This window comes from Pseudoalteromonas sp. CO109Y (genome assembly GCF_004208935.1).
GTDB lineage: Bacteria > Pseudomonadota > Gammaproteobacteria > Enterobacterales > Alteromonadaceae > Pseudoalteromonas > Pseudoalteromonas shioyasakiensis.
On record NZ_SGPD01000019.1, the window covers coordinates 1 to 115343 of the forward strand.

Genomic DNA, 115343 nt, shown 5'->3' on the forward strand with positions numbered 1-115343 from the left:
AGCGATAAAGCCTAAGCCATCAAAGTACCCACATAAAAAAAGAAATGCCAGTCAGCTTAACTGACTGGCATTGGCCTATTGGCGCCTTTTTTGTTACCGTTAAAGCTAATGCAAGTTACAAAGAGCTTTTATGGAGTACAGTCTAATAGAGCAGCTACCAAGCGCAGAAGAATACTGTGACATGCGCCTTAAAGCTGGCTTATCAGCACGTTCATTAGCGGCTGCAAAGGCGGGGTTACCAAACTCTCTTTATGCTATTTGTATTCGTAAAAACGATGAGTTGATTGGCATGGGCCGCGTTATTGGTGATGGCGGTTGTAATTTTGAAGTGGTTGATATTGCTGTATCACCTGAATATCAAGGGCAAGGGTTAGGGCGTGTCATTATGGAACATGTTGACCGCTACATTGAATCTGCCGCCTTTGAAGGTAGTTATGTCACTATGGTCGCTGACAAACCAGGCTTTTACGAAAAGCTTGGCTACAAGTTTGTCGCACCACAAAGCCAAGGGATGTATAAAAAGTTTTGATAAGAGTAAAGCTGCAAGGGGAAAGAGTAAAGTTTCGAGGGGAAAGAGTAAAGTTTCGAGGGGAAAGAGTAAAGTTTCGAGGGGAAAGAGTAAAGTTAATTGAGTGATCAAACCGCTCGCGTAGGAGGCGTTTTAACGCCGAATCAAACTGACAGCTTACGGCTGATAGCTGACAGCTCACTATCAGCAGTTCAACAACTTCTGCGTCACGTTTGATTGTGGGTTTTGGAAAATCGCTTCGGTTTGGCCGTATTCAACAATCTCACCGTGATCAAGTACCACAAGTTGGTCGCTAATATGACGCACTAAACTTAGGTGATGCGTAATAAGCACATAGCTAAGGCCAGTATCTTTTTGTAGACGCAGTAATAAGTTTACCGTTTGTGCACGCACAGACGGGTCTAGAGACGATAATGCCTCATCGAGCACTACAACCTTAGGGTCTAAAATTAAAGCCCGTGCAAGCGCTATACGTTGTAATTGTCCACTACTAAACATATGAGGGTAATAGTGCTGATGATCTAACAGCAAACCCACTTTTGCGAGGGTTTGTTTTATTTTATCTTCACGCTCTTCTTTGTTTAGGTCAGTGTTGTACTGTAAGCAGTCGTTAAGCATGTCGCCAATGGTTAAACCCGGGTTCAACGACGCCTCAGAATCTTGAAAGATCATACGAATATGACGACAGTCGTTATCACGCAAGCCATCATTTTCGATGATATTACCATCGAGCAAAATTTGCCCTTTATCAGCGTTATCGGCTCCTGAGAGTAATTTAGCTAAGGTACTTTTGCCTGAGCCGGTTTCCCCGATAATTGCAATGGTTTCACCTTGTCCTAAGCAAAACGAAATATCTCTTAAAACAGAGAATCGTTTGCGTGAAAACAAGCCTGCACGCAGGTTAAAACTCTTTGATAACGCTTGAACTTTGAGCAGTGGTTGCATTATTTCATCGCCTTAATTAATGGGAAATGGCAGGCATAACTATGACTATGATGCTTGGTCAATTTCGGGGTAACCACACATTCTTTTTGTGCTTGTGGGCAACGTGGACCCAAGCGGCAGCCTATTGGCAAATGCTGCAAGGTCGGAATGGTGCCTTTTAAAGCATAAAACGGCTCTTTGTGGGCAAGCCCTTGCTCGTAGTCAGGCAAGCTTTTTAATAGTGCTTGAGTATACGGATGATATGGCTGACTAAAAATACGATTAGTTGGGCCAGCTTCAACCATTTGTCCGCAGTAAAGAACATGCATGCCATGAGACCACTCAACAATTTCTTCAAGCTCGTGAGAGATCATTAAAATCGACATGTTCTTTAGTTGGTTCAAGCTTTTTAACAGTCTAAATACTTGCGCACGCGTGGTGCTTTCAAGGGCGGTAGTTGGCTCATCGGCAATCAATAGTTTTGGGGTACGCGCAATGGCCATGGCAATCATCACTTTTTGACAAATCCCTTCAGAGAGCTCATGAGGGTAGCTGTCGAGTACCTTTTTATGATCTTTAATACCGACCTTGTGGATTAACGCTTTTACTCTGTCTTTACGCTGTTTATTTCGCTTTAAGAAAAAGCCACTGGTTGCTTGCGCAGGCAGGGTTTCGGCAATTTGGTCAAATATCTTGGCAGTTGGATCTAGGCAGCGACTCGGATCTTGGTAGATCATAGCAATGTCTTGACCTACTAGTTTACGGCGCTGCTCGTTAGATAAGCGCATTAAATCAACACCACGCCAATGCATGCGGTCTGCGGTGATATGCCAGCGTTTGTTTAAAACCCCAACGATGGCTTTTGCAATTAAGCTTTTACCTGAGCCAGACTCGCCAACTAAAGCATGCACTTCACCTTCTTTTAAGGTCATGCTGACTCTATCAACCGCACGAATAACGGTATCTGAGGTGCGTAACTCTATCGTGAGATTGCGAATATCGAGTAATTGCATAATTAGTCGGCCTTACGTTCTTTAAGCACTTGGCGTAAACCGTCACCTACTAAATTGGTAGACAGTACTGCTAAAAATAATAATACGCCCGGTAAGCCAACAGTCCAAGGGGCAAGGTAAATTAAACCAAGGTTTTCAGCCAAAATAGCACCCCATTCTGTGGTTGGGGGCTGTGCGCCCAATTTTAAAAAGCCAAGTGCCGAGATATCCAAAATAGCGGTAGAAAGCGCCATGGTAAAAATAACCACAATATGCTCGTAAATATTCGGGAAGATACCACGGGCGAGAATATGCCAGTTTGACGCACCATCCAGTTTAAATGCCGTGATGTAATCTTTGTTAAGCTCTTCAACAATTAAGTTACGTACCGAGTGAATAAATTGAGGCAGTAAGGCTAAAATAATCGCCCATACTGTATTCATTAAGCCCGGGCCAAGAATCGCAATAATAATGATGGCTAGTAACAGCGATGGAATAGATAACGTAATATCAAGCAAGTGATTCAAAAAGCTTGAGCGAATTCCCCGGCTGATCCCAGCAAAAGTACCTACTAACACCCCAATTACCGTCGTGATCAAAGCCGCGACAACCGACAAACCAAAGGTGTAGGTTGCACCATTCATTAAGCGCGATAACACATCTCGGCCTAAATCGTCGGTGCCCAATAAAAAGCGTACGTCACCTGCATCATGCCACGATGGCGGTAACAGCAGAGCATCGCTGTGTTGCTGGTTCACGCCATAAGGTGCAAGGAGTGGTGCAGACACAGCCAGTAACACTAAAGCAATAAACAACCATAAACCCACAAGGGCAGGGTGATTGGTTTTAAATTTTTTCCAAAATCGCGCTAACGGCGATTTATTCGACTCTTCAGAGAATAAATTAAACTTTGCCATGAGCTTGGTTCCGCGATAATGGGTCGAATAAGGTATAAGTGAGCTCAGCAATAATGGTAGCTAAAATAACGAACATAGAAACAGCGAGTAAGCCACCTTGAATCGCAGGGTAGTCGCGCTGATAAATACTATCGATAAGCCAACGACCAATGCCCGGCCATGAGAAAATAACTTCGGTGATCATCGCAAGGGTGATCAAGGTACTAAACTGTAAACCTATTTGTTTAATAACCGGTAGCAGCGCATTACGCAGAGCGTGGTGAAGGATCAGCTGTGCACGGTTTAAGCCTTTAGCGCGTGCTGTTTTAATGTAACTCTGATCGAGTACTTTCAGCATAGAGTCGCGGGTAAAGCGAACCAGTACTGTGGTCGGATACATGGCAAGTACAATAGTAGGCAAGGTTAGATGGTGTATTGCATCTAAAAATGCCATGCCATCATACGGAAAGTCACCTAATATGATATCGATTAAAATAAAGCCGGTAATAGGTTCAATTTCGTAAAGTAGGCCCATACGGCCCGACATCGGAAACCAACCTAGTTGCAGTGAAAACACCATGATCAACAATAGCGCTAACCAAAAAACAGGCATCGAGTAGCCAATAAGCGTGCCTGAGTTTATAAATTTGTCTGGCCAACGTTTGTAGTAAGCAGAAGCTAAAATACCACCCGGTACGCCCACAGCAACAGAGACAAATAATGCGTAAAGGCTAAGCTCTAACGTTGCAGGAAATAAGTCTTGAATATGCTGAAATACGCTTTCGCCAGATGCAAATGAAATTCCCCAATCACCCTGAATAATACGCTCTAAAAAGGCAAAGTATTGCACTACGTAGTTTTCGGTAAAGTGGAATTTTTCTTCTAAGGCACTGGTTTGTGAGAAGGTACTATTGGTAATACCGCTTAAGTTAGTTAGTGCATCACCCGGAAACAAAAAGCTCAATGAAAAGGTAAAGATACTCAGTGTCAGCATCATAAACATCAATAGTGCTAAGCGGCGTAGAATATAATCAAGGATCATTATTCTTTCCTCGCGTTAGCTAGTGAAATACCACCAAACGGGCTTAAGCTTATGCCTTTAACATCACTACTTGCTGCTTGAAAGCGCATACCATGGGCTATCGGTAAAATAGGCAGCTCTTGCACTATGATCCGCTGTGCTTGATTGTAGTATTGTTTACGCTTTTCAAGATCTGTTGTGTCTAAGGCTTGAGTAAGTAATAAATCAAACTCAGGGTGACACCAATTTGCTGGGTTTTTACCACTGAAAGTCGCAGTACAGCTTAATAATGGGCTCATAAAGTTATCTGGGTCTGGTGTATCTGCAGCCCAACCAAGTAACACGCTATCGTGTCTATGTTCACCAATTCGTTGTAAAAAGGTATTCCACTCGTACTCGACGATATTAACGTTCACACCAATCTTGCGTAAATCACTTTGCATCAGCTCAGCCATTTTACGGGCATTGGGGTTATAAATACGGCTTACTGGCATGGCCCAAATATTCATATCAAAGCCATTTTTGTAGCCAGCTTCTGCGAGTAATGTTTTGGCAAGTGCAGGGTTAAATTCTGGCATGGCTTTTTGCGCTTCAAATGCCCAAGAAGCCGGAGGCAGTAATGACTGCGCTTTAATGCCGTTACCGTAATATACCGCTTGCATGATTTTATCGACATCAATGGCGCTGGCGAGTGCTTGGCGTACACGTACATCATCAAAAGGCGGGCGTTCAGTGTTAAAGGCCCAATAACCAATATTTAAGTTTTGCTCTTTTTGAACTTTAATATCTTCACGTTGCGATAAAATACTCAACTGTGCGCTGCTTGGGTGCGCAGTAACATCACACTCTTTGGTGAGCATTTTCGCAACGCGTGTGGTGCCGTTTGGCGTAATGTCATACACCAGTTGCTCAAGTACTACAGGGTGTTTCCAGTAATCAGGGTTACGGTAATAGCGAATTAAACGGTCGCGACGGTATTCTTTATATACATATGGGCCAGTACCCACAGGGTATTGGTCAAATAAGTTTTCTTGATTTCGCGCTTTAAGCTGCATGGCGTATTCTTCCGATAATACCACGGCAAAATCTGTTGCAAGGTTTGCTAAAAAGCTGCTTTCAGCATTATAAAGCTCAAACCGTACTTGGTAATCAGAAACACGCACAATGCGACGAATAAGCTGATCAATACCCACACTTTGAAAATAAGGGTAACTGGCATCACCAACAAAGTGATAAGGGTTATAAACGTCGAATAAGCGGCTGAAAGTAAAAATTACATCATCAGCGTTAAAATCACGGCTTGGGGTAAAGTATTTTGTGGTATGAAATTTAACCCCTTTACGCAGGGTAAAGGTAATTGCTTTGCCGTCTGGGCTAATTTTCCAATCAGTTGCCAGCTCTGCTTTAAACTCGGCAGACACCGGATCAATACTTAACAGGCGATCATAAAGCTGATTGGCGATAATATCGATAGTCGAACCCGTCGTCGTCACTTGCGGATTAAACGACACAGGGTTTGCTTCAGCGCAATAGACTAAGCCCTGGTTTTTTTGTTCTGTGGTTTTTTCTTCGTTATCTAGGCAGCCTACTAAGCACACCAAAGACAAAGCAAGTAACGGTTTAAACACCTGATTAGCCTCTAACTATTGCTGCTGATCTAATAAATTGTATTTTTTCAAATAGCCACGTAATTGATGATACGTTAATTCTAAGTGTTCTGCAGTTTTCTTTTGGTTAAATTGGCTATGTTCAAGCGCTTTTTTAATGACATCAATTTCAAAGTCGTTAGATAGCTGCTTTAAATTACAAGGAAATTGAATGTCGGGCTTATTGAGTGTCACAACGTCTTGATTTTGTGTCGTGGCGATAGGCGCAGCTTCGACGTTTGCAACAGGGGCACTGCTAACTGCTGCTTTTACGCGCTGTTTAGGCCTAAATTTACTCGCAAATGGGTCTAAAATAATCTGGTGAACGGGAATATGTTCGTTACCATGGCGATATAAGCTACGTTCAACCACATTCTTTAATTCACGAATATTACCTGGCCACTCATAAGATTGTAGCGTTTCGATGGCGCTACGCGTAAAGCCACTAAATAGCTCCCACTCAAGATCGCGAGCCATGTTAATTGCAAATTGTTCTGCCAATAACATGATATCTTCTTGGCGTTCACGCAGCGGGGGCAGGGTAATAACATCAAAGGCGAGGCGGTCGAGTAAGTCGCTTCTAAATTCGCCTTGCTCAGCAAGGGTTGGTAAGTCTTCATTGGTAGCACAGACTAAACGGGTATCGACTTTAACGGTTTGCTTACCACCAACGCGTTCAAATTCGCCATATTCAATAACGCGTAGTAGTTTTTCTTGTACCATCGCCGAGGTATTGGCTAATTCATCAAGGAATAGCGTACCGCCATTAGCACGTTCAAAGCGGCCTTCGTGGCGTTTGCTAGCACCTGTGAATGCACCACTTTCATGACCAAATAATTCACTTTCGAGCAGGTTTTCGTTAAGCGCTGCACAGTTGAGCTTTATATAGTTTTGGTCCCAACGCTTAGATAAAAAGTGCAAACGCGCAGCAATAAGTTCTTTACCCGTACCGCGCTCACCAATAATAAGGACTGGCTTTTCTAAACTGGCTAGTTGCGAAACTTGATCAAGCACACTTAAAAAACTGTCAGATTGGCCGAGTAAATTATCCTGTTGGCGAAATTGGCTCATATTCCCTAACTCTTAGTCATTTTTACTAAGATCTAGTGTATTTCATTATCTATGAGAACTAAAGAAATTTATAAATTTAGTTTAACTGTTTGAATATATTAAGTTATTCTAAGTTTATAAAAGTTGGCAAGCATATTGATACTAGATATACCAACTGATTAAGTTAAAACACCAAAGAGGTAAATGTTATGGGAATTTTTTCACGTTTTGCAGACATCGTTAATTCTAATATCAATGCCATCTTAGATAAAGCAGAAGACCCAGAAAAAATGGTTCGCCTGATCATCCAAGAGATGGAAGATACATTAGTAGAAGTTCGCTCTACATCAGCAAAAACACTTGCTGAGAAAAAAGAGCTAGTACGTCGCGTTGAAACTTTAAAAGTTCAAGTTGCAGACTGGCAAGAAAAAGCTGAATTAGCACTAAATAAAGACCGTGATGATTTAGCACGTGCAGCACTGATTGAAAAGCAAAAGTCAGCAGATGCAGTCGCAGCGGTTGAAACTGAGCTTGAGCATGTAGAGTCTCACATCGAGAAACTACAGCAAGAAGTCAGCACGTTACAAGAGAAGCTAGCTGATGCAAAAGCGCGTCAAAAAGCAATCATCTTACGTCAACGCTCTGCTGAGTCACGTCTTGAAGTTAAAAAAGCACTCGACAGCTCGAAAGTTGAAGACGCTTTAAACCGCTTCGAACGTTACGAGACTAAGATCGATGGTCTAGAATCACAAATAGAGTCTTATGATCTTGGTAAAAAATCATTAGCTGACGAAATTGCTGGTCTTCAGCAAGACGAAAAGATTGATGATGAGCTAGCTGAGCTTAAGAAAAAACTAGCAGATAAAAAATAATAAATGGGGGCATGTCCCCCAATGCTTAAACACATAACGGATTGACAGGAGAGTACCATGTTCGACGCAGAAGTTTTGATGGCACCGATTATTGTTTTTATGGTGGTTGTTGCCCCACTTTGGCTAATTTTACATTACCGTAGTAAAAAACAAGTGAGCCAAGGTTTAAGTGAACACGAGCACCGCCAATTATTAGAGCTTGCACAAAAAGCAGATAAAATGGCAGAGCGTGTTGAAACATTAGAAGCCTTACTTGACCAAGAGGCTCCGCAGTGGAGACGTAAAGTATGAGTACCAAACGCGAATTATTTAGAGACGCAGAGCGTGGCAAAATAGCAGGTGTGTGCGCAGGTATCAGCGACTACTTTAACATGGAGCTTTGGCTAGTACGTATTTTAGTCGTGACAGCAGTGCTATTATCAGGTGGTCCATTTATTGTTGTTGCTTACATTGCTGCTTGGTTTATTTTAGATAAAAAACCAGCAGAAAAAACAGAGAAAAGCACAGACAGCATTCACCAAGACCCGCTTGAAGTAAAATTTAAAGTATGGCAAAAAGGGGAACCACCTCGCCGTGCATTGCAAGACTTAAAAGATCGTCTTGCTCGAGTTGATGGTCGTTTACAAGAGATGGAACGCTATGTCACATCAACAGAATTTACGGTTAGCCGTGAAATCAACAAACTTTAAAGGATATATACGCACCTTGTTTGCATCGTGATACCCAGCGCAAATAAGGTGCTAGACACTTTATGAGCCAATCATTTGCAAAGAACACCTTTAATTCGTTAAAAAATAAAGCGGAAAAAGCCCTTCACCGTAGTTTAGATCAACACGTGAAATTAGCCGTCACAGGCTTAAGTGGCAGCGGTAAAACCGCTTTTATTACCGCCTTGGTTAAACATTTAACCAGCCAAGCTGACGATAAAAACTTACCTTTTTTTGATGTGATGCGCGAAAAGCGTCATATCGCCACAAAAATAGTGCCGCAGCAAGCACTGACAATACCGACATTTGAATACACAAATGCATTAGCAGCGTTATTACCTGTTGAAGGTGAGCCTGCATGGCCTGCCTCTACCGAGCGTATAAATACGCTACGTTTAGCTATTAAGTACCAAAGTAATTCGGGGCTACGCGGTCACTTTGCACCGCAATCAACACTCTATTTAGACATTATTGATTACCCAGGTGAATGGCTACTTGATTTGCCAATGCTAGAGCAATCATTTGCTGATTGGTGTGAGTCACAATACTCACTCTTGCAGCAAACAGCACGCAACGAAAAAGCGAAGCCATTTTTAACAGCCCTTGCTGAACTTGATTTATCAGCCAGTGTTGATGAGAGCAAACTTGCTGATGTCGCTGCGCTTTATCAGCAGTTATTAGTGGGCCTTAAAAAAGACACCAAACTTGCCATGCTGCAACCTGGTCGTATGCTGATGCCAGGGGAGCTTAAAGGAGCGCCGCTACTACAGTTTTTTCCAGTTGCGAATGTGCCAGACGACATAACCGAAGGGTCGAATTTAGCGCATCTTAAAAAGCGCTATAAAGCCTATGTAAAAGAGGTTGTAAAACCTTTTTACGAGCAGCATTTTCGTCATTTTGACCGACAAATTGTGCTGGTGGATGTGCTCAGCGCCTTGAATGAAGGCAGCGAAACCTTGCATGAGCAAAGCCGTGTTATTAACCAATTGCTGGCGCACTTTAATTATGGTGAAGCAAGCTTCTTTAAGCGTTTGTTTAAACCAAATATCGACAAGCTACTGTTTGCGGCCAATAAGTCAGATCATATTAGTGCGCAATATCATAAAGATTTAGCGCTATTGCTTGATTCAATCGTGCATGACCAAACGAATCATTTAAAGTTCGAAGGTGTACAAATCGAAACCATGGCAATGTCATCTATCTGCGCAACAGAGCCACGCCAAGTGGCTGAGAAAGGCCAACAGTTAGCTTGTATTTATGGCAAGCCTTTAGGCGAACAAGAATGGCTAACGTATTTACCGCCGCAGCCACCGTCACGCCTTCTCAACAAACAAGAGTGGCCAAAACAGGGCTTTGAGTTCTTATCGTTTTCGCCACTGCCATGCCCTGATAAACGGTTAAAGCATATTCGTTTAGATCATGTCATGCAGTACCTGATAGGAGATAAACTAACATGAGTGAGCAACCAAAGGAGATGAACTTTCAGGCAGGTCGCCGTATTTCAAGCTCTGCAAGCAACGAAGCTCCTGCAGAGGAGTTAACCGTTGCTAAAGTGATAGAAAACGCCGAATTTATCGACACTGAAGAAGATCTGCAAGATAGCATTGAGCTTGAGCCCGTGTATAAAAAGTCGAAATGGCAAACCCTAAAAGGGGTGTTTGTTTTTAGCTTTTTAATTTTAGTGCTACTTGAGTTTGCGATGTCATTGTTTGTGACGTTCCAGCAATCAATTATTTTAGGTTCGGTGTATTTAACGGCTGTTCTCAGTGGTGTGCTACTGATTGCCCGTGTTATTTGGCGCGAGTACCGTATGCTAAGAAGTTTGAAGCGTAATCAATTGCATCGTACCGAGGCCGACCGCTTACTTAATAGCGAGCAAGTAGGTGAAGCATTACCATGGCTAGAAAAGCTTAATAAACATCAAACGCTTACTGGGTTTGAAGAGTTTAAACAGCAAATAGCAAGTCACCATACTGATAAAGAAATCATGACCTTATACGCAGATAGCTTATTGGTAAGCCAAGATCAGCAAGCGAAAAAACTGATTAACCGTTTTGCCACTGAGTCTGGCTTATTGGTTGCGCTAAGCCCGTTGGCTTTAGTCGATATGATGGCGGTGCTATGGCGTGGCACTAAGCTCATTGAGCAAATTGGCCGTATTTACGGTATTGGTTTTGGTTATGCAAGCCGTATTAAATTGTACCGCTTATTAGTGAAACAAGTATTGTTTGTTGGTAGTGCAGAGTTAGTTTCAGATTTAGCAGCAACGGCACTAAGCGCTGAATTACTGGGGAAATTGTCGGGCCGAGCAGCGCAAGGGCTAAGTGCAGGTATTTTTACCGCGCGTATAGGGTATAAAGCGATGGAGCTTAGTCGCCCGTTACCTCGCTTAGAGCATAAGCGTAGCTTGTTAAAAGAAACCGCCAATAGTATTGCCCGTAAAATAGCCTCACGTACCAGCGACAAAGAGACCGAAAATACAAAATGACAACTTTTGTGTACAGTTAATAAAAACGGCTGAGTGATATTTAGCCATCTGAGCATCCGGCATGCTTGTGCATTGTGAGTATCTACGTTTTATTTATGAGTATGAAGTACTGATAATAAAAACGAGAACACACAATGACTAAGCATCACTTACATACACAATGTATTCACGGTCCAGAAAAACCAAATGACCCACATGGCGCACTGAGTGCGCCACTTTACCAAACCTCTACCTTCTCTTTTGCTAATGCAGCCCAAGGTGCAGCCCGATTTGCTGGTGAAGAGCAGGGCTTTATTTATACCCGTTTAGGTAATCCGACAACCCAAGAGCTAGAACAAAAAGTGGCTCAGTTAGAAAACTGTGAAGCAGCGGCTGCCACAGCGACCGGTATGGGAGCCGTGTCTGCGTCTGTGCTTAGCTTTTTACAACAAGGTGACCATCTAGTCGCATCAAGCGCGTTATACGGTTGTACCTTTGCATTTTTTGCTCACATGTTGCCGCGCTTTGGTATCGAAGTCACTTTTGTTGATATGACTAACGAAGCTGAACTTCGCGGCGCGGTTAAAGCCAATTCAAAAATGATTTTTGCAGAAACGCCAATTAATCCGACCATGGCGGTGCTTGATCTAAGTTTAATTGCCGATGTTGCCAAGCAGCATCAACTGATAAGCGTTATCGACAATACCTTCTTAACGCCTCTGCTCCAGCAACCTACCTCGTTTGGTATTGATATTGTGGTACACAGCGCAACTAAATACCTAAATGGCCATGGTGATGTGGTGGCAGGGCTTGTATGCGGCACAGAGGAGCATATCAACCTGATAAAAATGACGGTGTTAAAAGATATTGGTGCAACGATTAGCCCTCATGATGCATGGTTAATTAATCGCGGTTTAAAAACCCTTGCTGTACGCATGGAGCGCCACTGTGCAAGTGCACAAGTAGTTGCTGAATATTTAGAGCAGCACCCGTTGGTAAGCAAAGTTTATTACCCTGGGCTTAAATCACATCCGGGTCATCAATTTATTGGCTCACAGATGAAAGCCGCTGGTGGTGTTATTGCCTTTGAAATAAAAGGCAGCCTTGAAGATGGCGAAACATTTATAAATAACACCCAGCTTTGCACGCTTGCTGTGAGTTTAGGGGATGCTGAAACCCTCATTCAACATCCTGCATCGATGACACATTCGCCTTATACACCTGAAGAAAGAGCAGCTGCTGGGATCAGTGATGGCTTAATTCGATTATCAGTTGGCCTTGAGGATGTTAACGATATTATTAACGATCTTAAAACTGCATTTACATTCGTTGGTTAGGTTGTAATTTTAAGTTTACGACAAAGGCTGGTTTTAACCCTTTAAAAACGTGGTGTGTAAACTTTTCGATCTTTTGGTGTAATTTTATGTTTACGTTAGGGCTGTTTCTGCAAACCTTAGAAACAGCCTTAACTATTAAAATTTCGCTTACTTTTACATAGTATCGGCTTAACAAGTTAATGAGATTCTGATCAATGCTGATCAAGATTTAACGAAGAAGGTTATTATGGCTAAAGCAAGTAATTACACCTCCAAGCAACCTGATGAAAATGGGGTTATCCATTGGAGCGAAGAAGAAAATAAAATATGGTCTGAGCTAGTTGCTCGCCAACTCGCTTGCATAGAAGGTAAAGCCTGTGATGAATATTTAGCAGGCCTTAAGAAAATTAATTTACCAACAGATCGTATTCCACAACTTAGTGAACTCAACGAAGTGCTACTCGAAACAACGGGCTGGCAAGTTGCGCCTGTTCCGGCACTGATCGATTTTGATGAGTTCTTTCGATTACTAGCAAACAAGCAGTTCCCAGTAGCGACTTTTATTCGCAGCCGAGAAGAGTTTGACTACTTACAAGAGCCAGATATCTTCCACGAGATTTTTGGTCATTGTGCGATGCTTACCAACCCAGCATTTGCTGAGTTTACACACAAATATGGTCAGTTAGGTTATGCCGCTGAAAAGAAAGATCGTGTTTATTTAGCACGCCTTTACTGGTTTACTGTTGAGTTTGGTTTAATGCAAACCGAACAAGGTCTGCGAATTTATGGTGGTGGTATTTTATCAAGCCCAGGCGAAACACAATACGTGTACTCAGATAAGCCAGAAATCAATGCGATGAACGTGCTTGATGTATTACGTACACCTTATCGTATTGATATTATGCAGCCTGTGTACTACACCATTAACTCAATCAATGACTTATTTGATATTTCACAAATGGATATCATGTCGCTGGTGAGTAAAGCAAAAGAATTAGGGCTACATGAGCCAAAGTTTCCTCCTAAAGAAAAATTAGCAAGTTAAGGATTTATAATGTCTTCATTAAGCACACAAAAGTGTGAAGCGTGTCGTGCGGATGCGCCTAAAGTATCTGATGCTGAATTAGCAGAATTGATCAAAATGATCCCAGACTGGGTTCCTGAAGTGCGCGACGGCATTATGCAATTAGAGCGTGTTTACAAGTTTAAAAACTTCAAGCAAGCACTTGAGTTCACTAATAAAGTGGGCGATATGGCTGAAGAAGAAGGTCACCACCCAGGCCTGTTAACCGAGTGGGGCAAAGTAACCGTTACTTGGTGGAGCCACTCTATCAAAGGGTTACACAAAAATGATTTTATCTGTGCTGCTAAAACAGACGATGTATTCGCTGCACTGTAAATTTCAAGTTCTGCCCAGAACGATAAAAGGCGTAACCTCAGGTTGCGCCTTTTTGCTTTTTTAGAGCCCAAGAATTAACATTAGGCTCTTATCTATGCGAGAACACTAGAAAAGTAAATAATGAAAAACAAAGCGCTTATTCTGCCATTCCTACTCATTTTGCTGCCCTTAATTGATAGCTTGTTTATCCCGCAAACATTTGGCATTCAATGGCATAGCCCTAAGCTGATGTATCAAGTAGGCGTAGCACTGATGATTGTAAAGCTCACTATGGTTGCCATTGGGCTTTGGTTATTACTCAAAGCAAAGCGCCTTTATATGGAAGCTAGTAAATCGACCCGTATTCTTAAATTTTCAGTATTTTTACTCGGCGGCTTACAAGTGGTGATAATGACAGCAATATGCTTTTGGTATTTAGTAGCGGGCACGCAAGCGAAACATTTTATGCTGCAAGACAACATTGCTGTATTTACCGCTGATTATGGCGTATTTGCACCGGTACATCATGAGTTCTCATTTATATGCTTTGATGCCAATGGTTTTTACCACATGCAACCAATTGCTCAGCTTCCTTGGCTCGGAACCTTTACCTTTACTAGCCAAGATTCACGTTTGATCATTCAACATAAAAACCAAAGTGGCGCGAATACTCAAGAAATTTCATTAAAAGGGTTTAGCTGTTTGCAGTGAGAGGTGTTGGCTTTGTGAAAGGAGGCTGCAATTATAAGTGGTTTTCTGAATACATGCTCTGCAGAAGCCATTATCAGCCATTTTTAAATCATGATTGTGACATGACACATGGAGACAAATTGAAAAGTTTAAGGATAGTAAAATACACTTTAGCCATGCTGGCTTTGAATACCGTATTAAGTACTTTTATCACTCTAATAATTGGTAGTGATAATTTAGCTTCACTCTCATTCGGCAAATATTTTACATACCAGTTATTACCATCTTATTTATTGAGCGCAGCAATTTATACCGTTATGGCTAAGCGCAATGTTGTAAAAGCTTGGAATTATGCCCTAAGTGTATATTTACTGAGCTTTATAGTGGGAACAATAATTGTATCGATACTATTACAAACGTTATTTATCCCACCTTTATGGTTTGTCGAAGTGCCTCTGAGTATAGCCTTTGCGATTGTTGGTACTGTCATCGGAATTAAGTTAGGTACTCTGGATAGCAAGGAAGTCGAAGGGCCCTGAACTTGTTTTTTATTCTAAAAAGTCAAAAAAATTAAGAACTTAATTTAAAGGTGGAATAAAGATGATTAAGAAACTGATAGTTATATTTTTCTTTTTGTTTCTTCCCATAATCGGTATTTTGTTACATGTGTTTACGCAGTTTCTACATCTATCTCAATGGGAGATTATAAACATCATCGTTTCTGTAATTTTTTCAGTGCTTTTTGTTATGAAGCAGTATTTGTTATCGAAAACGTTAGGAGCATTACTGGTTACTTCAATAGTCTCTAAAAATGCATACTTACTACTTGAATCTTCAAATGAAATTACAACAGCTATTATTCAAGTAGGGTTCGTTATAGTTTATCAAGCTGCGCTGGGCTTACTCGCTTTGTACTTTCTTCATAAGAAAACTAATTTGTAAAGTTGTCAGGTCTTGCTTTCTGCTTTTATAAGGCAAAAAACAAGACTTGACCTTCATAACAGTAATTCAATAAAAAAAGAACTAGGAAAAGCACCATATTGATGGTTCAACGATATTTACTAGAAAAGATGGAGAATTCAAAATAGAGTTGAACTGGAAAACCTTAACATACGGAAAAATTAGAGTTATGAATTTAAGCGATTCAGAACAACAAGTTCAAAATTTGTTGAACTTAAGTTCTAAGCAATTTGAAAAGGCAAAGAAAGATATTAAAGCTATCGGGGTTGAGTGTTTTGCATTAGAAGAAGATCAATTTTCAATATATGACGAAGTCCTATTCTATTCTGAAGTTATCGAAGGTGTAGCCCATAAATACTCTAAACAGACTATTTCCGGACGCTCTGAAAAGTTACTTAAACTACAAAAGTTAACATTATTTGAAAATACTGATTTTAAATCTTGGTTCTCAAAATATCATCTAAAGTACCATGAGTACGCCATGTATTTGCTGGTTTTAGAGAGCTTAAGAAAGCTAATAGTATCTGACCTTGAACTCGAAAGTGACTATAAATAATCTTGGTTCGTTTGCCGCTCAAAAGGGTCACCCATCAGAAAACTCCGGCCAAGCAGGCAGCTGTGTTTTTTTGATCTTTAGTTCAAAATCAGATGAATCTTTATGCTTATGTGGGGAATGATCCGGTAAATATGGTCGATCCTAGTGGCAAGTTTATGCACATTGTTGCTGGAGGAGTAATCGTGGCGACAGGTGGAGCTGCATCTGCAATCTTAAGTGGGTAGTGCTAATTGTTCTTTTGGTAAATGTGTTCAGGCAATGAAATTTTCGGATAACGTAAATGCTGCTATCGCTGAGACGACAAATGTGCTTATATCTGCGGAAAAGACGAATTTGCAAACTAAGAAGTAGAAATGGGTTATACAGTTCTCAAAAAAAGAAATCTATACAACTGGTTGAAATTCATACTCTCGGTTCCTCTGATTGTAATAATTGCAATATTTGTAACTGCTGTTAATTTTTATGGGATAGAGTGGATTGTTGGAGCCATTTTATTTTGCGCACTTCTATGGGTATATAGAGTCTCATACTCATTCAGTGATGCAGAAGTAATGGTAGGATACTCTTTTAACTTACTTGGCTTTTATTATTTATCTGTGAAATTAAACGGTTCAAAAGTGAAGAAAGTTACTAGAGAAAAAATCATCAAATTCAAAGTCGGTGAAAAGAAAGAGTTCATTTTTGACTCGACTCAACTACATAAAACAGGTCCCAAATTCAAGCAAGAATGACAATATGAATAACGAAATGTCAAAAAACAAGCGCAACTCTTAATAATCATTACTACCCTTTATCATAACTGCCAGCTCTTAAAATATTAAATAGCTGGCAGTCATCTCAAGCCTTGCAGTTATTGCTTTACCTGAACTTCGACTTCTTGCCCAGTTTGTAGTTGCTCAGCGCCGCGAACTGCCACTTTATCGCCCGCATTTAAAGCGATGTTAGAAGTCGGGGTGACTTCAACCAGTTTGTCTTTACCATTACCGACTTTTACGGGAATTTGCAGGGCTTTGTTGTCGTTGTCGATTTTGACGATATGGGTGCCTTTTTTGCGTAAAATCAGCGCATCTCGATTCACCAGTAGTACATCACCTTTGCTTTTTAGTGGCACGGCTACATCAACCAGTTGGCCAATTGCCCATGTTTGCTCAGCATCATTTGGTAGTAGGGCACGTACTTCTACAGTTTGTGAACGCGGATCGGTTGATGGGATCACCGCTGTTACGGTGGCTGTTGTCATATCAGGGGCTGATAAGTCGCCGGCTTGAATTGGTAACTCTATGCCTTTGTGTAAAAACTTTAAGTATTTAACAGGCACGTACAAACGCACTTCTAAGTTATTAATATCGAGCAGAGTGACCAGTTCATCAGCACGATTTATTTCGCGACCTGCGCGTTTAAAACGCTCGCTGATCACGCCATCAAATGGGGCGCGAATGGTTGCACGCGAAAGCTGATCGTCTATCACTTTTAATTCAACCTTAGCCAGTGCGATATCAGATAACGCAAGATCATGCTTATTTTGCATATCATCGACTTGGCTTGCTGCAGCACTGCTGGCTTTGGCGAGTTTTTGTAAACGAGCGAGCTCTTGTTGATATAAGCGTAGGTTTATTTTGGCGCGATTGAGCATTTCTTGCTGGCGTGCTTTTTCAAGTTCAAGCGGTAAGGTGTCCATACGAACTAGGGTGTCGCCACTTTTAACCAGAGTGCCTGGCTCAACAACATATAATAAACGGCCGCTAACACCCGCTGTTAGGGTTACATCATCTTTACCATACAAAGTGCCGCTGACTTCAATTTCGCTTGTCAGCGGGGCTTGTGTGACGGTTTCTACAGTAACCGGTACGACTGCGAAGGCGTTAAATGCGATAAAGCTTAATAGCGCACAAAAGCGAGCGGTTAATTTACGAAAAGGTGTGTTCATTGTTTTAATACTCATTGATTCGATACCAAGCTTAAAGGCGTTTTTTCTGGTTGCTGTTTGTTATTAACGGGCGGCAGTTGTCTGCCAAGTTGCAATAAACTTGGCATTAATATCAGGGTGAATAGGGCACTAATGGCCATGCCGCCGACAATCACAGTGGCAAGACCACGGTAAATTTCTGATCCTACCCCCGGCATTAGCATCAGTGGCAGCATGCCAAATAAGCTGGTTAAGGTACTTAAGTAAACGGGTCTTGCGCGCAGTAGCACAGCTTGGCGAACGGCGTCTTCTCGGCTGAGCCCTGCGGCCATTGCGACACGGGTTTGGTCAACTAATAAAATGGCATTATTTACCACCAGACCCAGCAAGATAATAAAGCCAATCATGGTCAGTAAGTCGAGCGATTGGAAGGTAAATAAGTTAAGTACAAATAAAGCCAGTACACCGCCTGCAATTGCCAGTGGCATAACCAGTAAAACTAACGCGCTGTCTTTGGCTGACTTAAACAATGCGGTCATTAGCAAGAATAAAATAAACAGAGCCAAGATAAAGTTGATAGTCATTTCTTGCATGGCCGAATTCATCTTTTGTGCGTTACCCGCCAAAATCGCGCCAGAGCTGTCGGGCAAGCTTGCACGAACTTTCGGCATAACTTGCTCTGAGAGAATGGTTTGCGCTTGTTGTAAGCTCATATCTGCTGGTGGCGTGACAACAATACTCACGGTACGACGGCCATTAACACGTCTAAGCTGGGTTGGCCCCACGGTGCGCTCAATATTGGCAAGTTCGCCTAAGGTTTGAATACCTGATTGTGGGGTCACAATGGGCTGTGCTTTAAGCTCCTCTGGAGTTTGCCATGGAATACCGCGCAAAATCACGTTCATGCGTTCGTTGCCATCAAAGTATTCATTAACAAATAACCCGCCTGTATAGGCTTGCACTGCTTGAGATACGTCACGACGAGTTAGCCCTGCTTGGGTTATACGGCGGTCATTGGGTGTGAGCCTAAGTTCTGGCTCTGCCATATCGAGTCGTGGTTGTGGCCTTGCGGTGGCATTCGGCATTGCTTCGGTGACAGCTTGCAGCGCCACATTAGCACCGGCTATTAGCTCGTCCATATTCGGACCCGTTAAATCGATATTGATATTGCGACCATCACCACCATTAGCAACTTGGATCATCGACCCTCTAAAGAAGAATACTTGAGTGTCGGGTAAATCAATGAAGATCTCTTCTCGGGCAACCTTCATTAATTCTTCAACACGTTGCGGATCGGCAGAATAAATAAAACCGCCAGCGTTCGAACCAAAAGCATAAAAGTTAAAATCTTTAATTCCCGGCTCTTTTTCACCTGTGTAATAAGGCATTAAACGCTTTTTAATACGCATCAGCAGCTCTTCTTCCATAAACTGCACATTGCCGCCAGGCGGGGTGTTCAAGTTAAAGAAAAAGCCATCGGTTGGTGCGCGCGGCATAAAATCTGTTTTCGGGAGCATGGTCATGGTCGCGACGAGTGAGCCACCCAATAACGACACTATCCACACTATTTGTTTAACGCGGGTATTGGTAAGCGCCATGATAAAGTTAGTCAGCTTATGCCAATATTCACGATAAGGATCCGCTTTGAGTTCTTTGTCTGGCCAAAAATGGTTAGCCAACGGAATAAGTGTAATTGCGCAAATCATAGAGGCAATTACAGCAATGGATAAGGTGAGCGCCAAGTCAGAGAATAACTGCCCCTCAATACCTGCCATAAATAAAATTGGCAAGAAGATAGCAACGCTGGTGGTGGTTGAGGCAAATAAAGCGCCAGTTACTTGGGCTGCGCCTTTTAGTGCGGCTTTTTTACTATCAAAGCCTTCGCTTCTGAGCCTTGCGATGTTTTCTTGCACTATGATGGCGGCATCAAGTACTAAGCCAACAGCAAAGGCAAGGCCTGCCAGTGAAATAACATTTAAGCTGCGGTCAAAAATATTTAACGTTAAAAACGCGACCAACAAAGAGACAGGAATTGTCGCTGCAATCACAAACGTGGCCTTTAAGCCTCTAAAGAACAGCCATAAGATTAAACACGACAGCAAAACACCTAGGCCTAAGTTACTTTTAACCAACGACAAAGCATTACGAATATGCACAGAGGCATCAAAACTTAATTCAATCGATAAGCCATTCTCAGCCAGCGGCCCTTCGTTTAGCTCTTTAATGGCAAGGTTAATTTCGTCGAGTAGGGCAACGGTATTGGCTTCGTTAGCGCGCGAAATACGAATGTAATACGCGGGTTTACCATTTCGACCACTCATCCCTAAACGGTCAGAAAAAGTGCGCTCTACACTTGCAATATCGCCAAGGTAAATGGGTCTATCGCCTGAATAACCAACGCGCATTTGTGCCATGCTCGATAAATCATATTGCCCAGTAAAGCGTACGGTATATTGACGACGGCCAACATTGGCAAGGCCACCAGAGGTATCGCGTGAGCTGGCTAATACGTTACTGATTTGGTCAAGGCTGACGCCAAGTGCGGCGGCTTTGTGAGGGTCAAAGGTAATGCGTAACTCTTTTGGTCGCTCACTGGCTAAGTCAACGCGGGCAACACCAGGAATACGTGCCAAACGGGGCTCAACAAATTCATCAATTTGTTTTTGGAACTGCGCCATGTCTAAATCAAGGCTGTCGCTATTAAAATCTTTTGGGGTGACCAGTAACGTTGCAGCGGCTTCCCCATTATTACCGCCAGCAAAAACCACAGGGTCAAATGCATCTAACGGCAGGGGCGGCGCTTGGTTAAGGCTAGTTAACACATCAAGCATGGCTTGTTGCATGTTTTGCCCAACAGCAAAAGTCAACGTGATAGAGCCATTGCCACGGTTAATGTAAGTATTAACCTCTAAGGCACCCGGGGTGTTTTTTACTGCGTTCTCGAGCGGCTCAATGATCACCGATTCAATCTCTTCAGGTGCAGCTTGGCGCCAGCCAGAGAAAATAGTGATCTGCGGTTGCTCAATATCTGGTGTGAGCTGAATTGGCAGCTTAAAAATGCTCAACATGCCAAACAACATAATCAACACCAAGATGACAATAACACTCGCAGGGCTCTTCAGCGAACTACGTGTCAGATTCATTGTGTGTGTTCCAAAATCAGTTTGTGTGCATTGTAGTGCGATGTAAAAAAAGTGCCAGTGAGGTAAATGAAATGTGTTTCAGAAGTAACGCTGAATAGCCGTAATTAAGCGATAAAGTGTGTATTTGAAATAAGATGTAACAATTTAGCTGGGGAGCTTTAAGTTTTAAGCATTAAGTAATAGCGCCTGAAACTAGTGAGCATTATCTTTTCGGCTAAGGGAAGCCACATTTTGCTCAAACACACGTTTTACTTCTGCACTGTAGTGATTGTGGTCGTTAATGGTGATAAATGGGTTCGTAAAACTAACATCACAGAAAACCGTATAACATTGGATTGTAACTGCAACTCGATCTGGGGTTGCAAGGCCATCTAAGGTTGTTTGCAATGCTTCAAAAACATAATCTTTATTAACGTGCGATGTTAAAGCAACTTCAAGTTCTTTAACTTCTATGCGATGTGAATTCATATCAGTTACAAAAAATTCGTATAGGTAACTACGTGATACAAACAGCAAGATTGCCACAAGATAGAATAACCCTGTGTAATAAAATAACTCCGTGTGGGTAAAACTCCGAAAAGACTTAAACATTTTTACTATTATTTTTGTTTGTTTTTTATACTAAAACATATTTGCGGGTATATCTCAACAAACTAGCTAAAAATCATTGCATTACAGATAATAAAAAAGCGCGAAACTAGTTAGCATCGCGCTTCTTGAGTTTTTAAACTTACAGCTTACAGCTCAGTTTTATTATTCATCAATCGAGCGAAGTAGGGCATTAATACCTACTTTCTCGCGAGTTTGCTGATCAACTTTTTTCACGATGATGGCAGCATATAGGCTGTGCGAACCATCTTTTGACGGTAAAGAACCAGGAACAACAACCGCACCGGCTGGTACTCGGCCGTAATGGATTTCGCCAGTTTCACGATCATAGATGCGTGTGCTTTGGCTGATGTAAACACCCATTGAGATAACAGCGCCTTCTTCAACTACAACGCCTTCAACAATCTCAGAACGTGCGCCAATAAAGCAGTTATCTTCAATAATAGTTGGGTTAGCTTGTAGTGGTTCAAGCACACCACCAATGCCTACACCGCCCGATAAGTGAACATTTTTACCAATTTGTGCACATGAGCCAACCGTTGCCCATGTATCAACCATGGTACCTTCATCAACGTAGGCGCCAATGTTGACATAAGATGGCATAAGCACCACGTTTTTACCTACGAAGCTGCCTTTACGTGCCACAGCATTAGGCACAACACGCATGCCGCCTTGTTGGAATTGCTCTGGTGTATAGTCGCTAAATTTAAGTGGTACTTTGTCGTAAAACTGATTAACACCATCGCTCATTGGTTGGTTATCACGAATACGGAAAGACAGTAGCACCGCTTTTTTTAACCATTGATGTACAACCCACTCACCACTGATTTTTTCAGCAACACGTGCAGCGCCGCTATCAAGTAATTCAAGCGCGTCGATAATAGCTTGTTTTACTTCACTTGATACCGTGCTTGGGCTGATGCTATCGCGGTTGTCCCAGGCGTTTTCGATCATGGTTTTTAAATCTGACATAAGATCCTCTTATTCGGTTTCTGCGTTGAGTTTTTTACGCAATGCTTGATGAATTTTAGCCTGTTCTTCGTCTGTTAATGCTTGGTATTCGTTATTTGATACCACGAAGAAATCTTCTGCACGCTCACCAACTGTGGTGATCCGTGCGGCATGAATATGTAATAAGTGCGCTTGAAATACTTCCGCAATTTTTGTTAATAGACCCGGAATATCCACCGCTTGAATTTCAATTAAGCTGCGATCTTTACGGGCATGCGGTCTAAGCACAATTTTTGGTTTGATATTAAAGTCTTTGAAGCGCTGAGAGCGATTCTTTTTAAGGCGAATTTTCTTTTTCGGGTCGCTAATTGCAAGATCTAAAGCACGTTTAATGCCTTGCGAACGGTTACTCGCAATCGGGTCACCATTGACCTCTAAAATAACAAAGCTAAATAGCACGTAGCCATCTTTTGTGGTCAGTACCTGCGCATGTTGAATCTGTGCTTTTTTCGAACCAATCACACTAACTAAACGTGAGAATAAACTGCCCGAGTAAGGGCTATAAGCAAATACTTGTGTACCACCATGCATTGCGGTGTTAGACACGGCAACGCTAGGCTGGCTTAAATCGTCACAGCTTAGTAAGTGCTCTGTGTGCCACGAAATCTGTTGCTCGCTAAAAGCAGTAAAATAATTGGCTTTAAAGCGACTCCAAATTAAGTCGATTTGATCTTCGTTACAACCATGGTTCAGTAAGCGCTGTTTGGCTTGCTGCTTTTTATCACGTATTTGATCACGTTGGTCCATTGGGTTTTCAAGCCCTAAACGAAGCGCGCGCTGGGTGTGTAAATACAGCTCACGTAGTAGGGTATTTTTCCAATCGTTCCACAGGTTATCGTTAGTTGCGCGAATATCGGCCAAGGTTAAGCAGTATAAGTAGTCAAGCTGGCGCTCATTTTTCACCTTACTTGCAAAGTCTTTAATTACATCTGGGTCATTAATATCTTTACGCTGCGCTGTAACCGACATAAGTAAGTGATTAGCCACTAACCACGAAATAAGCTTGCCATCTGAGGCTGGGAAGCGGTGTAGCTTAGCAAACGCAATTGCATCAACTGAACCAAGCTCAGAGTGATCGCCACCACGGCCTTTAGCAATATCGTGGAAAATACCGGCTAAATAAAGTAACTCAGGCTTATCCATACGAGTGACAATTTCACTACATAACGGAAATTCGCTGACTTTTGATTTATCAAAGTACTTATAAATATTGTTGATGAGTTTATGGGTATGTTCATCCACAGTGTAGGCATGGAATAAATCGAACTGCATTTGGCCAAAAATATTACGCCACTGTGGTAAGTAGGCAGCAATAATGCCGTGCTTGTGCATCAGCGTAAATGCGCGGCCCATACCGTTAGGGTGTTTGATTAAACGCAAAAATGCTTCGCGACAGGCGGCGTAATCTTGTAAATCACCCAATAAACGACGGCGAACTTGGCGCATTGTACGTATGGTACTTGGGTAAATATGGGTGATCTCTGGGTTATCAGCAATATGCTCGAACAACACAAATAGCTGATCACGGCGGAAGAACACCGATGGATTCTTAACACGAATTTGATGGCCAATGCGCTCAAAGTTACGGTCGAGCTCAATCACAGGTAATTCACCGGCACCCGGTAAAATGCTTTGCTCAAAGTATGAAAGCAGCATTTGGTTAAGCTCACGTACGCGGCTCATGATCCTAAATAAGCGTTTCATCATGCGCTCGACCGAGGCTTTACCGTCACTACCAAAGCCGAGAATTTCTGCGGCATGAGGTTGATGATCGAACAATAAGCGGTTTTCAGAGCGACCCGCAGCGATGTGCAGCGCAAAACGAATGTTCCATAGGTTTTCTAAACACTCAGACAGCTCTTGGTATTCTTCGTGAGTAAGATAGCCGTGATTTATGAGTTCTTGTAATGTTTCGGCTCTAAAGTGTTTTTTAGCAACCCAAATAATGGTCTGTAAGTCGCGCAGGCCACCCGGGTTTTCTTTAATATTCGGCTCAAGGTTATAAGCCGTACCATGGCATTTTTTATGGCGTAAACTTTGTTCTTGTACTTTTGCCAAAAAGAATTCGTCTGAGCGCCAAATCGGCGTATCGATTAAATGATTTTTTAATTTTTCGAATTCGATATGGTTACCGAAAATTAATCGGCTTTCGAGTAAGCTGGTGGCAAATGTCACATCTTCGCGTTTTTGTTCTAATGCTTGTTCTATAGTGCGAACGCTGTGACCAATTTCTAGATTAAGATCCCAAAGCATGGTAACGAACTGGCCAATTTTCTCGCACACGGCTTCACTTGGCTGCTCGCTTACTAGCAACATAAAGTCGATATCGGAATAGGGGTGTAGTTCGCCACGACCATAACCACCCACAGCAATTAGGGCTAAGTCACTTTCGTGAGCAAGGTCGTAATCGTGAAACAGTTTAATTAATAAGCGGTCGATAAACTCAGCGCGGGCATTAATTAAGTTGCTAACGGGTTGTTTTGAGAACTCGTTCTGTAGCCATTTATAAAAATAACTAGAACAATCGCGATAATCGCTAAGTTGCTCAGCTTGGCTGAGCAACTTTTTTACTTTATTGGGTAATGCCACTGGGGCTGGCTCCTAGTGTTCGATGATCCTGTCAATAGTATCATCTGATCGGAGCGTTAAAATTTCAACACCATTTTCAGTCACTAACAGTGTATGTTCCCACTGTGCAGACAATGAACGGTCTTTTGTTACAACTGTCCAGTTGTCTTTAAGTAGCTTACATTGGCGTTTACCAGCATTAACCATAGGCTCGATTGTTAAGCACATACCTGCTTTTAATACTTCGCCAGTACCTGGTTTACCATAGTGCATTACTTGAGGTTCTTCGTGGAACTCAGCACCAATGCCGTGACCACAATATTCACGAACGATAGAATAGCTAAAGCTTTCTGCGTATTTTTGGATTGCAGCACCAATATCACCTAAGCGTACGCCTGGTTTAACCATTTTAATTGCAAGGTATAGGCTTTCTTGTGTGATATCAGCAAGACGCTTGCCTTGAATGTTAGGCGTACCAACGTGGAACATCTTAGATGTATCACCGTGATAGCCATCTTTGATCACAGTCACGTCGATATTTACGCTATCGCCTTCTTTAAGTGGTTTGTCATTTGGAATACCGTGACAAATTACATGGTTCACTGAGGTGCAAATTGATTTTGGGAAACCGTGATAATTAAGCGGTGCTGGAATAGCATCTTGAACATTAACAATATAATCATGACAAATTGTATTTAGTTCATCTGTGGTTACACCTGGCACCACATGCGGTTCTATCATTTCTAGTACCTCGGCGGCTAAGCGCCCGGCAACACGCATTTTTTCGATTTCTTCAGGGGTCTTGATCACAGCACTCATTGAGGCTCCAAAGTTGTTTTTCAGGTCAGTTTTTAGTGCACAAATTTTGCACTAGACGTTGAGTTTTCAATTTTAATATGGTATAAAGCGCGCCGTCTTTTTACAAATAAATTCTTAACTGATTTTTTGTATTTAAGGCAAACACAATTTTATTTTAACACACACACGTATCGTCACATACACTTGGGTGCACTTAAGTTACAAATTAACTGCGGTGTTGGTGCTATGGGATATGTGGAGGCCTAACCCTAAATTATAGAGGATTATACAAATGGCAAACGTTTCAATGCGCGATATGCTTCAAGCTGGTGTTCACTTTGGTCACCAGGCACGTTACTGGAACCCTAAGATGAAGCCTTTCATCTTCGGCGCTCGTAACCGTGTTCATATCATCAACCTAGAGCAAACTGTACCAATGTTCAACGAAGCACTTAAGTTCTTATCGAACGCAGCTTCTAACAAAGGTAAAGTACTTTTCGTTGGTACTAAGCGCGCAGCAAGCGAAGCAGTTAAAGAAGCAGCGATCCAAAGCGAGCAGTTCTACGTAAACCACCGTTGGTTAGGTGGTATGTTGACTAACTGGAAAACAGTTCGTCAATCAATCAAGCGTCTTAAAGACCTTGAAGCGCAAAGCCAAGACGGTACTTTCGAGAAATTAACTAAGAAAGAAGCGTTAATGCTTACTCGTGAAATGGAAAAGCTTGAAAAGAGCCTTGGTGGTATCAAAGACATGGGCGGTCTTCCAGACGCGCTTTTCGTTATCGATGCAGACCACGAGCACATCGCTATCCGTGAAGCTAACAACCTAGGTATCCCAGTTGTTGCTATCGTTGATACTAACTCTAACCCAGACGGTGTTGATTACATCGTACCTGGTAACGACGATGCGATCCGTGCTATCCAACTTTACACTGGCGCTGTATCAGCTGCGATCACTGAAGGTCGTGAGAACAACATCGTTGCTCAAGCTGAGAAAGACGACTTCGTAGAAGCTGAGTAATTAGCTGTCATCAAGTCTTCATCTAATTAAGATGAAGACTTGTTATTCTTGTTAAGCGGCCTATACCGCTTCCCTATAACAGAATTCAATTGAGGATATTCTAATGGCTGTAACTGCTGCCCTAGTTAAAGAATTACGCGAGCGTACTGGCGCTGGCATGATGGATTGTAAAAAAGCGTTAACTGAAACTAACGGTGACATCGAGTTAGCGATCGAAAACATGCGTAAGAGCGGTGCTGCAAAGGCTGCTAAAAAAGCAGGTAACATCGCTGCTGAAGGTACAATCTTAATCAAAGAAGGTAACGGTTTCGCTGCACTTCTTGAAGTTAACTGTCAAACTGACTTCGTTGCTAAAGACGCTAACTTCCTTGGTTTCGCTAACCAAGTTCTTGACGCTGCTGCAGAAACTAAAGCAGACATCGAAGCACTTAAAGCACAATTCGAAGAAACTCGTGTTGCTCTAGTTGCTAAAATCGGTGAAAACATCAACGTTCGTCGCGTTGAGTACATCGACGGTGACAAGCTTTCTTCTTACCGCCACGGCGACCGTATCGGTGTTGTTGTAGTTGGTGAAGCTGACGAAGAAACACTTAAGCAAGTTGCTATGCACGTAGCTGCGTCTAAGCCTGAGTTCGTAAACCCAGAAGACGTACCAGCTGACGTTGTTGAAAAAGAAAAAGCAGTTCAAATCGATATCGCGATGAACGAAGGCAAGCCTGCTGAAATCGCTGAGAAAATGGTTATCGGTCGTATGAAGAAATTTACTGGTGAGATCTCTCTTACTGGTCAAGCTTTCATCATGGAACCTAAAAAATCAGTTGGCGAAATTCTTAAAGAGAAAGGCGCAACTGTTTCTAACTTCATCCGTTTAGAAGTTGGTGAAGGTATCGAGCGTAAAGAAGAAGACTTCGCTGCTGAAGTAGCTGCTCAAATCGCTGCTGCAAAAGGCGAGTAATTTTCTAACTTAGTGACGTAGGGCAATAAGATGAAATTAATCTGCTATTAGCTTTTGCGTCACTGATGAAAATTCTTTAAAATAACCGCGTTTTATGTGTAACCATAGCGCGGTTATTTTTTATCTCATTACTAAGGCTGGCCCAAATATTATGACTATCAATCGTAAACCTATTTTTAGACGTGTTCTTCTTAAACTTAGCGGTGAAGCATTAATGGGAGACGAAGGCTTCGGCATCGACCCAAAAGTACTTGACCGTATGGCTCAAGAAATTAAAGAACTTGTAGAGCTCGACGTAGAAGTAGGTTTAGTTATCGGTGGCGGTAACTTCTTGCGTGGTGGTTCATTAGCAGAAGCGGGTATGAACCGCGTAGTTGGCGACCACATGGGTATGCTTGCGACTGTAATGAATGGCTTAGCAATGCGTGATGCACTGCACCGTGCATTTGTAAATTGTCGTTTAATGTCTGCTATCCCACTGAACGGTGTGTGTGATGCTTACAACTGGGCAGAAGCTATCAGCCTATTAAAATCTGGCCGCGTTGTAATTTTCTCAGCGGGTACAGGTAACCCATTCTTCACGACTGACTCAGCAGCGTGTTTACGTGGTATTGAAATTGAAGCAGATACTGTAATCAAAGCGACTAAAGTGGATGGTGTTTACTCTGATGACCCAGTGAAAAACCCAGACGCTACACTATATCGCCACTTAAGCTACAATGAAATCATTGATAAAGAGCTTAAGGTTATGGATTTAGCTGCATTTACGCTGGCGCGTGACCACAACATGCCATTAAGCGTATTTAACATGAATAAATCAGGCGCGCTTAAGCGTGTAATTATGGGCGAAGATGAAGGAACGCTTATCTCTTCACAAGCCTCAGATGAAACTAGCAAATAGATTAGGATTGAACCGTGATTAACGATATCAAAAAAGATGCGTCAGAACGTATGCAAAAAAGTGTTGCGGCACTAGGCAGTCAATTATCTAAAATTCGCACAGGCCGTGCGCACCCAGCATTACTTGACGGTATTCAAGTGTCTTACTACGGTGCAGACACGCCATTAAACCAAGTTGCCAACGTAACAATTGAAGACTCTCGTACACTTGCAATTAGCGTGTTCGATAAGTCACTAGCGCAAGCAGTAGAAAAAGCGATCATGGCTTCAGATTTAGGTTTAAACCCAATGTCTGCAGGTACTGTTATTCGTGTTCCACTTCCTCCACTTACAGAAGAGCGTCGTAAAGACCTTATCAAAATCGTACGTGGCGAAGTTGAAAGCGGTCGTGTTGCTGTACGTAACATCCGTCGTGATGCAAATGGCGACATTAAGAGCTTATTGAAAGAAAAAGATATTTCTGAAGATGAAGCACGTCAAGCAGAAGACGAGATCCAAAAGCTTACTGATAAGTTCATCAAAGAGATGGACGCACAACTAGCTGCAAAAGAAGCTGAGTTAATGGAAATCTAATCGCTGCTGTTTATCTTTCAGACACTGATTCTGTAAGTAAACAGGCGTAACTAAATTTATTAGTTTTGAAACGCCGTCTAGGGTATACTAGACGGCGTTTTTTTATGGAATACTCGATATTTATGGTTCTTAACGCTGATAAAATTTCCCAGCAAAGTTTGCCTAAGCATGTCGCTATAATCATGGATGGCAACGGACGTTGGGCACAAGCGAAAAATCGCCCACGTGTTTATGGGCACAAAAAGGGCGTTGATGCGGTTCGTCAATCAGTGCAATTTTGTACTCGCTTAGGTATACAGTCGTTAACACTATTCGCATTTAGTAGCGAAAATTGGCGACGTCCAGAAGACGAAGTAAATACGCTCATGGAGCTATTTTTATTTGTACTGGGCAAAGAAGTTAAAAAACTTCATAAAAATAATGTAAAGCTAAACATAATTGGTGATTTATCACGCTTTTCAGAAGGTTTGCGCAATAAAGTTGATGCAGCCCATGAATTAACTCGTAATAATACGGGTCTACAGTTAAACGTGGCAGCTAATTATGGTGGACGTTGGGATATTACTAACGCCGCAACAACGCTTGCGAAAAAAGTCGCAGCCGGTGAAATGGCCGCAGAAGATATTACTGAAGAGCTAATGGCTGAACAAATGAGTATGGCCGACCAAGGTGAGCTTGATTTAATGATCCGCACCGGTGGAGATTTACGCATCAGTAACTTCCTTTTATGGCAAGCCGCTTATGCTGAGCTTTACTTTACCGATACGCTTTGGCCAGACTTCAATGAAGCTGCATTTGCTGACGCTATCGCATGTTACGTTGCCAGAGAGCGACGATTTGGTTGTACAGGCGAACAAATAAAACAATTACTCGCCGAGACCTAATTACTAGTTGAAGGTACACACATTGCTAAAACAACGAATTTTAACCTCGCTCGTGTTGGCACCACTTGCACTTATTTTGGTTTTTTATACCCCATTAACACTATTTAGTTATATCGCCGCCGGTATTGTTTTGCTCGGTGCGTGGGAATGGTCTGCATTTATGGGCCTATGCGATAAAGTTAAACGCTTTGGATTTGTTGCAGCAACGGCTGCATTTTTGGCATTACTTAACTGGCATTGGCCCATTGAATCACTTTGGCAAAATGGTCAATTAGTGGGTGATGCAAACTACCTATTTACCTTGTCATTTGCATGGTGGATTGTGGCAACTTATTTAGTTTGGCGCTACCCAGCTATGGCAAAGGCTTGGAATGAAGGCATTGTAATGCGTGCCATTGCAGGCTTTTTAACGCTAGTGCCACTTTGGCTTGCACTAAATACACTACGTAGCGCAGGTTATGGCGAATCTACTCACTTTGGTTCAATGTTAATTTTAGTTGTACTTGGTATTGTGTGGAGCGCAGATATTGGTGCTTACTTTACCGGTAAAAACTTAGGTAAACGTAAACTAATGCCAAAGGTAAGTCCTAATAAAACGATTGAAGGTTTATTAGGTGGTGTAGTGGCTTCGGTTGTTTTTGTTTTAGCATTTTGCCATTTCACTAATGTTGATATGAGTGTTTGGCCAATCTATGCCGTGATGACTGCATTTATCGCGTTATTCTCAGCGGTAGGCGATTTACTCGAAAGTATGTTTAAACGTGAAGTTGGCTTGAAAGACAGCGGTTCATGTTTACCAGGTCATGGCGGTATTTTAGATCGTATCGATAGCTTAACCGCAGCTGCGCCAATTTTTGTACTTTGCTACGCATGGACACTGAGTTTATGAGCAAAGTAGAGCAACTTGTCGTACTGGGCGCAACTGGTTCAATCGGTTTAAGCACCTTAGATGTTGTTTCTAGAAACCCGGAGCGCTTTGCGGTTTTTGCATTAGCGGCAGGTAAAAATGCCGAGCAAATGGCTGAGTTGTGTATCGCACATCAGCCTAAGTTTGCTGTTATGGCTGATCAACAAGCCGCTAGTGCGCTATCGAATTTACTTGCAAATAGCTCGTGTAATACACAGGTGCTAGCAGGTGTTGAGGCGATGTGTGAGCTTGCTGCACATACAGATGTTGATGCAGTGATGTCGGCGATAGTAGGTGCAGCGGGTCTACTGCCGACTTTAAGTGCAGTTGAAGCTGGCAAAAAAGTGTTGCTAGCAAATAAAGAGTCGTTAGTTATGTCGGGTCAGTTGTTTATTGATAAAGTAAAACAACATGGCGCCACTTTACTGCCTATCGATAGCGAACATAATGCGATTTTCCAATGTATGCCAGCATCATTACAGAATGCATCAGGCCTACTTGCTGATAATGGTGTAAGCAAAATCTTGCTTACAGGTTCTGGCGGTCCTTTCTTAAAGCGTGATTTAGCGACATTACCATCAGTGACTGTTGCTGAGGCAGTGGCACATCCAAACTGGTCAATGGGACAAAAGATTTCTGTTGATTCAGCGACTATGATGAATAAAGGCCTAGAGTTTATAGAAGCCAAGTGGCTGTTTAACTGCTGTGCCAGTGATATTGAAGTGGTGATCCACCCACAAAGTATTATTCACTCTATGGTGCAATATCAAGATGGCTCAGTGCTTGCGCAAATGGGTAATCCAGATATGCGCACACCAATTGCTCATGCTTTAGCTTTTCCTGAGCGTGTCGATGCGGGTGTCAAACCGCTCGATTTTTCACAAATGGCAGATTTTACTTTCACTAAACCAGATTATGCTCGTTACCCTAATTTAAAACTTGCCATTGATGCGTGTGAAATGGGGCAAGGTGCAACCACCACAGTAAATGCGGCGAATGAAATAGCGGTTGCAGCATTTCTAAATGGTCAAATCGGCTTTACAGATATTTATCGAATTAACGCTGAAACGCTCAATGCAACACAAAACATCAACGTGCAAACTCTCGACGAGATTTTAGCTTGTGACCAAGCTGCACGTGTAAAAGCGACTGAGTTTGTAAAAAGAGGCATCAACTAGCATGTTTGATTTTTTCTGGAATCTTGGCTCATTTATTCTTGCTCTGGGTATTTTAGTGACTGTGCATGAATATGGTCATTTCTGGGTTGCGCGAAAAGCCGGCGTGAAAGTGCTGCGTTTTTCAATTGGCTTTGGTAAGCCATTAGTCAAGTGGTACGACAAACAGCAAACCGAATATGTGATTGCAGCAATCCCACTAGGTGGTTATGTCAAAATGCTTGATGAGCGTGTTGATGAAGTCCCGCCAGAGCAGCGACATTTATCATTTAATGCTAAATCAGTAAAAGCACGTATTGCGATTGTGGCTGCTGGTCCGATGGCAAACTTTTTATTCGCTATTTTTGCCCTTGCTGTAATGTACATGGTCGGTGTTCAGTCATTGAAACCTGTGGTGGGTGAGGTGTCTCAAGGCAGCCGTGCCGCAGCTGCTAATATTGAGCCAAACCAGCAAATTATTAAAATTGGTGAAGACGATATCAATACTTGGCAAGATGCAACATTCTCGCTCATGAGCCGCTTAGGTGAGCAAAGTGTTGTGGTAACGCTTCGCGATCAGAATTATCAAAAGCATGTGCGTACTCTTAACTTAGATGGTTGGAAATTAGATCAACAAGACGTACCACCATTAACCTCGATAGGCATTGTGCCATTTCGTCCTAAAGCACTTTTAGAAGTGGCGATGATCAGCAAAGGCTCAGCGGCAGAAGCTGCAGGCTTACAGGTTAACGACAAAATTCTTGCTGTAAATGGTGAAAATATCAGCAGTTGGACCCAGTTAGTTTCACTAATTCAGCAATCACCTAACAAATCCTTACAATTTAGTGTACAAAGGCAAGATAGTATAAAAGAGCTGTCAGTGACGCCGCAAAGCAGAACCAATGATGCGGGGGTTGCTCAGGGCTTTTTAGGTGTGTCTCCGGTGGTTGAACCATGGCCAGAAAACTATATTGAAACTAGACATTATGGCCCTGTCGATAGTATTGTGCTGGGCATACAAGAAACATGGCGTTTAATTACCCTTAGTTTTGACATGATTGGTAATTTAATTACCGGTCAGGTGTCGGTTAAAAATTTAAGTGGCCCGGTGGGCATTGCAGTTGGCGCGGGAACTAGCGTAAGCTATGGCTTGGTTGCATTTTTAAGCTTTTTAGCATTAATTAGTGTAAACCTTGGCGTATTTAACTTATTACCGCTGCCAGTGCTAGATGGTGGGCACTTAATGTATTACATAATTGAACTTTTTCGCAAAAAGCCGGTCTCTGAAAAGACGCAAGAATTTGGTTTTAAAGTGGGGGCCTTGCTGCTTCTGTTTTTAACATGTTTCGCTTTGTTCAATGATGTATCGCGTTTATAACAAGTAAGCGAAAAATTCCAATTTGAACACGATTGTAAAACACCGCAAAAGTTAAATTTATAAGGTGTTGAGCGGTAATACAGTTGTAAAGGATAAAGATAACAAAATGGCTATAAAAAAACATTTGGCAGTTTCAAGTTTATTAGGTGCTAGCTTTGCAGCCCTAGGCCAAAACTCCTTTATTGTAGATGATTTAAAAGTTGAAGGTTTACAGCGTGTTGCACTGGGTGCAGCGTTAACGCATATTCCGATCAACGTGGGCGATAATATTGATGAGTACACAATTTCTAGAACCATAAAGGCTCTCTATCGTTCAGGTCACTTTGACAATATTAAAGCATTACGTGATGGCAACAGTGTTATCTTCCGAGTGACTGAACGCCCAACGATCAGCATGATCGAATTTGATGGCAATAAAGACATCAAAGATGAGCAACTTAATGAGTCGCTAGACCAGCAAGATATCCGTACTGGTGAGCCGCTTGATAAAACGGTTCTTGATAACATTGAAAAAGGCTTAGTTGAATTCTTCCACAGTATTGGTAAATACAATGCAAAAGTGGATGTAAGCATTACTAAGTTACCGCGTAACCGTGTAAAACTTTTATTCAAATTTGATGAAGGTGACGCAGCGTCAATTCGTCAAATCAACTTGGTTGGTAACGAGCTTTTCTCAGATGAAGAGCTACTTAAATTAGCCGAGTCTCAACAAGATTTGCCTTGGTGGCAGTTCATGTCGAGTGACCGCTACCAAAAGCAAACTATCGAAGGCGATTTAGAGAAAATTCGTAGTTACTACTTAGACCGTGGTTACCTACGTTTTAATATCGATTCGACACAAGTATCAGTTAGCCCTGAGCGTGATTCTGTTTATGTAACAGCAAATATCACCGAAGGTGTTAAATATAAAGTGAAAGGTTTTGACTTTATTGGTGACTTGTTAGGCCGTGAAGAGCTTATTAAGAGTGTTATCCCGCTAAAAACTGGCGAGCTTTATAACGGCTCTGTGGTGACATCATCAGAAGAGTTTATCAAAAGCTACTTAGCACGTTTTGGTTATGCCAATGCTGAAGTACGTACCATCCCTGAGATTGATGACGAAAACAAAGAAGTTCAATTAACGCTTTCTGTTAATCCGGGCAAACGTGTTTATGTTCGTCGTATCATTGTGGGCGGTAACCAAAATACTTCTGATGAAGTGGTTCGTCGTGAAATGACACAGCTTGAAGGTGCATGGTTATCAAACCAAAGCCTTGAGCGCTCTAAACTGCAAATCCAGCGTTTACCTTACATGGAAAGCGTTGATTTTAATGTTGTACCAGTACCAGGCGTAGATGACCAAGTTGATGTAGATTTTACTGTGAAAGAACAATCTGCGGGCAGCTTTAACGCAGGCCTTGCTTATGGTTCATACTTGGGTCTGCAATTTAACATTGGTGTGAGTGAATCAAACTTCTTAGGTACCGGTAACCAAATTGGTTTTAACATCAATACTTCACGTGGTTCTGAGCGTATTAGTGTGTCTTATACTGACCCTTACTTTACGCCAGATGGTGTATCGCAAGGTAGTAGCATCTTCTACAGTAACTATGATGCAAGTAAATTCAGCCTAATCGACTATAAATCGAAGAGTTATGGTATTGGTACAAACATTGGTTTCCCAATCGATGCAGTAAACCGTATTAACTTTGGTGTTCGTTGGGTGCAAGAAGAGCTGTCTGATATTGCAGAATATGAGCAAACACGTGTTATTCGTGAAACATTCTTAGACCCTGAAAATCCAGACGCAGGCTTTGACTTTACTAAGTACGAGTTAAGTGCAGGTTGGTCACGTGTAACTGTTAACCGTGGTTTATTCCCAACAGCAGGTTCGCGCCAATCTCTTAACTTAACTGCGACAACGCCAAACTCTGATTTACAGTACTTTAAACTAAATTATGACTCGCGTTTCTACTGGCCAATCAGTAATGACCACCGCTGGGTGTTCTCAACGCGTGCGGCACTTGGTTACGGTAATGGTTACGGTACAACCAATGGTTATGACCAAACACTGCCGTTCCAAGAGTTCTTCAGAATTACTGAAATGGAACTACGTGGCTTTGACCGTAATACGATCTTACCACGTGCTGTATCACGTGTTCCGCAAAGCATTCCTGGTACACCATTACCTGATGGTACAACAACAGGTAGCATTGGTGGTGCATCAGAGTTTGACCAACTTTACACAGCAGGCCGAATTGGTGGTAACGCCAAAGCGGTAGCAGGGATGGAGCTTATTGTTCCAACACCTTTCTTAGATGAAGAAAACACCAGCTCTGTACGTACTAGCTTCTTCGTAGATGCTGCAAACGTATGGGATACAGAGTTTAATATTGACCGTTATCAAAACCTTTCAACAGACGAGCGTGCAAAATTGGATGACTATGCAGATCCGATGCGCTTTAGGGTTTCAACCGGTCTTTCTCTACAATGGATCTCTCCGATGGGTCCAATGCTGATCAGTTTTGCGTATCCATTGCAAAAAGAAGAAGATGACGATACGAAGACCATCAGCTTTAACATTAGTAATACATTCTAAAGGAGTTTTTTCGTGAATAAATCAATTAAATCAACAGCTTTTGCACTACTTGCTACTTTATCTATGGGTCTATCTACTAACGCATTCGCGCACAAAGTAGGTATCGTTGATATGCAAGAAATCTACAAGCAAATCCCACAAATGGCGAAAGTAGAGCAAACTTTAGAAGCTGAATTCTCAGAGCGTCGTCAAGAACTAGAAAAACTTCAAGGTGATATCCGTTTTGAAGCTGAAAAGTTCAAGCGTGAAGCAACAACGATGAGCGATAAGCAAAAAGAAGAATTACGTACTAAGATTCAAGGTATGCAGCAGCAACTTGCTGAAAAAGGTCGTCCTTTAGAGCAAGAAATCAAAATGCGTCAAAACCAAGAACTAGCTAAAGTTCAAAAGCTAATCTTAGATGCAATCGAAGAAGTAGCGAAAGCTGGCAAATTCGATGAAGTTAAAGTTAAAGAAACAACGATTTATGTTAACCCTAAAACTGTCGATGACTTATCAAGCAAAGTTGTTGAAAAAGTAAGTAAGCAATAGAAATCATATATGCAAAACTACACGCTTTCGCAGATAGCGGATCTTCTGGGCGCTGACCTTCAAGGTGACGGCGCCACAGAGATTAAAAAAATATCTACACTTGCAAATGCCCAACATGGGCATATTGCATTTTTAGCGAACAAGAAATATCGCTCGCAATTAGAAGATACTCAAGCAAGTGCGGTGATTTTATCACCAGCAGATGCTGAGTACTTTTCGGGTAATAAGCTCATTGTTGCTAATCCTTATGTTTGTTACGCCAAACTTGCTCAGCTAATGGATACCACACCGCGCTCAGCAGTGACGGGTATTCACCCAAGTGCAGTCATTCACGATTCAGCCTCTATTGGCGATAATGTCGCGATCGCCGCCAATGTGGTGATCGAAGCGGGCGCTGTAATTGCAAACAATGTGCAGATTGGCCCAGGCTGTTTTATTGGTGAGCACGCAAAAATTGGCCAAGGCACTAAGCTTTGGGCAAATGTAAGCGTTTACCATGAAGTAGAGATTGGCAGCGACTGTTTATTCCAAGCGAATACGGTAGTGGGCAGTGATGGTTTTGGTTACGCTAACGAGCGTGGCGAATGGGTGAAAATACCGCAACTTGGCCGAGTAATCATCGGTGATAAGGTTGAGGTAGGCGCGTCTACTACGATTGACCGTGGTGCGCTAGACGATACTATCATCCATAGTAATGTAATTATCGATAATCAATGTCAAATAGCGCATAATGTCGAGATCGGTTCGGGTACAGCGGTTGCTGGTTGTACGGTATTTGCTGGCAGCACAGTGATCGGTAGGAATTGTCAGATTGGCGGTATGGTTGCAATTAATGGTCACATTAGTGTATGCGATGGTGCTATAATCACCGGCATGAGTATGGTGACTAAGGCAATCACAGAACCTGGAATTTATTCTTCAGGCTTGCCACATCTAACCAACAAAGAATGGCGACGTAGTATTGCCCATATCCGTAACCTTGGCGATATGAAAGACCGCATTAAAGCACTTGAGTCACTGACTAAGTCACTCAATATTGAAGACAAATAAGGATGCTATTTTGGCAAATGAATTAAATAGTCTTGATATCCAGGATATCTTGAGTTTACTTCCGCATCGTTACCCGATGCTACTTGTTGACCGTGTACTTGATTACACGCCAGGCGAGTCGTTACATGCTATTAAAAATGTAACAGTGAACGAACCTATTTTTACGGGTCATTTTCCTAATCAACCTATCTTTCCAGGTGTGTTGATTTTAGAAGCAATGGCTCAAGCAACTGGCTTACTTGGTTTTAAGACAGTTGAAAATCGTAGCGATAACGAACTATATTTATTCGCAGCGATCGACAATGCGCGATTCAAACAGCCGGTATTACCTGGCGATACTATGCATTTGCATGTAGAGTTTGTAAAAGAGCGCCGCAATATATGGAAATTTGCAGCAGAAGCAAAAGTTGACGGCAAAGTAGTGTGTACTGCCGAAATCATGTGTGCGAGAAGAGAGTTTTAATAGTGATCCATCCTACGGCGATAATCGAACCAGGTGCAAAACTTGGAAATAACGTATCAGTTGGCCCTTACAGCTATATCGGTAACGATGTAACTATTGGTGATAACTGTATCATCGAATCTCATGTGGTTGTAAAAGGCCCATCGACGATTGGTTCTGGTAACCATATTTTCCAATTTGCTTCGGTCGGTGAAGCTTGCCAAGACAAAAAGTACGCGAATGAGCCAACGACTCTGATCATTGGTGACAACAACGTGATCCGTGAGTGTGCGACAATTCACCGTGGTACGATTCAAGACCAAGGTGTAACTAAAATTGGTAGCAACAACTTATTTATGGCTTACACACACGTTGCACATGATGCAGTAGTGGGCGATAACGTTATTTTTGCTAACAATGCCTCTGTTGCTGGCCACGTACACGTAGGTGATTGGGTGATCCTTGCAGGTAACTCAGGTGTTCACCAGTTCTGTAAAATTGGTTCACATGCCTTTGTTGGTATGTACTCAGGCGTTAATAAAGATGTGCCGCCATTTGTAACTACAATTGGTACACCGGCTGGCCCTGTAGCAATCAATACTGAAGGCATGAAACGCCGTGGCTTTGAAAGCGATGAAATCATGGCAACACGCCGTGCATATAAAACGCTTTATCGTAAGAGCTTAGGTGTTGAAGAAGCAATCGCTGAGCTAAGTGAAGATGCTGCGAAGTACCCAGCTGTTCAGCTGATGATAGACTTTGTGAAAAGCTCTGAGCGCGGAATTATTCGCTAATCATAAGCGAACTTCTATAAAAGCCACCTTAAGGTGGCTTTTTTGTTTTTATACTCATTCGCTTAATTAGGTAAGTTGTTATAGTTCAGGTTTTGCTAAGTCAGTGCTTGCTATCTTCATGGCAAAAAAGGATCTAGTAATATGAATAATCTCATCATTTTTGCATTGTTAAGCTTAATTATAAGTGGTTGTAGTAGTGCGCCTTCGGTATCTAAAGGAGCAATAGAAAAAGGCAAAGCCAGTTATTACGCTGATAAATATCATGGCCGAACGACAGCAAGTGGTGAGGTGTTTAATCAACAGGCATTGAGCGCGGCTCATCAAACGCTTGGTTTTGGCAGCAGAGTAAAAGTTACTAATATTGCTAACAATAAAAGTGTGATTGTTACCATTAATGACCGCGGCCCATTTATCCGCGGTCGTATTATCGACTTATCAAAAAAGGCGTTTTCACAAATTGCCTCAGTCAAGCAAGGTGTGATTGACGTCACCGTTGAGCAGCTCGATTAAAAACGGGTAATAAGCTCTACGTAGTCGGCTTCATTAGCCATTAATTCAGCATGACTTGCAAGGGCTCTTACTTGTCCTTGCTCTAACCAAATAACCTTATCTACACGGCTTAGCATTGCTGGGTCGTGGGTAATGGTCAGCATGGTTTTATCTGCCCATATTTTCTCAAGTGTAGTCAGCAAGTTTTGCTTAGTGTGATTATCTAGGCTCTCTGTTGGTTCATCAAGAATGATTAAATTACCTTGCCTTAATAGAGCTTGGGCAATGGCAATACGACGTGACTGACCATGAGAAAGCTTTCTGCCTGCTGTTCCTAAGCGGGTATTAAGGCCGGTTTTTAAGTTCTTAAGCCAAGAGCCAAGTTCAGCGTGTTCACAGGCCTCAATAAGCATTTCATCTGTCGCATCAAAAGCTGCATAGCGAAGATTTTCACGTAGCGTGCTATCAAAAATATGATGCTGCTGGGCAACTATCGTTAGCTGCTTAAAGCGTGTTGCAGTGCTCAAGCTTTCAAGTTCAAAGTTATCTTGCTTGGTGGTGAGCTTTAATGAGCCTGATTGCAGCGGCCAAAGGCCCGTGAGTAAGTTAACTAGAGTGGTTTTGCCACTGCCACTGGCACCGACTAGAGCAACTTTACTGCCGGGTGTAATCGCAAAATTGATATTGCTAAGGGCTTTACTTTTTGCCCCCAAGTATTGGTAATTGACCTCGCTTAGCTCAAGACCAAGCCCTGATTTGTCAGCTAATTGGTTTGCTAGCTGATCATCTAAGTTGTTTGGCTTTTCGGCTAAGCTGTTGTGTTTATCTTCAAGATCAAACAGTCGCTTTGCGGCACTTAAAGTAAGTGGCAATTCAATAAATGCCGTAGGTAGGGTGAGCACGGTTTCAAAGCTTGCTAATACAAATAACGCGAGCATCGCCAGTTCAACGTTTTTCATAGTCCCCATTGCAACCAGTGGAATTATCATAAATACACTGGCCAGCATGGTGAGTTGGATCACCAAAGTGCTTAAACCATTACTGTTTGCCACGGCTTTGTGGCGATTATAGAGCTGGTTGTTGTATTGTTTACTGAGTGAGTCACAATGCGCTAATTGCGCCGCCTGTGCTTGATAGACAGCAAGCTCTCTGGCACCTGATAGTGTATCGGCAAGTTCAGCTCTTAACTCGGCTGAAAGTTGGGTTTCGGTATCCGCTTGTTGGTGAAGCTTATGGCTCAACAATGCGGGAAGCAGCACGCCAATAATCATCAGTGAAGTAAAGCAAACTAATGCAATCTCAGCGTTATACATGGCCATGAAGGCCATTACTATAGGAATGCTGATCAAGGCGACAATAATCGGCAGCAGCACATTGAGGTAGAATTTATCCAGCGCATCTACATCATTCTGTAGCCGGTTAAATAAATCGCTACTACGACTCATTGCTAAGTCAACATTGTTCAGTTGGCTCAGAGTCTTGAACATGTTTACGCGAATTTCGCTCAGCAATAAAAAGGTAGCATTATGAGTTATCATCCGCTCACCGTAACGAGACGCTGTGCGCACGATAGCTAAAAAGCGGATCACTCCAGCTGGGGTAAAGTAATTCATCTGCACACCCGCAATGCCCGCCGCTGCCATAGCTGCTAAAAACCACCCAGATATAGCGAGCAAGCCCACATTAGCGAGTACCGTTAAGCTTGCTAAAAAAGCCCCTAAAAGCAACATGCCAGTATGAGGTTTGCACAGTTTTAATAGACGTATAAAGTTATGCATGGGCGTCACCTTGACTCACCAATTTAGCAAATAGGCCTGCTTGCTCAGTCAGTTGCTGGTACTGACCAGATTCAACAATGTGACCTTGTTGCATAACGTAAATATTATCGGCGTGTTTAACCGTATTCAGTCGGTGAGCAATAACTAGCACTAAGTGATCTTTTGCATACTCTCGGATCGCTTGATTGATTAAATGCTCTGTTTGGCTGTCTAAGTGAGCGGTAGGCTCATCTAACATCAGCACCGGGGCATTCTTCAAAAATGCACGGGCAAGGGCTATGCGCTGCTTTTGCCCTCCAGAGAGGCCTTCTCCTTGTTCACCGAGCAAGGTGTTAAAGCCATCAGGTAAGGCTGTAATAAATTCAAGTGCACCTGCTTTACTCGCTGCTTCATCGAGTTCTGCTTGGCTTGCATCAGGTTTAGCTAAACGCAGGTTCTCTGCAACGGTCCGATAAAATAACGTGGCTTGCTGTGGGATCCACGCCAGCTGTGCTTGCCAATCAGCCAATGCAGTATCACTAAGTGGTTGCCCGTTAATGCTAATGGCACTATTGGCCTGATGATGAAAACCCAATAGGCAATCAAACAAGGTACTTTTACCCGAGCCACTTTCACCCACAAAGGCAATTAAGCCTGTGCTTGGCAGGGTTAAGTTGATATCAGTTACCCCTTCGTTTGTTTCAGGGTAGTGAAAGGTAAGTGCTTTCAGCTGTATATCTTTTATCGGTAACTCAAGTTTAGATGTACCCAAATGTTCATCAGCGTCGCTTTGATTGATTATGTCGACCATATCAGCAGCGGCACTGATCCCTTCAAGTTTTGCATGATAGTGAGTGCCCATTTGTCGAAGTGGTAAGTAAAACTCAGGGGCCAGTAGCAACACTACAAATCCAGTAGCAAAATCGAGCGTACCAAAAAACAATCTAAAGCCAATGATCACGGCAACAAGTGCCACACTAATGGTGGCTAAAAACTCAAGGGCGAAAGACGATAAAAAGGCGACTTTCAATACACCCATAGTAGCACCGCGGTAATCATCAGAAATCTGACTGATGCTATTTAGCTCACGCTTGGTTGCATTAAAGAGCTTGAGTTGAGTCAGTCCTTGTAATCGGTCAAAAAAGTAATTACCAAGTACCGCGAGTTGTTGCCAACGTTCTTGGTTTAACTGCTCCGCTTTATGGCCCACTAAAATCATAAAAAAGGGGATAAGCGGGGCTGTTAAAAGGAATATGAGGCCAGCTTTGTAATCGGTTGGAAAAATCACCACCAATATCGCTAATGGAATAAGCGCACTGTAAGCCACACTCGGAATGTAGTTGGCGTAATATTGATGCAGTGCTTCCACCCCATTATGTAAGGTGTTAAGTGTTGCGCCGTGCCCTTTTTGTTCACTGTAGGCCGGCCCAAGTTTGCTTAGCTTTTCTAGCAGTGTATTACGCATCACGTTTTTTATTTTTAATGCGGCGAGGTTACTTACGCGTTCACTTAGCGTAACCAACAAAGCACGAACTAAAATTAGCCCTGCCAGCGGCCATAATAATGGGCTTACGGCTTGCAAGTTTGCTTGTTCAAACATGACTTGATGAGTCGCGTTTGCAAGAAGATAACAAGAGGCAATCATTAATAGGGCGTTGAGTGTGCCCAGACTAATGCTTAATTTAAGAAGCCCTGAAGCGGACTGGCTATACTGCTTTAAAAAAGCGCGCAGCGTTTGCTGCTGCGCGCGATTTGGTCGGGGTTTAGTTGTCATCGGTGTTTTTGAGTCTCGCGTACAGCTCTAGCTCATCATCAGCAATCGAATCTTTATGTTGGTGAAATTCGTACCACATTACGTTGATCACCCCAAGTGTACAGGCTAATAGAACACCTAAAATCCAGGCAAAATACCACATATTTAAATCTCCTTAATAGCTACCGTGAGTGTTGTTTTCAATTTCACTAATCGTTACTTTGCGCCACATCTTCACATAACACCATGTTGTGTAGATAAGAATAAGTGGTACAAAAATAACCGCAGCGATAAACATCACGTTAAGTGTCATATGGCTCGAAACCGCATCCCACATAGTTAAACTAATATTTGGGTTGTTGCTCGAAGGCATCACAAACGGGAACATTGACATACCCGCTGTTAAAATCACGCCTGCAAGCATTAAGCTTGACGCAGCCAATGCCATTGCTGGTTTTTGTAATTTAGATAATACAATTGCCAGTGCCGCCATCACGAATGCAAGGGCAGGGAACAGCATGGTTAATGGCATTTTTGTATAGTTATCAAGCCATGCACCCGGTGCCTGCGTTACTGTTTTAGCAAGCGGGTTTGCAAAGCCTTGGGTATCGCCCATGCTAACGATTTTATAACCGTCAATTTGCGATACCCACACACCTGCTAGGGCAAACAGCACAATAAACGCCATCAGTGCATATTGACCATATTGTGCTGAGCGTTTAGCAACCTCAGCATCAGTACGAAGTTGTAACCACATACCTGCGTGACCAACCAGCATTAGTACACTCACTAGGCCAACAACAATGGCAAATGGGTTTAATAACGCAAAGAATGAACCTTGATAACTAACACGCAATAGGTCGTCGATATGATAAGGCACACCCAGTAATAAGTTACCAAATGCCACACCGAATACTAAAGCGGGAATAAAGCTGCCAGCAAATAGGCCCCAATCCCAGTTGTTTCGCCAGCGCGGTGAATCTATTTTTGAGCGATAATCAAAACCAAGCGGTCTGAAAAATAACGCAAATAACACCAGCATCATAGCAAAGTAAAAACCAGAGAAAGCGGCCGCGTATACCATAGGCCAAGCTGCAAACAGTGCACCCCCAGCGGTGATGAACCAAACTTGGTTACCATCCCAGTGAGCGCCAATGGTGTTAATAACTGTACGGCGTTCAACATCGGTTTTACCAACTAGGCGAAGCAAAATTGCCACACCCATGTCCATACCATCGGTCACTGCAAAGCCAATCAGTAAGACACCAATTAACAGCCACCAGATTAGTTTTAGTGTTTCGTAATCAAAAATCATGACTGAGCTCCTTGGCTTGCAAGTGAATCCGCTTTAGCAAGTTCATGGTGATATTTACCGGTATGAAGTGAGCTTGGGCCTTGTTTAATAAAGCGCAGCATCAGCCAGCCTTCTACAGCAGCAAGACCTGTATAGAAAACTAAGAAACCAGTAATACTAATCAATAAGTCGTTCACCGTGAGTGACGAGGTTGCCAAGAAGGTCGGTAATATTTCCGAAATTGCCCACGGTTGGCGGCCGTACTCCGCAACAATCCAACCAAACTCAATGGCAATCCAAGGCAGAGGAATACTCCATACCGCAGCCCATAATAACCAGCGCTTTTGCTCAATAATGCGGTGTGCGTTGTAATAAAACGCGAGAACAAATACACCAAGCATGATCACGCCACAGCCAACCATGATTCTAAATGACCAGAACATAGGGCCGACTTGAGGGATTGAGTCTTTCACTGCTTTTTGAATGTGCTCTTCAGTTGCATCTACCACGTTAGGGGTGTAGCGCTTAAGTAGCAAGCCATAGCCAAGGTCGTCTTTTAAGGTATCGAACTTTGCAATGTTTTCTGGGGTGTCTTCACCACCGCGAAGCTTTTCTAAGTATTCGTATGCAATCATACCGTTACGAATACGTTCTTCGTGCTGCTTTTCAAGATCTTTAATACCCGTTACTTGCTCGTCAATAGAGCGAGTAGCAATGATGCCAAGTGCATAAGGGATTTTTACAGCGGCATGGGTGACTTGTTCTTCTGAGTCAGGAATACCAACCAAAGTAAATGCGGCAGGGGCTTCTTCGGTATGCCACTCAGCTTCTATGGTTGCGAGTTTGACTTTTTGCACTTCGCCAACTTCGTATCCAGATTCATCACCAAGTAAAATAACACAAAGAATAGACGCTAAACCAAACCCTGAAGCAACCGAGAACGAACGCTTAGCAAAAGCAAGGTCGCGACCTTTTAAGATGTACCAGCTACTAATACCAAGTACAAACATAGATGCTGCAACATAACCTGCTGATACGGTATGAATAAACTTAACTTGTGCAACAGGGTTAAATACCAATTCAGCAAAGCTAGTCATTTCCATGCGCATGGTTTGGTAGTTAAATTCAGCACCGACTGGGTTTTGCATCCAACCATTTGCTACTAAAATCCATAACGCAGATAAGTTAGTCCCTAATGCCATTAAGAAGGTAGCACCTAGATGCTGACGTTTACTCAAACGCTCCCAGCCTAAAAAGAACATACCGACAAAGGTTGATTCTAAGAAGAAAGCCATTAAGCCTTCAATCGCTAGCGGTGCGCCAAATATATCGCCCACATAGTGAGAGTAATAAGACCAGTTGGTACCAAACTCAAACTCCATGGTTAGACCTGTCGCCACACCAATCGCAAAGTTAATACCAAACAACTTACCCCAGAACTTAGTCATATCACGATAAATTTCGCGACCTGTCATCACGTAAACGGATTCCATGATCACTAAAATCCACGTCATACCTAAAGTAAGGGGAACAAATAGGAAGTGAAATAGGGCAGTGATTGCAAATTGCAATCGCGATAGATCCACAAATGTTTCATCTATCATTGTTTAGCTCCTTGTTAGCGGGTGCGGTAGACACGACAAATATTGATTACAAAGTTTCAGTAATTATTGAAACTTCGTGAATATTAAACCTGTATTCATTTTAGTCAATAGGAAAATACGAAATAAAGATGAATAAGTCCTGCTCACCTTTTCTACAGATTAGAGATAAAGCTCTAAAGTTTCAAATATTTAATCGTTATAAAAAGCCGTTTTGCTATGGCTTATTTTATTCTTTTTTAAGCTCTTTTTAGATAGTGGCCAGTAAACCTGCAGGCTACCCGCGCAAATAGATGCTCAACCAATGAGCAAGTAGGCAGGCTAATTTCGATTTCTAGTATTTATTAACTCTGTGACATTTATCCGACTGCTAAAACACGGTAAACTCGTTTTTATTAGTGCCAAAAGTTGCGAATTATCAACGAATGAAAGAACAAACAAAGCCGTTACGTATTGCCTTGGTGGCAGGTGAGTTATCAGGTGATATTTTAGGTGAAGGGCTAGTAAAAGCACTTAAACGCCGTTTTCCGGATGCCATATTTGAAGGGATTGCAGGCCCGCGTATGCAAGCGGCTGGCTGTAAAACATTATTCGATATGGACGAATTATCTGTAATGGGCCTAGTTGAAGTACTTGGCCGATTACCGCGCCTACTAAAAATACGCAAACAATTGGTGCAGCATTTTATCGACAACCCACCAGATGTATTTATTGGTATTGATGCCCCTGACTTTAACTTACGTGTCGAAAAACCGTTAAAAGAGGCGGGTATTAAAACAGTACAATATGTTAGCCCGTCAGTGTGGGCGTGGCGCGAAAAACGTATTCATAAAATCAGTGCCGCCACTAATTTAGTGCTTGCATTATTACCGTTCGAAAAAGCCTTTTACGATAAGCACGATGTACCTTGTACCTTTGTGGGTCATACTCTGGCTGATGATATTGCCCTTGAGCACGACCAAACCGAGGCTCGTAACCAACTAGGTTTAGCACAAACTGATAAAGTACTTGCGTTACTACCAGGTAGTCGTGGTTCTGAAGTAGGGCTTTTAAGCGAAACCTACATTGAAACAGCGGCTAAACTTCAAGCGCAAAACCCTGACCTTAAAATTGTGGTGCCGTTAGTCAATGAAAAACGAAAAGCACAGTTTTGTGAAATTTTAGAAAAAACAGCCCCTGATCTAAAACTGCAATTATTGGATGGTCAGTCAAATCTTGCAATGCAAGCCGCTGATGCCATTTTACTTGCCTCAGGAACCGCAACGCTTGAAGGTATGTTGTACAAAAAGCCGATGGTTGTGGGTTATAAAATTAAGCCACTGAGTTACTGGATTTTCAAAACCTTATTCACTTTTAACATTAAATATTTCTCGTTGCCTAATTTATTAGCCGATGAAGAACTCGTTCCAGAATACTTACAAACTGAATGTAATGTTGAAAACCTATCAGCAGCGTTAACACCTATGTTGAATACCGATAACAGCGAACTTAAAGCGCGCTTTTTAGCCATACATAAAGACATTAGATTAAATGCCAATGAACAAGCTGCAGCAGCAGTCGCGGAGTTACTAAATGCAAATTGAACGACCGAATGTTAATTATATTGCTGGTGTAGATGAAGTTGGCCGTGGTCCATTAGTGGGTGATGTTGTTACCGCAGCGGTAATACTTGACCCAAATAAGCCTATTGCAGGGTTAGCAGATTCTAAAAAGTTATCAGACAAAAAACGTCAATTATTAGCGGCAGAAATAAAAGAAAAAGCCCTGTGCTATGCTATTGGTCGTTGTAGTCCAAGCGAGATTGATGAGTTAAATATTTTGCATGCCACCATGCTCGCGATGAGCCGCGCGGTTGAAGGCTTAAGCGTAAAGCCTGAGTTTGTCTTTATTGATGGTAACCGTGTGCCTAGCCAATTAACTGTGCCAGCACAGGCGGTAGTAAAAGGCGATAGCCTAGTTGAAGAGATTTCGGCGGCATCTATTCTAGCGAAAGTTGCTCGTGACGAAGAAATGATTGAGCTTGATAAGCGTTACCCTGATTATGGTTTTGCAGGCCATAAAGGCTATCCAACTAAGGCACACTTTGCAGCACTTGAACAATACGGTGCTATTGCAGAGCATCGTAAAAGCTTTAAACCTGTTCAGCGCATTTTGGCGTTAAAAGGAGAGCAACTGTAATGCCTGCGCCACAATTTGTTCACTTACGTGTTCACTCAGATTTCTCAATGGTGGATGGCCTAGCTAAAACTAAGCCAATTGTCGCTAAAGCAGAAGAGCTGCAAATGCCTGCGTTGGCTATCACCGATCAGATGAACTTATGTGGTTTGGTGCGTTTTTATGGCGCTGCCCATGGCGCTGGTATTAAGCCTATTGTCGGCGCAGACTTTTGGTTAAGAAGCCCTGAATTTGAAGATGAACCTAGCCGAATTACCATCTTAGCGAAAGATAACGAGGGTTATAAGAACCTTACTTTATTGATCTCTAAAGCGTACCAGCGTGGACATTTATTTCATCGCCCGGTGGTTGACCGTGAATGGCTGGTGGAGCACAAAAATGGCCTAATTTTATTATCTGGCGCTAAAGATGGCGACTTAGGTAAAGCCCTATTAAAAGGTAACCCTGGGCTTATTGAATCGGTTGTTAGTTTTTATAAGCAACATTTTAGCGATCATTATTACATTGAGCTTATTCGTACGGAACGTGCGTTAGAAGAAGACTATTTACACCTAGCTGTTGAGCTTGCTACAAAAGAGCAGTTACCTGTAGTGGCAACTAACGAAGTGGTGTTTTTAAAACCAGAAAACTTTGAAGCCCATGAAATCCGCGTGGCAATCCATGACGGTTACACCTTAGAAGATAAACGTAGACCAAAACGTTTTTCTGAGCAGCAATATCTTAAAACAGCAGAGCAAATGGCTGAGCTATTTAGCGATATTCCTGAAGCGCTAGAAAACACTGTTGAAATTGCTAAGCGTTGTAATGTGACCGTGCAGCTCGGGACTTACTTCTTACCAGATTACCCAACCGGTTCGCTAAAAATTGAAGACTTCTTGGTTAAGGTCTCTGAAGATGGCCTTGAAGAGCGTTTACAATTTTTATTCCCAGATGAGCAAGAGCGTAAAGAGAAACGTGGCGAGTATGATGAGCGTCTGAAAATAGAGCTCGACGTAATCAACCAAATGGGTTTCCCAGGTTATTTCTTGATCGTAATGGAGTTCATTCAGTGGAGTAAAGATAACAATATTCCGGTAGGTCCAGGGCGTGGCTCTGGTGCTGGTTCATTGGTTGCTTATGCACTGAAGATCACCGACCTCGATCCACTCGAATTTGACTTACTATTCGAACGTTTCTTGAACCCAGAACGTATCTCAATGCCCGATTTCGACGTCGATTTCTGTATGGATAGGCGTGATGAGGTAATTGATCACGTAGCGGCGCTTTATGGCCGTGACGCGGTATCTCAGATCATTACCTTTGGTACCATGGCTGCAAAAGCGGTTATCCGTGACGTAGGCCGTGTACTTGGTCACCCTTACGGCTTTGTTGATCGTATTTCTAAACTAGTACCGGGCGATCCGGGCATGACCTTGGCTAAAGCGTTTGATGTTGAGCCTCGTTTACAAGAAGCCTACGACGGTGATGAAGAGGTCAAAGAGCTTATTGATATGTGTCGCATCCTTGAAGGCTGTACACGTAACGCAGGTAAACACGCTGGTGGTGTTGTAATATCACCAACCACTATTACTGACTTTGCTGCTCTTTATTGTGATGATGAGGGTAAATTCCCGGTAACGCAATTTGATAAAAACGACGTTGAGACGGCGGGTTTAGTTAAGTTTGACTTCCTAGGTCTAAGAACACTTACCATCTTGCAATGGGCAATTGATATGACTAACGAGCGCTTAGCCCGAGAGGGTAAAGAGCCGGTTGATATCAACGCTATTCCACTTGATGATAAGCCAAGTATTGAGTTACTGCTACGCGCCGAAACCACCGCGGTATTCCAGTTAGAATCCCGTGGTATGAAAGACCTTATTCGTCGTCTAAAGCCCGACTGCTTCGAAGATATGATCGCACTGGTAGCGCTATTCCGCCCCGGTCCATTGCAATCAGGCATGGTAGATAACTTTATCGACCGTAAGCATGGTCGCGAAGAGTTATCTTATCCAGATGTGCAGTGGCAACACGATAGCTTGATACCCATTCTAGAACCGACTTACGGTATCATTCTTTATCAAGAACAGGTAATGCAGATTGCGCAGGTACTGGCTGGTTATACGCTAGGTGGCGCTGACATGCTGCGTCGTGCGATGGGTAAGAAAAAGCCAGAGGAGATGGCAAAGCAACGTTCAACCTTCGAAGAAGGAGCTGTTAATAACGGAGTTGACGGCGAACTTGCAATGAAAATCTTCGACTTGGTAGAGAAATTCGCAGGTTATGGTTTTAACAAATCTCACTCAGCTGCTTATGCCTTAGTATCGTACCAAACGTTGTGGATGAAAACCCACTACCCAGCAGAGTTTATGGCTGCGGTAATGTCGGCGGATATGGATAACACTGATAAAATTGTTACCTTGGTAGATGAATGTGAAAACATGAAACTGACCTTGTTACCGCCGGATGTAAATGCCGGTGAGTACAAGTTTACGGTTAATCTACAAGGTGAGATTGTTTACGGTATAGGTGCCATTAAAGGGGTTGGTGAGGCGCCTGTTGAAGCTATTCTAGAAGCCCGTAGCGAAGGTGGCCCGTTTAAAGACTTATTTGATTTTTGTGCCCGTGTTGACTTAAAGCGTTTAAACAAGCGAGTTGTTGAAAAGCTCATTTATGCCGGAGCGCTCGATCAACTTGGTCCAGATAAAACACAGCCTGGCCGTGCAACCTTATTAGCAAGTTTAAAAGATGCCATGCGAGCGGCCGATCAGCATCATAAGGCTGAGTCATTAGGGCAGGCAGATTTATTTGGATTACTTGCCACAGAGCCAGATGAAGTTGAACAAGCATTTATCAAAGCCACAGATTTAACCGACAATGAGTGGCTAGATGGTGAGAAAGAAACTTTAGGGCTGTATTTAACTGGCCACCCAATTAATCAGTATCGTAAAGAGTTAAAGCATTATACATCAGGAAGGCTGGTTGATTTACAACCCACTAACCGCGATGTGCAGTCAACGGCTGCAGGCTTAGTGATTTCTGCCCGTACCTTAATAAACAAAAAGGGAAATCGATGGGGTCTTGTAACTTTAGATGACAAGAGTGCCCGTATTGATGTACGCTTATTCCCAGAACAGTTTGAAATGTACCAAGATTTGCTGCAAGTAAACAATATCTTGGTAATATCTGGACAGGTCAGCTTTGATAACTTCTCTGGTGGCATTACAATGACCGCTAGAGACATATGCACCATCGCTGAGGCGCGAGAAAAACGTATAAAAGCGATTAAAATGACCTTGAATATGGTGCAGATCGAGGCGAACTTCTTCGATAATTTACAAAAAGTACTGGAACCTTATAAGTTTGGTACTTGTCCTATTAAAGTATTCTATCAACGTCCGGATGCGTTGGCTGAGATTACCTTAGGAACCGAATGGTGTGTTACGCCGAGTGATGACTTAATTCATAAGTTATCGCTGATGGCGGCGCAAGATGTAGAACTAGAATTTAATTAATTAGGTAGTTTAGAGCATGAGCCTCAATTATCTTGATTTTGAGCTTCCAATCGCAGAATTAGAAGCAAAAATTGAAGAATTACAAAATGTAAGCCGCGCTGGCGAATTAGACCTTGGATTAGAAGAGGAAGTCAGTCGATTAAAAGAGAAAAGTGCTGAAATGAAAGAGAAAATTTTCTCTGAATTAGGTGCTTGGCAGGTTTCTCAGTTAGCCCGTCATCCGTTGCGTCCTTATACTCGTGATTACATCGAGCGCATTTTCACGGAATTTGACGAACTAGCAGGCGACCGTACTTTTGCTAACGACCCAGCTATTTTAGGTGGTGTTGCACGTTTTGAAGGTCAACCAGTGATGGTTATTGGCCAACAAAAAGGGCGTGACACGGCTGAAAAAATTAAACGCAACTTTGGTATGCCAAAGCCAGAAGGTTACCGTAAAGCATTACGCTTAATGGAAATGGCTGAGCGTTTCAAAATGCCAATCATGACATTTATCGACACTCCAGGTGCATACCCAGGTGTTGGCGCTGAAGAGCGTGGTCAAAGTGAAGCAATTGCGCGTAACCTTAAAGTTATGGCCGCGTTAAAAGTACCAACTATCTGTACTGTTATCGGTGAAGGTGGTTCTGGTGGGGCATTAGCAATTGGTGTGGGCGACCGCGTTAACATGTTGCAATACAGCACTTACTCTGTAATTTCACCAGAAGGTTGTGCATCAATCTTATGGAAAAGTGCAGACAAGGCACCATTAGCTGCAGAAGCCATGGGTGTAACAGCTGCACGTGTTAAAGAGCTTGATTTAATCAACAACGTAATTGATGAGCCACTTGGTGGCGCACATCGTAATTACGATGCGATGGCGCGTAACCTTAAAAACCAACTTAAGCGTGACCTAGCTGACTTACAAGGCCTTTCACTAGATGAAATGCTTGATCAGCGTTACAAACGTTTAATGTCGTTTGGCTATTGCTAAACACAGCTTAAAATTGAAAAAAGCCGCTTTTGCGGCTTTTTTTGTTTTATAATGCCGATAACACAGACGCTTGTATACTCATTGGTTTTTAATGCAAACATCAGATTTATACCACCATTTTTTAGCACAATTGCAGCCTTTGCTTAACGCTCAGCAAAGTTGCTTTAGCGTTGCCTTATCTGGCGGTGTTGATTCGGTTGTATTGTTACATTTAATGAAACAAGCTCAACAGCAACACTCTGAACTTAAGCTTGAAGCTGTGTATGTTAATCATGGTTTGAGCAAGTATGCTGATGAGTGGCAAGGATTTTGCCAATCGCTATGTGAAGAGCTCGATGTCGCATTTAAAGCGGTGCACGTTGAAATTTATGAGCGCTCGCGTACATCACTTGAGGCACAAGCAAGAGAAGCAAGATACCAAGCCCTCGACGAAAACTGTATATCAGATAGTGTAATACTGCTTGGTCAGCACTTAAATGATCAACTTGAGACCTTCTTACTTCGTCTAAAGCGTGGTTCTGGCTTGCAAGGCTTAGCATCAATGCCACAAACGCGATTGTTAGCGTCTGGGCGTGTATGTTTTAGACCGCTGATTAATATCACTCGTGAGCAAATTGAACAATTTGCCAGTGAATTTGCTATTACCCATATCACCGATGACTCAAATATTGATGAACGCTTTGACCGTAATTTTTTACGTCATCAGGTTCTGCCCATTTTAACGGAGCGTTTTCAAGGGTTTGAAAAAAGTGCAGCGCGCAGTATTCGGCTGTTACAAAAGCAGCAATCACTGCTCGATGAATATACTCAAAGCGACCTTACACACTGCCAAAATTCACAGGGTGGTTTAAGCTGCGAGGCAATTGCGGGGTTTAGTAAGCCCAGACAAGCAAACCTTGTACGTGCGTGGCTGAATCAGTTTACCCATCAATTACCTTCTGAGAATCAGCTACAGCAAATTATTGAACAAGGCTTAACAGCAAAAACTGATGCCCAGTTAAAAATTTGTTTGCAAAGCGGCGATGTTCGTCGGCATCAGCAACATTGGTACTTTGTAAAAGAGCAGGTAATACCTGAAGCGATGAATATTGCTTTACAAAGTTTTGAACTGACAGATGGCCGAAAACTAATAGTGAAAGCGGGCAAAGGCATTAGAAAACCAAAGCCCGATGAGCAAGTAAGGGTTGAATTTAATAAGCCACAAGCGCGTATAAAACCGTTGCATAAACCTGGTTCAAATACTTTAAAGCATTGGTTTAAAGATGCCAAAGTAGCTCCTTGGTTACGTGCGCAGACACCACTTATTTTTTATAACGATCAACTTGTGCAAGTAGTTGGCTACTTTATTAGTGAGCAGCACAGTGTTGAAGATGGAATTCTTTGGGAGACAATCTATGAGTGAACAACCACATGTTGGTTTATCACTAGTTAATAAGGCACCACTTGGCTTTGCGTTGTCGGTGCTAGTAGCTGTAGTTGCCGGTTTTGCTTATGCAGAGCTGACAATAAATACACTTTTTTATGCACTAGCTGGCGGCTTAGTTTGCTCATTATTGCTGCTAGGTTACTGGTCAGGCAAAGGCGGTATTTTCTTTATTCTGGGCGTTCTTACGCCGCTGGCTTTAGTGATGGTATCGCCCCTTACCACCATGGCTGCCTTGCTTTACTTATTAAGCGGCTTCTTCGCTGGTTTTTGGTTAGTATTACTTGGTTATAAATTTATAAACAAAAAAGCCTAGCGGGGGATGCTAGGCTTTTACTCAATTAGTAAGCTCTTGCGCAGTTTCTTCCTGCTGCTTTTGCCTTATAAAGGCCTTTGTCAGCACGGGCAAACACTTCGTTTTCGCAGTCTTGGTTATTGGCGAGCGTATAACCAATACTTGATGTTACATCATATTGAGCCATCAACCCTGAGTTAGCAACCAAACTCATAATGCGATCAGCAATCACTTTATTAGTGGTAAATTCAGGGTCGTCGATTAATAATGCAAATTCATCTCCACCAAAGCGGAAAATAGAGTCAGTGCCGCGCACACTAGTGCGTAATACATTAGCAAATTCTTGCAGTACATCATCGCCAATTTTATGACCAAAGTTATCGTTAACTTGTTTAAAGTTATCTAAATCAAGCAGCATTAAACTAAATGGACGATGCTGACGGCGGCAACGTTCTAGCTTTTGTGCCAAGCTGTCATTAAATTGACTACGATTATTTAAGCCTGTTAAAGCATCTTTAGTCGCTAAACGTAATACGCGGGTGTACATAAGCGCATTACGTAATGGGTAAACGAGTGCTGTATGAAGCTGCTTTAATTTTGCTTCAATCGCTTTACCCATAGGGAACTGACTAAAATAAATTAACTGCCCTAAGCGTTCACTTTCGATATCTAAATCAAAAGAGTACGGTGTTTGACTGGTATCGCTGCCAGCACTTTGTGACACTCCGAGTGCAGATTGGAACTGTAATCCAGATAAATTGATCAGTTGTTTTGCGTGTTCGGCAAAAATTGTCAAAATTTCTTCGATTGATAACGTAGTTTGTAACCTTGCGACCAAATCGTGTGGACTATTTGTTTCATTTATTCGGTAATGCTCTGCCGAAAACGGCAGAAACTCGCCTCGCGCAGACACCCGCTGCGTCAAAATATGGACATTTTCCATGATAATTCTCCCCCCGGAGTGTTTAGATACTCATACTTAGCGAGATTTGTGCCACATTTTTAAACTGGCTGAAAAACAGATGGTTGCTATATTTAAGGTAGGGTACAGCTTTATCATCAAGTAGAAGGGAGTTTATTGCTTGCAAAATGTGCTGATTCAAGTGTTTGGCTTGCTCGTCGCTGCCGTATTATTTGTTTGGTTCTTCAAACGAATTGGTTTACCACCTATTCTTGCTTATCTTGCCACCGGCGTGTTGGCGGGGAGTCATGGTATTGGCTGGATGGCGCAAAGCCACGAAATGCACTTTGTTGCCGAACTCGGCATTGTATTTTTACTGTTTAGTTTAGGGCTTGAGTTTTCATTGCCGCGTTTAATGGCAATGCGCAATATTGTGTTTGGTCTTGGCTCCTTACAGGTTGTGGTGACCAGCATTGTATTTATGCTGATTTTACTGCTGTTAGAGCACAGCCTTTTAAATAGTTTTACCATCGCCAGTTTAATGGCGCTGTCTTCAACGGCGGTGGTGGTTAAGTTACTTAAAGAATCAGGAGACTTAAACCAGCGCCGCGGCCAGTTGGCAATAGGGGTGTTGCTATTTCAAGATATTGCTGTTGTCCCTCTACTCATTGTTTATCCTTTACTAGCACAAAGTGGCTCTGAAGAAATTGCTGGAGCATTGGCTTTTGCACTTACTAAAGGCGCTTTAGTATGTATTTTATTGTTCGGCATAGGTAAATGGATTTTGCCTAAAGTGTTTAGCGAAATAGCGTTGGTAAGAACCGATGAGCTATTCATGCTAACGACTTTATTGGTTGCCTTGTTTGCCGCAGGCCTGACTTACCTATTTGGTTTATCGATGGCGTTAGGCGCCTTTTTAGCTGGTATGATGTTAGGTGAGAGTCATTATCGTCACCAACTAGAAGCAGATATTCGGCCGTTTCGCGATATATTGATGGGGCTCTTTTTTGTTACCGTCGGTATGCAGTTAGATGTGCTTTATGTACTTAATAGCTGGTACTGGATCATCGCAGTATTAATTGGCTTATTGCTATTTAAAATTGCGGTGCTCGCGATTTCCGCTCAAGTGATGGGTGAGCGCAAGCAAGATGCGGTTTCGGCGGGTATTATGCTTTGGCAAATGGGAGAATTTGGCTTTGTGTTAATTGCACTTGCTTCGCAGCATTTGCTGATAAGCTCAGAGCAAGCTTCGTTTTTAATTGCAGTTGGCGTACTTTCAATGGCACTAACGCCTTATCTTATTGAAAAAACACCGCTTATTCTTAAAAAACTTGGCCTTTTAAGCCATGCAGGGCAGTATTGGCAGCAGCCTGCGACAAGTAGCCCTTTATATCAAAATCATATTGTGATCTGTGGCTTTTCTCGTGTTGGGCAAACCGTAGCACGCTTTTTAAAACCAGAAGCTATTGAATACGTGGCGGTTGAAAGTAACCCTATCTTATTGCAAGAAGCAAAAGCGGCTGGTGAGCCAGTTATTTTTGGCCATGTAAATCAAAAAGATATTTTAAAATCAGCGGGTGTAGAGCGGGCAAGGCTAGTCATTATTACTTTTACTGATTTTGAGCAAACGCAAATTGTTGTTGATGCCATCAAGCAAATAGCTCCTGACGTGAAAATACTGGTACGGATGCGCGATGATACCGAAATGGAAACGCTTAAAGAGCTTGGTGTTACTGAGGTAGTGCCTGAAACACTCGAAGCAAGCCTAATGTTGGTTTCGCATGTACTTTATATGTCTGGTGTGCCGATGACACGGATCATACGCCGAGTAAGTAAAGAGCGGCGTAATCGTTATAAGTTTTTAAATGGCTTTTTCACTGGCGATAAACTCGATGGCGAAGAGGCAAGTTCAGATAGGCTTGAGTATTTACATGTTATAGCTCTGCCAGAACACGCTTATGCGGTTAATCAGAAAATTAGTGAGCTTAAACTTGAGCAGCGCCGTGTGTCGGTTAGAGCGCTGCGCCGACAAGACCGAGAAATTGACGCACCTTCATCACAAACTATTTTATTGGCAGGTGATATTTTAGTGTTACAAGGCAAGCCTCGCCGAGTAGAGCGGGTAGAGAGATTTTTACTCGACGGTATGGAGTAGCTATTAGCTACTCCAGTTCTAAGAATTTACGAATTTCAGGTAGCTTTTTAAGGCCATCTTGGTAGCCAATTTCAATAAGCTTTTGGGTATAACGTTTTTCAAACAGTAAGTAGCTCGTTAAACTCGATTGCGAACGTTTCTTCACGCCTATCATGCGTAGTAACAGTTTGATTGCCATAGGCATGTCATCATAAAACTGAGCTGCGATTGCATTAAAGTTTTGCGATGGGTTGATCACGCAAGTTTCGATTTGTTTTAACTCTTGGTGTTTGTCGCGGGCAGGTAACAGGCTTAGCGTGCGATTGATACGCTGTAAACGCTCTAAATCAGACTGTAGCGTGTCGGTAAATACGCTATCGAGTAAGTGACCAGCAATATTAGAAAGACCCGGGTAATGAGGCTGGTAACCCGGTGGGTGCAATTCTTTTGGTTCATCAACACCAATAATAAAGATTTTTTCAGCACCTAAGTGAACCGACGGACTCAGTGGCGAAAGTTGGTGAATAGAGCCGTCGCCAAAATAGTGGTTATAAACATTCACGCTCGGGAACACCATCGGAATAGCGCTCGATGCCATTAAGTGCTCAACATTAATGCGGGTTGCTTGCCCTTCACGCTTTGCTCTGCGCCACGGTTTTTGTGTCAGTGACTGAAAAAATGCGACAGAGTCACCAGTTGTATAGCTCGAAGCAGTAATCGACACTGCATCTAGGTAGTTTTTATGTAAATTTCGTTCGATACGCGATAAATCGAGTATTTCGTGCAGTAACTTTCTAAGCGGTTTATTATTCAGCAAACTCGCAGGTGGGTGATTAATATGTTCAGATTGAAAACTCGTAAGCATGTTGCGAGTAATATGCAAAAACACACTTAAAAAATCGCTTTTATAAACCTGAGAGGTCGAAAAATTCTTCCACACCCATTCGAGTTTTTTGCATGCTAAATGCGCACACGATGCATAACATGCTAATGCAGCGGAATTAATTGCGCCAGCTGATGTCCCATTAATAATAGTAAAGGGCAGCGGTGCTGTGCGAGGCATGCTTTGCGTTATCGCTTTAAGCACACCTACTTGATAAGCCGCTCGCGCGCCACCACCTGTTAGTAATAAAGCGATTTTAGAGTGTTGTGTTTTTTTTAACTTACTGCTCATGGTTGCATTTAAATAGTTGTGCGTCTTTACTTTATTTATCAACTGTAAGTCTTTAAGCTAGAAGAAGCAAAGATTAGCTCAAGGCTAAATGGTTTTTTCGTATTTTTATCTGTTTTATTTTTAAGGGAGTGTCTATGTCAGAGCATTCGTCAGAACCTGAAGTACAAAAGGGTTCATCAAATAACAACCTGATTTTTGCGGTGGTTGTGCTTATTCTTGTTGCTGGTGTGGCAGCGTTTATTTTATTGAAGCCTGAAGATAAACCAGTGCAAGTTGTTGAAGACATTGTTGCAGAAGAAGCGCCAGTTGTTGAGTATCAAGAGCCTGAACCAGAACCTGAAGTGACAGAGCCTGAGCCAGAACCAGTTGTAGTCGATACTGCTCCAGAGCGCACTCCAGAGCCAGTTCCAGAAGTTGAGCCACTACCAACGTTAAATGAAAGCGATGAAGTGGTTGTTGCTCGTATGGATGAGTTACTAAGTGACCAAGTGATGAGCTTAATGGTGACCGATGACCTTATTCGTCGTGGTGTTGTGTATGTTGATAACATCGCAAAAGGTAAAGTGGCATTAAGCCATGCACCTGTTGAGCGTCCTAAAGAGTCGTTTAAAGTTATTGAGGGCGACATTTTAACAATCGACCCAAATAGCTATGAGCGCTATACGCCGTACGTAAAATTATTTACCAGCCTTAGCGCTGCTCAAGTTATTCGTATGTACGATGAATACAAACCACTTATCAACGAAGCTTATGCAGAAATTGGCTACGAAGGTGATGCATTCACTGGCACGCTAGAAGAGGCAATTGACGTACTGCTTGATACGCCAGAGCCAAAAGGTGATATGCCACTTGTTCGCAACTCAGTTACGTATCAATATGCTTACTCTGAGTGGGAAAACCTACCTGATGCGCAAAAACAATTACTGCGTATGGGCCCAGAAAATATGAAAAAAGTGAAAGCTGCATTACGCAACATTAAAGCTAAACTTGAAAAGTAAGCGATAACCCCCTTAATTACAGTGCGATTGTATACCAAGTATGCAATCGCACTTTCTTTTTCGAATACCCCTTGAATAACAGGCTAAAAGTAGAGATAATCCCTCCCGCGCCAAACAAGGCCCTCAATGGTAGTCTTATTGGTCCTCTCGCAACACTAGCAGGTGAACCTGGTCAGGCCCGGAAGGGAGCAGCCACAGCGTGTGACGTGTGTGCCGAGATGCGGCTGGTAAGACTGCCACCCAAAATCTTCTTTGGGTGACTTTCCTCATATAAATTCTGTTTTAAAGCTTTCTTTAGAAACAATCTTTTATTCCTGTGTTAATTAAACTTAACTTTAAGTATGTTTATTCTCTAAGTTATCTAGACATCCACATTAACAATGTAAATTTCATCAATTTATCAAGACATCCATTTTATTTAGAATTATCAAGACACCCATATTAAAAATGTAAACTTCGTCGTTATGCACATGATTGAATTGAAGGAGACACAGCTGGTGAGGTACAGGTTACAAAAATTAAAAAGACACCCATTTTAGGCTACTTTAGTAGATTTTTTAATAGCTGACTTTAAATAAGGCTACCCAGTCGTTCTAAATTAATTTACTAAATTTATTTATAAATCGAATGTTCTTTTTACATGATGCTGTAGTTATTCTCTGACTAGTGCCAGATTTCGGGCAAGCTTAGTCCAAATGCAAGGCTACTCTAAATATTTTCGAGTTTCGGTTTAGGCAAATAGTGCTCGACTAGTGCTAATAGAGCTTCTTCGTTTTCGTTTCATGTGATTTGTATAAGCAGATATAGCCTGTTCTTTACCAGCCGTATTTTTAAATGAGCGTGTAAATGAGGTTGTGAGTGTAAGCCAGTTGTCAGTACAAATGTTTAATCTTTCAAGTATTGGTAAAGCATCTTCTGGGATTTTCCCTGGCTTATCTTGTCGTATTGAACGGCCTGTCCAATCTACAAGTTGCAGATATGTCTTGAGTTCAAATGGTAGTCCCTTAGGCATATGTTTACGAGGTTTACCTGCAAAGCGCATAAGTGATTTCGGTTGCTTATTATTTTGAGCTGCATTAATTCTAGATTTAATACTGGTGTAGTCAGATTGCTCAGGTAAATCAGCCGCTTTTGCTCTTACTGGGTTTAAATCAACATAAGCAAGGCATGCAGCAAGTGCAGCTTCATCGAGCAAGGCTTGCGATTTAAAGCGACCTTCCCAAAATCGTCCTTTACATTCATCCTCTAGATTCGCTTTTCGTGCAATACCCTCGTTAAGAACTCGCATAAACCAACTAATGCTGCTGAGCCTTTCTCTATATAAATTTACTCTGGCATTAATTGCAGCGAGCTCGGTTTGTGTTAGCAATTCGCCATTTAAGAATCGTTGGCATAGGAATGTACTTTTGAATAATTTGTGCCACCTAATTAGAATCGCTTTATTATTTAGACGCTTAGCTTTTGCTATATTGATGTGTAGGACTAGATGAGTGTGATTACTCATAACCGCGTAGGCACAAATATCAATACAAAATATCCGGCCAAGTTGAAGTAGTTTGTTTTCAACCCAACCCCGCCTATGTTCATATGAACGACCCGTCAGTGGGTCTTGCCCGCACAAATAAGCGCGACGAACGCAGCGTGAAATACAATGGTAGTAAGGCGTGTTTGAAACGCTAATTAAGTTTCTACGTGGGGTTGCCATGCTCTTCTCCTCCATGAGTTGAACAATTTAAGTTTAGTCATAATTTTGAGAAGTGAGAAATTTTAAGTTGGGTGTCTAGTTAGAGGTTTTTTTATAGGTTTAACTCTGTGAAGTAATAGAAATTAATATGGGTGTCTTGTTAGTAAAGTAATTAATTGATTATTAGACCCCATATTTTAATTATGGGATCAAATTTGGTTACTGGGGGAGTAAGTTAAGGCGGTGAGCTATTCTACAAACACTCTAAATCCCCATGCTGGAATTGTAAGTTCTGTTGTTTGAGTAAATTCCATTGCCTGTTTTGAAAAAGCATCTGTGTATTTACCTAAAAACAATGGCTCGTTAAAGTTAACTGTTTGAGGCTCTTTCGATAGGTTGAACACAGCAAATACTTTATCGTTGCCTTTTGCTCGAACAAAGCTAAGTACCTGTTTTGGTGCGGTGTTTGGTACATGCACCATGCGGCCGCCAAATTGGCCATTCCACAGTGCTTCATTATTATGTTTGAGTGTAAATAATGATTGATATAAATCACCGATAGGGTGCTTTTGCCATTTGATTGGGTCTCGTTCGAAAAAAGCGAGGCGTTTATCGTTACCTGCTTCTTGACCGTTATAAATCATCGGGAAGCCTTCACCAACGACAGATAATGCAATAACGGCTTCAAGTGCATCGCCATAGTTTTCGAACATAGTGCCTTCCCATGCATTTGTGTCATGGTTGGCAACACCCACTAGGCGATAAGCTTCTTCTGGAAATGCACTTTCGTTCCATGAGTAATAAACGAAGAGGGCGCTAACATCAGCATGACCTTTTACAATTTTATGCATGTGCTCAGACCATGACCAGGCGTAAGTCATATCAAAGGCTTCGGCATGTAAATCGCGAGACTCCCACTCAGCAAGCATTAAAACAGGCTTTATGTCATCAAGCTCACGGCGGACGTTATTCCAAAAGTCTACGGGCACAAAGCCTGCCACATCACAGCGATAGCCATCAATACCGACTTCTTTTACCCAGTACTTCATTGACTCTGTCATGTACTCACGTAGAGCAGGTTTTGAATAATCAAAATCAATAATGTCAGACCAGTCCCACCATGGTGTCGGTCTAAATTGGCCTTTGTAGTCTCGGTCGTACCAATCGGGATGTTCAAATCGAAGCCAGTTATCCCAAGCACTGTGATTTGCTACCCAATCTAAAATGACATACATCCCCATATCATGGGCTTTGTTCACAAAGGCTTTAAGGTCTTCAAGTGTGCCAAACTCAGGGTTTACTTTACGGTAATCTTTTACAGAATAAGGGCTGCCTAAACTGCCTTTTCGGTTTTCTTCACCAATCGGGTTTATGGGCATAAGCCAAATAATATCAACGCCTAACTCTTTCAAGCGTGGCAATTGCTGCTGTGCTGCATTAAAGGTGCCTTCTTTGGTGAATTGGCGAGTATTGAGTTGATACATCACCGCATTTTTTGACCACTCTGGGTGAGTCAGTTTTACGTAGGGTTTGGGCTCATAGGCACTGTTTGAAGTTTTAGTGTGTGTACATGCAGTAGTTAGGCTTAGTAATAAAATAAGCAAACTTTTGGTTAGCAATGAATTCATATCAGGCCTTGTTGTCGAATAAAGGTGTTGCATGAAAAAACAACACTTCGACTAAATATATACCCTGAGCTAATATTTACAATTAAATGCATACGTATTCACAGCGTGGTTACATAATCGATTAAGTAGCAATATTACGCTTAATTATATTTGGATGGGGGCTAAATACTTAAAGGATTAAATAGGATGTGAGGGAGTATGTAAAACGACAGCAAGAAAAAGCTAAGCTGTCGTTTAAATATGCCGAGCTAGGCTGAAATCATAAAAGTAGATTTACTGGCATCCCAGCTGATCAGTTTTTTAATTTCTAGCTCTTTTATAATGGTTAGTAATTCAGAGTCACTTAGGCAGCAGCCTTGTTTTAGTTTATCGAGTGATATCTCTTTATTACGGCTATGAAGCTTAGAGGCCAACATAATACGGTAGATTAATTTTGACTTACGGTTCATAACGCATCTCCTCCACATTTTTGTTGATAGCATTTTAGTTGCTACTTGGTTTTATAATTTGGTCTAATGTGTACTGATGATTTTTTCGACTATGAGGGATCTTTTTAGCCAAGTCAATTAATATTGGATAAAAATTATACGATTTTGAATCAGCAGGAGAAACGTAGAAGTGAAGTTGTAAGTCATTGAAAATAAAGTGGAGATAAAACTTTTCTGCTTGGGAAGCCTAGTCTATGAGCTCGTCACGGCTAACCGCAATCACATCATGCAGCGCTTTAAATAGTAAATGTTTTTCAATGGGTTTGCCTACGTGGCCATTAAAACCACAATTCATGTATTCGATGATATTTTCTTTCATCACGTTGGCAGTCAAGGCAATAACAGGCACCTCTTTATCAATACTACGAATATGTGAGCAGGCTTCTATTCCCCCCATTGTGGGCATTTGTATATCCATTAAAACTAAAATGGGGTTGAGTTGTTTAAATAGCTCGACTGCTTCGGCACCATCTTTTGCAAAGTGAAGGTCAGCGTTGGTTTCTGCAAGCATTGACTTGATGATCATGGTATTGAGTGGGTTATCTTCAGCAATCAACAGTGTTTTAGCCGATAAGTCAGGTGCAGTCACATCGGTAAAGCTATCATGTAAGTGTTGCTTTTCAGATACTTTGAGCGGTAAATAAACGGTGAAATGGGTGCCTTTACCGAGCGCGCTGTCAACATCAATAGTGCCGTTCATGCGGTTAATAAGATTCGCGGTGATCGACATTCCTAATCCTGTCCCGCCAAAACGCCGCGTTATGCTGTTATCGGCTTGCTGAAAACGGTTAAACAGGTGCATTAAACCCTCTTTGCTCATACCAATGCCGGTATCAATCACTTCTATCTCAACACCTTGCTTTTGGTTTTGGCTTTGCAAAGACTTATTTATTTTTACTTGCACGCCACCTTGCTCGGTAAATTTAACGGCGTTAGAAACCAGGTTTAAAATAATTTGCCGAACTCGAACTGGGTCTCCTATCCATAAATCTTCAACGTCATCGTCTATATCTATGTTTAAATCAATTGCTTTTTCGTTACAAAGCGGCAGAAAATCAGAATTGATTGACTCAACGACCTTCGACATCGAAAAGTCCACCTGTTCAATCGAAAGCTCGTTCGCCTCCATTTTCGAAAAATCTAAAATATCGTTGATAATGGTAAGGAGTGATCGACAAGAAAACAGCGCCTTAGAAACAACTTCTATATTCTTCGGTTTTTGAATATTTGGTTGCAAAACCTGCAACAGCCCCATAATGCCATTAAGTGGGGTGCGTATTTCATGGCTCATATTGGCTAAAAATTCTGATTTTATTCTCGCTCCTTCTACCGCACGCTCAGTGAGCTCAATCTGTTGTTTATAAGAGTTAGAAAGCTTTCTAAAGTAAATAAGCAATATGCTGGTGAGCAATATAATCGTTAATACATGCACGATGTAAGCAATTTGGAAGTTTTCATCAATGGCGATGCTTTTATCTTTAAGTATGAAGTTTACATGTTGCTCGAACGCGGCAAGTGCCTTTAGTGCTGCTTTGTCATCTACCTTTACTGTAGAGTCTATTTGCTCGCTTGTTGCGCCATCGGCAATCATCGTTAAAACAATATTGACTTTACTTTCATACTCAATAACCGTTTTTTTAACGTCAGTAAGTGCAGTTTTGTCGTATTCTTTGATTGCGCCAAGCTTGGCAAGGATCTCTTTTATTTCGGTGAGTTCACTTTCAATGGGCGGAAGATACAGTTCTGTATTTTTTCTAAGCACTAGGTTTTTAAAATGGTGAATAAAGCCACCATAACCAAGTCTTTGAATGAGCTTGTCGTGAAGTACATAAACGTGTGCGGCGGTTTTTGAATAGTCATGCCATTGTGAGTCGACATTTTTGTAAAAGAATAATGAGGTAATGGTGAGTGACGTTACTAATGCAATCACGATAATTGCATTCACTTTCAACTTGTTTTTAGTTTGCTGCAACGCTTTTGTCATCTGTTTACCGCACCTATCTAGCTGTTAATTTAAGCATAGCGCATTTTTATTTGTTCACATAAGAAAGGCTTATATCAGAATGACTTTTTGTGAGGATAATAAAAAACCTTAACAACTAAGGTAAAAATAACTTAGAGCGAATAATTAAGTTTTTTTATAAAAAAGTTTGAAATCAATTGCACTGTACTTTTTTCGCACTTGCTGTATCTTAAGTTGGTACGCAATTTTTATGATTTAATTGAGTGTAAGCCACACTCATTTGTTAGGTGGAGAAAAGGATATGCACGCGCAAACAGTCAAAGAATCAATAGCAACTATTCAATCGGGTGTCGCAAAAGCGGATGGTAAGCTTTTAGTTACTGAGCAAGAGATTGTTTTTGAACCGTTTAATAAAGAGTTAGGCTTAGGTCCATACACGCTTCCACGAGCGCACATCAATAACGTTGATAAGTGTTCAGGTAAAGGCGCGGGTATTTTGCCAATCACAGCAGATGGAATTCGTATTACTTTAAATAACAACGATGTATTTGAGTTCATTTTAGCAAACCCTGATGAGTGGCTAAGCGTACTTGCTCACTAAGTAAATCCTTCAAAAAGACGGCATATTATTATAGCAACCTGCCATAATGTGCCGTGTTAGCTTTTTACTAATTAATTTCCTTTCTTCGCAACACATTGATCTCAAACAATACTAAGGCAAAGTTCTTAGGGTATTTTACCCATCTAAACTATTAAATTGCTCGTTGCTTATTAACGGAGGCTCTTGGGCAAATGATCAACTTAGATGAACAACGCCTAGTTTCGCTTGAACGCGGTTTTCATATTCCACCTAAACCTGAACTATTGAGCCAAATTGCCGATGAAGTGCAAAAATCGGATGCAAGCTTAGATAAAATAGCTCAGCTAATATCAAGAGACATCAGTCTTTCAGCTTTATTATTAAAAACAATAAACAGCCCGGTGTTTGGCTTACAACGCACCATTAGTGATATACGCCAAGCGGCGATGTTTTTAGGGTTAGATCAGCTTAACCAGTTGGTAACTTTGGCGCTGCTTAAGCAAAATTTTAAAGGCAATGCCTGTATTAGCCTAGAGCGCTTTTGGGATGAGTCGGTTGAAGTTGCGAATGCCTGTGTGCAGCTTGGTAACAGTTATAAGTCATTAATGCCAGTGGACGAGCTTTATTCATTAGGGCTTTTTCATAATGTCGGTATTGCGGCTATGGCATTAAAATTTAAAGACTATGTTGAGGTTCTCAAGCAAGCAAATTTAGCTAAAGAGTATGCGATTACCGACCTAGAACAAGCACGTTATCAGTGCGACCATGCGGTGATTGGCTATTTTATCTCGGTATCTTGGCACCTACCTAAGCCACTTTGTCACGTTATTTTAAATCATCATAACACGCACTTTTTAGAGCAAAACAATGATGAACAACAACGTATGGCGTACGCCATCTTAAAATGTGCAGAAAGTGCTGTAGACTATGCCCGTCACCAACAATATTCAAGCGAGTGGTTTAAGATTAAAGAGCTGTGCTTTGCAGAGCTGGGTATTGTTGACCAAGATTTTGCCGATATGGTCGAAGATTACGTCGACAATGCGATGGCAAGTTAAAGCCGATTAGTTTTTATTTCCTATCATCTTAACTTCGATGAGTTTGCGAGTGGTGAGTTATCATCACTCGCTTTTTTTACATCGAAAGAAAGTATGCATTACTATACTTTCCTGCTGTAGCAAGGCATCATAACTTTTTCTAGGGAGAGGTTACGATGCTTAAATTGCTGTTACCATTAGTTTTATGTTCAAGTTCTGCGATGGCTGCAACAAGTCTGCCGGATAATCGTCATATTGTTGTTAAAGGTGAGGCAGTTGTGCGTACAGCCCCCGATAGGGCTGACATCACGTTAGAGTTTGAAGCGGTAAAAGCTGAAAGCGTGCAGGCTAAGCAGCAAGTCGATGCGCAAGTTAATGAACTCCTGGCGGGCTTAAATAATTTCTCTATAGACGAGAAAAGTATCTCTGCGGGGCGGATATTTTTAGAGCCCAATATGCGCTATGACGAAAACGATAACCAAGTTAAAGATGGCTTTCGAGCCACGCGCAAGGTCAAAGTCAGCCTTAAAAAACTCTCCCTTCTGGACGGCTTTTTAAACTTTGCGCTTAAAGTGGGTGTCAATCAAATCGAGCAAATTCAACTTTTATCAACCAAAGCCTCAGATTACGAGCAAGCCGCTCTTGATAAAGCAGTTGCGAATGCCAAACAGCAGGGAAGTAGCCTTGCAAGCGCATTCGAAGCGAAACTTGGTCGGGTGTATAGTATTCAATCGCAAGAGATAGGTAGTCACTTTGGCTATGGTAGCAATACAAATATTGAACGAATCATGGTCACGGGCTCACGTATTAATACAGTCCCAGAAGGTAAGTATTTACAAGAATCGATTACCTTCAGAGCAAGTGTCAATGTTGTGTTTGATTTGGTGGTCGAGTAATTAATGAGATTTTTTAAGTACTGTGTTTATCTATTCCTTTTGTTGATGGCATTCAGTGGTCTTGCCGCAACAAAGCACATAAATATTGTCAAACCTGTGGTTGCGGCATTTAAGGCAGGTGATAAAGCTGCCATTGCTAAGCGAGTGCATTATCCACTGCAGCGCAAAGAGCCGCTGCAAGCAATTGAAAATGAGCAAATGCTTATAGAAAACTTTGAGCAAATTTTTGATAAAGAGTTTGTCGAAAAAATCGTGAACTCAAATATTCGCCATGATTGGGAGATGATGGGGTGGCGCGGCATCATGTTTGATTCAGGCAAATTGTGGTTAGACTTTGATGGCTCTATTTGGGCTGTGCCTTATGAATCAGAGGCAGAAAAAGCACGACGTGAAGCATTGATTGACGAGCAAAAACAAGCATTACATAAAAGCCTCCGTGAATTTATAAAGCCGATATTAACGTGGCAAACAAAACAGCATTTAATTCGTATCGATGAACTGGCTGATAATCAGTACCGTTATGCAGCATGGGGGATTGATCAATCTATGCAAGATGAGCCAAGCCTTGTGATCACAGGGGGCACATTAAGCTTTGATGGCAGTGGAGGGAATCATTTTTATACCTTTACTAACAATGGCTATCGTTATGTCTGTCATGTGATAGTGCTTGGCACTGAACACTCACCGCCGGGGCTTTTAGAGGTATTTAGAAATAATGTACAGATATTGTCTGAGCCTGTTTTAGCTTTTTAGGTTGTTTTTCTTATTTTGTACTACACTTCTTCTTTCTAAGGAGCCTCGTTTAAAGGAGTAAGTTGTGAGTACAAAATTTTGGATACTAAGAACCACTAAAGTTTTTACGTTAGTGGCTATTTTATTATTTATGGTGGAAATTCTAAAAGGTCACGAGACAATGGGCGCGTTAGGCTTTGCGCTACTTTGGTCTTTTATTGCCACGGCCATTTTTATCGCAACCCGTTTATATCATTCATCAAAAGGGCGCCACTGTGCACTTTGTAATGACACCCCTGATGATAAAAAAGCGAGTTAGCTTAGGTTATTAACAAACACGCCGCCCCATACCAACGCACAAATCGTTAAAGCAATCAGTACGGCTGCGGATCCTAAGTCTTTAGCTAGGCCTGATAATGGATGAATTTCAAGGCCTATTCGGTCAATGGCGGCTTCAATTGCCGTATTGACGACTTCAGCAAACATCACAAATAGCACTGATACAAGCAGCATAATTTTCTCATACAGACTAATCTGCCATACAAAAACCACCGCTATGGCAAGCACCAACATTACCAGCTCTTGTTTAAAAGCAGACTCATGCTTTGCTAACCACGTGAATGCTCGTTGGGAGTTTTTGAATGCAAGGCGAATACGTTTAATGCCAATGGGTTTGTTAGTGCTATCAAATTGCATAGTATGAAATCTCTATTTCGTTAGCTTTGTGTTGAGCAAGCATTAAAGATATCTTGCTCTGGGTGATATTCAGTGCTTTGTACATGGGTTAAGCCTAGTAGGGTGTCAAAAATGTTATCGTGCGAAAAAGCATGGTTACGCTGCTGTTCGATACATTGATTAAAGCGGGTATCGGCTAGTTTATTACTCCAAAACAGCATAGGCACTTGGGTTTGCTCTTTAGGCGCTAACGCATACGGGAAGCCATGTAAGTACAAGCCTTTTTCACCCAGTGATTCACCGTGATCAGAAACATACAGTAGGGCTTTGTCATCCGCCTGACTGCTTTGCAGTAAATTAATAAGTTTACTCAGCACTAGGTCGGTATAAGCAATGGTATTATCATAGGTGTTTGTGAGTTGCTCACTGCTACAATTTTGGATATCGCTACGTGGGCAATCAGGCAAAAATTTACTGTCTTTTTCTGGATAGCGGCGATAGTAGGTTGGCCCGTGTGAACCAATCATATGTAATACCAATAGTTGGTGTTTCGCATCACTTTTGGCAAGCTTTGCAGCTAATTCTTCAACCAGTACTTCATCAAAACAATAGCGTCCGTCACAAAGTGGGTTGCTCTTTGTTGGTTCTACCGTTTCTGAGTTTACCCGCACACAAACCCCTTTACAGCTGCTATTGTTATCAATCCACGTTACTTCTACACCACTTCGTTGAATGATATCTAGGGCATTTTCTTGGCTTTGCGCGATGCGCGAATCATAGTGATTGCGGTCTAAGCGCGAGAACATGCAAGGTACAGAAATGGCCGTTGCGGTGCCACATGAACTAACATCACTGAAATATTTAACGCCAAGTTTAGGGGTATATTGATTAGTTGGCTTGTCGTAACCTTGCAGTGAGAAATTTGCTGCACGCGCTGTTTCACCTACCACCATAATCGTCAGTGAACTTTGTTGCTTAGCTAATAGGTGCGGTGTTTTATCTAAGACTTTAAATGGTAAAGGTGGATAAAAATAATTATCGCGCAGGTACTTATAGCCCGCAGTATAAAATGCAAAGGGGGTAATGTAGCTGGTTAATTGACGATTATTACGCCCTACAGAGGCGTAATCTTTATAAAAAGGAACGGCAATAACAGCTACAGCAATAAACGCTGTAACGTTAAGAAGCGCAAAGCTTTTAAGACGAACACGAAAGTTTCCGACAATTTCAAAGCGAGAAAACAAGTAAGCAGGCAGTACGCCTAGCACAGTAATAAAAGCGATAACTTGTACATTAAGGTATGAAAAAGCCTCACCTGAATTTGTCTCTAAGATATTTTGCAGCATGCTTTTATCAAAGATAACACCGTAATTTAAGGTTGCATAAAACAACAACGATGAAACCACGACGCTTGTTAAAAGCACGGGTTTAACAAAGGTGATTAGCGATAACCAACTTAACACCATTGCCGTCAGTGCTAATAAGAAAAACGGTACGCTTGCTATAAATAACCAATTGATATGTTCAGGTTTGCTGGCTGCTTCAAGCATGTTAAATAAAAACAGGCCATTAAATGCAATAACCAAGTACAACGACACCAGCCAGACAAATTGGCTGTAGCTAACGTGCCATTTTTTAGTAAAGAGTTGTTTAATTTGCATGCTCATAATCATTCCTCATCGCTACGATTTATTTGGTAAGCGATACAACTGTTCGGTATAAGCTAAATTGCTAAATAAGACGTGTGCTAAGGCTTTTTTGGCAAGCTCAACGCTGCTATCTGTGTTATCGATGGCAACTTGCGTTTTACTTGTAGAGTCATAGCGCCAATAGCTCACTTTTTGGTTTGGCATCAGGATCACGGCTTCACCATTTTCTACGTAAGCAAAGTTGTCGTAGTACTGCATCATGGCGCGCTCAACAGGGTATTGTTGTGTTAAATCATAACCAAGCATGGGGGTTGCTTGCTCAACGCCTAATAACGACAACAAAGTAACAGGTAAATCAATTTGGCTGACTAAGCGAGTATCGCGCTTTGCATCCATATCACTATTTAGGATCACAGCAGGGATGTGAAAAGATTTAAGCGGCACAGGCTCTGAGCCAAACACGCGCACATCATGATCTGCAACCACTAAAAAGACGGTGTCTTGCCAGTAATCTTGCGTTTTTGCTTTTGCGATGAATTTACCGAGTGCATAGTCAGCATATTTAATTGCTAGATCGCGTTTGTAGTTTTCTGGGTCGTGGCCTTCAGGCAGTGTTACTTTACCCTCTGGAATATCGAATGGGTCGTGGTTACTTGAGGTAAACACAAGGCTGAAAAATGGTTTGCTTGATTTATTTAGCTCACTTAGCTCTATATCAGCTTGATTAAACAAGTCTTCGTCACTTACTCCCCAAGATGAGATAAACTCTGGGCTTTGTATGTCATTAATATCGACAATATCGCTAAAGCCATTGCCTAAGAAAAAGCTTTTCATGTTATCGAAATGACTTTCACCGCCGTAGATAAATTGGGTGGTATAACCGGTGCGGGCTAATACATCAGCAAGAGAGAAAAAGTTACGCTGAGATTTAGAAAGTTTGACCACCGAGCGCGAAGGTGATGGGGGAAACCCGGTTGTTACCGCTTCAATCCCTCGAACAGAGCGTGTGCCAGTGGCGTATAAGTTATCAAACCCCCAGCCTTGTTGATAAAGCTTATCTAGTTCAGGAGTCACACCTATGCCACCTAGTTCGCCAACAAAGCGTGCACCTAAGCTTTCTTCTAAAATGATCACTAAATTCTTTTGTTTGCCTGTGTTAAAAGGTGTGTTGTTGGCAAGGGTAGGGATTTTCTCAGTGATAAACTGCTGTTTATAGGCTGCTTGCTTTACTGTTTGTAAAATCTCATCACGTGGCATGGTACCGTATAAACTACTGGCATTTTTTTCATTGCCCATACTCTTAATAGCAAAGGCAACACTGTAAGTTGAATTAAGTGCCAAGGAGTTAATCAGTGAGTCACTTGAAAAGTACACTAATGCAGGGTTTAACGGGCGATGGCTTGCAGTGCCTCTTGCGCTAATTAAGCAAACTAATAAAGTAGTAACGAGTATCACCACTTGGCTAACCGTTTTAGCATTTTGCTGTTTGCTAAATGCTGCATTTATAAAACGATACGCAAACACACAACTAATCGTTGCAATAATTAAGGTGCTTATCATGGCAAATAGGTGGCCATGTAATAGCATAGAAAAGACTTCTTGAGGGTAGTCTAGGTATTCGACAAATAAACGATTTGGTCGTACATCGTATTGGGTAATGAACGCGGGGGTCGAAGCCTCTACAACCACGATTAAAGTCACAACTATACTGCTATAAAGAGTAAAAACATGCTGAAAAAAAGCAGTTTTGCTGCGCAAAAGTACATCAGCGACTAACATTAAAACAGCCAAGGCTGACAAGTAGCCTAAGCTGCTTAAGTCGACTCTTAAGCCTCCTAATAAAACGGCTAGGCTATCGCCATCAGCTAACCTTTGGTGTTGCCATACAAGCAAGGCTATTCTCGACAGTATAAATACTGACATTAAAATTAATGAAAAACGGAACAAAGGTTTTAAAACAGAAAGTTTTGTTGTCATAGTCGTACTTACTTAATCGAAACTACGGCAATACTAGGAATCGAAACTTAAGAAATCCTTATGGTAATCTTAATATTTTCTAAACTAGAAAAACTTCAGTAAATCTTAAGTGAATCTTAAGTGAATCTTAAGATTTAAAGCGTAAGCTGATGACGCTAAAGCGGTTTTTATCTAAATGAGTAACATATGAAATTGTTGATTATAGAAGATTCGGTGTCATTAAGACGTAGTCTACGAATTGGCCTTGAGAACCTAGGTTTTACTATTGATGAAACCGGCGATGGCGCTGAAGGGTTGAGTATGGCAATGACAGGTGAGTACGAATTAATCATACTCGACATTATGTTACCCAGTATTGATGGCATTACGTTATTACAAACCATAAGAGCAAAGCAGCTCGACGTGCGTGTACTTATTTTATCTGCCAAACAAGAACCAGAAGACAGAGTGAAAGGGCTACTCACCGGGGCCGATGATTACCTGACCAAACCATTTTCGTTTGATGAGCTGCATGCAAGGTTGTTAAATTTAATGCGTCGCGGCGGCCTGAAAACAATCAGTGATGTGATCCGCATTGATAACTTGGCTTTAAATTTACAATTAAAACTTTTGCAAGTTAACGACACCGTTATCGATTTAACCCCTAACGAATATAAAATAGTTGAGTGCTTGTTTAGTAATCAAAACAAAGTGATCACAGCTGAAAAGTTAAGTACCTATATTGCTGGGCAATATGACTTAGTTTCGAAAAACTCCATTGAAGCGCACCTATCATCAGCGCGTAAAAAGGTGAGGGCAGCAGGTGGCGAGTTACCTATTCAAACAAAGCGTGGTTTTGGTTATATCATTCAAGGAAAATAATGAAATCAATTCGCAGTAAGTTAGTAACCACATTATCGATTACTATAACTGGGCTAGTGCTGAGTATTTTAGTTGCTACCGATATCGCCGTTGATAGTTGGATTGATAACGAATTTAATCGTGGTTTGAAATCAAAAGCTGGCATGCTTATGTCATTGATTGATATTGACGAAGAAGAAATTGATTTTGATTTTTCAGGGCAATTCATGCCTGAGTTTTCTGGCAGTACAGAAACTGAGTATTTTCAAATTTGGTCGCAGTCTGGGGTTTTTGCGCGTTCAGAAAGCTTGCACCTTTTCTCACAAAAGAACCTACCTCTAGAGAAAATAAAGCTTGGAGAGACAAAAATCATCAATACCGAGTTACCTGATGGTCGCAATGGGCGGGTTATTTATACTCGCTTTATACCGCCTTTAGACCTAGACGATGATGAAGACTTTATTGAAGGCGTTAACACCTCTTTGCAACAACCCATAACCTTAGCTTATGCGGCTTCATCAGAAGAAGTTGACTTTGTTTTATGGCTGATCGACGTTATTTTTGTTGTCTCTACTGTGTCAGTAATCGTATTCATTCGTCTATTTGTGCGTAAATCGGTCGACAGTTCTTTAGCGCCGCTGAATAAACTAAACCGGGATATTAGCCAGCTCAGTATAGCTGATAAAAATGCAGTGATAACAATAAAAGAGCCTGTTAAAGAGCTGCAACCCATTGTTGATAGCTTAAATGCCTTTATACGGGAAAACCGCCAGCTTTATTTTCGTGAAAGACGCTTAACCTCGGATATCGCTCATGAGTTAAAAACGCCTATAGCTGAGCTTATTAATATGGCTGAAGTGGCCATTCGTTTTCCAAATGAAAAAGAGTTTGAGGCAGACTTTAAACCCGAAGTGCTAAAAATTAGCCAGCGTTTAAAGAGTATTGTGTCGAACTTATTACTACTGCATAAGTACAGTGATGAAGCACTCCCAAAGCAAGATGCATGCGATTTAAATCAGGTTATTTTACGTACCTTAGAAAAACATGATTTAGAGCGAATTAAGTTTGAGTTTCAAGATGATATTCCTGCCATTGTCAGTAATTTATTTGCACTTGAATCAATCATCACCAACCTTGTAAATAACGCAAAGCAATATAGCCCCGACAAGAGTGATGTAACTGTAAGTACGCTACTGACGAAAGAGGATAAGCTGCAATTCTCTGTTAAAAATGAATTAAAAGTACCTTTAACAGAAGACGATTTGAGCCAGTTATTTGATCCACTCTGGCAAAAAGACAGTGCCAGAACCTCTAATGATAACTTTGGGTTAGGCTTATCTATTGCCAAAGCGTTAAGTAAAGCAATTGACGCTGAACTTCAGGTGTCGTTAAGTGGGCAAAACATAACCTTTAGTTTGATTATTTCTTAATGCTTTGCAGGCGTTTAATATGTGTGCAACACTGAGGTTATCAAAAAGAAATTAATAACAATAAGGAACAACACGATGGGAAAAATTATAGGTATTGCTTTAATCGTTATTGGTGTGGCGCTAGCTGTATGGGGATATAACGTTTATGACTCTGCAAGTGCGCAAATTAGCCGCACGTTTAGTGGTGATACACCAATTGAAGCTTGGCTCGGTATGGTCGGGGGCGCAATTTGCGCAATTGTGGGTATTTTAAAAGTTAAATAACCGCAAACATTGAAATCAATTAGCTAATACCTGATACTGTATTTATATACAGTATCAGGTTTGGCTATGAAAACACAACTACCAGCAAAATATTATTTAAGTCACTTCTTTGAGCTTGCTGAATTTATTCAATCTCAGTGCAGGCATCTGCTTGTAGAAGAGCAGCAGTTATTTCTTGAAAAACTCCTTCAGCTTGATGAGCAAAGTTTATGTACTTTGCTACGTATTTTTTCTCGAAAGCCAAAAATCGTTGCTTTGTCATCATTAAATTATGAAGAGATCCCTAATCTGCACGGTGCTATTTTTAAGCTAAAGCAGCAAGGGCTGGTGGCACATCCTAGCAGCGATGAATTAGATCTATTGCTTGAGCATTTAACCAAACCAACCCTGTTAACCTTATTAGCAAATGATGAGTTAATGGCGACTTATCCTGATTACAAAAAGTCAGCCAGTAAACAGCGCTTGACCCAACTGTGTAAAGAGCATATTGATCGTAACCACAGTGAATTAGTGGCGTTGTTTAGTCAGTTCGTGGTCAATAGCCGTGGTCAGTATTATGAATACTTCGAGTTTTTACATAGCGGTCGGCTAAGTGGTGGTGATATAAATCATCAAAATCGTTTTGTGATGCGTGATTTAGGAATTGCAAAAGTACGTGGTGATGTTAATGAGAGCATATCGCGTTTTCAAACACTAGCCGAAGCACAAACGCATTATCAATTAAATAAGCTGCGAATGCAGTTCAAAGAAAGCGAGTCAGAATCTCAGTATCAGAACTTAGCCCAAGCACTTTTAGCCATTAGCTCTGAAGATGAATTAGCCCAGAGTATCAAAAACAAATTACTGATCCGCTTATATAAGCAGCTTAAAGAGCATGACTTAGCATTTGCATTTGAATTACTTGAGCACTGTGAAGGTAGCAGTGAAGCGCAAGAGCTAGCAATTCGCCAGCGTTACAAACAAGGTGATAAAACCTGGGTAGAACAAAAGCTTGAACAAGTTATTCTAGACCCACTAGATGATGGCATTTTGTATTTTGCAGAGGACTTTTTACAGCGTAAATATAATAAGCAACAACGCTCACGCCTAACACAAATGCTCATTGATACAGAGCATCAATTAGAGGTTGATGATATTTATCGTGGCGATGTAGAGCAAGGAGTGTGTGAGCATTATCAACAGCTTGGTAATACGGTATTTTTTACCGAGAATAATCTTTGGCTGAGCTTCTTTACCTTAACGTTTTGGCAAGAACTCTTTATAGAGACCCCGCACCCGCCGTGTAATGAATTTGACCTTTATCCAAAGGTGTTGCTGGCTGATTGTTTTTACACAGTGCAACAAACACAAATTGAGCAAAAGCTTGCCAAATTCACTAGTAATGAAGCCTTATATAAATATGTTTGCAAAAACGTAGGGCAGTTTTATGAAGCCCACAATAGCGTGTTCGTGTGGCACAGCGACATGTTAGAGCCGCTAGAGGTATTAATAAAACACAGCCCGCTTACAAATTTAAAAGCGCATTTACTACAAATGACAAAAACCTTTAAGCAGCTCAAAGATGGCTATCCAGACTTGATGGTGCTTAAAGGGGATAAGCTCACCTTTGAAGAAGTGAAAGCCCCTGGCGACAAACTAAGACGCAACCAACTTGTCAGTATTGAGGTATTAAAGCAACATGGCTTTGCAGTGAATATCGTTGCGGTAAATTGGTTTAATGATCCGAATCGTATTTATAGTGTGGTGGATATAGAAACCACCGGTGGCGTACAAGGTAATAATAAAATTACTGAAATAGCCGTTGTGCAGTTACAAGCGGGCGAAGTAATCAACCAATGGGCGAGTTTAATCAATCCTGAGCGCAGTATACCTGCTTTTATCACCAAGTTAACGGGGATAAACGCCGCTATGGTTCGTGATGCGCCGCGCTTTGAAGAGGTTGCTGATACACTGCGCTCACTATTAAAAGGCAGCGTATTTGTTGCCCATAATGTGAATTTTGATTACGGCTTTATTCGCAAAGAATACAGTGCAATCGGGCAGGGCTTTAAAATGCCAAAGCTATGTACCGTAGTTGAATCACGCAAGGCATTTCCAAAGCTTAAGTCATATTCGCTCGGTAACTTAGCGGCACATTTTGAATTGAATTTAACGAATCATCATAGAGCGTTAGCTGATGCAACTGCCACAGCAGAACTGTTAAATCTGATTCAACAAACACAATCAAAAAAGGCGAGTTAAACTCGCCTTTTAAACTTAACCTGCCCCATTCTAAATAAGGTTATTCGTATTCGATAGGGTCAGTAACGTTATTTAAAGCAAAGGCTTCTAAGCGCTCTTGGCAAGCACCACATTTACCACAGGCTTTGTCGCGGCCGTTGTAACAGGTCCATGTTTGGCTGTAATCAAGACCCATTTTTAAACCGTCTGTCAAAATGTCGATTTTGGTATTGTTTAAGTACGGGCTGAAAATTTCAACAGCGTCGTAATTGGCAATACGGCAAACATCATCCATTTTTTGTACGAACTCAGGGCGGCAGTCCGGGTAAATAGCATGATCGCCTGAATGGGCACCGTAATAAACTTTGCTGGCTTTTAAAGACACCGCATAACCCACAGCCAGTGATAGTAAAATCATGTTGCGGTTAGGCACAATTGTGCTCTTCATGCTTTCTTCTTCGTAATGACCTTCTGGTACTTCGATATCATCAGTTAGTGATGAGCCACCAATCAACTGGTTGATCGCTGAAATATCAACAATCTTGTGAGAAACTCCTAACTTTTCACATACTTGAGCAGCTACTTTAAGCTCTTTAACATGACGCTGGCCGTAGTCGAACGACAGGGCATATACTTCGTGGCCTTGTTGCAGGGCTTTATTTAATACGGTAAATGAGTCCATACCGCCGGAATAAATCACAACTACTTTTTGCGTCATATCTGTTTTGCTCTTACTTTTGATAGAGGTTTACTTCAGGGCGCGATATACTACACGGCTCGGGCCTAAATAACAATTTTTGCGCGTGTTTTTGGTTTTTTTGATGGTATGTATTTTATACTGTTGCGTCGTAAGTGAGATGTCTTTTGTACAAAATTAACGAAGTGTTTGAAACAATTCAAGGTGAAGCGAGTTTTACGGGTACACCTTCAATCTTTTTACGTTTACAAGGCTGCCCTGTGGGCTGTGCTTGGTGTGATACAAAACAAACATGGGACGTTGATAACGTATATAAAGTGTCACTTGATGACACCGTTGAGAAAAAAGCAGACTCAGATCATTGGGCTGAAGCAACAGCGGATCAAGTGTTAGCGCTATTTAAAGAACGTGGCTACAACGCAAAACATGTGGTGATCACCGGTGGTGAGCCTTGCATGTACGACCTAAATCCAGTGTGTGAATTATTACACGCAAATGGCTATTCGACTCAAATTGAAACCAGCGGTACATTTGAAATTTTAGTCCCTGAGCAGACATGGGTGACTGTATCACCAAAAATTAATATGCGTGGTGGCTATAAAGTATTACGCAGTGCAATGCAACGCGCTGATGAAATTAAACACCCAGTGGCAATGCAAAAGCATGTGGAAGAGCTCGAAGATTTATTCTTAAAAACGGGTGTGAATCCACGTTTAGTGTATCTGCAACCAATTAGCCAAAAAACCTCAGCAACCAAACTTGCCATTGAAACCTGTATTGCAAAGAACTGGCGTTTATCGGTTCAAGTACATAAATATTTAGGAATTAGTTAGGATTAAGCCGTCAGCCGTCAGCCGTCAGCCGTCAGCCGTCAGCCGTCAGCCGTCAGCCGTCAGCCGTCAGCCGTCAGCCGTCTGATCTGTGATCTGACCCCGATAAAGTAGACTCGGGGTTTAATATTTCTAGTTAAAAACAAAAAAGCGTTGCACCATGGCAACGCTTTTTTACTATGTTCTCGTAACTCGTAACTCGTAACTCGTAACTCGTAACTCGTAACTATCAATTCTGCGCTAAATAGTCCAACACCACCTGATGATGGTCTTTAGTTTTGAACTTATCAAACACATGTTTGATTTTACCGTCTTGGCCTACAAGGAAGCTAATACGATGAATTCCTTCGTATTCTTTACCCATAAACTTCTTATAGCCCCAAATACCAAAGGCATCAGCAATCGCGTGATCTTCGTCGGCTAGTAAATCAAAGTTAAGCTCTTTTTTGGTTTCAAAATTCTTTAAACGCTTGATTGGATCTGGGCTGATACCCACAACACGCGTATTTAATTTAGCAAGCTCAGCTTTTTCATCACGTAAGTTCTCTGCTTGTACAGTACAACCTGGTGTTGACGCTTTAGGGTAGAAATAAACCAGTACTTGCTGCTCTTTTAAAAGATCAGCTAGCGCGATAGTTTCGTCATTCTGATTTTGTAAGCTAAAAGCAGGGGCTGTATCGCCTGCTTGTAATGGATTAATTGTTTTCATGCTTTGCTCCTTAGCGAATGCGTCTGAAAATATAATCTACGTTCAAACTACGAGAAAGATCTTCAAAGCTCACTTTAAAGTTATCAATATCGACTTCAACAGGAATATTAAACTCGAGTTCGCAGCGCATTTTAAGCTCGTCATCTTCATCATAAGTGTCTGACTTGAGAGAACAAATGCTGATGTTGTTATCAGCAAAAAAGCGCGTAACTTTACTTAATGTTCCTGGTGTATCAATACCTGTGTATTCGAGGGTGTAACCGGCACAAAATTCACATGCAACATGGCTTGCGGTGCGTTTCATCATGGTTAAAAGACCAAGTTCCATACCTTTAGTTGGCAATGTATGTTCAATACGGCTAATTGCCGACATATCACCTGCTAATAGCATGATAAAGGTAAATTCGTTGCCCAAAATAGCAATGCGACTGTCAATTATATTGCAATGGCAATCACTCACTAACTGAGTTAATTCGCTAACGATACCGGGTCTATCTTCGCCAATCGCAGTGAGCACTATCTGATGATTTGTAAAAACAGTCATGGAATTTTAAATACCTAGTAAATAACAATACCAATGGATATAAGCTTAAATAAGCTTTGATTTCACGTGAGTTTAATACCGCACGGCGGCGAAGTTTAACATAATTTGCTCCGTTAACGATAGCGGCGATTAATTAAGCCGTGAATAAAGTGCGCTCTTTCTTGTTTTTAGGGGCATCAGAAAGTACCATAGTTAAAATTTTGCAAGGCGATAAGCAATCAAATACGTTACGCTAGCCCAATCTATTCGGGTTTTTTGCATAAAAACAATAAATGTAAAGTTAAAAGTGATTTTACAGTGAACCAAATCGGCATTACCCACTCATATATTTGTTAAAAAAATTAAGGGTTTGCTAAGGAGAAATATCTGTGCAGTATTGGATCTCAAAGGCGCTTGCTGTAAGCGTAATGGTAAGTTTAACAGGGTGCGGTGTTTTTACCGATGAAGCACACCACAAACGCAATTATCGTGCTAACGAAGCGGTGAAAGCTCCAGCAGGATTAGCGCAACCAGCTCAAGATCCAACTTATAAAATGGATGTTGCGCAATACGACAACAATCCTGAAGCTAAAAACTATCGTCCGCCAGCGCAAGTAATTACCATTGCTCAAGGTACTTGGGTTGAAGAAGGTGACACAGAAGCACGTGTCTACTTTGATAAAAACGATGGTATCGAAGATTTAGATGTATTTATTTGGGACTCTATCAAAGCTGTTCTAGCTGAAAAAAATACCGCCGCTTTAAAAGAAGACAAAGCCTCAAATTCAATTGAAACAGGTTGGTATGCCATTATTAAACCTGAAGAAGGTTGGTTCTGGGAAACTGAAACTGAAGTATCACAGCAGCGCTTTATCTTCACAATTGAAGAAAAGTCGCATCAGCGTACAGCTTCGTTAACCTCTAAGCTGGCTGATTATAAAAGTGACTCAGTACCGTTAACACCATTACTACAGCAACAGCTTGAAGTTCGTGCGTTAAACCAAGTGATTGCAGAGTTTGATTATCGTTACCGTCAACTTGAAGTTGATATGCGTAAAAAGCAAGGCATTATTTCATTAGAAATGGGCTTTGATAACAAAGGTAATGCGGCACTGGTTACAGAGCAAGATTACAACATGGTGTTTGATCGTTTCTCAGGTTTCTTAGAACGCTTATCTTTCACTATCGTAGAGATTGACCAAGAGCGTGGCTTGATCACGGCTGATTACAAAAAGCCTGAGTCAAGCGTATGGGATTCAATTTGGGGCGAAGAGTTAGCTGAGCTGCCAATTGAAGATGGCCAATACCAAATTCTTGTTAGCCGCACCAATGATGGCGGCACAAGTTTAACTTGGATGGACTCTGAAGGTTCGACATTAGAGCCTGGTACAATGAATGACCTCCAGCAAGCATTAGAAAATGCACTGCGTCAGCGCGGTATCAATATTTAATAATTAAAAAAGTCAAAACCACCACAAAAAGAGCTTAGCCGCTCTTTTTGTGGTTTTTACAGGTTGAAAATATGTCTAACTTAAACACAGCAAATCGCAGTGACTTGCGAACCTTGTTTACCTTTTTCGTTCCTTCACTTATAGGTGTCTTCTTGTTTATGACGCCGGTACCCATAGGTGAAGCAATGACCATTCCGATTGCTGTTATGGCAAAAGCAGTGCAAGAATGGATTGGCCCATTTGCACTGGGTTTAATTACCAGCATTGTTTGCATCACCGGTATTTTATCTTTAGTGATAAAGTTGTTTAAACCGCAGCCATTACTTAAGTTCTTTATAATTAAACATTTATTTGATGTTAGTTGGCTTTGGCTGAGTGTTCGATTACTGGGTATGTTTTTTATCGTTTTGACCTACACCAAACAAGGGCCAGAAATGATTATTTCCGGTAATACCGGTGCACTGGTGTTAAACGACTTGTTGCCAGTATTGTTTTCTGTGTTTGTTTTAGCGGGCTTACTATTACCGTTATTACTAAATTTTGGCTTGTTAGAGCTAGTCGGTACCTTATTAACTAAAGTTATGCGCCCGCTTTTTGGTGTGCCAGGCCGAAGTGCGGTTAACTGTGTGGCATCATGGTTAGGCGATGGCAGTGTGGGTATTTTGATGACCGCTCGTCAGTATGAAGATAAACATTATACACAGCGCGAAGCGGCCATTATTGGTACTACTTTCTCAGCTGTATCAATTACCTTTTGTTTAGTTGTGATTGGCCAAGTAAAGCTTGAGCACCTTTTCGCACCGTTTTACTTAACAGTGTGCTTAGCTGGTTTAGCCGCAGCACTAATTGTGCCTCGTTTACCACCACTACGCTTCAAAAAAGACCTCTATGTAGATGGAACAGAGCCTGATAAAGACGCAGAATCAGTGCCTGAAGGTAAAACACTGGTTTCTCACTCACTTGATGTGGCACTTGCTAAAGCGCGCACCGCGCCGGGCTTTGCTGGTACAGTAAAAGAAGGCTTACATAACGCATTTGATATGGTATTTGCAGTATTACCTGTGGTTATGGCTGTGGGCACATTTGCCTTGATTATTGCTGAATATACGCCAATTTTTGAATATATGGGCAAACCGTTTGTACCATTCTTAGAGCTATTGCAAGTACCAGAGGCTGAAGCTGCGGCACAAACAATTATGGTTGGCTTTGCAGATATGTTTATTCCGTCGATTCTTGCGGCTGGTAGTATCGAAAGTGATGTAACACGCTTTATCGTTGCTGCAATGAGTGTGACGCAATTGATTTATATGTCGGAAGTAGGTGCACTGCTTTTAGGTAGCAAAATTCCGGTTAATATTATCGAATTGTTCTTCATCTTTATTTTAAGAACCTTAGTAACATTACCGGTGATTGTCTTAATGGCACATTGGTTAGTGTAAACTAAGCTGAAGTCTAAAATAGAAAAGCCCTGATTATTCATCAGGGCTTTTTTTATCTTCATTATCATCGCTTTTAGGCACTTTGAAGTCCATTTTTGCTGCATGCTTTAGCAACATAAGGTTACCAATTACTACACCAAATACGGCAACAACAATGGCTATAATTTGCCAAGTTTCCATCATGAAATCCTGCCGATATACACAGCGATATAGTAGCACTTAAAATCGTCTTGCATAAGACAGTGAAATAAAATCAAGGCCAGGATTAGGGCTTTTGAACCCCGCATTTGAGTAATGTAAATATCTAAGTGCTAAGGTTGAGTCGTCACCTAAGTCTGTAACTAAACCTAATCTATCCTCAAACTGATAGTGAGTACTAACGTTTTTGCCAGCAAAATGGGTGTCATCTAACAGTGAAACGCCAATCCCAAACTCCACATAAACAGGCATGTTTTTCACATTAAACACAGGGTATTGGATCACCGGAGACATAGCTAACACGATATTCGTTTGATGTTTGTTGTCTTTGCCATACTGCCAAATATTAAAACTAGACTCGAAGTACAAACGGGCGTGTTGAAAGGGCAGCTTTTCATTGGGTATGTGGTACTGGTAGGCCAGTTTTAAGCCTTTTACATCCCCTTCACCTTGAATGTAATCAACGGCATAGCCATGATTTGAAGCAGCATAAGTTGGTGTTGCTAGTAGGGCGGCTACACTTAACATAAGTGCTTTTAGTGGGTGTTTTAGTTTCATCTCGGTACTTCTGATTATGACTGTGAGCAAGTAGATAAGGGCGGGGGTAAGAACTTTTCAATGTGCGTAAAAACACAGAAGCTGTGCACATTCTCATATTTTTTAGCAATTAACTGAAAGCTATGGGAAAAATCGATTGGTGCTTAATTGGCATTAAAACGGTGTCGGATTGTTTCTTTTTTTATGGATTTAATATCGGTATATTAGCGAAAATTTTCGTTGAGAGGTGAATACGATGACCAAACTAGTTAACTCATTTTTGCTAATTGCTGCGCTTTTTACTGCAACTGCTTTTGCCAGTGAAGACCGCTCGCCTAAGCAACTATTAGAATCAGTCACAGCAGATTTATTTGTTGATATCGCAAATGTAAATGCAAAAGGCGATGCAAGCTCAGAAGCAATGGCGAACATTGTAGAAAAACGCTTATTGCCGCACATGGATATTAAGTTTGTATCGTATAAGCTTTTAGGTAAGCACATTAAAGGCCTACGCCGTGACCAAGCCGTTGATTTTATTGCTGCGGTTGAGCATTACTTAACAGTAACTTATGCCGGCGCACTAATGAAATACACAGGCCAAAAAGTTATTTTTGATCAATCACAGCTAATCGACGATGGTTATGCAACTGTTAAAACGCAAATTGTTGATGACAATGCGCCAGCCATCGATCTGCACTTTAAATTACGCCAAGGCAAAGATAAGCAGTGGAAAGTATACGATATCGTTGCTGAAGGTATTTCACTGTTAAGCGCGAAGCAAAAAGAAGTATTGCAGCGCATCAGCCAAGTTGGCATTGATGAAGTGACACACGAATTAGCAAGTAAGTAAGTTAGCTTAAAGCTCGATTACCTTCACCTCATCGAGCATTTTAGCTACTTTCAGTCTCCAACCAAGCAGTGAGTACCGTCCATGTGCCGCTGCTTTTCTATTTTCTTTAAAAATCACCTACTTTGCGCTAGCACCTGTAACCCTCTGTGGTAGAATCATGCTACTTTTCTTGTTTACCAAAGTATCTGTTCAGATACTGTGTTATTGGTCGCAATATTAAGCAAACTGTCAGTTAAATTTTGCTATAACTAGTTGCTTAATAAGACATCGAATAATGTGCAGCGGAGTTGTGTTTTTTTAATGGAAAATGTACTGATTTGGCCAAAGGAATACCCGTTACTAATCAAAGGATTAGCTGAGCAAAACGGGGCCTATATTTTAGATGCTTTAGAAGCTTGGCCGGCATGTCGTTCTACTAATGAAGATGACGGTGTGTGTACGACGGTTCTTCCGCCTATTTACTACCTTACTTGGTTGACTCCTCTTGAACCGTTTGAAGAGTGTTATTTCCAACATATTTCTGAGTTTGATGAAGCTGCGTTGCATTATATTAATGCTATGAAAACGCATTTTTTAGAAAACGACTACACCCCTGAAAGTCTTGTTTTAATGTTATGCCAGCGCTTAGAGAAGTATGCTAGCGCATTTGCTCAATCGGCTGTTAAAACGCCTATAACTCTCATCCACCAGTTATTTAATCGTCGCTATTTTACTGTGATTGAACATGTTCTTAATCACGGTGCAAAAATGTCTGCGGACGATGTATTGGAGCTATGGACCGAAGTTGACTTTAGAGAGCGTTTTAGTGGTTTTATTCCTGATTCAGTGGCCGATCTTGAACCATTAACAGCGCTTGCGGCTGAAAAAGTTGCTCACGGTGAAGATTACTTCACCTTACTAAAACTTGTATCACCTGATGTTGATTCAGCATCGTTGCTTGAACAAGCTTTACTAGCCCACTTAAGCCACGAAAATGCTAAACAAACCATGGCAAAGCGTTTTATTGAGCAAGGCGCAACCGGTGCATTAGCTGACGAAAATGGTAAAACTGCGTTTATGTGGGCTACTGAAAAAGGCTATGTGAATGTTGTTGAAACAATACTTGAACATCAAGATAAAAAAGCCCAAGACAATAAAGGGAATACAGCATTACATTACGCTGTATTAGCCGAGAATGGACCTTTACTGGTATTGCTTTTAAAAGCGGGCTATGACTTTAGAGTTCGTAACAACGACGGTCTAAGTTGCTACCGACTAGCAGTTAGCATTAAAGCGGATAACTTAGTAAAGTGCCTTGAGCATGACTTTGGCATTAAAGAGCTTTCGCCAGAAGGGCAGTTTGATCGCGTTAAAAAAGTGCACTTACTACATGCGATTGTAACTGTGTTACTACCTGTGCAGTTGTTCTTCTTTTTTGACGATAGCATTGCTATTAAAAGTGAGTTAACGCTGAGCTTTACGTTGGTTTCGATCTTATGTTTTTTCTTTGCCACAAGCTTGAAACGCTGTGCGCTTTACCCGCATATTCGCCATCCATGGGGGCTGTTTATTTTAAGGTTGTTCTCATTATTTAGCTTAATTGGCCAAGTGGGTCTGGCAAGTATTGTCGCACTAGCCACCTTAGCAGAGTTGGTGTGAACACATAAAAACTATATAAAGTGGCATAAAAAAACGGCAACCTAGGTTGCCGTTTTTTGTTTCATTTTTTGATAAACGAATCGGTATTATTTATCGTGTTCATGAGCGGCTTTTTCTTCGGCCAGCTCTTCTTTTAATTTGCGTATCTTAAGGCCAAGCTCTTGTCCGCGATGGCGAGCATAATAGGTGCAGCCAATAAACATCAGACTGGCAAAGAGTAACTCAAGTAATACCCAAATCAGCTGCTCTTGTGCGACCCATAGTAATGTAAAACCATGAATAAAATAGAACATCACGATAAAGTTCGCCCACGCGTAGGTGTAAGGTTTATCTTGAATGATGCCCTTAAGTGGTAACAGTAGAGGCAGTATATAAACAACAAAGATAAAGGCGTTACTGTGGCCTTCTCTTGGGGCAATTAAAAACAGCCAAATTGGCATTAAAACTAATAAGCCGATATAGCCAATCAGCGCAAAACGTTGGAATCGTTTTGTAATTGGCTTTTTGGCAACAGGCTGATTTAGCTTAGGTTCCAAGCTCATTGTAATTTACTCGCAATCAGTGCCAAGCGTTTTCCAACACTTTGGCAAATTTTAATTTCGTCTTTACTTAACACATTGCTGTTATTGCTACCGGCCACATGAGTCGCACCGTATGGTGTACCACCGGTTTCAGTTGCTAATAACTCAGGTACCTCATAAGGCACGCCAAGCAACATCATGCCGTGATGTAACAACGGCAGTGATAGATTCAACAAGGTGGCTTCGTTACCACCATGCATACTGCTTGATGACGAAAAAACGCAAGCAGGTTTATCTATTAGCTGACCTTTGAGCCATAGATCACTGGTGGTTTCCCAAAAGCTCTTAGCTTGTGAGGCCATCATGCCAAATCGGGTAGGGGTGCCAAAGGCTAATCCATCACAATTAATTAGATCATCTTTGCTGATCACAATATCGTGTGGCTGGCGCTTAACAAAGGTACGCAATAAGGCAGTTGCACCTTGTTGCTCAATCGACTCGGCTATCTCATGAGCCATTGCTTCTACAGAGCCATGGCTTGAGTGGTATAGCACAACAATGTTTATAGCCATTAAAGTACGCTTAATACGTTTTCTGGTGGACGACCTAGAGCAGCTTTGCCGTTATTTTCAACAATTGGGCGCTCGATTAGTTTTGGGTTGGCAGCCATTGCAGCAATTAATTTGTCTTCGTTTTGTTCGTTTTTAAGCTCAAGCTCTTTGTAGATGTCTTCTTTAGTACGCATTAACTCACGCGCTGAAGTGAAGCCCAGTTGGCTAACTAAAGTCGAGATTTGTTGTTCATTAAGCGGTGTTTTTAGGTATTCAATAACACTTGGCTGTACGTTATTGCTTTCTAATAGGGCAAGTGTTTCACGCGATTTTGAACAACGTGGATTATGATAAATAGTCACAGACATGGTGTGTTCTCACATTTAATAATTTGGCTTATTTTAGGGCAAGCGCCGCGAGACTTAAAGTCTCGCAAGCTCTTTTTGTAATTGACGGTATTGTGTAAGTAGGGCTTTTAAACGTTGTTGTTTAACTAGCTCTTCAGGCTCAACAAAGTTTAGTGCTTTTTGAATTTCATCAGCAGCTTTTAAATAAGCGCCATATTGGGCAAGCACATCGGCATGCGCTTCATGGTAGGAAGCCATATTTTCTTGCTTTTTATAGACATCAGCAATGAGCTCTTTGGCAAGATTGTTCTCAGGTTTTGCTAATAAATAAGATTTTAAGATACGTTCAGCAAGCTCAAATTGTTTAGCTTCAATAGCGGCATTTGCAAAGTTTAATGCAATCACCTGATTGTTAGGTCTATCGATATCTAGCTTAGCTAAAAACTCTACTGCTTCATTCGCTTTACCTTGCGCAATGAGTAAGTCGGTGTGGGTATCAATATAAAATAAGTTCTTTGGAGCTTGCTCAAGCAATGGATTCAAAATGCTAGCTGCTTCATCAAGCTTTTTTTGGTCCAACAAGCTAATACCCAAACCATATTTAAGTGCAGTGTCGTTATGAACGGTGTTTTCACGCATTAATTTACGAAATAAATCTTCCGCGGCTTTTGACTTTTGCTGATAGCGAGCAATAACACGGCTCTTAGCTAGGTTAAACTCTAGGCTGTCGGAGTAGTGTTTTTTTGGATACTGCTCGGCACGTAAGCGTACATCAGAGACACGGCTTTCAGGCAATGGGTGAGTGAGCAAAAAGGCTGGCGGCTTATATTTGTAGCGAATTTGTGCAGCAAGTTTAGTTAAAAACTCGCTCGATTGGCGAGGATCAAACCCTGCATTGTTTAAGGTCTGCATACCAATACGGTCAGCCTCTTGTTCAGCAGCACGGCTATGAGTTAATTGACTAAATGCCGCTTGTGTTTGGTTTGCTGAGATAATGGCTATGCCGGCATCAGGTGCAACAACGGTTGCTAAAATACCTGCAATCATACCAGCGATAGTTAACGCGCTGTTATCTTGCTGCTGTTGAATACGACGGGCTAAATGGCGCTGCGTTACGTGAGCAATCTCGTGCCCTAGTACTGAGGCAAATTGGCTTTCGTTATCGGCTTGTGCGATAAGACCTGTATGCACACCTACATGGCCACCATAAAAGGCAAAGGCATTAATTTCAGCGTTGTTTAACCAGAAAAATGAAAATGGAAAACGGACATCGTTGGCGTTTGCGACTAAACGACGGCCCAAAGTGGTCAGGTACTCATCAAGAACAGGATCACTTACAACGGGTGATGAGCCACGAATTTGCATCATCATCACTTCACCGATCGCTTGCTCTTTTTCAATCGGCAAAGCTTGTAAAGCTGAGGTCCCTAAATCGGGCAGCTTAAAGTTTGTTTGTGCCTTCAACGGCTCACTATGCAATATTGAAAATGTCAGCAATGCACTGCACAGTGTAATAAAGGCTGATTTTAGTCGCATCTTATTCCTTGTTGATTTGCTCACCTAACATGACTTTTGCTAAGTCTATTTCGTCGCTGCATGCTCGGCTGTCTTTTTCGCACAATTGATAGAAATCTTTTATTGTGACTCCATCTAGCTTAACAACGTTCAACTCTCGTTGTAAAAAAGTTATGATTTTATGCGCTACTTTATGGGCATGAAGAATTAAGGCTTTGTCAGCTTTATCGCCTCTTTCAAAGTAAAAAGCGATGAATTTATGAAGCTGGTTAAAGCGAATAAGGTTTTTCATGGTGTGCGGGTCCCACACCTTAAATTCCATAAAGCGATTGTCTTTGATGTATTGGTCTACAATAACATCTTTAGCATAAGGGTAGGCCCATAATTCGAAACCTCGGTCCGTAAAGCTTTGATGCAAAGCAATGCGCGGTTTTTGCTTACAGACAATTTCGCCCAAGTCGGTTTCATGACCACCTAATAAATCAAGGTTCCAGTTGCGTGGATCAATTAATTGTTTAACGGCATTATCAAAACCGTGGTCTAAAATCCCTTCAGATTCGCTAACCGATGATGCCACCATATGATAAAAAGGCGGTAGCTCGCCCCAGTTTATTTGTTTTTTATACCAGTTTATCTCTTTAAGAGTTGGATTCGCAGGTAATTGCGCTTTATTATGCGAGCCAGGCATGGAGTTTCCTTTACTACCAGTTATAGATTAAGGATAAACTATTGTTTTGCGTGTTTTAAGAAAAAAATGAGTTGTTTCTCGTTATAAAGACTTATTTTCGCAAACGGCCTACACCTTATACTTATTATTCATATTAATAACGCAGTTGATTCGCTATGTTAACGGTTGATTTAAGAGGCTATAAGTGCCCTCAACAATTTATTCAGTTTAAATTAGGGTTGAATAAGGCAACATCAATTAAACAACCCGTGACTTTTACATTTAATGCTGCTGAGGCAACGGACGATATGCAGCGATTTTTAGAAAAACATCATTACCATTTTAAAATTGACCTAGAATTAGGTGTACTAACTGTGGAGCCCATTCGTGTTTGAGTATGTAAAAGCCTGGTACGAAAATAAATTTTCTGATCCCCATTCAGTAACCTTGTTGTTACTGCTTATTGCAACCTTTGCATTTTTCTACTTTTTTGGCTCGTTAATCGTGCCAGTTTTAGTTGCCTTGGTGATTGCCTATTTACTTGATTGGCCTGTTGCTCACTTAGAAAAGCTGGGTTTAAAGAGGTTTACCGCAACGATTCTTGTTATGTTGGTATTCAGTGGCTTGATGATTATGATTATTGTCGGCATGGGGCCTGTGCTTTGGCAGCAAACCAGTAACCTAGTTCAAGAAACCCCTTACATGATTGAAAAAGGTAAAGCGCTGCTTTTACATCTTCCTGAAGATTACCCAAGTTTGATTACTGAAGATCAGGTTAAATCAATTGTTACCAGTGTAGAGACCAAAGCTATTGAGTTTGGTCAGTTGGTGCTATCGGTGTCACTTACCTCGATAAAAGATGTGGCAGCTTGGCTGATTTATCTGATCTTAGTGCCGCTCCTGGTGTTCTTTATGCTTAAAGATAAATTAGAACTCACACAAAGTGCCGAACGCTTATTGCCTAAGCAGCGCCGCTTGATCATTCAAGTTTGGCAAGAAATGAATCAACAAATCATGAATTATATCCGCGGTAAGGTATTTGAAATTTTAATTGTTGGTACAGCATCATTTATTGCTTTTGCAGTACTTGATCTTCGCTATGCGGCTTTACTCGGAGTGTTGGTTGGCTTATCGGTGCTTATTCCATTTGTTGGGGCTGCTTTGGTGACCATTCCTGTCGCTGCGGTGGCGTTATTCCAATTTGGTTTAGAAACACAATTTTGGACCATATTAATTATCTATGGCGTGATCCAAGCACTTGATGGCAATGTGTTAGTGCCGTTACTGTTCTCTGAAGCGGTCGATTTAAACCCAGTGTTTATCATCGTTGCGGTATTGTTTTTTGGTGGTTTATGGGGGTTTTGGGGCGTGTTCTTTGCAATACCGCTGGCTTCATTAGTAAAAGCGCTTATAAATGCCTGGTCTTCTAAGCAGGTTGAGCTAATAGAAGGTTAGCTTAGTCTTAAAAAGTATAGAAAACGCACTTTACTGACTAATTGATTATTATAATTTAGCCGTGAAAAATGTAAAATAGGTTATAAGATATATCTTTTAGTAATATGGTGCGTTTTACATGGCAAATTTTTACCTTCCTGACGATGCTAATCAGCAAATTTATTTAGATGCGAATGCAACGACTCCTGTACTTCCTGAAATTGCCGATGTGGTTTCGCACACGATGCAAGTCTGTTTTGGTAATCCATCAAGCTCTCATATTACGGGTATTCAAGCAAAACACTTATTAGAACAAACGCGTAACAAAGCACGTGAAGTCATTGGCGCAACTGACGGCGATATTTTATTTACTTCAGGTGCAACAGAAGGTATTCAAACAGCGGTTGTTTCTACGCTTATTGCTGCGAAAAATCATCAAATCGAGAATCCGGTATTACTTTATGGGGCAACAGAGCATAAAGCGGTGCCAAATACCCTAAAACATTGGAACAGCGTGCTTGATATCAACGCACAGGTATTAGCTATTCCAGTAGATAAAAACGGTATTTTAGACCACGAGTTTATTCGCAAACATGCTGCGAATGCACTGATGATTTGTACCATGGCAGTAAACAACGAAACCGGTGTATTCCAAGATTTAAGCGCTATTGAGCAAGTCATTCGTAGTGAAAATACCCATGTGGCTTGGATGGTTGACTGCGTGCAGGCATTAGGTAAAACCAACTTAGCGCTAAGCCAAACAACCATTGATTATGCTCCATTCTCTGGCCATAAATTGTATGCCCCTAAAGGTATTGGTGTACTTTATATTCGTAAAGGCAGTGCGTATACACCATTTATTGCTGGTGGCGGCCAAGAAAGTGGTATGCGTTCAGGCACCGAAAACTTACCAGGCATTGCTGGCTTGAATAAGTTGTTCTCGTTATTACTTGATAAACAAAACCAAACATTCAAGCCAATTGAGCAGCTACATGCTTTTCGCGAGCAATTATTAGCTGCATTAACAGACACCTTTGGCAGCATCACGTTTAATCACAGTTTTGAGCATTCAGTGCCAACAACATTAAACTTTGCAGTTAACGAATTAACCAGTAAAGAAGTGATGGATTTATTTGATGCGGCGGGTATCCGTGTGAGTGGCGGCTCTGCATGTAGCTCAGGTGCAAATCGTAGCTTTGTTTTAGATGCGATGGGAGCCAGTGATTGGCAAAGTGAAAACGCGATACGTATGTCGTTTGGCCCTGCTGTGAATCAGCAAGAGATTGACTTTGCTTGCGATAAAATTCGTTCACTAAAACCGATTCTAGAGGCAAATTGTCTTGTTGTGTCTGATAGTACATCGCCTCAACACGAAGTTTGTGCGATTGGCTTAACACAGCTACGTCATCAAGCAGCGTGCTGTTGGCTATATGTAGACAGCGATAAAAACGCAGTGGTGATTGATCCTATTATCGAGCTTATTCCGCGTATGGCGAAAATTGTCGCAACACAAGGTTTAACAGTAAAAGCGATTTTAGATACCCATAATCACCAAGAGCGTTTATCGGCTCGTTGTTTATTATCAAAAGAGCTCGCAGAACGTTTTGTTGCTAATGAAATAGATGAACTTGGCTGGCCTAAAGATTCAGCAACCATCGAATTAAGCGATGCACGCTTAACTAAAGTAGCGACACCGGGTCATAGTGACGATAGTGTTAGCTATTTATTGTCAGATACACAAAGCGGTGATATCAGCTATTGCTTCTGTGGTGATTTAATCTTACCAGGTGGCTTAGGTAACACAGCAATTAGCGGTGGCGATGCTGCGAAAATGGCTCAATCATTAAAACAGCTTGCTATGGCAGTGCAAGATTCTACGGTAATTTGTTCAGGGCATGATTATCAGCAATGTTTTGCTATGGATTGGCATGCTCAAAAGGCAACGACGCCGTTATTAGCAAAACTATTAAGTGAACAAGTATCAGATGATGAGTTTGTTGAATTAAAGCAAAAAGCGGATGAGCAAAAGCATACTGTAAGTCATTCTCTTTGTGGCTATGTTGAAACACTTGAAAGTGCGCCAATGAAACAGCTTGCTGCAAGTGATGCTAAAGTAATGCTAAACGATAAAGCCACTTACTTAATTGATACTCGTGAACCGTATGAGCATGGTGCGAATAATTTGGCTGAAATATTCACAGTTGCTGATAGCAAAGTGATCAATATTCCACTCAGTCGTATGGCAAACGCCATCGTGCAAGGGCAGCTTGAGAAAGACCATAGTTATATTTTGGTTTGCCGAAGTGGTAATCGTTCAAAACAAGCGGCAAACAATCTGTCGCAGTTAGGGTTTGAAAACGTTTATAACTTAAATGGCGGTTTAGCATTGCTTTAATAAGTAATACCAATTCAGTCATTAAAAAAGCCGCTATAGAGCGGCTTTTTCGTAACTTGTATAAACTAGGCCGTTGTAGGGCCTGAGCTTTCCCGTACCACTAATGAAGGGGTAAAGGTCGTGATGATGTCTTTATCTTGATTACGTGCACCACGGGTTTTTCTAAACAGTAAACGCGCTGCATGCTGCGAAATCACATCATTCGCCTGATGAGCTGTAGTGAGTTTAGGCCAAGTCTGACGCGAGAACGGTGAGTCCTCGAAGCCGGTAATTGATAACTGCTGTGGAATTTCGATCCCCATTAAGCGTGAGGCGAATAACGCGCCTGCTGCCATTTCATCGTTACCGCCAAGAAGGGCAGTGATGTTTTTCGGGTTATTTTCACCCAGCAATGCTTTTGCACCTTCTACACCTGATTCAAAAGAATACTGGCCTTCATAGATCAGCTCATCATTCATCGAGATGCTGTGATCTTTTAATGCGGCCTGATAACCCTCTAAGCGTTCAGTTGTTGATTTATGCTCTTTGTCACCACATAAAAAACCAATATTCTTATGGCCTAGCGAGAGTAGGTGAGAAGTAATTTCGTACGCAGCGGCGTAGTCGTTCACATAGATACAAGTGTCTTGGTCTTCTTCTGTAGGGCGACCAGAGAGTACGCGTACATAATGAATGCCCATTTCATCTAGCATATCGATAATGCTATTTTGCTCTGACAGCGGTGGCGTTAATACAAGGCCTGCTAAGCGAGAGCGCTTGATCATGGTTTTAAAGTCTTCTTCCATGTTGCCATCAAGGTAGTTACATGGATGAATCACCAGCTCATAGCCTTCTTCTTTACAGCGCGACAACACACCATTTTGCATATCGATGACATAATAAGCATTCGGGTTGTCATAAACTAAACCAACAGTAAAAGACGATGTGCCTGCTAGGTTACGAGCTGCAAGGTTTGGTTGATAGTTCAACGTGTTAACAGCGTCCATCACTATGTCGTACGTTTTTTTTCTGACCGATGGCTCTTTATTAATTACTCGCGAAACGGTTTTCATTGAAACACCAGCGAGCTTGGCTACATCATTTATGGTTACTTTCATACTGTTACTTTATAGTTAGTTATATTTGTATTATAATAATATCGAAAAGTGTTCACCAGAGCGCTTTTTCTTAATAGGTACATTAATATTTAATATAAGTTAGTTAGTGTATCTAATGTTCTACCAAATTAGCAGTAAAATAATTGAGATAATTTTTATGATACCGGTGTCAAAAGAGAAAAATTGCGCTATTATCTCGACTATAAAATGTAAAAGTAGAACATTGACAGCGTTGTCATTTTAACTTAGTGTTAATTTTCATCGTATTTTTAATTGCTGTCTTTATTCAACATTAATAAAAAGATAGTTAAAAATCAGTTTGTTGCAAGTTTTGAGGGGATTATATATATGAGCAGCCGTTCGCAATTAGCTAGTTGGCAAGCACTATCTGAAAGTGCCAAGAAGATGAAACAAATTCATCTTAAAGATTTATTTGCCAAAGATAGCACGCGTTTCGAGCAATTCTCTGCTCAGATCCCAGGTGTATTATTCGATTACTCAAAACAACAAATTGATAAAACTGTTTTTGAAAAATTAATTGCTTTAGCGAAAGAGTGCGATATCAGCGCATGGCGCGACAAGATGTTCAGTGGTGAGAAAATTAACATTACTGAAGACCGTGCTGTACTTCATACTGCTTTACGTAACCGCGCTAACACAGCTGTAATGGTTGATGGTGAAAACGTAACAGACGCTGTTAACGCTGAGCTTGCTAAAATGAAAGCCTTTGTTGGCAAAGTACGCAGTGGCGAGTGGCTAGGCTACACAGGTAAAGCTGTAAAAGATGTTGTTGCTATTGGTGTAGGTGGTTCAAACCTTGGTCCGCAAATGGCAACCGAAGCACTTGCTGCTTATGCTGACGACACATTAAATGTTCACTATGTATCAAATGTTGATGGTGTTCAAATTGCATCTGTTTTACAAGGTTTAGATGTTGAGACAACATTATTTGTTATCTCATCTAAAACATTTACAACCTCAGAAACCATGACTAACGCTAAATCGGCTGTTGAGTGGTTTTTACAAACAGCACAAGCGCAAGAACATATTGCTAAGCACTTTGTAGCTGTAAGCACCAATTTAGAAAAAACAGCGGCCTTTGGTATCGCTGATGAAAACGTATTCACAATGTGGGATTGGGTAGGCGGTCGCTTTTCTTTATGGAGTGCGATAGGATTACCAATCGCCCTGTACCTAGGCTTCGACGCGTTCGAAGAGATCCTAGAAGGTGCGTTTGAAATTGATGAGCATTTTAAAAATGCTGAATTTGAAAATAACGTACCATTGTTAATGGCGCTTTTAAGTGTTTGGAACACTAGCTTTTTAGGTTATACGGCACAAGCTATTTTACCGTATGACCAAGCACTACACATGTTACCTGCGTATTTACAGCAAGGTGAGATGGAAAGTAACGGTAAACACGTTACCTTTGCTGGTGAAACGGTTCCTTACACGACGGTTCCAATTATTTGGGGTATGACAGGTATTAATGGCCAACATGCTTTTTACCAATGTCTGCACCAAGGTAATGTAATCGTACCTGCTGACTTTATTGCCTCAATTGAGCCGCAAGTCAATGTTGGTAAGCACCATGATATTTTATTATCAAACTTCTTTGCACAAACCGAAGCAATGATGGCCGGTGTTGATGCAGAGCAAGTAACTGCAGATTTAACCGCAAAAGGTAAATCTGAAGCAGAAATTGCAGAATTATTGAATCATAAGATTCACCAAGGCAATCGCCCAACAACGTCAATGTTGTTAGATAAAGTTGATGCGAAAACGGTAGGACGTTTAATTGCGCTTTATGAGCACAAGATCTTCTGCCAAGGCATTATCTTAGAAATCTGTTCATTTGACCAATGGGGTGTAGAGCTAGGTAAGGGACTTGCCTCTAAAATTGAAGCTGAATTATTTGATGACGAAGTAAGTCATCCACACGATAGCTCAACCAACGGACTGATCGCTTACTATAAAACACATCGTAAGCAGTAATAGATTCGCAGCAACAGCTGCAAACCGAATACCTTTGAACGGGTAGCGCTGGAGTTCTTAGGGCCTGTATTTTTGTGAGAGGATTTACAGAGCCCCTAAGACTCATTTACTTCAGCCAACATAAGAATAATGAGTAAACTACTTACAACAAATTCAACAGGCTTTGTTAAAGGGATCATCTAACACAGCCAATCAACCAGATAACAACACGCACTGCCATACTGCATGAGTCGATTAACATGGCATTGCCAATGTAGAGAGTGATATATGTTAAATCCATTTGATATCGTAATTTTTGGGGGCGGCGGTGATCTTGCGTTACGTAAGTTACTTCCTGCAATGTATCGCGCTTATCAAGAGGGCAACCTTCCTCAAGGTTCTCGTATCCTTCCTACGGTACGTGAAGAAAGCAAACGTAAAGAATACATCGAAACAGCACATAAAGCGTTACAAGACTTTTTAGGTAAAGGTGAGTACAACGCAAAAGATTGGAAAGCATTTTCAGCTTATCTTGTGCCAGTTGTAACGAATGTAACTGAAGCTGATGACGACTGGGATAAACTAAAAGATATCCTTGATGAACACGATGCTGATAAGTCTCGTGTTTTTTACCTTTCATTACCACCTGCAGTGTACGGTAGCTGTTGTGAAATCTTATCTAAGAAAGGTCTGATCACAGAAACGTCACGTGTTGTTGTTGAAAAACCGATTGGTTACTGTGGTGAGTCTGCTGAAGCAATCAATGCAAAAATTGCTGAATACTTCAAAGAAGAGCAAGTATTCCGTATTGACCATTACTTAGGTAAAGAAACAGTACAAAACTTAATGGCACTGCGTTTTTCAAACTCACTGTTTGAAAACCTGTGGGATGCAAAATCAATCGATAACATCCAAATTAGCTTATCAGAAACAGTGGGCCTAGAAAGCCGCGCTGGTTTCTACGATAAAGCGGGTGCATTACGCGATATGGTACAAAACCACTTGTTACAATTACTTTGCTTAGTGGCAATGGAATCACCAAACAAATTAAACGCGAACAGCATCCGTACTGAGAAATTAAAAGTACTTGAGTCGTTACGTCCGTTAGTGGCTGAAGATGTTGATGCAAACATTGTACGTGGTCAGTATGTACCAGGTAACTTAGACGGTAAAATCGTCCCAGGTTACTTAGAAGAATTAAACGAAGGTGCGAGCAAAACAGAAACTTTTGTTGCTATTCGTGCGCACATCGATAACTGGCGTTGGGCAGGTGTTCCTTTCTACCTTCGTACTGGTAAACGTATGAAAAAGCGTTGTGCTGAAATCGTTGTTGAATACAAAAAAGTATCTCACAACGTTTATACCGACAACGTAGGTAACATTGAGCCAAATCGTCTTGTTATTCGTCTGCAACCAGAAGAAACAATTCAATTAACACTGATGTCTAAGCGCCTTGATAACCTTGAGATGCAATTAGAACCAGTAACCATGAACATTGAGTTATCGCAAGCGTACAGTAATGGTTTCCATTCAGATGCTTACAAGCGCTTAATGTTAGATGCCGCAGCAAATAACCCATCACTGTTTATTCACCGTGATGAAGTGCGTCAAGCATGGAAATGGATTGACCCAATCATTGAGCGTTGGCAAGAAAAAGGTGCACCATCGTTATACCGAGCTGGTACATGGGGCCCTGAAGATGCCGATGAGCTTTTAGAAGAAAACAACCACGTTTGGTTTAACACAGGCGATAAGGCGTAATTAAGATGGCAACAATTGTTGAAAAATTCTTTGCAAACAAAGACGAATTAACAGCTGAGCTTTCTTCAAGCCTTGAACAAAGCCTTGTTGCTGGTATTAAAGAAGATGGTCGTGCGGTACTAATGGTATCGGGTGGCTCATCGCCAGCACCTGCTTATAAGCACTTATCGAACCTTGAACTTGATTGGGCAAACATTGATGTTGCTATGGTTGATGAGCGTTGGGTTGATGCTGATCATGAAAAAAGTAATGAAGCATTTATCAAAAGCACGCTATTACAAAACCATGGCGCTGCAGCTAATTTCGTAACAATGAAAAATGACGCATTAACGGCACAAAATGGTGTAGCAGAATGTGAAGCTGCATACAAAGCATTAAAGCGTCCTTTTGATGTGACAATTTTAGGCATGGGTCCAGATGGTCATACGGCTTCTCTTTTCCCTCATGCTGAAGGTTTAGAACACGGTCTTGCGACAGATGATTTAGTATGTGCAATTAACGCCATTGAAAGCGACGTGACGGGTAAAATCACTGAGCGTATGACGTTAACTTTAGCTGCTATCGCAGACTCTAAAGTAGTGAAGCTTTTAATTAGCGGTGAAGAAAAACTCGCTGTTTACAAGCAAGCGAAAGAGGGCGGTGCAGTTGCTGACATGCCTTTACGTGCTGTATTGAATCACCCGCATATCAATATTGAAGTTTATTGGGCGCCTTAATCGCCTGATTAAAGTCAATGTCAAAAGCGAGCTATTATGCTCGCTTTTTTGTTTTAAATTCTCATCTTTAACAAATGATTTTGCATAAATACGCTTTTTTAAATAGCTCGATAAAGTGTTAGACAAGTACAAAATGGCTCTATATAATTAAAAATGACAACGCTGTCATTGTTATTGATTGTTATTCTCAATATTCCCTTTAACTCATTCTGCCCAGAAAAAGTTAAAAATAATTTGTACATGACAGCGTGCTTTTAGGAATAGGTTAGTTTTTTAGGCTAATTTATTGTTAGATAACAGGTTTTATATAACTTTTAGTTATGGTTAATAAATGCCCAGTGGAAACTAAAGCTTACAAAAACACATGTAATTTTTAGCAAATTTCAAAAACTCATCCTTTTGATCTTTTCATCTGCAATATCACTCATGCTATATTTGCGCCGTTTATTTGTAACAATTCTTAAAAACTCAATATTAAATATTAGTTATATCAATAGCTTGATTATTTCGTTGTAAATTTTTTGCACAAATTAACCAAAAAGATGTAGCACAAATGTAATTTAGAGTGTATGGTTTGTTACTAGATGACAGCGTTGTCATCATCACTGGGCAGAAGTGATATAAAAAACCAACAAAATGATTCAAGGGGAATCCTGTGTTAGCTAAAAATTTTAAGAAAAGCTTATTAGCAGTTAATATCGGCCTCGTAATGAGTGCTGGGTTCACTGGCGCTGCATACGCAGCAGAAGAAACTAAAGTTCAAGAAGATGTTGAAGTAATTGAAGTTCGCGGTATTCGCCGTTCACTTGAAGCTTCAATGAATACTAAGCGCTTTGCTGACAGCGTTGTCGATGCTGTTTCTGCAGAAGACATCGGTAAGTTTCCTGATGGCGATGTAGGTGAAGCACTTGGTCGTATTTCAGGTGTTGCTGTTAACCGTCAATTCGGTCAAGGTCAGCAAGTTTCTATTCGTGGTGCTTCAAGCCAATTAACACGCACACTTTTAAACGGTCAAACTGTTGCATCAACAGGTTGGTATGACCAACAATCAATCGACCGTAGCTTCAACTACACGCTTTTACCACCTGAATTAGTTGGTGAAATCCAAGTTTATAAATCTTCTCAAGCTGACGTTGTAGAAGGTGGTGTTGGTGGTACTGTTATTGTTAACACTCGTAAGCCACTTGATCTTGACGCTGGTACAACTTTCTTAAGTGCAAAAGGCGATTACGGCACAATCTCTGAAGAAACAGACCCTCAAGTTTCTGGCTTATTTAGCTGGAAAAATGACGAAGAAACATTCGGTTTATTAGGTTCAGTATCTTGGGCTGAAACAAACTACCAACGTAACGGTATCGAATCACTGATCGGTTGGGGTGATATTGTTCCTACTACGTTCCAACAAGAGCGTGAGCGTACAGCATTAAATGCAACTTTCCAGTATCGTCCTACAGAAAACCTAGAGCTAGGTTTAAACATCATGAGCCTTGAGTTAGATGCAAACAATGCAAATACCTCAAACTTCGTAATGTTCCCTGACGACAAAGAAGCAGCTTGTGAGCAAACAAATGCATCAGGTACATGTACTTTCTACCGTCGTACTGGTGAAGGTGTAAATCCAGGTTGGACTCAAACTTGGGCACGTATCGCAAGCATGTCATCTGACACTGCTGATTTCAGCCTTAAATACGAAGGTGAAAACTTCACATTAAAAGGTCGTTTCGGTACAACTGAATCAGAAGGTGGTACAGACCTAACAGCAAACTACGGTAACTTCATCGGTGTTCCATCTGATTACGCTGGTACTTATGATGCTACTGGTGATGTAATCAAAATTGATATCAATAACAAATACTTTGAAGCATCAGATTTTGCAGGTCCATTATCTCCAGCTGGTTGGGCACTTAAAAAGCAACCTAACACAGATGAAGAAACTTACGCACAGTTAGACCTTTCATTCCCTGTTGATTTTGGTGCTATCACAGCAATCAAAACAGGTTTCCGTTGGGCTGACCATGAAGTAAAACAAGAGACTTACTCAACTACTTTAGTTGATACATTACCAAGTGGTGATGGTGAGACTTACTACTCAGGTACAATGTCATCAGGTGCAGGTTTCACTTTACCTGAGCCAGATTTTGACAAAATGGTAGCTGATGCACGCGCTGCAATTGCAAGCTTCGATAATGATTCAGCTGTATACCGCTCAGGTTACGGTACAATCGAAGAAGAAAACTTCGCAGTTTACGCAATGGCTGAGTTCTCTGCAGAATCTATCCGCGGTAACTTCGGTTTACGTTATATCTCTACAGATGCAGAATCAGATTACTACGGTTTTGCAAATGGTGAGTACGAAAGTTCACTAAGCACAGATAAAGCGAGCTACAACGACGTATTACCTAGCATCAATATCGCATTCGATTTAGCTGAAGATGTAATTTTACGTACCTCTGCTGCTCAGGTTATTGCACGTCCTAACTACACAGATATGTTCTCTGCATCATCTTTTGCAGGTTACGCTGATGGTACAGCAAATAACGAAGTACTAACTAAAGGTAACGTAGGCCTTAACCCATTCAAAGCAACTCAAGCTGATTTAGGTATCGAGTGGTACTTTGATGGTGACGGTATGGTAAGTGCAACTTACTTCTTCAAAGACATCACATCATTTGTTACTTCAAGCCAAATCTTGAATCAACAAATCGGTGTTGTAGACCCAGATACTCAAGGTGATAACTGGACGCTATCTACTAAGCTTAATGCAAGTGGTGGCCAAATCGAAGGTATCGAGCTACAAATTCAAGATGGCTTTGACAGTGGCTTTGGTTACTCAGCAAACTACACATTCGTAGATGCACCATCAGAAGCTGAAAACTACCCAGATATGATCCCATTATTCTCAGATTCGTCTAAGCATACTGTGAACTTAGTGGGTTACTATGAAACAGATACTTACTCAGCACGTTTAGCTTATAACTGGCGTTCAGAGTACATGATCCGTGAGCTACCTGGTTTCTACGGTAACCGTGAGCACCAATCATACGGTACGCTTGATTTCAGTGCTAACTACAGCGTAACTGATAACATTGACGTAACGTTTGAAGCTGTTAACTTAACTGAAGAAGACAGCGTACAAATCGGTGTTGCTCCTTCTGATGCAGAAGTAGTTCCTGAGCTTCGTAACGGCTACCCAGCATGGAGCTTTGAAGGTGAAGCACGCTACAAGCTAGGTGTATCACTACGTTTCTAATCTGATTTAGATAACGAAATTAAGAAAGCCCAGCTCGCACTGGGCTTTTTTGTGAGTAATACCAATTCGCAATAATACTTAGTCATTTTGAGGGATTAAACCTGTCGCTAACTGCGTTAAAAATTTCTGATTTAGAACAACTAAATAACGAAATTTTTGCCTTGTTATCAACGAGGTTTTCTTACCTCAAAATAGACTATTTAATTAAGCAAATTGGTATAAAAGTGGGCGAGTAAAAATGATAAAAAAAATCGCAATTGTTGGTGGCGGAACAGCAGGTTGGTTAGCCGCTAACCATTTGGGTCATGCGCTTTTGCAAAGTGGCATTGAGATCACGTTAATCGAGTCTCCTAATATTGCCAGCATAGGTGTCGGTGAAGGTACTGTTCCTTCGATGCGCAACTCTTTGCAAAAGTTTGGTATCAGTGAAAGTGACTTTATCAATGAATGTGATGTTACTTTTAAGCAGTCAATCAAGTTTGTAAATTGGCTAGATAAACACAAACATGGTGCTAACTTTTACCATCATTTATTTGATCACCCACATATATTCGGTGAGGAGTTAACTCAGCAGTGGCTAGCTGAGGGTAACGGTAATGATTACGCAGACTTTGTTTCTAAGCAACATGCGTGTTGTGAAAATAACCTAGCACCGAAAACAATTGCGACACCTCAATATGCAGGTATAAACGGGTATGCCTATCATTTTGATGCTAAAAAGTTTGCTGCATTCTTAGGAAGCCATGCCACGCAACATTTTGCTGTAAAACACCTGTTTGCAGAAATTAAAGATGTCAGCTGTGATGAGCAAGGTTTTATTACACACCTAATCGACTCAGAAGGTAACGCCTTAGAGTTTGACTTTATTATTGATTGCTCCGGTTTTTCGGCTGCCTTTATTGGGCAAAAACTAGGGGTGGGCTTTGTTGATAAGTCAGATAGTTTATTAACTGATACTGCAATCACATTGCAAGTACCGACACAAAATGATGATGAAATACCGCCTTACACTATTGCTACGGCACACCAAGCCGGTTGGATCTGGGATATTGCGCTCACAGAGCGAAGAGGAGTGGGGTTTGTTTATTCATCTAAGTATATGAGCGATGAGCAAGCACACGCTAAATTGCATCATTATTTAGGTAATAAATTTGAGCACTTAACGCCAAGAAAGATCCCGATGAAAGTAGGGCACAGAGAAAAAATGTGGCACAAAAACTGTGTCGCTATAGGGTTGTCGCAAGGATTTGTTGAGCCACTTGAAGCAACTGCCATCTTAATTGCAGACTTTTCTGCGGGGTTATTAGCAAAGCGTTTTCCGCGTACCCGAGATGACATTAACTTAGTTGCTGATGATTATAATCAGCAGGTGAATTATGTATGGCAACAAACGTTCGATTTTATAAAAATGCATTACTGTATTTCGGATAGAACTGATTCAGCCTTTTGGCGTGATAACAAAAAAACCGAGCAGTTATCAGAAAAACTAAAAAATAACCTAGCACGCTGGCAGCGCTTTACACCGGTACGAGAAGACTTTGCCAGTAAGTTCGATTTGTTCGACTTAGAAAACTACTTATACGTACTGTTTGGTATGCATTATGTACCTGCCAAACAGCAATCTAAGCAGAGCAACAACCAACAAGTTGCTGAATTTAAACAGCAGCGCGTCAATCAGCTATTAAGCGAGCTACCTAAGCACAGAGAACTGTTAGATAAAATAAAGAAATTTGGCTTACAGAAGTACTAACTTTATTAACTGAGCTGGCTAAAAAAGTATTAGCCAGCTTAGCTAATTCTAAAAAACGAAGAGATAGATAAACGGCTGTTGCTTAGATCATTACTGTACTTTTTGTGATTAAAAAGAGCTGCGCTATGCAGTAGGTTGCTCTTATAAATTACGAGCCTATTGATCTTGGCTTCAATATCCACCACTTTTTCAAAAAGCGCTGTTGTTTCATTTAAATAGCCTTGATGAGTTGCGCTGTGTTTTTCTGTATCAGCAATCATGTTATGCACGCTATTTTGGTTATAAGCTGTCACTTTAATAATATTCTCAGGCAGGTATTTGTATATGCCTGTGCCGCCCCATTCTTTAGGAGACAAATAATGCACTGCTGCAAATGTTTTATCATCCGTTGAATCAATATGTGGCATACGCTGCAAGGTATTTAAATCATCCGCATTTTGAGTAACTAATGAAAGCTTACAGCGGTGAAGATATAAATTATTTTCACCGCTTGTAATGATCCCTTGCTCTAAAAGCTCGTTAAGTAGCTGCTCAAAAGCTCTGTAGTAAGGCGCAGGCATTTCATCTCGCTTACCGGGGTAGAGTGTTCCATCACTGCCAAAAGGCTGGAAATAGGCCGTATCTGTGGCAAATTGATAAATAGGCTCAAGGCTGTGTAAAAAGTCATCAACAATAATGACAGTCTCATTAATTTCATCAATAAACACTTGGCTTACTTTATAGTCTTTATTTAATTGATAGCTTTCCATTATTTGCCTCAGTCATTCCGTGTTTGTTGAATATACTAACAAAAATAGTGGCTTATGCGTGATAATATTTACTTGCTTATAGCTTGTTTTTTCATCATTTGGGGTTGATTGGTAATGTAGGTAAATTTGTTAATTTATAATGTACAAACTGCCACAAAATTTTCACTTCCTTTTTGTTGCCAAAACCTATAGGCTTTGGGCACTAACAGCAAAAACATATTATAAAATTAATGGAGCAGTATCATGGCGGAGCAACAAGTACAGCCTTTACATAACGAAAAACATGCCAACACTAAAATTCAAAATGGCATCAACATTGAGTTCATGAAAACTCAGCACTTAGTACCTGTGGTTGCACACGAATTTGCACGCATCGCAAATGAATTCCCAATGGCATTTGTTAAAAACAACGAATCAGGTCAATTCCAAGCAGTTGCTTTATTTGGTCTAGAGCCAGGCGAGAACCTTTTCATTCAAGACGACAAATGGACAGCTGCATTTGCACCTATGTCTATGACTCGTTACCCACTAGGTCTTGTTAAGCACCCAGAAGCTGACCAATTTGGTATCGTAATCGACGAAGCAAGCCCACTTGTAAGCGAAGAAACAGGTAATGCACTTTTCGAAAACGGTGAAGAAACTGAATACCTTAAGCGTCGTAAAGAAGCACTTGTTTCTTTCATCGAGTTCTCTCAGGTAACTGAAGCATTCACTAAGTACCTTGCAGACAAAGAACTACTAGTAGCTCAAACGCTAACTGTAGAAATCAAAGGTGAGAAAAAAGACATCAACGGTATCTACCTTGTTGACGAGAAAAAACTTAACTCACTAAGCGATGAAGAGTTCTTAGACCTTCGTAAGCGTGGCTACCTAGCACCTATCTACTCTTTCTTAACGTCTACTCATCAAGTAGCACGTTTAGCACGTTTAAAAGCAGCTAAAGCTTAATTTTAAACAGCTGAAAAAAAGCGCCATTTGGCGCTTTTTTTGTTTCTTTCGTCGGTTAAAGCTTGAAATGCAGCGCCGAATTATTCACATTGGGCTTACAAACTAAAATAAATATAAGTGCCCCTATGTTAAAAACATTACTCACCTCAGCCATTGCGCTAAGCGCATTATCATTTAGTACTTTAAGCTACAGTAGTGATCAACCTTTTGCTATCGCCATTCATGGTGGTGCAGGAACGATTGAAAAGAGCCGCTTCACGCCAGAGCAAGAAAAAGCTTACCGTGCAAAACTAAAAGAAGCCGTTGAAACAGGCTATGCCGTGCTTGAAAAGGGCGGTGAGAGCCTAGATGCTATCACTGCGGCAATTAATGTGCTGGAGAACTCGCCGTATTTCAACGCTGGTCGCGGTGCTGTATATACTTATGACGGTGCACATGAGCTTGACGCATCGATTATGGATGGTCGTACACGCCAAGCAGGAGCTGTTGCTGGGGTTAAACACATTGAAAACCCAATTAACTTGGCGCGCTTAGTGATGGAAAAATCAGTGCATGTTATGCTCAGCGGCCAAGGTGCTGAAGAGTTTGCAAAAACTCAAGGTATGCCGCTGGTTGAAAACAACCTATTTGATACTGAGCACCGTTATAAAGCCTTATTAAAAGCAAAAGAAAAGCTCGATAAACAAAAAGTAACTAGCAAAGACTACCAAGCTGCACACAAAGCCCTGCCGGTTAATTACAAAATGGGCACTGTCGGTGCAGTTGCACTTGATAAAAACGGTAATATCGCTGCAGGTACTTCTACAGGTGGTATGACAGCAAAACGTTTTGGCCGTGTGGGCGATTCACCTGTGATTGGTGCAGGTACCTTTGCTGAAAATGAATCATGTGCAGTATCTGCGACAGGGCATGGTGAGTACTTTATTCGCTACAATGTGGCAGCTGATATTTGTGCTCGCGTAAAATACCAAGGTAAAACCATTGTGGAAGCAGGTAACGAAGTGATCCACGATGTATTAATGCCTATAGGTGGCACAGGCGGTGTGATCATTATTGATGCTAAGGGTAACATTAGCTTGCCGTTTAACACCGCTGGTATGTACCGTGCGAGTAAATCAAATACATCACCAACGTATGTGGGTATTTTTAAAGACGAGTAATTATCTGTAACGAATCTTCAGACAATAAAAAACCGAGTTCACAACTCGGTTTTTTATTGTCACCAAAGTTATTGGCGATTAATTTTTACCTTGAAGGGTGTTTTATCTTGATTCGTTGAGCGATAAGGGTTGATATCTAAACCACCACGGCGTGTATAACGGGCATACACTTCTAGCTCTTCGAGGTTTAACTGCTGCATTAAATCGCAGTAGATACGCTCTACACATTGCTCATGAAACTCATTGTGAGTTCGAAACGAAATTAAGTATTTTAATAATGCTTCATAGCAAATTGCTTGGCCTTTATAACGAATAATCACACTCGCCCAATCAGGCTGTGAGGTGATCAAACAGTTCGATTTTAGTAAGTGACTGTGTAGGGTTTCTGAGACAATCTCATCACCATTATGGCGAAGTGAGCTTGCATCAATATCATAGCTGGTGATTTCGATATCCAGATCATCAATACATTCGCCCGGTAACGCTGAAAATGGCAAACAATTGAAATCATCTGCTTGGTATAAAGTAACGACCACCGGTGCATTAACTGCAGCGGATAAGTCTTTACTCAGTGCTTGGTGAACGTCATCTAGCGTCTCAAAGCGTGTTTGATTAAAGCTATTTAGGTACAGTTTGAATGACTTTGACTCAATGATATGGCTGCTCTGACAAGGAAATACAAATGTTGCCACAGCGACCATTGGCTTACCCTTGCTATTTAGCCACGATAATTCATAGCCAGTCCAAATATCTTGGCCTTTAAACGGTAAGTTATCTTCGCTAACACCTAATGCATCACGGTTTAATTTACGGGCAATAGGAAACAGTAAACTTGGTGTGTAGGTATCTACATACTCTGTGCTTTTACCAAGAACACTGTTTTTCAGTTCGGGTGAGTTGCTGTAATCTGTCATCTTTACACTTTTGTAGTTACAATGGCGGCATTATACCTAAAGCCAATGAGTTTCGCAGTATGTCTGTTTCTACAAAACTAGATAAGTTACATCAAGCATTTAGTGAAAAATGCCTAGAACGCACAGGAAAGCTTCCTGTTATTGAACATGATACAGCATGGCCAAGTCCATGTGAGCAGGGCGAAGTTGATAATCAGGGGCTTATTCAGTGGTGTGCAGTTCCACAACAGCCTTCTGGCAGTTTAGAAGACTTAGCCAAGGCGCTAGAGCTATCGTTTCCTGAAGATTTAAGCCCATTGTTTGGTCATGTCTATGCGGGTAATTTGTTATTGAGTGTTGATGATCATCACATTGAACTGCTACAAGCATGGAATGAAGATGATTTTAGCCGCTTACAGCAAAATATTACCGGTCATGTGTTAATGAAGCGCAAGCTAAAGCAGCCAGAAACCGTATTTATTGGTCTTACAGAGCAAGATGATCTGCTGATCACTGTATTAGTCGAAAGCGGTGAGGTTTGCTTAGAGTATGTGGGTAAAAAACCACATCATGTGCTAGCGAATAGCATCAGTGAGTTTTTAGACAAAGTAACGGTGTAAATTCAATAAGTAAAAGGGGCGGTTGCCCCTTTCGTGTATCTGGTTATTACCTTTATTAGGTTATTGAAAGTCCCACGAGATATTCGAAACAATGCCACAGGGCTCGCAACGAAAATCAAATAAGCCAAACCATGGCTCTGGTAATTTCCACTCGCCATCGCAGCTTGGGCAGCGACGTTTAAGCTCTGACTCTTTGTCAACGCCGCCTACACGGTATAAATAGTAATAAACCGGCTTCTTGGTTAGAAAACTAATACGTTTAGTGATATCGCGACCACGGCGGTATAAGTCACTCTTGATGCTAGTTAGTTCTTCAAGCGCAGGAAATTCACAACGGGTTGCACCATTGATCTGAATTTGATCGCACGCTTGCCAGTCTTCTTGCCATTTAATGAGTGTTTTGTAATCGCCATTGGCAATTGCTGGAATGCGAAATAACGGTACTGGTAAAAAGTCATCACCACAATAAAGCGGGCTACAGGTGTGCACGTACGTGGTATACAAAATATAGCACGATGGATCATTGCACATGTCAGCGCCATTTGAGTGAATGTCTTGGCCGACCACTTTAACTTTTGGTGCCAGTAAGCCTGCAGTGTTTAATTGCTCAATGCTATGTTTTACAAACGGGCTATGGTTGAGCGGATGCATCGCATCTTCGGTTGGGCACATTACACGAGTAATGAAAAATCCATCTTTTAAAACCGTTGGAAATTCATCACCAATTATTTGGCCGTTAAAACGAAGCGCATTCACTAGGCGGTTTATCGCCTGCTCAGCAAGCTCTAAGGTAGTATCTTGGTAGCAATCAAAAGTCAGATCGACAACAAACATTATTTTTTCTCAAGCAGTGCTAATAACCTATCTAATTTAGCTTCAATACGATCCAATTGACTTTCTTTTGGTGTACTCAGTTGTTCATTTGACGGGTTATTGATGAAATTATTAATTGAATCCGGATTGTTTTTATATTGGCTAACCGCAGCGATGATCACAGGCATCGGCATTGGTTGGGCTAGCTTACTTTTAGTTAAGGCAACTGTCGGGGTTTTACCTTCATCAAGAAGGGTTTTAATTGCATCAAATACAACGGCATTCATTTTTGTATAAACTCTTTTATAAAGACTAAAAAGCACCGCAGTATATGGGCTGCAGTGCGCGCGTATGGTAGCAATAATAGATGTGGAGTGAAATTACTTTCCTAATCTACGAGCTAAAAGAATGTTATTTAAGCTCGTAAATTAGGTCGCAGGCGTTACTGGCGTAACCTTGCGTCTAATTCATCAATCACCTCGCTCCAAGCACCATCTTCTGCAAGTGATTCTGCTAAAAAGTGTTGCTGAGCTTCATCCCAAAAAGGCGCTTCCTGCAATAGGGTTGTATCAGACAGTTGATGGGATGCTATAAAAGCATCTATTTCACTTTCTTTGCTCGGTAAACCAAGTTGTGCAAATAGGGTCGAAATATCATGTTTTGTCGTATCCATAGTTCTGCTCCTTGTGTATGGCGATAATTATTACTGCTTAAACTTAATGATGATGAACCGCAGTTTAACTTACGCTGAATTTGTCTTTAATCGCTGTTGGGTATATACCTTATAGTCTAGTACGAAAATAATAAAACAAATAAAAGGATGAGTATTTTGACAGTTGCTGAACCCGAAACCTTAAGTGTGCAATACCTTAGTGCTGAAGATATTAGCACTGCCGCAAGCCTTATTTATCAAGCCTATCATGATGATCCCGTTCTTCAGAATGTATTAGGTTTTCAACAAGATAACCCAAGTAAATATGAAACTAAACTACGTGCCTTAGTGCGTGAAGAGCTAGCAAGTTTCTGGCAAGAAAAGCAGCCTCTAATAGGCCTTTACTCACAAAGTAGATTAAAAGCTATTGCGTGTGTATTTGATTCGGCAAGTGAACTGCAAGCTGAGCGATACTGGCATTGGCGATTAAAGCTGATGCTTAGTGCGGGTTACTTGCAAACCAATCAGCTTATAGAAAAGGAGCGCACTATTCGTGAAGCGCTCTCGAGTAAAGGCCATTATCTGTTTTTAGCCTTTATAGCCGTTGACCCACATTTTCAAGGGCAAGGTTTAGGCAGATATCTGCTACGAGGGCTTGATGATTTAGTTGAGTCAAGCAATCAAGCAAGTGGTTTAGCCGTATTTGTTACCCGCTCTGAACAGCGCGAATTCTTTAGCTCTGAAGGGTTTGAAGTGTTCAAAGCATTAAGCTTTAACCAAGTTGAAGGTGACTTGATGTTCAAAGCAGCAAATTGACAAAAGGACGTTTTGGAAATAGCAATGTGAGATAAATCTCACATTGCTGTGCGTTTTATCAGTTTAATGCCTTTAAATTTGTACCCATAATTGCTTATTGTAATGATTTTAAAGGATTTATTGTTTTTGTCATTTTTGTGACTTAGAAAAAATTACTTTTTATGCCTACCAAGATATCCGCATTTCTCTAAACTTAATCATGTCAAGAAGACGCAGGTTCAACGATTGAACTGATGCCAAGGATTAGGATTATGGCAACTAAGCAAGAAGCTTAGCAGGAAGCAAAGGGACAAGAGCTAGGGAAGCAAGGAAGAACGAGGACACTGCCAGGATGCAGTACAATCGCGGAGCGATTGAAAAGGACTGACCAAAGGATGATTTTAGCAGGAAGCTAAAGGAGCGTTTGGAAAACGAAGTGGATAGCCATTGACGGCAAGAGGACGGCACTAGGATGTGTTAAATGTTACATGAAGTAGCATGGTGGGTGTATCGGATGTATACCCGTTCAGGGGAAAGATAAAAAGGCAGCTTCGGCATAAGTAAGGATACTTAATCATGGAAGTAGCAAGATTGGGGCGTGGCTATTAGCTACGCCTTAGTTCTTTCTGGAGGTCGCACTTCTCAAACAGGCAATTATTCTTGTAAAACTCGCAACTTAAATCTTATGCGGCGGTATTACTACGCTTTTAAGTAATTCGTTTTCCATGATCAAAACGCCTTGATACACGTTTTGTCCATCACTTGAAAACTCAAAAATAAATTCGCTTTTTATACCTGGTTTACCGCTTTTTAAAATGCCAAGTCGGCGCTTATTGCAAGCAACACTCATCAATTGCACATTTAATTGCTCAATTTGTCTTTGTGCATGAAGATTAGCTGCTTCGGCCACTTTTCTGTTTAACCAAAAAAAGTAGATGATGCTGCCAATGATGATGAGTGTCCACAAGCCTGCCATTTACGAAAATAACCTTCCTATTGCTCGAGCGAGTGTTTCGCTACGATTTTCTTTTCTTAATAAACCTAGTAGGTGAGGGCGAATACTAGGAATTGCAACTAAATCGGTGAAAATACTCACAAACAGTTGTTCAATTTTAGTGTGGTGTGCACAGCAATCCATAAACACGTGTAAGCGTTCTGGGTCTTCAAGTGTGCTAAAACAGCGCCCAGCAATCGTTAATAGTACATCTGATTGGGTGTTCATATCAGAGCGTAATACAGCATCAACAAGTTGCGCAGTTAAACCTTGTGCTGGTGTTTTTGATAGGCTTCTAAGGGCTGCAACAAGGGCGATGTCGTCTTTATGCTCTATGGCGTTTAAACCATAGGCTAACAATTGCTCTGCAAACACGGGTTCGATTGCAACATGTTCAAGCATTGCACTTAGCGGCTGTAATACTTCGACTGGTAGTTGCCCCCAAGCGGCTTGTAGATTTGCTAAATTGTTGTCGTTATCTAAACGCATCGCAAAGTCTGCAATACCTTGTACTGCAACACTTTGCCAATTATCAAATCCTAGTTTGCCTGAAAAATACAGCTGCGCATATTCGTAATACTGTGAAGCACTTTGTTTAAGCAAACATTTAACCTCTGCATTAAATGCCGCTAACTTGTTGGCGTTTGGTGTAAATACATACGGGTTGTTGTCTAATTTGCCTTCGGCATTTTCACCGGTAATTTCTGTACCAAGCGCTTCAATTACCATATTTGCGAAGTGATCGCGGCTTGCGCTTACAAGACGGCTTTGCTCATCTAGGGGGAATTTTAAAAACCATACATAAGGTTCTTTAGACGCTTTCACATCCCAAAATTGAATAGCAAGCCAAGCATGACCAGCAAGCGGGTATGGGTAAGGGATTTTTGTTTCTTCAATGGCAAGAAATTGTTTTTTGTCTAATTTCGTGATGTGTCTGCCAATATCGAAGGCACGCCAAGTGGTACCTGCTGCATCCAGAAGTTGCCCTAAAGTGGCGATCTGCTCAGTCATAAAATCTCAATTACCGTAATTAATCTATATCAGCCGCGAATTATACGCCATACCATGGCGCCTTGGAACAGGGTATACTAAGCACAAAGGTATTAAGAGTTTTACAATGCATCAACAGACTTTGGCGCTGCTGCGCGAATTAGAATCCACATTACAACGCCATTCACTTTGGCAAACAACGCCGATTGACCCAAGTGCACTCAATTCTAGTGTGCCGTTTTGTCATGACACCATGGCTTTTGAGCAATGGCTGCAATTTGTTTTTCTTAAAAAAATGCATGCCTTAATCACGCACGCTCAGCCATTACCCCGTAATTTTGCAATTGCGCCAATGGCTGAAATGATGCTGGCACAACACAGCGGCGGTAATGATGTGATTAACGTTTTACAAAAACTCGATCAACTTTTGAGTGATGACTAAGATGCAAGAGAGTGTTAAGCCACAATTTGATGAGTTAACGATTCTGTACCGCGATGAAAATTACATTGCGATTGATAAGCCATCCGGTTTATTGGTTCACCGTTCGTTTTTAGACAAACACGAAACCCAATTTGCAATGCAAATGCTGCGTGACCAAATTGGTCAACACGTGTTTCCTGTACATCGGTTAGATAGACCAACCTCAGGCGTATTACTGTTTGCGTTAAGTTCAGAAGCAGCCCGTGATATGAACCAGTTATTTATTGATGGGCAAATTGAAAAGCGTTATTTAGCTTTAGTAAGAGGCTTTTTAAACGAATCAATCTTCTTAGATAAACCTTTAAAAGAAGAGCTTGATAAAATTGCTGATAAGTTTGCTGATCAAAATAAAGCACCGCAAGAAGCACAAACGCAATTTCATTGCCTGCACCAAGCAAGCTTGCCTATTCCAATTGGTAAATACCCAACAGTTCGTTATTCGCTGGTGGAATGTTTTCCAAAAACTGGCCGCAAACATCAAATTCGTCGTCATTTAAAACATTTATCATTGCCAATTATTGGTGATGTAAATCATGGTGATAATCAGCATAATCAATTTTTTAGAGAGCATTTTCAGCTTCGTCGTTTAATGTTATTTGCCTCTGAATTAAAGTTTGTGCACCCTTATAGCAAGCAACCAATAACAATTAGAGCGCCATTAGGCGATGCAATGTTAACGATTTGCCAGCAACTTGGCTGGCCAACAGAAGAAAAGGATTATTATGGCAACCATTAGTATTTTTGTCGGCAGTGTTTACGGCGGTGCTGAGCGTTTAAGCGAACAAGTTATTGAAGTTATTGAAAAGTCTGAGCATCAAGCGCAATTAGTTGAAAATGGCACGGTCGATGACATGCTGGCTGCGTCACATATTTTAGTGATCACTTCAACGACGGGTCAGGGCGATATTCCTGACAATTTAATCGCTTTATATAGCCAATTAAATGATCAATTTCCTATGTTAACAGGCAAGCAATACGGCATTATTGCTATGGGCGACCGCAGCTATGGCGATACGTTTTGTGGTGCAGGTCGCAGCTTTGATGAGCTATTTCGCGATTTACAGGCAAAACCTGTTGGTCATCGTTTAGAAATTGATGCCTGTGAAGATTTTGAACCTTGGCCTGTAACTGAGCCATGGTTAAATGAGTGGCTGACAAAAATTAGTTAATACCTCTTATTAGCTAGTGCCTGTTAAAAGTGCTGATTGAATAAGCAATTGGCACTTTCCCCTTGGTTTTTCGAGTACAGAATCTGATATACTAAACCATCATTTTATGAGGCTGTTATGATTTCAAAAAACCAACTGAAACTAATTCGTGCATTAGGTCAAAAGAAATACCGTAAGCAATATAACCAGTACCTTGTTCAAGGCGAAAAAAATGTACTTGAATTACTAAACAGTGGGTTAAGTATTGCTCATATATTTGCGACTCCTGCATTTATTTCTGCGCACCAATCAGCGCTTGCAGCCCATCAAGTCATTGAAGCAGATGAAGACAGCCTTACCAAAGCCAGTACACTTGTTAGTAACAACGCAGCCATTGCTGTTGTTGATATGCCAAGTGAGCAAGCATTACCAACATCAGGACTTATTTTAGCCCTTGATGGCGTGTCGGATCCGGGGAATTTAGGAACGATTATTCGTGTTGCTGACTGGTATGGTATTA

At 41.4% G+C, this 115343-nt stretch carries 110 protein-coding genes and 1 other RNA gene (1 of these 111 running past the window's edge); 67 read left to right on the top strand and 44 right to left on the bottom strand.

Annotation, left to right across the window (positions count from 1 at the left end; genetic code table 11):
- Window positions 1-130: 130 nt before the first annotated feature.
- Entirely contained in the window at window positions 131-529 is a 399-nt protein-coding gene (locus EXT43_RS07585; RefSeq protein ID WP_054562071.1) for a GNAT family N-acetyltransferase, read from the top strand.
- Between the two features lie 183 nt (window positions 530-712).
- Here EXT43_RS07585 and EXT43_RS07590 read toward each other — a convergent pair whose 3' ends face one another.
- Genes EXT43_RS07590 through pspF form a run of 6 tightly spaced genes read right to left on the bottom strand, consistent with a single transcriptional unit; the run spans window position 713 to window position 7079 of the window.
- A complete protein-coding gene (locus EXT43_RS07590; RefSeq protein WP_054562070.1) occupies window positions 713-1474 on the bottom strand; it encodes an ATP-binding cassette domain-containing protein in 762 nt (253 codons plus the stop codon).
- Window positions 1474-2466 carry an oligopeptide/dipeptide ABC transporter ATP-binding protein gene (locus EXT43_RS07595; RefSeq protein ID WP_054562069.1) on the bottom strand — a complete coding sequence of 331 codons (993 nt, stop codon included), beginning with the start codon at window positions 2464-2466 and terminating at the stop codon, window positions 1474-1476. Before EXT43_RS07595 ends, EXT43_RS07590 begins: the two co-directional genes overlap by 1 nt.
- A gap of 2 nt (window positions 2467-2468) precedes the next feature.
- Window positions 2469-3362: an ABC transporter permease subunit gene (locus EXT43_RS07600; protein WP_054562068.1), complete on the bottom strand. Its 894-nt coding sequence runs from the start codon at window positions 3360-3362 to the stop codon at window positions 2469-2471.
- Window positions 3349-4383 carry an ABC transporter permease subunit gene (locus EXT43_RS07605; protein ID WP_062566867.1) on the bottom strand — a complete coding sequence of 345 codons (1035 nt, stop codon included), beginning with the start codon at window positions 4381-4383 and terminating at the stop codon, window positions 3349-3351. Before EXT43_RS07605 ends, EXT43_RS07600 begins: the two co-directional genes overlap by 14 nt.
- Window positions 4383-5990 carry an ABC transporter substrate-binding protein gene (locus EXT43_RS07610; RefSeq protein WP_054562066.1) on the bottom strand — a complete coding sequence of 536 codons (1608 nt, stop codon included), beginning with the start codon at window positions 5988-5990 and terminating at the stop codon, window positions 4383-4385. The genes EXT43_RS07605 and EXT43_RS07610 overlap by 1 nt, the downstream gene beginning before the upstream one ends.
- 15 nt (window positions 5991-6005) lie before the next feature.
- Window positions 6006-7079 carry a phage shock protein operon transcriptional activator gene (pspF, locus tag EXT43_RS07615; RefSeq protein ID WP_054562065.1) on the bottom strand — a complete coding sequence of 358 codons (1074 nt, stop codon included), beginning with the start codon at window positions 7077-7079 and terminating at the stop codon, window positions 6006-6008.
- 188 nt (window positions 7080-7267) lie between these two features.
- Here pspF and pspA point away from each other — a divergent pair, with 188 nt between their 5' ends.
- The 13 genes from pspA (at window position 7268) to EXT43_RS07680 (ending at window position 16735) form a co-directional block, all read left to right on the top strand.
- Window positions 7268-7930 carry a phage shock protein PspA gene (pspA, locus tag EXT43_RS07620; protein ID WP_054562064.1) on the top strand — a complete coding sequence of 221 codons (663 nt, stop codon included), beginning with the start codon at window positions 7268-7270 and terminating at the stop codon, window positions 7928-7930.
- A gap of 57 nt (window positions 7931-7987) precedes the next feature.
- Complete coding sequence (pspB, locus tag EXT43_RS07625) at window positions 7988-8221, top strand: envelope stress response membrane protein PspB (RefSeq protein ID WP_036969793.1); 234 nt, start codon at window positions 7988-7990, stop codon at window positions 8219-8221.
- Window positions 8218-8619 carry an envelope stress response membrane protein PspC gene (gene pspC, locus EXT43_RS07630; protein ID WP_054562063.1) on the top strand — a complete coding sequence of 134 codons (402 nt, stop codon included), beginning with the start codon at window positions 8218-8220 and terminating at the stop codon, window positions 8617-8619. The genes pspB and pspC overlap by 4 nt, the downstream gene beginning before the upstream one ends.
- 62 nt (window positions 8620-8681) lie before the next feature.
- A complete protein-coding gene (locus EXT43_RS07635) occupies window positions 8682-10094 on the top strand; it encodes a YcjX family protein (protein ID WP_130166707.1) in 1413 nt (470 codons plus the stop codon).
- A complete protein-coding gene (locus tag EXT43_RS07640; RefSeq protein WP_130166708.1) occupies window positions 10091-11125 on the top strand; it encodes a TIGR01620 family protein in 1035 nt (344 codons plus the stop codon). Before EXT43_RS07635 ends, EXT43_RS07640 begins: the two co-directional genes overlap by 4 nt.
- A 134-nt stretch (window positions 11126-11259) precedes the next feature.
- Window positions 11260-12441: a methionine gamma-lyase gene (gene megL, locus EXT43_RS07645; protein WP_130166709.1), complete on the top strand. Its 1182-nt coding sequence runs from the start codon at window positions 11260-11262 to the stop codon at window positions 12439-12441.
- 226 nt (window positions 12442-12667) lie between these two features.
- Entirely contained in the window at window positions 12668-13465 is a 798-nt protein-coding gene (gene phhA / locus EXT43_RS07650; protein ID WP_054553132.1) for a phenylalanine 4-monooxygenase, read from the top strand.
- A gap of 9 nt (window positions 13466-13474) precedes the next feature.
- Window positions 13475-13819 carry a 4a-hydroxytetrahydrobiopterin dehydratase gene (locus EXT43_RS07655; RefSeq protein WP_036969771.1) on the top strand — a complete coding sequence of 115 codons (345 nt, stop codon included), beginning with the start codon at window positions 13475-13477 and terminating at the stop codon, window positions 13817-13819.
- 120 nt (window positions 13820-13939) lie between these two features.
- Window positions 13940-14509: a hypothetical protein gene (locus EXT43_RS07660; RefSeq protein WP_130166710.1), complete on the top strand. Its 570-nt coding sequence runs from the start codon at window positions 13940-13942 to the stop codon at window positions 14507-14509.
- A 101-nt stretch (window positions 14510-14610) separates the two neighbouring features.
- Complete coding sequence (locus EXT43_RS07665; protein WP_130166711.1) at window positions 14611-15027, top strand: hypothetical protein; 417 nt, start codon at window positions 14611-14613, stop codon at window positions 15025-15027.
- Window positions 15028-15088: 61 nt separating this feature from the next.
- Window positions 15089-15430 (top strand): hypothetical protein, encoded by a 342-nt coding sequence (locus tag EXT43_RS07670; RefSeq protein WP_130166712.1) that lies wholly within the window; start codon window positions 15089-15091, stop codon window positions 15428-15430.
- Window positions 15431-15617: 187 nt separating this feature from the next.
- Window positions 15618-16004, top strand: a complete 387-nt coding sequence (locus tag EXT43_RS07675; RefSeq protein ID WP_130166713.1) for a hypothetical protein — start codon at window positions 15618-15620, stop codon at window positions 16002-16004.
- A 353-nt stretch (window positions 16005-16357) separates the two neighbouring features.
- The gene (locus EXT43_RS07680) at window positions 16358-16735 is read left to right on the top strand and encodes a hypothetical protein (RefSeq protein ID WP_130166714.1); all 378 of its coding nucleotides are present in this window, start codon (window positions 16358-16360) and stop codon (window positions 16733-16735) included.
- A 119-nt stretch (window positions 16736-16854) separates the two neighbouring features.
- Here EXT43_RS07680 and EXT43_RS07685 read toward each other — a convergent pair whose 3' ends face one another.
- The 6 genes from EXT43_RS07685 to map form a co-directional block, all read right to left on the bottom strand.
- The gene (locus EXT43_RS07685; RefSeq protein ID WP_240701478.1) at window positions 16855-17946 is read right to left on the bottom strand and encodes an efflux RND transporter periplasmic adaptor subunit; all 1092 of its coding nucleotides are present in this window, start codon (window positions 17944-17946) and stop codon (window positions 16855-16857) included.
- Window positions 17943-21053 carry an efflux RND transporter permease subunit gene (locus tag EXT43_RS07690; RefSeq protein ID WP_130166715.1) on the bottom strand — a complete coding sequence of 1037 codons (3111 nt, stop codon included), beginning with the start codon at window positions 21051-21053 and terminating at the stop codon, window positions 17943-17945. Before EXT43_RS07690 ends, EXT43_RS07685 begins: the two co-directional genes overlap by 4 nt.
- Window positions 21054-21245: 192 nt before the next feature.
- On the bottom strand, window positions 21246-21521 hold the full coding sequence (locus tag EXT43_RS07695; RefSeq protein ID WP_130166716.1) for a hypothetical protein: 276 nt from the start codon (window positions 21519-21521) through the stop codon (window positions 21246-21248).
- Between the two features lie 285 nt (window positions 21522-21806).
- Complete coding sequence (gene dapD / locus EXT43_RS07700) at window positions 21807-22634, bottom strand: 2,3,4,5-tetrahydropyridine-2,6-dicarboxylate N-succinyltransferase (protein ID WP_054553126.1); 828 nt, start codon at window positions 22632-22634, stop codon at window positions 21807-21809.
- A 9-nt stretch (window positions 22635-22643) separates the two neighbouring features.
- A complete protein-coding gene (gene glnD / locus EXT43_RS07705; protein ID WP_062566881.1) occupies window positions 22644-25262 on the bottom strand; it encodes a [protein-PII] uridylyltransferase in 2619 nt (872 codons plus the stop codon).
- Between the two features lie 12 nt (window positions 25263-25274).
- Window positions 25275-26084 (bottom strand): type I methionyl aminopeptidase, encoded by an 810-nt coding sequence (map, locus tag EXT43_RS07710; RefSeq protein WP_228290538.1) that lies wholly within the window; start codon window positions 26082-26084, stop codon window positions 25275-25277.
- Between the two features lie 247 nt (window positions 26085-26331).
- On the opposite strand from map, the gene rpsB reads away from it, so the two are divergent.
- The 14 genes from rpsB (at window position 26332) to EXT43_RS07780 (ending at window position 39716) form a co-directional block, all read left to right on the top strand.
- Window positions 26332-27060, top strand: coding sequence for a 30S ribosomal protein S2 (rpsB, locus tag EXT43_RS07715; protein ID WP_054562046.1), 729 nt, complete (start codon window positions 26332-26334; stop codon window positions 27058-27060).
- 103 nt (window positions 27061-27163) lie between these two features.
- Window positions 27164-28015, top strand: a complete 852-nt coding sequence (gene tsf, locus EXT43_RS07720; protein ID WP_054562045.1) for a translation elongation factor Ts — start codon at window positions 27164-27166, stop codon at window positions 28013-28015.
- Between the two features lie 151 nt (window positions 28016-28166).
- A complete protein-coding gene (gene pyrH, locus EXT43_RS07725; RefSeq protein WP_054553317.1) occupies window positions 28167-28916 on the top strand; it encodes a UMP kinase in 750 nt (249 codons plus the stop codon).
- Between the two features lie 14 nt (window positions 28917-28930).
- Window positions 28931-29488 (top strand): ribosome recycling factor, encoded by a 558-nt coding sequence (gene frr, locus EXT43_RS07730; protein ID WP_054553121.1) that lies wholly within the window; start codon window positions 28931-28933, stop codon window positions 29486-29488.
- Between the two features lie 104 nt (window positions 29489-29592).
- Window positions 29593-30372 (top strand): isoprenyl transferase, encoded by a 780-nt coding sequence (locus tag EXT43_RS07735; protein WP_054553120.1) that lies wholly within the window; start codon window positions 29593-29595, stop codon window positions 30370-30372.
- Between the two features lie 22 nt (window positions 30373-30394).
- Window positions 30395-31261 carry a phosphatidate cytidylyltransferase gene (locus EXT43_RS07740; RefSeq protein ID WP_054553119.1) on the top strand — a complete coding sequence of 289 codons (867 nt, stop codon included), beginning with the start codon at window positions 30395-30397 and terminating at the stop codon, window positions 31259-31261.
- Window positions 31258-32457 (top strand): 1-deoxy-D-xylulose-5-phosphate reductoisomerase, encoded by a 1200-nt coding sequence (gene ispC / locus EXT43_RS07745; protein WP_063529915.1) that lies wholly within the window; start codon window positions 31258-31260, stop codon window positions 32455-32457. Before EXT43_RS07740 ends, ispC begins: the two co-directional genes overlap by 4 nt.
- Window position 32458: 1 nt before the next feature.
- Window positions 32459-33811 carry a sigma E protease regulator RseP gene (gene rseP, locus EXT43_RS07750; protein ID WP_063529916.1) on the top strand — a complete coding sequence of 451 codons (1353 nt, stop codon included), beginning with the start codon at window positions 32459-32461 and terminating at the stop codon, window positions 33809-33811.
- 106 nt (window positions 33812-33917) lie between these two features.
- Entirely contained in the window at window positions 33918-36389 is a 2472-nt protein-coding gene (bamA, locus tag EXT43_RS07755) for an outer membrane protein assembly factor BamA (RefSeq protein ID WP_130166717.1), read from the top strand.
- 12 nt (window positions 36390-36401) lie between these two features.
- The gene (locus EXT43_RS07760) at window positions 36402-36920 is read left to right on the top strand and encodes an OmpH family outer membrane protein (protein WP_054553115.1); all 519 of its coding nucleotides are present in this window, start codon (window positions 36402-36404) and stop codon (window positions 36918-36920) included.
- 9 nt (window positions 36921-36929) lie between these two features.
- Window positions 36930-37970 (top strand): UDP-3-O-(3-hydroxymyristoyl)glucosamine N-acyltransferase, encoded by a 1041-nt coding sequence (lpxD, locus tag EXT43_RS07765; RefSeq protein WP_130166718.1) that lies wholly within the window; start codon window positions 36930-36932, stop codon window positions 37968-37970.
- A 10-nt stretch (window positions 37971-37980) separates the two neighbouring features.
- Complete coding sequence (gene fabZ, locus EXT43_RS07770; RefSeq protein ID WP_054562040.1) at window positions 37981-38433, top strand: 3-hydroxyacyl-ACP dehydratase FabZ; 453 nt, start codon at window positions 37981-37983, stop codon at window positions 38431-38433.
- Between the two features lie 2 nt (window positions 38434-38435).
- Window positions 38436-39206, top strand: a complete 771-nt coding sequence (lpxA, locus tag EXT43_RS07775; protein WP_054553112.1) for an acyl-ACP--UDP-N-acetylglucosamine O-acyltransferase — start codon at window positions 38436-38438, stop codon at window positions 39204-39206.
- 141 nt (window positions 39207-39347) lie between these two features.
- Entirely contained in the window at window positions 39348-39716 is a 369-nt protein-coding gene (locus EXT43_RS07780; protein ID WP_130166719.1) for a septal ring lytic transglycosylase RlpA family protein, read from the top strand.
- Here EXT43_RS07780 and cydC read toward each other — a convergent pair.
- Genes cydC through EXT43_RS07805 form a run of 5 tightly spaced genes read right to left on the bottom strand, consistent with a single transcriptional unit; the run spans window position 39713 to window position 46103 of the window.
- Entirely contained in the window at window positions 39713-41473 is a 1761-nt protein-coding gene (gene cydC, locus EXT43_RS07785) for a thiol reductant ABC exporter subunit CydC (protein WP_130166720.1), read from the bottom strand. The genes EXT43_RS07780 and cydC overlap by 4 nt on opposite strands.
- Window positions 41466-43226, bottom strand: coding sequence for a thiol reductant ABC exporter subunit CydD (gene cydD, locus EXT43_RS07790; protein WP_130166721.1), 1761 nt, complete (start codon window positions 43224-43226; stop codon window positions 41466-41468). The genes cydC and cydD overlap by 8 nt, the downstream gene beginning before the upstream one ends.
- On the bottom strand, window positions 43216-43368 hold the full coding sequence (gene cydX, locus EXT43_RS07795; protein WP_054553108.1) for a cytochrome bd-I oxidase subunit CydX: 153 nt from the start codon (window positions 43366-43368) through the stop codon (window positions 43216-43218). The genes cydD and cydX overlap by 11 nt, the downstream gene beginning before the upstream one ends.
- Window positions 43369-43380: 12 nt before the next feature.
- On the bottom strand, window positions 43381-44520 hold the full coding sequence (gene cydB / locus EXT43_RS07800; RefSeq protein ID WP_055021939.1) for a cytochrome d ubiquinol oxidase subunit II: 1140 nt from the start codon (window positions 44518-44520) through the stop codon (window positions 43381-43383).
- The gene (locus EXT43_RS07805) at window positions 44517-46103 is read right to left on the bottom strand and encodes a cytochrome ubiquinol oxidase subunit I (protein WP_058586269.1); all 1587 of its coding nucleotides are present in this window, start codon (window positions 46101-46103) and stop codon (window positions 44517-44519) included. The genes cydB and EXT43_RS07805 overlap by 4 nt, the downstream gene beginning before the upstream one ends.
- 422 nt (window positions 46104-46525) lie before the next feature.
- Here EXT43_RS07805 and lpxB point away from each other — a divergent pair, with 422 nt between their 5' ends.
- The 6 genes from lpxB to EXT43_RS07835 all read left to right on the top strand — a co-directional run bounded on the left by lpxB (window position 46526) and on the right by EXT43_RS07835 (window position 54481).
- A complete protein-coding gene (gene lpxB / locus EXT43_RS07810; protein ID WP_130166722.1) occupies window positions 46526-47683 on the top strand; it encodes a lipid-A-disaccharide synthase in 1158 nt (385 codons plus the stop codon).
- On the top strand, window positions 47673-48278 hold the full coding sequence (rnhB, locus tag EXT43_RS07815; protein WP_054562034.1) for a ribonuclease HII: 606 nt from the start codon (window positions 47673-47675) through the stop codon (window positions 48276-48278). The genes lpxB and rnhB overlap by 11 nt, the downstream gene beginning before the upstream one ends.
- Window positions 48278-51769, top strand: a complete 3492-nt coding sequence (gene dnaE, locus EXT43_RS07820; RefSeq protein ID WP_130166723.1) for a DNA polymerase III subunit alpha — start codon at window positions 48278-48280, stop codon at window positions 51767-51769. The genes rnhB and dnaE overlap by 1 nt, the downstream gene beginning before the upstream one ends.
- A gap of 16 nt (window positions 51770-51785) precedes the next feature.
- Complete coding sequence (accA, locus tag EXT43_RS07825) at window positions 51786-52742, top strand: acetyl-CoA carboxylase carboxyl transferase subunit alpha (protein ID WP_054553102.1); 957 nt, start codon at window positions 51786-51788, stop codon at window positions 52740-52742.
- Between the two features lie 91 nt (window positions 52743-52833).
- On the top strand, window positions 52834-54144 hold the full coding sequence (tilS, locus tag EXT43_RS07830; protein ID WP_130166724.1) for a tRNA lysidine(34) synthetase TilS: 1311 nt from the start codon (window positions 52834-52836) through the stop codon (window positions 54142-54144).
- Window positions 54137-54481 (top strand): hypothetical protein, encoded by a 345-nt coding sequence (locus tag EXT43_RS07835; protein WP_054562030.1) that lies wholly within the window; start codon window positions 54137-54139, stop codon window positions 54479-54481. The genes tilS and EXT43_RS07835 overlap by 8 nt, the downstream gene beginning before the upstream one ends.
- A gap of 25 nt (window positions 54482-54506) precedes the next feature.
- On the opposite strand, the gene EXT43_RS07840 is transcribed toward EXT43_RS07835, so the two are convergent.
- Complete coding sequence (locus EXT43_RS07840) at window positions 54507-55403, bottom strand: GGDEF domain-containing protein (protein WP_130166725.1); 897 nt, start codon at window positions 55401-55403, stop codon at window positions 54507-54509.
- A gap of 139 nt (window positions 55404-55542) precedes the next feature.
- On the opposite strand from EXT43_RS07840, the gene EXT43_RS07845 reads away from it, so the two are divergent.
- A complete protein-coding gene (locus EXT43_RS07845) occupies window positions 55543-57516 on the top strand; it encodes a monovalent cation:proton antiporter family protein (RefSeq protein ID WP_062566896.1) in 1974 nt (657 codons plus the stop codon).
- A 7-nt stretch (window positions 57517-57523) separates the two neighbouring features.
- Here EXT43_RS07845 and EXT43_RS07850 read toward each other — a convergent pair whose 3' ends face one another.
- Window positions 57524-58669 carry a patatin-like phospholipase family protein gene (locus EXT43_RS07850; RefSeq protein WP_054562027.1) on the bottom strand — a complete coding sequence of 382 codons (1146 nt, stop codon included), beginning with the start codon at window positions 58667-58669 and terminating at the stop codon, window positions 57524-57526.
- 134 nt (window positions 58670-58803) lie between these two features.
- Here EXT43_RS07850 and EXT43_RS07855 point away from each other — a divergent pair, with 134 nt between their 5' ends.
- Together EXT43_RS07855 and ffs are read left to right on the top strand one after the other, a co-directional pair.
- Window positions 58804-59667, top strand: a complete 864-nt coding sequence (locus EXT43_RS07855) for a DUF3014 domain-containing protein (protein ID WP_130166726.1) — start codon at window positions 58804-58806, stop codon at window positions 59665-59667.
- A gap of 136 nt (window positions 59668-59803) precedes the next feature.
- Window positions 59804-59900: signal recognition particle sRNA small type (gene ffs / locus EXT43_RS07860), an RNA gene on the top strand.
- Between the two features lie 497 nt (window positions 59901-60397).
- Here ffs and EXT43_RS07865 read toward each other — a convergent pair.
- From EXT43_RS07865 to EXT43_RS07880, 4 genes are all read right to left on the bottom strand, one after another.
- The gene (locus EXT43_RS07865; RefSeq protein WP_062566919.1) at window positions 60398-61372 is read right to left on the bottom strand and encodes a transposase; all 975 of its coding nucleotides are present in this window, start codon (window positions 61370-61372) and stop codon (window positions 60398-60400) included.
- A 227-nt stretch (window positions 61373-61599) separates the two neighbouring features.
- Window positions 61600-62979 carry an alpha-amylase family glycosyl hydrolase gene (locus EXT43_RS07870; protein ID WP_062566920.1) on the bottom strand — a complete coding sequence of 460 codons (1380 nt, stop codon included), beginning with the start codon at window positions 62977-62979 and terminating at the stop codon, window positions 61600-61602.
- Between the two features lie 248 nt (window positions 62980-63227).
- The gene (locus EXT43_RS07875; RefSeq protein ID WP_054564084.1) at window positions 63228-63428 is read right to left on the bottom strand and encodes a hypothetical protein; all 201 of its coding nucleotides are present in this window, start codon (window positions 63426-63428) and stop codon (window positions 63228-63230) included.
- A 226-nt stretch (window positions 63429-63654) separates the two neighbouring features.
- Window positions 63655-65451, bottom strand: coding sequence for an ATP-binding protein (locus tag EXT43_RS07880; RefSeq protein WP_062566922.1), 1797 nt, complete (start codon window positions 65449-65451; stop codon window positions 63655-63657).
- Between the two features lie 280 nt (window positions 65452-65731).
- On the opposite strand from EXT43_RS07880, the gene EXT43_RS07885 reads away from it, so the two are divergent.
- The 5 genes from EXT43_RS07885 (at window position 65732) to EXT43_RS07905 (ending at window position 68994) form a co-directional block, all read left to right on the top strand.
- Window positions 65732-66031 (top strand): hypothetical protein, encoded by a 300-nt coding sequence (locus EXT43_RS07885; protein ID WP_062566923.1) that lies wholly within the window; start codon window positions 65732-65734, stop codon window positions 66029-66031.
- Between the two features lie 191 nt (window positions 66032-66222).
- On the top strand, window positions 66223-67068 hold the full coding sequence (locus EXT43_RS07890; RefSeq protein ID WP_062566924.1) for an HDOD domain-containing protein: 846 nt from the start codon (window positions 66223-66225) through the stop codon (window positions 67066-67068).
- A 155-nt stretch (window positions 67069-67223) separates the two neighbouring features.
- Window positions 67224-67943, top strand: a complete 720-nt coding sequence (locus EXT43_RS07895; RefSeq protein ID WP_062566925.1) for an SIMPL domain-containing protein — start codon at window positions 67224-67226, stop codon at window positions 67941-67943.
- A gap of 3 nt (window positions 67944-67946) precedes the next feature.
- A complete protein-coding gene (locus EXT43_RS07900; protein ID WP_130166727.1) occupies window positions 67947-68696 on the top strand; it encodes a hypothetical protein in 750 nt (249 codons plus the stop codon).
- A 64-nt stretch (window positions 68697-68760) separates the two neighbouring features.
- A complete protein-coding gene (locus tag EXT43_RS07905) occupies window positions 68761-68994 on the top strand; it encodes a hypothetical protein (protein ID WP_062566927.1) in 234 nt (77 codons plus the stop codon).
- Here EXT43_RS07905 and EXT43_RS07910 read toward each other — a convergent pair.
- From EXT43_RS07910 to EXT43_RS07920, 3 genes are read right to left on the bottom strand one after another with little or no spacing between them, the layout of a single operon-like run.
- Entirely contained in the window at window positions 68991-69371 is a 381-nt protein-coding gene (locus tag EXT43_RS07910; protein WP_062566928.1) for a diacylglycerol kinase, read from the bottom strand. The two genes, EXT43_RS07905 and EXT43_RS07910, sit on opposite strands and share 4 nt — an antisense overlap.
- A gap of 20 nt (window positions 69372-69391) precedes the next feature.
- A complete protein-coding gene (locus tag EXT43_RS07915) occupies window positions 69392-71017 on the bottom strand; it encodes a phosphoethanolamine--lipid A transferase (RefSeq protein ID WP_332394045.1) in 1626 nt (541 codons plus the stop codon).
- Between the two features lie 15 nt (window positions 71018-71032).
- Window positions 71033-72976 carry an LTA synthase family protein gene (locus tag EXT43_RS07920; protein ID WP_130166728.1) on the bottom strand — a complete coding sequence of 648 codons (1944 nt, stop codon included), beginning with the start codon at window positions 72974-72976 and terminating at the stop codon, window positions 71033-71035.
- A gap of 186 nt (window positions 72977-73162) precedes the next feature.
- On the opposite strand from EXT43_RS07920, the gene EXT43_RS07925 reads away from it, so the two are divergent.
- The 4 genes from EXT43_RS07925 (at window position 73163) to EXT43_RS07940 (ending at window position 77751) form a co-directional block, all read left to right on the top strand.
- Window positions 73163-73837, top strand: coding sequence for a response regulator transcription factor (locus EXT43_RS07925; RefSeq protein WP_062566930.1), 675 nt, complete (start codon window positions 73163-73165; stop codon window positions 73835-73837).
- Window positions 73837-75246, top strand: a complete 1410-nt coding sequence (locus tag EXT43_RS07930; protein WP_130166729.1) for an ATP-binding protein — start codon at window positions 73837-73839, stop codon at window positions 75244-75246. Before EXT43_RS07925 ends, EXT43_RS07930 begins: the two co-directional genes overlap by 1 nt.
- Before the next feature lie 75 nt (window positions 75247-75321).
- Complete coding sequence (locus tag EXT43_RS07935; protein WP_054553751.1) at window positions 75322-75510, top strand: DUF3185 family protein; 189 nt, start codon at window positions 75322-75324, stop codon at window positions 75508-75510.
- Between the two features lie 66 nt (window positions 75511-75576).
- Entirely contained in the window at window positions 75577-77751 is a 2175-nt protein-coding gene (locus EXT43_RS07940; protein ID WP_130166730.1) for an exonuclease domain-containing protein, read from the top strand.
- Window positions 77752-77791: 40 nt separating this feature from the next.
- Here EXT43_RS07940 and queC read toward each other — a convergent pair whose 3' ends face one another.
- A complete protein-coding gene (gene queC, locus EXT43_RS07945; RefSeq protein ID WP_268795049.1) occupies window positions 77792-78472 on the bottom strand; it encodes a 7-cyano-7-deazaguanine synthase QueC in 681 nt (226 codons plus the stop codon).
- A gap of 122 nt (window positions 78473-78594) precedes the next feature.
- On the opposite strand from queC, the gene queE reads away from it, so the two are divergent.
- Complete coding sequence (gene queE, locus EXT43_RS07950) at window positions 78595-79260, top strand: 7-carboxy-7-deazaguanine synthase QueE (protein ID WP_130166731.1); 666 nt, start codon at window positions 78595-78597, stop codon at window positions 79258-79260.
- A 226-nt stretch (window positions 79261-79486) separates the two neighbouring features.
- On the opposite strand, the gene bcp is transcribed toward queE, so the two are convergent.
- Window positions 79487-79966 carry a thioredoxin-dependent thiol peroxidase gene (gene bcp / locus EXT43_RS07955; RefSeq protein ID WP_062566935.1) on the bottom strand — a complete coding sequence of 160 codons (480 nt, stop codon included), beginning with the start codon at window positions 79964-79966 and terminating at the stop codon, window positions 79487-79489.
- 10 nt (window positions 79967-79976) lie between these two features.
- Complete coding sequence (locus tag EXT43_RS07960; protein WP_130166732.1) at window positions 79977-80510, bottom strand: ACT domain-containing protein; 534 nt, start codon at window positions 80508-80510, stop codon at window positions 79977-79979.
- 368 nt (window positions 80511-80878) lie between these two features.
- On the opposite strand from EXT43_RS07960, the gene bamC reads away from it, so the two are divergent.
- Window positions 80879-81940: an outer membrane protein assembly factor BamC gene (bamC, locus tag EXT43_RS07970; RefSeq protein ID WP_130166733.1), complete on the top strand. Its 1062-nt coding sequence runs from the start codon at window positions 80879-80881 to the stop codon at window positions 81938-81940.
- Between the two features lie 71 nt (window positions 81941-82011).
- Complete coding sequence (locus EXT43_RS07975; RefSeq protein ID WP_130166734.1) at window positions 82012-83379, top strand: YjiH family protein; 1368 nt, start codon at window positions 82012-82014, stop codon at window positions 83377-83379.
- 33 nt (window positions 83380-83412) lie between these two features.
- Here the strand turns inward: EXT43_RS07975 and EXT43_RS07980 are convergent, their stop codons facing one another.
- Both EXT43_RS07980 and EXT43_RS07985 read right to left on the bottom strand, forming a co-directional pair.
- On the bottom strand, window positions 83413-83559 hold the full coding sequence (locus tag EXT43_RS07980) for a DUF2897 family protein (protein WP_082389286.1): 147 nt from the start codon (window positions 83557-83559) through the stop codon (window positions 83413-83415).
- 39 nt (window positions 83560-83598) lie between these two features.
- Window positions 83599-84105: an acyloxyacyl hydrolase gene (locus EXT43_RS07985; protein ID WP_130166751.1), complete on the bottom strand. Its 507-nt coding sequence runs from the start codon at window positions 84103-84105 to the stop codon at window positions 83599-83601.
- A 265-nt stretch (window positions 84106-84370) separates the two neighbouring features.
- Between EXT43_RS07985 and EXT43_RS07990 the strand changes: the two genes are divergently transcribed.
- On the top strand, window positions 84371-84964 hold the full coding sequence (locus EXT43_RS07990; RefSeq protein ID WP_054563598.1) for an ABC transporter substrate-binding protein: 594 nt from the start codon (window positions 84371-84373) through the stop codon (window positions 84962-84964).
- 300 nt (window positions 84965-85264) lie between these two features.
- On the top strand, window positions 85265-86602 hold the full coding sequence (locus EXT43_RS07995) for an ankyrin repeat domain-containing protein (protein ID WP_054563599.1): 1338 nt from the start codon (window positions 85265-85267) through the stop codon (window positions 86600-86602).
- 86 nt (window positions 86603-86688) lie between these two features.
- Here EXT43_RS07995 and EXT43_RS08000 read toward each other — a convergent pair whose 3' ends face one another.
- Genes EXT43_RS08000 through EXT43_RS08020 form a run of 5 tightly spaced genes read right to left on the bottom strand, consistent with a single transcriptional unit; the run spans window position 86689 to window position 90224 of the window.
- Complete coding sequence (locus EXT43_RS08000; RefSeq protein ID WP_063528400.1) at window positions 86689-87144, bottom strand: DUF2069 domain-containing protein; 456 nt, start codon at window positions 87142-87144, stop codon at window positions 86689-86691.
- The gene (gene wrbA, locus EXT43_RS08005) at window positions 87141-87695 is read right to left on the bottom strand and encodes an NAD(P)H:quinone oxidoreductase (protein ID WP_063528399.1); all 555 of its coding nucleotides are present in this window, start codon (window positions 87693-87695) and stop codon (window positions 87141-87143) included. The genes EXT43_RS08000 and wrbA overlap by 4 nt, the downstream gene beginning before the upstream one ends.
- A complete protein-coding gene (arsC, locus tag EXT43_RS08010; RefSeq protein WP_062566941.1) occupies window positions 87695-88042 on the bottom strand; it encodes an arsenate reductase (glutaredoxin) in 348 nt (115 codons plus the stop codon). The genes wrbA and arsC overlap by 1 nt, the downstream gene beginning before the upstream one ends.
- A gap of 54 nt (window positions 88043-88096) precedes the next feature.
- Window positions 88097-89557, bottom strand: coding sequence for a M48 family metalloprotease (locus EXT43_RS08015; RefSeq protein WP_130166735.1), 1461 nt, complete (start codon window positions 89555-89557; stop codon window positions 88097-88099).
- Between the two features lies 1 nt (window position 89558).
- Entirely contained in the window at window positions 89559-90224 is a 666-nt protein-coding gene (locus tag EXT43_RS08020; RefSeq protein ID WP_130166736.1) for a hypothetical protein, read from the bottom strand.
- A gap of 155 nt (window positions 90225-90379) precedes the next feature.
- On the opposite strand from EXT43_RS08020, the gene EXT43_RS08025 reads away from it, so the two are divergent.
- The 3 genes from EXT43_RS08025 (at window position 90380) to EXT43_RS08035 (ending at window position 94032) form a co-directional block, all read left to right on the top strand.
- Window positions 90380-90598 carry a hypothetical protein gene (locus EXT43_RS08025; RefSeq protein WP_054563605.1) on the top strand — a complete coding sequence of 73 codons (219 nt, stop codon included), beginning with the start codon at window positions 90380-90382 and terminating at the stop codon, window positions 90596-90598.
- A complete protein-coding gene (locus tag EXT43_RS08030) occupies window positions 90591-91658 on the top strand; it encodes an AI-2E family transporter (RefSeq protein ID WP_062566945.1) in 1068 nt (355 codons plus the stop codon). The genes EXT43_RS08025 and EXT43_RS08030 overlap by 8 nt, the downstream gene beginning before the upstream one ends.
- 118 nt (window positions 91659-91776) lie before the next feature.
- The gene (locus EXT43_RS08035) at window positions 91777-94032 is read left to right on the top strand and encodes an aminotransferase class V-fold PLP-dependent enzyme (protein ID WP_130166737.1); all 2256 of its coding nucleotides are present in this window, start codon (window positions 91777-91779) and stop codon (window positions 94030-94032) included.
- Between the two features lie 65 nt (window positions 94033-94097).
- Here the strand turns inward: EXT43_RS08035 and EXT43_RS08040 are convergent, their stop codons facing one another.
- The gene (locus EXT43_RS08040) at window positions 94098-95129 is read right to left on the bottom strand and encodes a LacI family DNA-binding transcriptional regulator (protein ID WP_054563608.1); all 1032 of its coding nucleotides are present in this window, start codon (window positions 95127-95129) and stop codon (window positions 94098-94100) included.
- 348 nt (window positions 95130-95477) lie between these two features.
- Here EXT43_RS08040 and pgi point away from each other — a divergent pair, with 348 nt between their 5' ends.
- The 5 genes from pgi to EXT43_RS08065 all read left to right on the top strand — a co-directional run bounded on the left by pgi (window position 95478) and on the right by EXT43_RS08065 (window position 104580).
- The gene (gene pgi / locus EXT43_RS08045; RefSeq protein ID WP_130166738.1) at window positions 95478-97124 is read left to right on the top strand and encodes a glucose-6-phosphate isomerase; all 1647 of its coding nucleotides are present in this window, start codon (window positions 95478-95480) and stop codon (window positions 97122-97124) included.
- A gap of 267 nt (window positions 97125-97391) precedes the next feature.
- A complete protein-coding gene (zwf, locus tag EXT43_RS08050) occupies window positions 97392-98864 on the top strand; it encodes a glucose-6-phosphate dehydrogenase (protein ID WP_054563610.1) in 1473 nt (490 codons plus the stop codon).
- 5 nt (window positions 98865-98869) lie between these two features.
- Window positions 98870-99580, top strand: coding sequence for a 6-phosphogluconolactonase (gene pgl / locus EXT43_RS08055; RefSeq protein ID WP_058586230.1), 711 nt, complete (start codon window positions 98870-98872; stop codon window positions 99578-99580).
- Between the two features lie 655 nt (window positions 99581-100235).
- Window positions 100236-102830 carry a TonB-dependent receptor gene (locus EXT43_RS08060; protein ID WP_165385089.1) on the top strand — a complete coding sequence of 865 codons (2595 nt, stop codon included), beginning with the start codon at window positions 100236-100238 and terminating at the stop codon, window positions 102828-102830.
- Between the two features lie 238 nt (window positions 102831-103068).
- Entirely contained in the window at window positions 103069-104580 is a 1512-nt protein-coding gene (locus tag EXT43_RS08065; protein ID WP_130166739.1) for a tryptophan halogenase family protein, read from the top strand.
- Window positions 104581-104618: 38 nt separating this feature from the next.
- Here the strand turns inward: EXT43_RS08065 and EXT43_RS08070 are convergent, their stop codons facing one another.
- Window positions 104619-105329, bottom strand: coding sequence for a DUF6445 family protein (locus EXT43_RS08070; protein ID WP_063530410.1), 711 nt, complete (start codon window positions 105327-105329; stop codon window positions 104619-104621).
- A gap of 243 nt (window positions 105330-105572) precedes the next feature.
- Here EXT43_RS08070 and EXT43_RS08075 point away from each other — a divergent pair, with 243 nt between their 5' ends.
- The gene (locus EXT43_RS08075) at window positions 105573-106277 is read left to right on the top strand and encodes a SapC family protein (protein WP_062566951.1); all 705 of its coding nucleotides are present in this window, start codon (window positions 105573-105575) and stop codon (window positions 106275-106277) included.
- A gap of 125 nt (window positions 106278-106402) precedes the next feature.
- Window positions 106403-107437 (top strand): isoaspartyl peptidase/L-asparaginase, encoded by a 1035-nt coding sequence (locus tag EXT43_RS08080; protein WP_063528531.1) that lies wholly within the window; start codon window positions 106403-106405, stop codon window positions 107435-107437.
- A gap of 68 nt (window positions 107438-107505) precedes the next feature.
- Here EXT43_RS08080 and queF read toward each other — a convergent pair whose 3' ends face one another.
- Window positions 107506-108351 (bottom strand): NADPH-dependent 7-cyano-7-deazaguanine reductase QueF, encoded by an 846-nt coding sequence (queF, locus tag EXT43_RS08085; RefSeq protein ID WP_130166740.1) that lies wholly within the window; start codon window positions 108349-108351, stop codon window positions 107506-107508.
- A 59-nt stretch (window positions 108352-108410) separates the two neighbouring features.
- Here queF and syd point away from each other — a divergent pair, with 59 nt between their 5' ends.
- The gene (gene syd, locus EXT43_RS08090; protein WP_130166741.1) at window positions 108411-108950 is read left to right on the top strand and encodes a SecY-interacting protein; all 540 of its coding nucleotides are present in this window, start codon (window positions 108411-108413) and stop codon (window positions 108948-108950) included.
- Between the two features lie 60 nt (window positions 108951-109010).
- Here syd and EXT43_RS08095 read toward each other — a convergent pair whose 3' ends face one another.
- The 3 genes from EXT43_RS08095 to EXT43_RS08105 all read right to left on the bottom strand — a co-directional run bounded on the left by EXT43_RS08095 (window position 109011) and on the right by EXT43_RS08105 (window position 110436).
- A complete protein-coding gene (locus tag EXT43_RS08095) occupies window positions 109011-109784 on the bottom strand; it encodes a Zn-ribbon-containing protein (RefSeq protein WP_063528532.1) in 774 nt (257 codons plus the stop codon).
- Window positions 109784-110050: a hypothetical protein gene (locus EXT43_RS08100; protein ID WP_055021916.1), complete on the bottom strand. Its 267-nt coding sequence runs from the start codon at window positions 110048-110050 to the stop codon at window positions 109784-109786. The genes EXT43_RS08095 and EXT43_RS08100 overlap by 1 nt, the downstream gene beginning before the upstream one ends.
- A gap of 155 nt (window positions 110051-110205) precedes the next feature.
- Window positions 110206-110436: a DUF2789 domain-containing protein gene (locus EXT43_RS08105; RefSeq protein ID WP_036969581.1), complete on the bottom strand. Its 231-nt coding sequence runs from the start codon at window positions 110434-110436 to the stop codon at window positions 110206-110208.
- 147 nt (window positions 110437-110583) lie between these two features.
- Between EXT43_RS08105 and EXT43_RS08110 the strand changes: the two genes are divergently transcribed.
- The gene (locus tag EXT43_RS08110; RefSeq protein ID WP_054563618.1) at window positions 110584-111231 is read left to right on the top strand and encodes a GNAT family N-acetyltransferase; all 648 of its coding nucleotides are present in this window, start codon (window positions 110584-110586) and stop codon (window positions 111229-111231) included.
- Window positions 111232-111886: 655 nt separating this feature from the next.
- Here EXT43_RS08110 and EXT43_RS08115 read toward each other — a convergent pair.
- Window positions 111887-112186, bottom strand: coding sequence for a DUF3301 domain-containing protein (locus tag EXT43_RS08115; RefSeq protein ID WP_054553721.1), 300 nt, complete (start codon window positions 112184-112186; stop codon window positions 111887-111889).
- The gene (locus tag EXT43_RS08120; protein WP_130166742.1) at window positions 112187-113215 is read right to left on the bottom strand and encodes a DUF3549 family protein; all 1029 of its coding nucleotides are present in this window, start codon (window positions 113213-113215) and stop codon (window positions 112187-112189) included. It lies immediately after the preceding gene.
- 106 nt (window positions 113216-113321) lie between these two features.
- Here EXT43_RS08120 and EXT43_RS08125 point away from each other — a divergent pair, with 106 nt between their 5' ends.
- From EXT43_RS08125 to EXT43_RS08140, 4 genes are all read left to right on the top strand, one after another.
- Window positions 113322-113636: a YqcC family protein gene (locus tag EXT43_RS08125; RefSeq protein WP_130166743.1), complete on the top strand. Its 315-nt coding sequence runs from the start codon at window positions 113322-113324 to the stop codon at window positions 113634-113636.
- 1 nt (window position 113637) lies between these two features.
- Window positions 113638-114411 carry a tRNA pseudouridine(65) synthase TruC gene (gene truC, locus EXT43_RS08130; protein WP_063527466.1) on the top strand — a complete coding sequence of 258 codons (774 nt, stop codon included), beginning with the start codon at window positions 113638-113640 and terminating at the stop codon, window positions 114409-114411.
- Complete coding sequence (locus EXT43_RS08135; RefSeq protein ID WP_054563623.1) at window positions 114398-114844, top strand: flavodoxin; 447 nt, start codon at window positions 114398-114400, stop codon at window positions 114842-114844. Before truC ends, EXT43_RS08135 begins: the two co-directional genes overlap by 14 nt.
- Window positions 114845-114961: 117 nt before the next feature.
- A protein-coding gene (locus tag EXT43_RS08140; protein ID WP_130166744.1) for an RNA methyltransferase crosses the window boundary here: on the top strand, window positions 114962-115343 show its 5' portion. It continues 350 nt past the right edge of the window; 382 of the gene's 732 nt are visible here — the first part of the coding sequence; the start codon lies at window positions 114962-114964; its stop codon lies off the right edge, out of view.

What these genes read in the sequence shown, in the direction of transcription:
- EXT43_RS07585 (WP_054562071.1), top strand. Translation starts at nt 131, where the DNA reads ATGGAGTACAGTCTAATAGAGCAGCTACCAAGCGCAGAAGAATACTGT.
- EXT43_RS07590 (WP_054562070.1), bottom strand. Translation starts at nt 1,474, where the DNA reads ATGCAACCACTGCTCAAAGTTCAAGCGTTATCAAAGAGTTTTAACCTG.
- EXT43_RS07595 (WP_054562069.1), bottom strand. Translation starts at nt 2,466, where the DNA reads ATGCAATTACTCGATATTCGCAATCTCACGATAGAGTTACGCACCTCA.
- EXT43_RS07600 (WP_054562068.1), bottom strand. Translation starts at nt 3,362, where the DNA reads ATGGCAAAGTTTAATTTATTCTCTGAAGAGTCGAATAAATCGCCGTTA.
- EXT43_RS07605 (WP_062566867.1), bottom strand. Translation starts at nt 4,383, where the DNA reads ATGATCCTTGATTATATTCTACGCCGCTTAGCACTATTGATGTTTATG.
- pspF (WP_054562065.1), bottom strand. Translation starts at nt 7,079, where the DNA reads ATGAGCCAATTTCGCCAACAGGATAATTTACTCGGCCAATCTGACAGT.
- pspA (WP_054562064.1), top strand. Translation starts at nt 7,268, where the DNA reads ATGGGAATTTTTTCACGTTTTGCAGACATCGTTAATTCTAATATCAAT.
- pspB (WP_036969793.1), top strand. Translation starts at nt 7,988, where the DNA reads ATGTTCGACGCAGAAGTTTTGATGGCACCGATTATTGTTTTTATGGTG.
- pspC (WP_054562063.1), top strand. Translation starts at nt 8,218, where the DNA reads ATGAGTACCAAACGCGAATTATTTAGAGACGCAGAGCGTGGCAAAATA.
- EXT43_RS07635 (WP_130166707.1), top strand. Translation starts at nt 8,682, where the DNA reads ATGAGCCAATCATTTGCAAAGAACACCTTTAATTCGTTAAAAAATAAA.
- EXT43_RS07640 (WP_130166708.1), top strand. Translation starts at nt 10,091, where the DNA reads ATGAGTGAGCAACCAAAGGAGATGAACTTTCAGGCAGGTCGCCGTATT.
- megL (WP_130166709.1), top strand. Translation starts at nt 11,260, where the DNA reads ATGACTAAGCATCACTTACATACACAATGTATTCACGGTCCAGAAAAA.
- phhA (WP_054553132.1), top strand. Translation starts at nt 12,668, where the DNA reads ATGGCTAAAGCAAGTAATTACACCTCCAAGCAACCTGATGAAAATGGG.
- EXT43_RS07655 (WP_036969771.1), top strand. Translation starts at nt 13,475, where the DNA reads ATGTCTTCATTAAGCACACAAAAGTGTGAAGCGTGTCGTGCGGATGCG.
- EXT43_RS07660 (WP_130166710.1), top strand. Translation starts at nt 13,940, where the DNA reads ATGAAAAACAAAGCGCTTATTCTGCCATTCCTACTCATTTTGCTGCCC.
- EXT43_RS07665 (WP_130166711.1), top strand. Translation starts at nt 14,611, where the DNA reads ATGACACATGGAGACAAATTGAAAAGTTTAAGGATAGTAAAATACACT.
- EXT43_RS07670 (WP_130166712.1), top strand. Translation starts at nt 15,089, where the DNA reads ATGATTAAGAAACTGATAGTTATATTTTTCTTTTTGTTTCTTCCCATA.
- EXT43_RS07675 (WP_130166713.1), top strand. Translation starts at nt 15,618, where the DNA reads ATGAATTTAAGCGATTCAGAACAACAAGTTCAAAATTTGTTGAACTTA.
- EXT43_RS07680 (WP_130166714.1), top strand. Translation starts at nt 16,358, where the DNA reads ATGGGTTATACAGTTCTCAAAAAAAGAAATCTATACAACTGGTTGAAA.
- EXT43_RS07685 (WP_240701478.1), bottom strand. Translation starts at nt 17,946, where the DNA reads ATGAGTATTAAAACAATGAACACACCTTTTCGTAAATTAACCGCTCGC.
- EXT43_RS07690 (WP_130166715.1), bottom strand. Translation starts at nt 21,053, where the DNA reads ATGAATCTGACACGTAGTTCGCTGAAGAGCCCTGCGAGTGTTATTGTC.
- EXT43_RS07695 (WP_130166716.1), bottom strand. Translation starts at nt 21,521, where the DNA reads ATGAATTCACATCGCATAGAAGTTAAAGAACTTGAAGTTGCTTTAACA.
- dapD (WP_054553126.1), bottom strand. Translation starts at nt 22,634, where the DNA reads ATGTCAGATTTAAAAACCATGATCGAAAACGCCTGGGACAACCGCGAT.
- rpsB (WP_054562046.1), top strand. Translation starts at nt 26,332, where the DNA reads ATGGCAAACGTTTCAATGCGCGATATGCTTCAAGCTGGTGTTCACTTT.
- tsf (WP_054562045.1), top strand. Translation starts at nt 27,164, where the DNA reads ATGGCTGTAACTGCTGCCCTAGTTAAAGAATTACGCGAGCGTACTGGC.
- pyrH (WP_054553317.1), top strand. Translation starts at nt 28,167, where the DNA reads ATGACTATCAATCGTAAACCTATTTTTAGACGTGTTCTTCTTAAACTT.
- EXT43_RS07735 (WP_054553120.1), top strand. Translation starts at nt 29,593, where the DNA reads ATGGAATACTCGATATTTATGGTTCTTAACGCTGATAAAATTTCCCAG.
- ispC (WP_063529915.1), top strand. Translation starts at nt 31,258, where the DNA reads ATGAGCAAAGTAGAGCAACTTGTCGTACTGGGCGCAACTGGTTCAATC.
- rseP (WP_063529916.1), top strand. Translation starts at nt 32,459, where the DNA reads ATGTTTGATTTTTTCTGGAATCTTGGCTCATTTATTCTTGCTCTGGGT.
- bamA (WP_130166717.1), top strand. Translation starts at nt 33,918, where the DNA reads ATGGCTATAAAAAAACATTTGGCAGTTTCAAGTTTATTAGGTGCTAGC.
- lpxD (WP_130166718.1), top strand. Translation starts at nt 36,930, where the DNA reads ATGCAAAACTACACGCTTTCGCAGATAGCGGATCTTCTGGGCGCTGAC.
- EXT43_RS07780 (WP_130166719.1), top strand. Translation starts at nt 39,348, where the DNA reads ATGAATAATCTCATCATTTTTGCATTGTTAAGCTTAATTATAAGTGGT.
- cydC (WP_130166720.1), bottom strand. Translation starts at nt 41,473, where the DNA reads ATGCATAACTTTATACGTCTATTAAAACTGTGCAAACCTCATACTGGC.
- cydD (WP_130166721.1), bottom strand. Translation starts at nt 43,226, where the DNA reads ATGACAACTAAACCCCGACCAAATCGCGCGCAGCAGCAAACGCTGCGC.
- cydX (WP_054553108.1), bottom strand. Translation starts at nt 43,368, where the DNA reads ATGTGGTATTTTGCCTGGATTTTAGGTGTTCTATTAGCCTGTACACTT.
- cydB (WP_055021939.1), bottom strand. Translation starts at nt 44,520, where the DNA reads ATGATTTTTGATTACGAAACACTAAAACTAATCTGGTGGCTGTTAATT.
- EXT43_RS07805 (WP_058586269.1), bottom strand. Translation starts at nt 46,103, where the DNA reads ATGATAGATGAAACATTTGTGGATCTATCGCGATTGCAATTTGCAATC.
- lpxB (WP_130166722.1), top strand. Translation starts at nt 46,526, where the DNA reads ATGAAAGAACAAACAAAGCCGTTACGTATTGCCTTGGTGGCAGGTGAG.
- rnhB (WP_054562034.1), top strand. Translation starts at nt 47,673, where the DNA reads ATGCAAATTGAACGACCGAATGTTAATTATATTGCTGGTGTAGATGAA.
- dnaE (WP_130166723.1), top strand. Translation starts at nt 48,278, where the DNA reads ATGCCTGCGCCACAATTTGTTCACTTACGTGTTCACTCAGATTTCTCA.
- accA (WP_054553102.1), top strand. Translation starts at nt 51,786, where the DNA reads ATGAGCCTCAATTATCTTGATTTTGAGCTTCCAATCGCAGAATTAGAA.
- tilS (WP_130166724.1), top strand. Translation starts at nt 52,834, where the DNA reads ATGCAAACATCAGATTTATACCACCATTTTTTAGCACAATTGCAGCCT.
- EXT43_RS07835 (WP_054562030.1), top strand. Translation starts at nt 54,137, where the DNA reads ATGAGTGAACAACCACATGTTGGTTTATCACTAGTTAATAAGGCACCA.
- EXT43_RS07840 (WP_130166725.1), bottom strand. Translation starts at nt 55,403, where the DNA reads ATGGAAAATGTCCATATTTTGACGCAGCGGGTGTCTGCGCGAGGCGAG.
- EXT43_RS07850 (WP_054562027.1), bottom strand. Translation starts at nt 58,669, where the DNA reads ATGAGCAGTAAGTTAAAAAAAACACAACACTCTAAAATCGCTTTATTA.
- EXT43_RS07855 (WP_130166726.1), top strand. Translation starts at nt 58,804, where the DNA reads ATGTCAGAGCATTCGTCAGAACCTGAAGTACAAAAGGGTTCATCAAAT.
- EXT43_RS07865 (WP_062566919.1), bottom strand. Translation starts at nt 61,372, where the DNA reads ATGGCAACCCCACGTAGAAACTTAATTAGCGTTTCAAACACGCCTTAC.
- EXT43_RS07870 (WP_062566920.1), bottom strand. Translation starts at nt 62,979, where the DNA reads ATGAATTCATTGCTAACCAAAAGTTTGCTTATTTTATTACTAAGCCTA.
- EXT43_RS07875 (WP_054564084.1), bottom strand. Translation starts at nt 63,428, where the DNA reads ATGAACCGTAAGTCAAAATTAATCTACCGTATTATGTTGGCCTCTAAG.
- EXT43_RS07880 (WP_062566922.1), bottom strand. Translation starts at nt 65,451, where the DNA reads ATGACAAAAGCGTTGCAGCAAACTAAAAACAAGTTGAAAGTGAATGCA.
- EXT43_RS07885 (WP_062566923.1), top strand. Translation starts at nt 65,732, where the DNA reads ATGCACGCGCAAACAGTCAAAGAATCAATAGCAACTATTCAATCGGGT.
- EXT43_RS07890 (WP_062566924.1), top strand. Translation starts at nt 66,223, where the DNA reads ATGATCAACTTAGATGAACAACGCCTAGTTTCGCTTGAACGCGGTTTT.
- EXT43_RS07895 (WP_062566925.1), top strand. Translation starts at nt 67,224, where the DNA reads ATGCTTAAATTGCTGTTACCATTAGTTTTATGTTCAAGTTCTGCGATG.
- EXT43_RS07900 (WP_130166727.1), top strand. Translation starts at nt 67,947, where the DNA reads ATGAGATTTTTTAAGTACTGTGTTTATCTATTCCTTTTGTTGATGGCA.
- EXT43_RS07910 (WP_062566928.1), bottom strand. Translation starts at nt 69,371, where the DNA reads ATGCAATTTGATAGCACTAACAAACCCATTGGCATTAAACGTATTCGC.
- EXT43_RS07915 (WP_332394045.1), bottom strand. Translation starts at nt 71,017, where the DNA reads ATGAGCATGCAAATTAAACAACTCTTTACTAAAAAATGGCACGTTAGC.
- EXT43_RS07920 (WP_130166728.1), bottom strand. Translation starts at nt 72,976, where the DNA reads ATGACAACAAAACTTTCTGTTTTAAAACCTTTGTTCCGTTTTTCATTA.
- EXT43_RS07925 (WP_062566930.1), top strand. Translation starts at nt 73,163, where the DNA reads ATGAAATTGTTGATTATAGAAGATTCGGTGTCATTAAGACGTAGTCTA.
- EXT43_RS07930 (WP_130166729.1), top strand. Translation starts at nt 73,837, where the DNA reads ATGAAATCAATTCGCAGTAAGTTAGTAACCACATTATCGATTACTATA.
- EXT43_RS07935 (WP_054553751.1), top strand. Translation starts at nt 75,322, where the DNA reads ATGGGAAAAATTATAGGTATTGCTTTAATCGTTATTGGTGTGGCGCTA.
- EXT43_RS07940 (WP_130166730.1), top strand. Translation starts at nt 75,577, where the DNA reads ATGAAAACACAACTACCAGCAAAATATTATTTAAGTCACTTCTTTGAG.
- bcp (WP_062566935.1), bottom strand. Translation starts at nt 79,966, where the DNA reads ATGAAAACAATTAATCCATTACAAGCAGGCGATACAGCCCCTGCTTTT.
- EXT43_RS07960 (WP_130166732.1), bottom strand. Translation starts at nt 80,510, where the DNA reads ATGACTGTTTTTACAAATCATCAGATAGTGCTCACTGCGATTGGCGAA.
- EXT43_RS07975 (WP_130166734.1), top strand. Translation starts at nt 82,012, where the DNA reads ATGTCTAACTTAAACACAGCAAATCGCAGTGACTTGCGAACCTTGTTT.
- EXT43_RS07980 (WP_082389286.1), bottom strand. Translation starts at nt 83,559, where the DNA reads ATGGAAACTTGGCAAATTATAGCCATTGTTGTTGCCGTATTTGGTGTA.
- EXT43_RS07985 (WP_130166751.1), bottom strand. Translation starts at nt 84,105, where the DNA reads ATGTTAAGTGTAGCCGCCCTACTAGCAACACCAACTTATGCTGCTTCA.
- EXT43_RS07990 (WP_054563598.1), top strand. Translation starts at nt 84,371, where the DNA reads ATGACCAAACTAGTTAACTCATTTTTGCTAATTGCTGCGCTTTTTACT.
- EXT43_RS07995 (WP_054563599.1), top strand. Translation starts at nt 85,265, where the DNA reads ATGGAAAATGTACTGATTTGGCCAAAGGAATACCCGTTACTAATCAAA.
- EXT43_RS08000 (WP_063528400.1), bottom strand. Translation starts at nt 87,144, where the DNA reads ATGAGCTTGGAACCTAAGCTAAATCAGCCTGTTGCCAAAAAGCCAATT.
- wrbA (WP_063528399.1), bottom strand. Translation starts at nt 87,695, where the DNA reads ATGGCTATAAACATTGTTGTGCTATACCACTCAAGCCATGGCTCTGTA.
- arsC (WP_062566941.1), bottom strand. Translation starts at nt 88,042, where the DNA reads ATGTCTGTGACTATTTATCATAATCCACGTTGTTCAAAATCGCGTGAA.
- EXT43_RS08015 (WP_130166735.1), bottom strand. Translation starts at nt 89,557, where the DNA reads ATGCGACTAAAATCAGCCTTTATTACACTGTGCAGTGCATTGCTGACA.
- EXT43_RS08020 (WP_130166736.1), bottom strand. Translation starts at nt 90,224, where the DNA reads ATGCCTGGCTCGCATAATAAAGCGCAATTACCTGCGAATCCAACTCTT.
- EXT43_RS08025 (WP_054563605.1), top strand. Translation starts at nt 90,380, where the DNA reads ATGTTAACGGTTGATTTAAGAGGCTATAAGTGCCCTCAACAATTTATT.
- EXT43_RS08035 (WP_130166737.1), top strand. Translation starts at nt 91,777, where the DNA reads ATGGCAAATTTTTACCTTCCTGACGATGCTAATCAGCAAATTTATTTA.
- EXT43_RS08040 (WP_054563608.1), bottom strand. Translation starts at nt 95,129, where the DNA reads ATGAAAGTAACCATAAATGATGTAGCCAAGCTCGCTGGTGTTTCAATG.
- pgi (WP_130166738.1), top strand. Translation starts at nt 95,478, where the DNA reads ATGAGCAGCCGTTCGCAATTAGCTAGTTGGCAAGCACTATCTGAAAGT.
- zwf (WP_054563610.1), top strand. Translation starts at nt 97,392, where the DNA reads ATGTTAAATCCATTTGATATCGTAATTTTTGGGGGCGGCGGTGATCTT.
- pgl (WP_058586230.1), top strand. Translation starts at nt 98,870, where the DNA reads ATGGCAACAATTGTTGAAAAATTCTTTGCAAACAAAGACGAATTAACA.
- EXT43_RS08065 (WP_130166739.1), top strand. Translation starts at nt 103,069, where the DNA reads ATGATAAAAAAAATCGCAATTGTTGGTGGCGGAACAGCAGGTTGGTTA.
- EXT43_RS08070 (WP_063530410.1), bottom strand. Translation starts at nt 105,329, where the DNA reads ATGGAAAGCTATCAATTAAATAAAGACTATAAAGTAAGCCAAGTGTTT.
- EXT43_RS08075 (WP_062566951.1), top strand. Translation starts at nt 105,573, where the DNA reads ATGGCGGAGCAACAAGTACAGCCTTTACATAACGAAAAACATGCCAAC.
- EXT43_RS08080 (WP_063528531.1), top strand. Translation starts at nt 106,403, where the DNA reads ATGTTAAAAACATTACTCACCTCAGCCATTGCGCTAAGCGCATTATCA.
- queF (WP_130166740.1), bottom strand. Translation starts at nt 108,351, where the DNA reads ATGACAGATTACAGCAACTCACCCGAACTGAAAAACAGTGTTCTTGGT.
- syd (WP_130166741.1), top strand. Translation starts at nt 108,411, where the DNA reads ATGTCTGTTTCTACAAAACTAGATAAGTTACATCAAGCATTTAGTGAA.
- EXT43_RS08095 (WP_063528532.1), bottom strand. Translation starts at nt 109,784, where the DNA reads ATGTTTGTTGTCGATCTGACTTTTGATTGCTACCAAGATACTACCTTA.
- EXT43_RS08100 (WP_055021916.1), bottom strand. Translation starts at nt 110,050, where the DNA reads ATGAATGCCGTTGTATTTGATGCAATTAAAACCCTTCTTGATGAAGGT.
- EXT43_RS08105 (WP_036969581.1), bottom strand. Translation starts at nt 110,436, where the DNA reads ATGGATACGACAAAACATGATATTTCGACCCTATTTGCACAACTTGGT.
- EXT43_RS08110 (WP_054563618.1), top strand. Translation starts at nt 110,584, where the DNA reads ATGAGTATTTTGACAGTTGCTGAACCCGAAACCTTAAGTGTGCAATAC.
- EXT43_RS08115 (WP_054553721.1), bottom strand. Translation starts at nt 112,186, where the DNA reads ATGGCAGGCTTGTGGACACTCATCATCATTGGCAGCATCATCTACTTT.
- EXT43_RS08120 (WP_130166742.1), bottom strand. Translation starts at nt 113,215, where the DNA reads ATGACTGAGCAGATCGCCACTTTAGGGCAACTTCTGGATGCAGCAGGT.
- EXT43_RS08125 (WP_130166743.1), top strand. Translation starts at nt 113,322, where the DNA reads ATGCATCAACAGACTTTGGCGCTGCTGCGCGAATTAGAATCCACATTA.
- truC (WP_063527466.1), top strand. Translation starts at nt 113,638, where the DNA reads ATGCAAGAGAGTGTTAAGCCACAATTTGATGAGTTAACGATTCTGTAC.
- EXT43_RS08135 (WP_054563623.1), top strand. Translation starts at nt 114,398, where the DNA reads ATGGCAACCATTAGTATTTTTGTCGGCAGTGTTTACGGCGGTGCTGAG.